Below are 115,343 nucleotides of genomic sequence, written 5' to 3'. Positions count from 1 at the left end.
GCACCCGTGCACCTTAGACCAGTGGTATTCCTTCAGCTCCAGGGATATGGCCGCCAGGGACGTAAGCGTGCCTCCGACCCCAACGGCAGTCACGCCCCCGGGGCTTTTCATGCTCTCGAAGCGGTTTTTGAAATCCGAAAGCAGGCTGCGGGCTTCCTCCCGCAGGGCGGTTATCTCTTTTGCTTCCGGCGGGTCGGATTTTAAAAAACTCCGCGTCCATCTGACCGCTCCCATGGGAAGGCTTACACTCAGCTGGACCTTTTCGCATCCAAAGGCAAGCTCGGTGCTCCCCCCGCCTATATCTATGACGAGAGCCCGCTCCTTAAGTCCCAGACCCTCCTTTGCGCCCAGGAAGGAAAGCTCACCTTCTTCCCGGCCCGAAAGTATCCGGACCTCGATCCCGGCCCGCTGTTTTATCAGTTCCATAAACTCCCACCCGTTTTTGGCTTCCCGCACGGCACTGGTGGCAATAGCCGTTATCCTCTCGCAGCCGGCGGACAGGGCTCTTTTCTTAAACTCTATGACGGCTTCAAGAGTGCTATCCATGGATTTTTGGCTGAGCATGCCCTTGTCGGCGACGCCTTCGCCGAGGCGGGTGGTCACCAGGTCCTTCAAAACCGGCGTTACCTTTCCGCCCCCGACTTCGGCCACGAGAAGTCTTACGGAATTGGACCCCAGGTCTATAACTGCTGCTTTCATGGGACACCTCCCGGTAGGTTTAGGACTTCCCCTTTTTCATATACGCACTAAAAATCCAGGGCGTAGCCCTGGATGATTTTCTTAAAATTAAATTTATCAATAGGCCCTGCGCTTATACCCCCCGGAACCCTTTTTGGATTCGTAGCGCTTCAGGTCCTGCTGGCGTTCTTCGCTTTCCTTTAGGAATCTGGCCAGTTTTTCCTCAAAACTCAGGTTGTTCATCCTCCGGTGCCTCTGGTTTTCCCTGGTCTTGCGGATGGACAGGCTGATTTTGCCGTCTTCGGATATGGCGATCACCTTAACCTTCACGACATCGTTGCAGTTCAGGTAATCTCTGACATCCTTTACGTAACCGTCGGCCACCTCCGATATATGCACCAGACCGGTAGCGCCATCGGGTAGCTCTACGAAAGCTCCGAATCTGGTAATTCCGGTAACTTTCCCCTCTACAATTTGGCCTACATCAACAGGCATTCTAAAAGTATTCCTCCTTTAAAACATTGCGCTTAATGAACTTATTATACTCTACAGATCAGTCCATAGTCAATAAGGCTAATCGTCACGGGACGGCGATATTTTATAAAGAATCTCACCGGGCTTGACCAACCCCAACTGGTCCCTGGCCAGCTTTTCTATGTAGCTTTTAGTATTTAAAAGCTCGATCTCCTTTTCTAGCCTTTTCCTTTCCTCCGCGAGCTGGTTCATCTTCTGGCTGAGCTCCAGCTCCTGCCGGCGCAGCTCATTGATTTTGAACTGCTGCACCGTAAAAGTGTAAACGAAGTATACCAGAAAAAGGACAAAAATTATTCTCCCCAGCTTGAATTGCTTCTTACCTCCCACCGCAAGTCCCCCTTTAGGGTAGTACATTCGATAAAATTTTCAAAAATCCTTCTTTAACCTTCTTTAACCTTTTTTTATTTTTGAAAATACCCGGCGGGCATCACTTAATATCCTTTTTACGAGCCTCACCGCCTTAAACCCGGTTATGCGCCGGAAGACTTTACCGGGAAGGATGAAAATTTTTGAAAAAGTCCGTTCAAGAATCAAAAAAATTCTTATAACGCGGGGACTTACGGCGGTGATATAAAGCAAAAGCCCAACGCCGAATCCCAGAAAAAGATATCCCCTGACCTGGCCGTAATTGATCCTGTAGGTTACATAAAAGGTGATGGCCGCCGTCAACGCCCAGTACGCCAGGTCCCCCAGGGCCGTTAAAAAAGGGCCGGGCCTCCAATAGTTTCTGAGCCGCCTGTAAACGTCGAAAGCCAACCCAGCTACCGCTCCCGAGGCCAGGGCGCCCGCCAAAAAAATCAGCTGGGTATCTACCTCTACCGTATTCATGAGGGCCTCGTTTCCTTCCTTTTCCTTCCACTACCGGAACAGCCGGTTTAGAAGGCCCTTACCCTTTTCCGCGGCGGAGGCTTCCTCCGTATACGCCAGCATCTTCACGAAACCCTCCACAACAATCAGGCCCTGGTCTAGGTTCAACTGTTTCATGTGCATTTTTTCTCCCTTTATGTTGAGCATGCCCTTTTCCGTCGAAAGTATTATATCCTCATCGGTGAATTTTTCTACGTTCAGTACACCGTCTATTTCGAGAATTTCCCTATCCTGCAAAGTGAGCCTATGCTTTGTAGATTTTTTTTCATCCAAATGAAAAGCCCCCCTTTCCTTAAACTTCCCCTAGGAAATTATATTAGGGAGGGCTTTATATTATGATATTCAGTCCCACAATTTGACGATATCAACGCCTTTGAAGTAGTACTTTATTATCTCTTCCGGCGATTTGCCCTGGCGTGCTAGAACGTGGGCGCCCCACTGGGATAGGCCGACACCGTGGCCGAACCCCTTACCTTCCATGATTACTTTTTCCCCTTCAATCCTGAGGCTAGTCAGCAGGGTCGACCTCATTCTCATGGGATCCAGGGCTGTTCTGAGGTCGGGGGCGGGCACGGTGGCGTTGCCTATTTTAATTTTGGTCGCTCTACCGGAGGGGCCTCTCTCGACCACGGATACTTCATCGATGGACCCGGTGTCCTGACCCAGCTTTTCTTTTATCGCCCGCCTCAGCTCCTCTTTGGTGAAGGTGGCCGACCACGTCCTCTTGCCTTCGGGACCGGCGTTCTCATCGGGAGATTTTACAATAGTAATATAAGGCGGCTCTTCTTCCTTGTAATTAAGCCCCTCTTTCGGGGTAGCCGTCATACCGCCCGAGTGGGAGTGGAACCAGGCCTTGACGTATTTCCCCCGGTAAGTTATTACCTTACCCCTGGTCATCTGAACGGCCTTTTTCACTCTGTCGTTGATCTTGGAGGGATTCCAGGCCTGAGCCTCCTCGAAGTCGGTGGATATATCGGCGTCGCCGTATTTTGACTCGCCCTTGTCGGTTACAAACTCCAGCACGTAGGTCCTTGCCAGTATGGCCTGGGCCGCAAGGGCTTCCACCGGCCAGTTGTTTTCCATTTCGCCAGCCACCACTCCTGCTACGTAATCCTCCAGGTTCATCTTTTTCCTGGTCTTGGTCTGCACTTCGTATACGGTGAGCTGGGGTTCCCTGCCCTCGCCCCGGCTGATTTTATCCGGAATTTTGGGAACAAGAGGTTTTTTATCATCGGGCCGCCTCACGGCACACCCGGAAAGTAATATCGCTACTATAATGATGAGAGCCTGTACTTTCAATATCTTGTGCCTCATATCGAATCCTCCCCGAATAAAAAAATCTAACGGTTGCATTATTAGTATTGTTCTCGAGGGGTAAATTATTATCCGCGGAATAAAAAAAAAAGGCCCTGTTGAGCCTTATAATAATCATTATAATTGCGATCTTATTTGTTTATGCTGTCTTTCAGGGCCTTGCCAGCTTTAAAGGCAGGAATGCTGGCAGCGGGAATGTCAATTTCCTCACCGGTTTGGGGATTGCGTCCCTTCCTCTGGCTTCTCTCTCTTACCTCAAAGGTGCCGAATCCCACCAGCTGCACCTTATCTCTCTTCGACAGAGCTTCGGACACAGCTTCGATAAAAGCGTTCAGGGCTTTCTCCGAGTCTTTTTTTGTCAAACCGCTTTTTTCCGCCATTACGGATACCAGTTCCGCTTTGTTCACCCTACTTCCCTCCTCTTAAAGAACTGTGTTTATCATATTTAGTCTATTCTCCGCGAATTCGCAAATTCCTTCTTGTCCCTAGGAAATTTATAACTTTTTTTCTTTTATTTTCCCTTCATTCCATAACCGATCCATGTCTTCCAATGTCATTTCATGGAGCTTTTTATCGATTTTTGTCGCTGCTTCTTCGACATATTTAAACCGCCGTATAAATTTTCGGGTAGCCTCCCTTAGGGCAAGTTCCGGGTTTACACTTAAAAACCGCGCAACGTTGACCACCGCAAATAGGAGATCTCCTATCTCTTCCCTTATTTTTTCACCGTTACCGCTTTTATATACTTCTTTCAGCTCTTGGAGCTCTTCGTACACCTTTTCCAGGGCTCCATCCACATTTTCCCAATCAAAACCAACTCTCGCAGCCTTTTCCTGAACCTTGTAAGCCCTCATCAACGCGGGAAAGGTTTCCGGCACCTTGTCCATTGTCTCGGCATAAGATTTTACTTCTTTTTCCTCTTTTTTTATATCTTCCCAGTTTTTAAGTACGTCGGCGGTACCGCTGACTTTTAAATCTCCAAATATATGGGGATGGCGGCGCACCATCTTTTTGCAGATGCCGTCAACCACATCGTCAAAGCAAAAGCGCCCGTTTTCTTCGGCGATCCTGCTGTGAAAAACTATCTGTAAAAGGAGGTCGCCCAGTTCTTCCGAAAGCTCCCCGGGGTCGCCGCCGTCAATGGCGTCGATCACCTCATAGGCTTCCTCCAGCAAAAAGGGTTTGAGCGTCTCGTGAGTCTGGGCCTTGTCCCAGGGACAGCCGTGCTCTCCCCTCAGCCTTGCCATTATATTAATCAGATCCTTCATCGAATACCGCACGTAATGATCACCTCCTCCTTATGACGCCCATTTTCTGCAGCCAGCGGATTACACGCGATCCTCCCGGTATGAGGCTCAGTTCCTCTTCACCCAGACCTCCCATAGCAAGGAGCAGTAACGGGTATATAAAGGCACCCATACCCACCGCCGCCAGGGTAGCCGCACTGTTGCCCGTACCCGCCGCGCTCATAGCTTCGTAGCAATAGTATACGACCCCTCCCATGACTGCCGTAGCAAGTAAAGGTTTTACTATCATGCGCTTCACATCCAGGGCCATTCCGGTCCATTTCATCGACGAGACGAAATTTAAAAGCGAAGAAATAAGATAACCAACGACGGTGCCGAGAGCCGCTCCCTTTATGTTTATCACCGGAATCGCGGTCAGGGTGTAATTTAAGAATACCTTGAAAAGGGCCCCGACTGCCAAATTTGTAACCGGTATACCGGTTTTCCCCATGCCCTGCAGCACTCCCGTGGTGGTCTGCTGCAGCGCCAGGAAGATGATGCCCCAGGATAGAATTGACAGCGGAATCCCGGCCTGCGGATTCTTGTAGAGCATCTCCGACACCGGCTCGGCCAGTATGAACAACCCCATGGCCGCCGGCAGAGCAAACATAAAGGTTACCCTCACAGCGGTCTCGGCTCTAGATGCCACCATCCGAGCGTTTTTCAGCGCTACGGCCTCCGATATGGCCGGGACGAGACTGGCCGCCAGGCTCATGGTCATCACCGCAGGTAGGTTTATGAGCGGCGCCGCCATGCCCGTGAGCTGGCCGTAGAGTTCGGTGGCCCTCGTCACGGAAAAGCCGGCATCCTGCAGCCTTCTCGTGACAATGGCCGCGTCGGCCAGGTTCATTACCGGGATAATAAGCCCTCCGAGGGTTATGGGTATGGCGAAGGCAAAAAGCCTCCAGGCGATATGTACCGGATTTTCCAGCTCTGCGTCGGAACCGGCCCCGAAGGAATCGAAAAGATCCCTCTTTCGCTTCCTGTAAACCGCCACCAGCAGCAATAACCCTGCTATCGCCCCTACGACCGGCCCGAAGGCGGCCCCGGCGGCGGCGTATTCGACGCCTTTGGGGAGCAGTAACGTCGCCAGCACGAATACGGTTACCACCCGGCCCACCTGCTCAATTATCTGGGACATTGCCGATGGGGTCATATCCTGCATTCCCTGGAAAAAGCCGCGGAAACAGGACATAACCGAAACGAAAAAAATCGCCGGAGAAATACTGATCAGCGGGTAAAAGGCCTTCGGGTTGCCCAAGACCTTCTCGGACAAAACCCTAGCGCTGAGCATTAAAGCCACCGTCAGCACGGCCCCTACCAGCGTCAGGATGATCAGCGACACCTTGAATACCTTGTAGGCGTTTCGGTACCTTTTTACGGCCACATCCCCAGCCACCATCTTGGATATAGCTGTGGGAAGGCCGGCGGTGGAGACGGCTAGCAGCGTCACATATATGGGATAGGCCATCTGATAGAGCCCCATGCCTTCGTCTTTTATCATCATAGCCAGCGGAATCCTGTAGACGGCACCCAGGATCTTTACCAGAAAGCCCGCTGCGGTAAGGATTATGGCTCCTTTAAGAAAGGAATTTCGCTTTTCCGTCAAGGAGGACCCGCCTTTCTTAGCTTTGTTCGTATTCTGCCACTTAATTATATTCTATTTGATTCCATCCTTCAATATTTATTTCCCTGAAGAAAATTATGGTTTTTGTTTTTTATGTATCGGGATGGTGTATGTACAGAGGGTAAAGCCGGTTGAATATATCTTTCACGGGCTATTTACGAGTTTTGTATTGCCACAATCAAATATAAAAATTATATTAAATTTTTTTATGAACGGGATGATTTTAAGTGATATATTATATATAACACGCCTTTACTTTGGGAAATAATGCGAAAACTAACGGAGGAGGAACTGCAATATGGATAATTTAAAATTCCCGTTGCTTGCAAACCTGCGGAAGGTCCATTTCAACCTGCCGGTACCCCGCCTGGTGGAGGAAGCGGTGACAAGAGGCGAAGGAGTGCTGGCCTCCAACGGCGCCCTGATAGTCCGCACGGGAAAATACACCGGCCGGTCGCCAAACGACAAATTCATCGTCGACGAACCGTCGGTCCGCGATGAAATATGGTGGGGCAACAACAGGCCTTTTCCCCCCGACAAATTCGACGCTCTTTTACGCCGCATGGCCGCTTATCTCCAGAACAGGGACGTCTTCGTCTTTGACGGCTTTGTAGGTGCGGACCCCAAGTATCGGATGCCTCTGCGGGTGGTCACCGAGTACGCTTACCAGAACTTCTTTTCAAGACAACTCTTCATTAGGGCTTCCGGCGAAGAATTAAAGGACTTTCAACCGGAGATAACGGTAATCTCAGCCCCCGGCTTTAAAGCCCAGCCCGAAATCGACGGGACCAATTCCGAAGCTTTCATCATACTCAGCTTAGAAAAAAGGATGGTGCTGATCGGCGGAACGTTCTACTCCGGCGAGATAAAAAAATCGGTGTTCACGTTGCTCAACTATATCATGCCCAAGGCTGGGGTGCTTTCCATGCACTGCTCTGCCAACATGGGACGGGACGGTTCTACGGCGCTGTTCTTCGGTCTTTCCGGCACCGGCAAGACCACTCTTTCGGCCGACCCGGAAAGGCTTTTAATCGGTGACGACGAACACGGATGGTCAAACGAGGGCATCTTCAACTTTGAAGGCGGCTGCTACGCCAAGTGCATAAACCTCTCCAGGGAAATGGAACCGCAGATATACGACGCTATAAAGTTCGGCGCGGTGCTGGAAAACGTGGTCTACGACGAGGCGACCCGAGAGCCGGACTACAAAAGTGACGCCATAACCGAAAACACCAGGGCGGCATACCCGGTGGACTACATACCCGGCGCGGTGATACCGGGAATCGGAGGCCACCCCCGGACGGTCATCTTCCTTACCGCCGACGCCTTCGGCGTGCTGCCACCGATAGCCAGGCTGTCCATAGAGCAGGCGACGTACTATTTTATCTCGGGATATACCAGCAAGCTGGCGGGCACCGAGCGCGGGATTACGGAACCGCAGGCCACTTTCTCCGCCTGTTTCGGAGCTCCCTTCCTGCCTCTGTCGCCTATTACTTACGCGGAGCTTTTAGGGGAAAAGATAAAAAAATACAAAGCCGAAGTCTTCCTTGTAAACACGGGCTGGTCCGGCGGGCCGTACGGCGTCGGGCAGAGGATGGAGCTTACCTACACCCGAGCCATGGTGAGAGCCGCTCTCAGCGGGAAACTTTCCGATATCGAGTATGAGCAGGACCCGGTATTCGGTCTGATGATACCCCGGGCGTGCCCCGGTGTGCCCCCGGAGATTCTCAACCCAAAAAATACATGGCATGACAAAAAGGCGTACGATGAAACCGTAAGGAAACTTGCCCGGAACTTTGCGGATAATTTTAAGAAATTTTCAAGCCAATGGCCGCATGCTGCCGCTGCCGGCCCCAGGCTGGTGTGATGCAGGTTAAAAGGCCGCTTTCGAAGCTTAAATAAAAAATAGCAGCTTTTTCGCTGCTATTTTTTATTGATATATATTCATCTGCCTTGATAAGAATCCGGCCGCGGTTTCGGCCACCTTGAGCTCCAACTCCCCCATTGCTACGTTCGGGTCCTTGGTAAGCAGGATTACTGCACCTATGGGATCGCCGTCCGCTATAATGGGGACTATTACCTGGCTGGTATATCTCACTTTGCCGTCCTCATCGTCAGCGGTGATCCTCACGTATTCCTTTTCGTTGGTCCTTGCTATGAGGACGGGCTTGCGTTCTTCCAGTATGGCTTCCATGCTTGAGCTCAGCGGCTTATCCATGAGCTCTTTTTTTGGAGTACCGGATACCGCTATAATTGCATCCCTATCGGCTATGCAGGCAATATGGCCAAGGGAATCGTGGAGGGCTTCGGTGTACTCTTTAGCAAATTCCGCCAGTTCTCCGATGGGGGAGTATTTTTTTAAGATGACCTCACCTTCTCGGTCGGTGAATATCTCAAGAGGGTCGCCTTCACGAATTCTTAGGGTTCGCCGGATTTCCTTCGGAATCACGACTCGCCCAAGATCGTCGATACGTCGAACAATTCCTGTTGCCTTCAATGTTGTCCCTCCCTATTTTCAAAAGCAGGATTTTGTCTCACCATTAGTATACAACCCGGCAACCTGTTTTATTCATTGGAGGGAAGTTGTAGAAATTCAACCATCTCTTCCAGCAACTTTTGAATCCGCAAAAACAGCTTGTACCCCGATAGATTTCTTACTTTAAAAGTAAAGGCCGGCACCGTAGTGCCAAGAAAATTCACCCTATTTTGAAAGGCGGCGCTGAGGGCGAAAAACTGCTCCGGCGATAGAGCATTAGCCGACTGAAACTTGAAAGTTATTATATCATTTTGCTGGATAATACTCGATAATTTTAATTTTTTGGCCAGAACTTTGAGGCGCGCTACAAATAAAAGATTCCTGGTAGGTTCCGGTATATCCCCGAACCTGTCTTCTATTTCTTCTTCCAGGTCGTCGGCCTCTTCCAGGGTCTCTACCGCAGCGATGCGCCGGTATATATCTATCTTCTGGGCGGCATTCGGGATGTAATCGTCTCCGATGTAAGCGCTCAGCTTGAGGTCTATTACAGGCTGGACCTCTTCCGGCTCAGGTTCGCTCCTGAGCTCCCGGACGGCCTCGGCCAGGAGCTTACAGTAAAGGTCGTAACCCACGGTCATCATGTGACCGTGCTGTTCGGTGCCGAGGATATTACCGGCACCGCGGATCTCTAAGTCCCTCAGTGCTATCTTGAACCCGGCGCCGAATTCGGTGAAATCCCTTATGGCTGCCAGGCGCTTTTCCGCTGCCTCGCTGAGCGTTTTATCCTTCTTGTAAGTAAAGTACGCGAAGGCCTGGGTGCTGGACCTGCCGACGCGCCCCCGCAGCTGATAAAGCTGGGAAAGACCAAATCGGTCGGCCGATATTACAATAAGGGTATTGACATTGGGTATGTCTAACCCCGTCTCGATGATGGTGGTGCACACCAGCACGTCGTACCGGTGCTCATAAAAATCCATCATCACCTCTTCCAGCTCATTCTCATGCATCTGTCCGTGGGCCACCGCGATCCTGGCCTCCGGCACCAGGGCTGAGAGTCTTTTAGCCTCTTCATAGATGGTATTTACTCTATTGTAGACGTAATAAACCTGCCCTCCCCTTGAAAGTTCTCTCATTATGGCGTCCCTTATAAGGGAGTCGCTGTACTCCACCACGTAGGTTTGTATGGGGTAGCGGTTTTCGGGGGGAGTCTCCATGACGCTCATATCCCTTATACCGGTCATAGCCATGTGCAGCGTCCGCGGTATGGGAGTCGCGGTCATGGTAAGCACATCCACGTTTTTCTTGAGCTGTTTTATCTTTTCCTTGTGAGAGACGCCGAACCTCTGCTCTTCATCTATGATAAGGAGCCCTAAATCCTTGAACTTCACGTCCTTCTGCAACAGCCTGTGGGTGCCTATAATTATATCTATAGCACCGTTCTTCAGGTCTTTTATTATAGCCTTCTGTTCGGCCTTTGATTTAAAACGACTTATCACCTCGACCCTTACCGGAAAAGGTGCAAATCTCTCGGAAAAGGTGCGGTAGTGCTGCTCGGCCAGGATGGTGGTGGGTACCAGCACCGCCACCTGCTTCGCATCCATGACCGCCTTGAAAGCCGCCCTCAGGGCAACTTCGGTCTTGCCGTAGCCCACGTCGCCGCAGAGGAGCCTATCCATGCATTTGTCGCTCTCCATATCCCTTTTTACTTCCTCGATGGCGGTGAGCTGGTCCGGCGTTTCCTCATACGGAAACAAGTCCTCGAATTCCTTCTGCCACACCGTATCGGGAGAAAAGGCAAAACCCTTCATGGCCTGCCGGGCGGCGTAAAGCTCCAGCAGTTCTTTCGCCATCTCCTTTACCGATTCCTTGACCCGGGTTTTGGCCTTGGCCCACTCGCTGCTCCCCAATTTATTCAACTTCGGCGGCCTGTCTTCGGGTCCCACGTATTTGTGGAGCATCTCCACCTGATCGGTAGGTACGTAAAGTTTATCCCCGCCGGCGTACTGGATGGCGAAGTAGTCCTTTTTGTGCCCCTCCACCTCCAGGGTCTCTATCCCCAAGTACCTGCCGATTCCGTGGGTTATGTGCACGACATAATCCCCGGCCGAAAGCTCATCGATCGAAGTAATTCTTTTGCCTCCGGCGCGCACCTTCGGCCTTTTTTGCTTTATCTTGGGTTGTCCGTAGACGTCCAGATCGGAAATCAGCGCGAACTTTATCTCGGGAATCTGAAACCCCTTTTCCAGAGAACCCGGAGTTATTACCACCTGGCCCGGCAGCAGTTCGTCACCCAAAGTACCGTAAAAGGCGGCATCAAGTGCTTTTTCCCTCAGAGTCCTGCTGAGATGTTTTCCCCTCTCGCCGGTCCCGGAAAGGATAACGACGCGGTATCCCTTTTTCTTAAAATGCGCTACCTCCTCTGCCAGCAGGTCCACCTTGCCGTGGAAGGAGGTAACCGAACGGAACTGGAAGGAGTATAAACCGCCTATTTCAAATTCTCCCGGAATCCGCGGGAGCATGGAAATGTAAACGGTTTTCGACTTCCTCAGATTTTCCAGGATGTCAAAAGGTGTAAAATACATTTCCGAAACCGAAGGCAGCACCTCGCCCTTTTCCAGAAGGCCCTTGTAGGTCTCTTCTATTTCAAAAGCCGAATTCTTGGTGCTCTCTACGATCTTTCCCGGCTCAACCAGTATCACAAGCGGTGGCAAAGTAAAATAATCGGTCAGAGCCGAAAGGTTCGAATAAAAATGGGAAATGTAATGCTGGGCCGATTCAAAAAACTGGCCGTTTTCCAGCTTTTCTATATGTTCTAGTATCTTTTCCTCCAGCTGTGCGGCTATTTGGGCGGACCCCGTAAGCTCGAAAGCCTTTTTTCTGTCCTCTAGCTCTCGGGCTATGCTGATGGCGGCGTTTTTGGCCGTTTCCCTGTCGAACACCACTTCCCGGGCGGGGAATATAAATACCTCTTCCAGCTTATCCATAGATCGCTGGTCTTCCACCGAAAATTCCCGGATAGAGTCCACCTCATCACCGAAAAACTCCATGCGGTAGGGATTTTCCGCCGTCAGGGGATACACATCCAGGATACCGCCCCGCACGGCGAACTGGCCCCTGCCTTCTACGGTGTCCACCCTCTCGTATCCCATGAAGGAAAGCTTTAAAACCGCCTCTTCCAGTGGTATTGAATCTCCCACCCGGAGCTTGATTGTGAATTTTTTAACAACATCGGGTGGCATCATTCTGTTGGTAAGGGCCTGCAACGGGGATACGACCACCGGTTGTTTGCCGGTGACCAGGGATTCCATGACCTTCAGCCTTTGCGCAGTTAATTCCGGGCTCCTGGCGGCGGTCTCGTAAGGTATCACGGAGCTCGCCGGGAACATCTCAACGTCTTCGGTCCCCAGAAAATACGCTAGGTCGTCGGCCAGCTTCCTGGCGTCCAGCGAATCGGCGGTAACCACCAGCACGGGTTTCGGGAATCTTTTTCTTACCGCGGCTATCAGGAAGGCCCTCTGGGAATCGGAAAGTCCGTAGGCGAAGAGCCCGGACAGCCCCTTTTCCAGGTCGCCGGCCAGTTTATTAAATTCGGTTATTTCTCTCGATAAAAAATCTATATCCATCTTTTACTCCCTTTGGTGTCCAAGACATTTTTTAATATTATGACAATTATCAGCAAGTCAGCCACTTTTATTATTATCGCCGGTTTACCGGTCCTTTATTAAGTTCAGCTGATTCGGCTATTATATTATATAAAATATTATACCATATAGCAACTCAAGGACCCGCCGTATTTTATAGATTAAGCCGGCGCCGGGCTTTTAAACCCGGCACATCTTCATTATTCCTTCTTTATGATGTTTTCGTTCCTGGAAAAAGGTTCGTCGAAGATCATGTGACCTGCAAGGGTGTCTTCCTTTTTACCCTCGATCAGGAACTGAACCTTCTCGATCCCTGGAAGTTCCGTGAGGGAATTCACTACAGAATTGATGGTATGGGCCTCACCGGTGGAGCCGCCCCAGTGATTTTCCTTAAACTCTTTTGAAAAGTTGACGTAGGCGATACCGTCTTTTACCTCTATCGACAGCAGCTTCGTCCCCTCGGGTATGGTCCTGAAAAGCCCCGGTTTTGTGGGTCCCTTTATGAGTTCTTCCACTACGATCTGCTCCAGGGGTCTTCCGTCCTTTTGCACCTCCCTGACTTCCGGCTCCAGGTACATGGCATTTTCGCCGGTGAAGTAGAGCGTTACCGCAACTTTATTCAGGTCCCGGTTTATCTTTTCAATGTCGTACCTGCCGAGCGGTCCGTAAGGGTTGCCGCTGGGCGCGATAAGCTCCTTCCCCTCAACGAGTATAAGCACTTTTTCTATTTCCGGCAGGTCGGCCAGGGTGTTCACCACCGAGATCACCACAAAGCTCTCCGCCATCACGCCGGGGAAACGGGCGAATTCCTTTGAAAAATTCACGGTTGCTTGTTTGTTATCAACTTTTAATTCTAAAAGCCTTGTGCCTTTGGGAATGTTGGACTTCAGCCCTTCTTTTGTCGGCCCTTTTAGCAGCTCTTCCACAGCCACCTGGGATAAGGTCTTGCCCCGCGGCATCTGGACGGTTCTCTCCTCTACGAGGATCTCGCTGTTGTCCTCATTGTTATAGTAAAGGTTTATCCTGGCGGTGCGTTTTCCCGGCATACACGCGGCCAGGATTGCCAGGAGACAGAGCAAAAGACACACGGCCGTAATTTTTTTCATCATAAATCACTCTCCGCAATTTACTTTAATATCAATCTATTCTTTTTCTCATTTTTTTGATTGAACCCTATTCCCCATCACCCAACCGTTCCAGCCTATATGAAGCAGCGCGGAAATAAAAATTCCCGCGGCCAGGTTCCCGGAACGGTCCGCCGTCATGACCGCGGCGGCGCCGAAAAACGCATGGCTCAGCAGGGCAAGGGCACCTGCCAGGCACGAACGGCGGCTCCAGCTCCGGGCTGCATCGTAAAAGGCTTCCACCGCCCCGAAGGCGACGTGGGACGAAAGTATATCCCCTCCCAGCAGCGCCGCTAAACCGGTCTTGATGATTTCTTCGAGCACCGGAGCCCCAAGGGTTACCGCCTCCTCCTTCACCGCCCCGGCCAGCCTTGTGTTAAAAACCAGAGAGATGAGGGCCGATATAAGGCCCGCCGCCACACCGTATCCCACCCTCTGAACCAAGGCATTCCCTCCAATTTCCCGCGTCATAATTAATTTATCCCATATAGGTCGTAAAAAATCATAAGTTTTGCGCGGGACGGATAAATGCTATAAATTTCCCCTTCTAAAAAACCGCGGACGGGTATATAATATATACAAACAAATGTTTGTAGGAGGGGTTCCCGTGGCCTTCTGTCACCTTCACGTCCATTCGGAATACAGCCTGCTCGACGGCCTGTGCCGCCTGCCCCTGCTGGTGAAGAAGGCGGCGGAACTTGCCATGCCTGCCCTGGCCCTGACCGACCACGGCGGCCTCTACGGCATGGTTCCCTTTTACAGGCTATGCCTGGAGGCGGGCATAAAGCCCATACTGGGATGCGAGGTATACGTGGTCGAGGATGTAACCTGCCGGTGGGGGAAGGAATCTTTCCACCACCTGGTGCTGCTTTCGGAAAACCAGGAAGGGTTCAAAAACCTGCTCTCCCTGGTCACCCGTTCCCATGTGGACGGCTTTTACTACCGCCCCAGGGTTGACAAAAAGCTCCTCGCATCGCACGCCAAGGGTTTAATTGCTTTGAGCGGCTGCATCCGGGGCCAGGTGGCGGACCTCATCCTTCGCGGAGACGTAAAAGCTGCCGAGGAAGCGGCAAAAGAGTATGCGGACATCTTCGGCCGGGACAACTTCTTTCTGGAGCTCCAATACCACGGGCTTGCCGCCGAGAAAAAGGCCAACTTCTGGATGAGGTCCATCGCCGAAAGGCTGGGAATCGGGCTCGTGGCCACCAACGACGTCCACTACCTGCAGCCCTCGGACGCCGGAACCCACAGGGTGCTGCTCGCGGTCCAGACCCTCTCCGCTCTGGGCGAAGCGGCGTCTCTGCCGGGAAACCAGCATTACCTCAAAAGCCCCGCGGAAATGGAGGCTTTGTTCCGTGAGATCCCCGGGGCCCTCGAAAACACCGTAGCCATAGCGGAGAGGTGTGACGTACGCCTTCCCCTGGGAGGGACTAAACTGCCGGAAATAGCCCTGCCCGAAGGGGTTAGCGCCGACGACTATCTGCGAAAACTTTGTTTTCAGGGGGCAGCTGCGCGATACGGCCGCCCGCTGCCGCAGGAGGTGAAGGATAGACTTAATTACGAGCTTTCGGTGATAAAAAAGACCGGCTACGCCGGCTACTTTCTCATAGTCAAGGACATCGTGGATTTTGCCCGCAAAAGGGGAATCATCGTAGGGGCAGGGCGCGGTTCGGCGGCCGGAAGCCTGGCGGCCTACGTGCTCGGCATAACCGACGTGGATCCCTTAAAATACGGCCTCATCTTCGAGAGGTTTTTGAATCCCGAAAGGATAAGCCCGCCGGATATCGACATCGACCTGTGCCACCTGGGGAGGCGGGAAGTGCTGGAATACATAAGGCACCGCTTCGGCAGGGAGCGCATCGCCCACGTGGGCGCCTTTTCCACCCTTCAGGCGCGGGCTGCACTCAGGGACACGGGGCGCGCCCTGGGCCTTGCCTACGAAAAAATAGACGCCGCCTGCTCCCGCATTCCTTACTCCCACATAAACCTGGAAGATGCGCTAAAGGAAAGCCCGCACCTTTCTTCCCTTGTCAAAAACGACGCCGGGGTCCGCCGGGCCTTTGCCATCGCCCGCAAGCTCCAGGGGCTTCCCCGCCATATGACCCAGCACTCGGCAGGGGTGGCGATAGCCGACAGGCCCCTTACCGAATACGTGCCGCTCCAGCGCGCATCGGGTGAGGAGATAATAACCCAGGCGGACATGTACGCCCTGGAAGAGCTGGGCCTTGTGAAAATAGACCTTTTGGGGCTCAGGTTTTTGACCGTCATCGGCGAGACGCTGAAGCTGGTCCGGGATCGGTACGGCATCGATATGAAACCGGAGGAAATACCCCTTGACGACGAAAAAACGTATATGGTCCTGGCCCGGGGAGATACGGGAGGCTGTTTCCAACTGGAATCCGGAGGCATGAGGAAAATGCTGAGAAGGATAAAGCCCAAAAACATCGAGGACCTGTCCGCGGTCCTTGCCCTGTACCGCCCCGGCCCCTTAAAGAGCGGCATGGCCGAAGAATTCATAGCCCGCCGCCAGGGCATAAAGCCGGTTTCGTATATCCACCCCGCCCTGGAACCGGTGCTCAGGGATACCTACGGCGTATTCGTCTATCAGGAACAGCTCATGCAGGCGGCCTGCCTTATATCCGGCTATACGCCCGGAGAGGCGGACCTGCTGCGCCGGGCCATCGCCAAAAAGAAAAAAGATGAGATAGAGAGGGAAAAACCCCGGTTCCTGAAGCGGGCGGTGGAAAGGGGCATCGATGAAAAAACCGCCGGGGAATTGTTCGCCACCCTGGAGGCCTTCGGAGACTACGGCTTTAACAAGTCCCACAGCATATCCTACGCCGTCATGGCTTACCGCACCGTTTACCTGCGGGAGCATTTTCCCCTGGAATATTTCGCATCGCTTTTTAACCTTTACATGGACACTCCGTCGCGCCTGCAGCTTTACCTGTGTGAAGCCCGCCGCCGGGAAATCCGGCTGCTTTTGCCGGACATAAACATGAGCGGCGCGGGGTTTGTACCCGAAGGTGGACCGCACCAGCGCGCCATACGAGCCGGCCTCGCCCTTATAAAGAACCTGGGGCCCCGGGGGATGGAGGAAATCCTGCAGGCCCGCGAGGACTGCCCCTTTACAGGTTTTTTCGATTTCTGCCGCCGGGTGGACCGGAGGGTCATAAACGCCAGGGCTCTGGAGTCCCTGGTGTTTTCGGGGGCCTTCGACTCCTTCGGCATACCCCGTCCCGCGCTCATCATCTCCCTGAAATGGATGCTTTCCGGGTGCTCCGGCCGGCCTCAAAACCAGCTCTGCCTCCTGAACGAAAATCCGGACGTTGAAGCCCTGGCCGCAGACCTTTCCGTGGCTGACTTCACCCCCAGCCAGAAGATGGCCCAGGAGATGATGTCAATGGGCTACTACATTACAGCCCACCCGATGGAATTTATAAAAGGAAGGCCGGAGGAAACCTGTACCCATACCGCTTCGGACGTGGAAGAAATTGGCGAAAAGCAAAGGGTCAGGATCTCAGGCATACTGCTGGATCTCCGGTCGGGCAGGACCCGCAGCGGCGAGCGCATGTTGTTCGCCAGGCTGGAAGACCTCACCGGCTCGGTGGAGCTCGTAATTTTCCCCCGTCAGTTGCGCCTTTTTGCCCCCTGGATTTACGTGGGCTCCGTTGTATTGGTGGAAGGCTGGGTGGACCTGAACGACGACGGCCACCGGACCGTAGTGGCGGAGGAAATCCGGCCTCTCACAGGCTGCGACCTTACAACTTCCCGGGAAGGCCGGTGCCCGTAAGATCAACCCTTGTAAAAAAGCACGATCCGGTTGGTATTGGTCCCGTAACTGTTGTTATCTATGCCCCATATATGGGATGTCTTGGTAAAGTGCTGCTGGTTGACCACTATGCCCGGGCATTCGAATCCGGCTCTCAGCCCCAGCGGCACCACGTGCTCGTCCAGGTTGATGGACCCCCTTCGCACTTCTCCGACCTCGAAGGCCACCCATCCCCCCGGCGCCGTTACCCTGTAAAGCTCGAAAAACACCTCCTGCATTATGCCGCACCAGTCTGAAAGATCCCGGGCCACCGTTATCCTCTTTGCGATGTCGTTGGGGTCTATACCGTTAAACCAGCAGCGAAGCCAGTTGTCGGAGGCGTAATCCACCACATCGAGGAAAGGAGGGGAAGTGACCGTAAGATCCACCGACCCGGATTCGATCCCGGGTGTGTGTCGGGCGTCACAGCTCAAAAAGAGCGCCGATCTGCCGGCCTTTAAAAGGTTTAGCTTTTCCCTGCGTTCAAGCCTCCCGAGAAGGCTTTTCGTCTTTTTCATGATGATGGCCCTGGTATCCCGGTACTCGGGCTTCTGCCCCAGTCTCTCGTTTATCTTTGCCTGCCTTTCGGGGGTCACGGCCTGGTTGGGTGGCAATGTATAGACCGAAAAAAAGCCGCGCGAATGCCCCGTCAGCCTGCTGGTGGCCACCATCCTTATCCAGCGGTCAACGTCGTCTTCCGTCCCCTCCTGCCTTCTCTTGTTGAGGTAATTCCTTAAGGAGACTATTTCCGCCTCGGTATCCGGGTGGTAAAACATCGAAAGGTCCATTTCCGCCCGGGCTCCGGTATTAATCGGCACCTGCCGGAGCCTTTCTTCCACCTCATCCGGCGACGGGATAAAGAACCTGGGGCGGCACAGGATTTCGCTGAGAGGGTTTATATCGTTGGATATAACCCTTCTTCCCAAGAGCCCCGCCTCCACCACCGTGGTGCCGCGCCCGCTGAAGGGGTCGTACACCACGTCCCCCTCGCCGGTGAGAAGCTGGATGAAAAAGGAAGGAAGCTGGGGTTTAAAGCAGGCCCTGTAGGAGATCTCATGGATGGAAGAAGCCTGCCTCTGCCTGGATGTCCAGAATTCGTTTACGAACCGGGGTACTTCTACCCCCTCGACGGCGACGTATTCGATCCGCGTCCGGGTTTCTCCCGGCCGCTCGGTGAGAAATTTGATGATCCTGTCAGTGCCTTTTATCTAAATCCCCCCATCCTAACTTCGCTTCCAGGTACCGGTGCGTTCGTCGTACTCCATATCTATACTTCCGTCTTCACCTTTTCGCCCTGTATCCGGTATTTTTTTACGGGATTTATACAGGTACCAGGCAAGGCCCCCCAGCGCGATAAGCGGCCACAATTCTAATAAAACTACACCGGCCGCCATAAGGACAAGCAGAATCCCGGCAAGGTAAAGGGGACTTAAATCCACGCGGGTTTTCCCTTTCCCTTTTACCTCCCTGTTAAAGCTCCTGCCGGCCTCCATCAGGATATATCCCAGGAGCGAAAGCAGCATTGCCCGGATCCATTTTTTCATATAAGGTCCCTCCTATAGATCACCTTGACCGCCGCCAGCAATTATTCTTTTTTTCTTCGACATTGAAAGGGCAATATCCTTCCAAAACAAAATAAGAGCTTTGAATTAATCAAAGCCCGTCCTAAAGAGTATTGCTTTTGAAAAATCCACCGATACATCCACCTTCTCACCCGGCCTGTAAATCACGGTGTTATCCGCGGCGCACAAAAGCGAAAGGCCTTCCCGAAACACCCTGTAGTAGACGCACCCCCCGGCGAACCGCGTATCGCATATCGTCCAGCCCGCCCTTTCGCCTCCCGGTGAAATTCTCACGTGTTCGGGCCTTATCACTGCCGTATAATCTCCGTCGGCTGCCTGCGGTGCGGGCAAATTTCCAAGAGGACAGAAAAAAACGCCGTTTTTGACCATGCCCTTCACGTAATTTTTTTTGTCGCCGAGAAACTCGGCCACTTCCAGGGATGCCGGCCTGAAATACACTTCCTCGGGAGTGCCCACCTGCTTTATCGAGCCGTCAATCAGCACCGCTATCCTGTCGGACATCATGAAGGCCTCTTCCCAGTCGTGGGTCACCAGGATGGTGGTCATCTCCATTCTGCGCTGAAGGTCCCGGGTGAACTCCCTCATGGATTCCCTGAGGCGCGGGTCCAGGTTGGAAAAAGGTTCGTCTAAAAGAAGCACGCGCGGCTTCACCGCCAAGGCTCTCGCCAGGGCAACCCGTTGCTTTTGGCCTCCGGAAAGTTCGTGGGGGTATTTGTGTTCGTATCCCTTCATGTCCACCAGGGCGAGCATCTCGGCTACTATCCTTGCCCTTTTATAGCGGGGAACTCCGGCCATCCTGAGGCCGAAGGCCACGTTTTGCTCTACGGTCATGTGGGGAAAGAGCAGGTAGTCCTGAAAAACGAGCACGGCTCCCCTCTTTTCCACCGGCACCTTCACTACCGGGACGCCGTCGAAGTAGATTTCACCGGCGTCGGGCTTTAAAAGCCCGGCTATTATCTTCAAAAGCGTAGTCTTGCCGGCTCCCGAAGGGCCTAAAAGTGATAGGAGCTGCCCGCCGGCCACCTCAAAACTTATATCCTTAATGATTTTTTCTCCTCCGAAAGCCTTGCTCACATTTTCCACTCTTATCTCGGCCATACGATATCTCCTTCGGTGTCACGTATAAAAATACTGTCCCTTTTTGACCCATCTTTTAACCAGCGCCTCCAGGGCGAAAACCCAGATGAGGACGGTGCCGATAAAGGCCAGGCTGAAGACGGCGCTCAGGTGCCGGTCTCCCCCCTGTATGAAGGGGAAGAGCAGCATTGAAAACGTCACCACCCGGCCTCCGCCGATGAGGAAGGTGAGGAAATACTGGCTGAAAGAAACGACGAAGGCCATTATGCCGGCGGTTACAAGCCCCGGGGATATAAGCGGCAAAGTTACGTAGATGTAAGTCTCAAGCCAGCCGGCCCCCAAAACCCTAGCCTGCTGCTCTATCCTGTCGCCCAGTGCTTCGAACACACCGGTCAAAATCTTTATCCCGTAAGGCAGGCATAGCAGGAGGTGGGCCAGCACCACACCCCAGAAGGTGTCAGCAAGACCTATGCGAATGAAATTCACATGGATTCCCATGGCAATGGCCGTCGTGGGGATAACCATGGGTGAAAGCACGAAAATCTCGATGGCTCTCTTGCCCCTGAACTCGTGAAAGGCCAGAGCCCTGGCCGCCGGAAGGCTGAAAATTACTGTGAGGAATGCCACCACCGAAGAGAGCAGCACGCTGTAAAGCAGCACCGGCAGGACCCCTGTGCAGGGATTTAACAGGTGAACCCATCCTCTCACCGAAAAGCCCGTGGGAAAAAGGTGGGGCCAGGGCCATTCCCTGGCGAAGGCCCAGAGCACCAGCACCGCCATGGGGAAGATCATGACCCCTATTGCGGCGTGAAGCAGCAGGTTGACAAATCTTCTTTCCATATTACCACCCGGCCCTCGCCATCTGCCTGCTGTAAATGTATATCAGTATGAAGGAAACCGCCACCATCACCATGTTCACCGCCATCGCATAGGGCCTTGCCGATAGCTCGGGGCTCACGTAATAAGTGTATGCCAGCACCGGCAGCGCCCTGGGGTGGGTGGGCCCTATCAGGTAGGGAACCTCCCAGGACCCGAAGGCGTAGGCGAACAGAAAAAGGAACGAAGGAATTACAGCCGGCTTTAAGAGCGGCAGCACCACATAGTAAAATGCCTCCCACCTGCCGGCGCCCAGACTCAACGCCGCTTCAAACAGCCCCGGGTTGGTATTTTTCAGGATGGTGTAGACCATAAAGGTAGCAAAAGGTGTGCCCTTCCATAAGTAGGTCAGTATCACCCCGATGCCCGCCCTGTCGAACACCATACCGGGGAAAGCGTTTTCGGCGCTCAGCAGCCCCAGGGCGTAAAGCAACCTGGGCAGGATGCCGCTGCTCGATAATATGCTCAGCACCAGCAGTACCGCGATGGTATGAGGCACTATTATTGGCAGCCTGTAAAGGTAATTGCTCAAGTTTTCCTTTCGGGGACTGTGAACGAGCAGCACCGCCAGAAATATCCCCAGGATAACGGCCAGCGCCGAAGAAACAAAAGCCACGTAGAACGAAAAAACAAGGCTTTTCAAAAAATCCGGGTTCTTCAGGACCGCGATGTAAAACTTCAGGCTGTAACCGCTAAGCCCCGCAGCGGGGAAATGGCCCAGGCTCTGCTCAAAAGCGGTGTGTATCCCCGTAAATATGAGCCATGCCTCTACCAGCAGAACGGGCGCAAGCATGACGTACGGCCTTAACCTTTCACCGTTCACATTACTTTCCCTCTTTAAGCACTTTTTCTACCCATATTTCCTCGATTACCGGTATTAGCGACGCATCCGGTTCGGCCAACCGGTGGGCCTGGAGATAATCCCCCGGCAGCGCCGCCTCCCCCAATTTTATGTCTTCAAAGAGTTTTCTTTCCTCGGTTGAAAGCCGGTCAAAATCGATTACCGGCAGGTCGCCCCAGTTGGCCGGGTCGTTTTTAGACGCCTGCACCTCCGGGCTCAGAATATAGTTTATGAACACCAGGGCAGCCGCTTTATTGGGTGCGTTGAAGGGTATGGCCAGGTAGTGGGTGTTGCCCAGGGTGCCCTTTTCGAAGACGAAACTCCTGACCGTAGGCGGAAACTCGCCGGTTTTAACCTTGCCGGCCGCCGCGTAAGGAGCGTAATCCATGGAAATAAGGACCTCGCCGTCGGCGAACATGTTATTTAGCTGCGCTAAAGTGGCGGGGTAGCTTTCGCCGTTTTTCCAAAGATACAGCTTTAATTCTCTCAGGTACTCTATCGCCGGGGAAATAGCTTCTTCCACCGCTTTTTTATCCCCGGGATCAAGGCCCTCAAGTTTGTCCCTGCCGATGACATCGCATATTATATTCCTGACAAAAGCGCTGCCCGTAAAATCCGGCGGCGCCGGGTAAGTTATCCTGCCCGGGTATTTTTTCGCAAGCTCCAGGAGTGCCTTGTGGTCTTTGGGAACTTCGCTTTCCGGGAGCCTGGTGCTGTCGTAGGTCAGCACAAGCTGAGCTCTGCCGTAAGGTGCCTCGTAACCTTCAATGGGATAGCCGAAATCATTTTTCACTTCCGGGTCGTCGGGATTCACGTATTTTTGGAAATTGGGCAGCATTGACGTGAAGGGCCCGAAAAGGAGCCCGTTTTTGCGGGCGGTGTAGAAGTTTTCGCCGTTGATCCACACCACGTCTATGGAACCCTTTTCCCTGCCCGCCTGCTTCTCCCCCAAGAGTTTATTCAGGATTTCATCTATATCCATACCCACCCGGTTCAGTTTTATGCCGTATTTATCCTCCAACCGGGGCGCCACCACTTCATCCAGCCATTTGTTTATCCTCTGGTCCCCGCCCCAGCCGTAAAAATTCACCGTCGTGCCCCTGGCTTCGGCGAGGATTTGCTCCCAGCTCTTTTTTTGAATGTCCCCGGTGTCTTTCACTTCCTTCGTGTCGCATCCGGCAAGCCCCGCGGCCACAACGAGCACCGCGACAAGAACAATAATTAACGCCTTCCTCACCAATCTCACCCCTGAAGTTTTTTAAGATACCCGTAAACCTCTGCCATTCGCTGAATCCCTGTAAACACGATCATGGCGGTGAAGATGTTGAAAATCAGCGCCGTGCTTTGCGGCATTAGTATTGCCAGGGAGAAAACCAAAAAAGTTTCTGTTCTCTCGGCAAGTCCCGGCTGATAGTAAAAGGCTTTCTCGGTCTTTTTTGATATTAATGCCCCCGATGCCAGAAATACGGAAAAGCTAAATATTATGGAACATAGGAGAAATATGGAGGCCATCCGAGCTTCCGGCATCCGGGCCGCCATAACGGTTATATATCCCATCTCAACGATCCTGTCAAAGATGAGGTCCAGCAGCGCCCCGAAGGGGGAGCTCCTGCCGGTCAGCCTGGCCACGGTGCCGTCGAGCACGTCGGCAAGCCCTGAAAGCCAAAGCAGCACTAACGCCTCCTCCCGCAGGTCGAAGTAGAGTGCCGCCGCGCCCAAAAGCCCCATCGCGAAAGCTGCCGCGGTAACGGCATTGGGGGTCAACCCAAGCCAAACGAGCATCCGGGCCAGCTTCGTAAAATACGGTTGGAAAAACTTTCTCGCTCCTGTATCAAGCAACTGTATCCCTTCCTAAATGCCCAGGTTTCCGCCGTGTTTTTTCCTGATCCAGCCGGGGATCAGGGAAAGCATCACGAAAAATACCGCCGCAATACCCAGGTAGGTCAAAATCTTCTTTATGTCCCCGCCGCTGGTGAGAGTGCCTCCAGCGAAAGTATATGCTATGGTGCCGGGCAGCATACATAAGAATGATACCACAATATAGGTCAAAAGCGGAATATCGGTCAGGCCGTAGGCGTAGTTCTGCAGGTTGAAGGGAAAGATCGGCACGAGTCGCGTTATCATGAGCATCCGCCAGCCCTGCTGCCTCACGCCCTCATCCAGCTTTTTCAGCTGTGGGTTTTTCTCCACCCAGCTTTCCACCATGCTCCGCGCCGCATACCTGGCTATCAGGAAGGCCGCCGTAGCCCCCAGCGTTGCCCCAATCGACGCAAAAAGGGCACCTTTGACGGGGCCGAAGGCTACACCCCCCAGTACTCCAATGGGCAATCCGGGCAGGAAGAAAATACAGGCTGTGACGAAAAGCGCGATGTATATTACGGGCCCCAGCGCCCCGTAACCGGCGATCCAGTCCTTCAGCTTCGCCGTGTTTTCAAGGCTTAAGTACTGGACAACGCCCAACTTTTTTAAGACAAAAGCGACAACTGCTATGCATGCCACGGTAATGAGCAGCTTCATCCGGCCGTCCTTTCCGGAACCATGCATTCTGACCACTTTTTGACTCATTTCACCATCACCCCTAAGTGTATTAAAGGCAGCAGAAGGGCTGGCCCTCCTGCTGCTTTCCCTTTAGTTCTTGGGTTCTCCGGTTTCGATAGGCAGGTCCGTGCGCTGGCTCCACTCTACCCAAGAGCCGTCGTAATTTTTAACGTTCTTGTAGCCTAAAAGTTCGGTCATAACGAAGGTGGCGTGGGCCGAACGCACAGCGGACTGGCAGTAGGGTATTACGGTCTTGTCCGGTGTCACACCTTTCTCTTCATAAAGTTTCTTCAGCTCGTCGTAGCTTTTCAGGGTCTTGTCCTCGTTGAGGGCGTCACCCCAGTAGAGCCATACAGCACCAGGAATTCTTCCGGCCCTGGCGGCACCTTTAACTTTCTGCTTTCCTAAGAACTCTGCCTCTTCTCGGGTATCTAGAATTATCACGTCGGGGTTGTTTTGGCCCGCCAGCACGTCTTCCACTTCCGCCAGCAGTGAAGTGTCGACCTTTACCTCGTATTTGGTCTCGGTCACCTGGGGCAACTCTTTAGTAGTCTCGAATCCGGCCGCCTTCCAGGCTTCAATTCCGCCGTCTAAGATTCTTACTTTGTTGTCGCCGTAGAGCTTGAACAGCCACCATACTCTCGCAGCGTCGGCGGGCGAGTGTTTTTCCGCATCCCCGTAAACTACCACCAGGTCTCCGTTGGCGATACCGAGCTTACTCATAAGTTGGGCAAACTGTTCGGGTGTAGCCCTCATACCCTCGTATTTGTGGGTAGGATCGTTGTATTCGTTCCTCCAGGCCCTTACGGCTCCGGGTATGTGCTCTTTTGCATAGCGGTCCTCAGGCCTTGCGTCGATAATTTTGACTGCGTTCTTATCAATAAGCTCCTTCAGTTCCTGCGGGGTTATTATGGCCTCCGGATTGGCATATCCCTTTTCCTTACCGGTTAAAAACTTTGCCGGTGCGGTTGCGGACTTTTGCTGGCTGCAAGCCGCAAGGCTGACGGCCAGCAAAAGGATGAGCGCCAATGCTACAATCTTCCTCATATTGAATCCCCCTAAATTATTATTTTTTATTGGCTATCCTTGTGAGGATCTTCTTGGTTTTCCACCTCTTGCTCCAGCTCTGGAGCGTCGAATCGACCCCCGGCGTCTCTTTCCCTCTCCAATCACCTCCGAATATAAGATCGAGAAGGTGCAGTCCCTTCTTGCCGCCCATCACCATGGAAGCGCGGCAGGCGGCACAGTATGTGGCTATATATTCGCATTTTGCCTCATTCGCTCTCCTTTGCATCACCCGCTTTGCCAGTTCGGGATTGGCCGGCACCACCATCCCGCCGTACCCGCAGCATCGGGTGTTTCCCCGGCTGTTGGGGAGCTCTTCTATCCCGTAGCCCAGCTCGCTCACTATAAACCTTACCGCGTCGTGAATTTCCGGCACATCGCGGGTCACGCAGGAATCGTGGATGGCTACTGTCATTCCACTGTTCTTCGCAATGCCCCTTGCCTTTTCGGGCAGGCCTATTTCCTTCAGCACCACCCACAGAGACCTCACTTTTATCCCCGGTATGTGCTTGGGCAGGTATTCGGAAAGGGTCTTATAGCAGGACTGGCAGGCGGTGATAACCTCTTCAGCCCCCAGCCTCCTTACTTCTTCCACCACCATAGCTGACCGCTGTTTAAAGAGCTCTTCCTGGCCCAAAGCCTTGGTGGGCTTGCCGCAGCATTTCAGGATGGCGCCGGTTCCGGGCAGCTTTTCCTTCAGGTACTCGTAGATCCTGCCCACGGCCTCGGGGTTGTAGGAAGGCAGGCTGCATCCCGGATAGAAAATGCGCCTGGTAAAGCCCGCCTTTTTATCCGGTAAAGTTACGTTGAAAATCCTGGAGAAACTGAACTTTTGATGCATCAGGATAGGTCTGTGCTGTTTCAGGGGGCCTATGCCCTGCTTCACCAGTTCCTTTCTTATTTCGCTGAACCTGTCCGCCAGCCTGAACTCCTTCGGGCACTCGAGGGTACACTTGTTGCACATATTACAGGAGTACGGCACCAGCGGGTTGACCTTGCCAGTATCGAGAATTTCCTTAAACAGTTCCTTGGGGCAGTGGGTGAAATCCTGCAGCATTAGACATTCCTTAACGCAGAGGCGGCACTCGCACTGGAGGCACCTTTCGGCTTCTTTCCTGGCCATCTCCTCGGTAAAACCCAGGTCCACCTCCATGAAGCCCTTTATCCTTTCCTCCGGCGAAAGCTTCATGGTCTGGACCCTCGGCAGAAACTGCTCGGCGGAAACGTCCTTTTCGAGCCAGGTCTCGTAAGCTCCCTCGAATTCCCTTCCCGCGCGCAGGTCCTCCCCCTTCAAATATCGGTCTATGGAAACCGCCGCCTTTCTGCCTTCGGCCATAGCTTCAATGGCAAAAAGCGGCCTTCCCACCGCATCTCCTGCGGCAAACACGCCTTTCAGCGATGTTTCCAGTGTAACCGGGTCCGCTTTGACCTTGCCGTTTTTCAAAAGCTCTATGCCGGTATCTGCCAAAAACGAGCTGTCCGCGGTCTGGCCTACGGCCAGTACCACGTTGTCGGCTTCGATTTCATAAAGCTTGGACTCGTCGTAGCAGGGGTTGAAACGGCCTTCTTTGTCGAAGACCGACTCGCAGGCCTTGAAAACGATTTTCTTAACTTTGCCGTCTTCACCTACTATTTCTTTTGGTCCCCAGCCGTTGTGGATGACAACACCCTCTTCTTCTGCCTCCTCAACTTCCCAGGAGTGGGCCGGCATCTGTTCCCTTTTTTCAAGGCAGAAAACGTCGACCTTCTTCGCCCCGACTCTTATGAGGCTCCGGGCCACGTCCATGGCCACGTTGCCGCCGCCGATCACAGCAACCCGCTTTCCCACCGGGTACTTTCGGGTCATGCTGACCTCCCTCAGGAAATCCACGGCGGGTATGACCCCCTTCAGGTCTATACCCGGTACCGGAAGCATAACGCTCCTGTGGGCTCCGACGGCGATAAGCACCGCATCGTAATTATCCCTGATATCGCCAAAAGCTACGTCCTTACCCACTTCGGTGTTGAGGCGGATCTCGATCCCGAGTTTCGTCAGGTAGCTGTATTCCTTTTCTAGGATGTCCCGGGGTAGCCTGTACTCGGGTATTCCTACTCTGAGCATGCCTCCTGCCACCGGAAGCTTTTCGAAAATGGTGACCTTATACCCCTTCCTCCTCAAATCGATAGCTGCCTGGGCTCCCGCGGGGCCGGACCCTATTACTGCAATCTTAATGTCCTTTTCCGGCTCCATGGAAAGATCCCAATCGGAGGGGTCGTCGTATTCGGCGGCAAACCGCTTCAGGGCGGCTATTGACATGGGCTGATGCCCCACCTCATTGCGCTTGCATTTTTGTTCACAGGGATGAGCGCAGATCCTCCCCAGCGTAGCCGGGAGAAACAGTTTTTCCCTGATAAGCTTAATAGCTTCTTTATACCTGCCTTCGGAAATCAGTTTGATGTAGCCCCTGGCGTCGGTGTGCATGGGGCAGGTCGCCACGCAGTACGCCGGAGCGTCACCCATACAGTTGTCAACTATTTCTTTCATTTTTTCCAGAACTTCAGCGGGATACATCCTCGCACCACCTTACATTGTGCTATTAATTTAAAATATTGCTCAATTATTCAATAATTAGAGCATTTTGGCATATCCGCCCTCCCTGCTTTTTACCTTTCCGGTTTTTATCAATACAGGAAAAACTTTATCAGCAACCTGGAACCCAGATACGCTCCCGCCAGCATGCCAGCCATGAAAATCCATCCGTGAAGGGACATGGAAGATATGCCGCTGAAAAGAGCCCCTATGTTGCAGCCGAACGAAAGTCTTGCGCCGTAGCCCATGAGAAATCCACCGATTACGGCGCCGATCACCTGCTTATAACTTTTAATTTTCCTAAACCTGAACTGGGACGCAAGAAGCGCCGCCAGCATGGCACCGGCGATGATGCCTAAATTCTGTACCGAACCACCGTCCCGCAAAAAACCGTCTGCCAGAGCCGCTGCGTTTTCCCGTTCGCCGTAGAAAGCCCAGAATTCCGGCCGGGCGCCGAAAGCCCGCGCAACCCACGCTCCCCAGTGGGCAAAGTAACTGGTGATGCGCCACGGCTCGCCGCTGACCGCTAAAAGACAAACGTTTAAAATACCCAACACGATTGCTCCAAACCAGTACGGGAAGGGTTCCTTCAGGATGACATCCGCAAATCTTTTAAGTTTCTCTTTATAAAACTCCATGTTTTTCACGTTTAACCCCCCCGTGCCGGCTGCCTATTGCGCCCTGCTTTTGTAGTCCCACCAGAGGGCAAGCCGGTACAGAATGAACAGTAAGGCCAGCTGTCCGAAAAAGGCCGCACCCCACCCCATGAGATCCGGCAAAAATACGGGCCGTGCGGACTTTATGATATGCTCCTTGAACCAGCCGAAATGGTAAGCGCCGGCCGCCGAACCGGCTATGAAGAATACAAGGGCGATCAAGTTCAGGAGGTGTCCCTCTCCTACCCGCATCAGGGTGCCGGATGCACACCCTCCGCTCAAGACAGCGCCTATGCCGAATATGATTCCCCCCAGCAGCGTATGAACGCCCGCGGGCTTTATCATGCCCGGCACCGGATATCCAGACAGGTGCGCCGCAAACTGAATGGAGGAAAAACCCACCATTGCGACAGCGATGGCTATTATGACCGCCCGGAACAAGGAAGTGTTGCCCGTCAGGATCGGGTCCCTCACGGCCGCCGTAAAGCAAAAGCGGGAGCGCTGCAGAACAAAGCCGAAAGCTATTCCAAAGATCCACCTCACGGTCAGAATCTTTCCGGCTCGGGAAAGATAAATGCCGAAAATTACGAGGGTAAGAAGCAGCGCCATCGCATAGGGGAGCTGATTCTTCCTCCGAGTTATTGTGCTCTCTTTCACTTTAACTCCCACTTTCAATTATAGATTTTAACACATAGAGTGTAAAATCACTATCTTTTATGCTATTATAATAATAACTTATATCTGGAAAAACTGGAAAAAAGGGTGGCAATCGAAATGAACATAAACCTCTTGAAATCCTTTATTGCCATTGCCGAAACTCAATCCCTGTCGAGGGCCGCGGAGCGCCTTTTCGTCACCCAGCCCGCTTTAAGCCAGCAGATAAAACAGCTGGAAAATCACTTTTCGGTCCAGCTGATAGAGAGGACAAACCGCGGCATATTGCTGACCGAGGCCGGCAGAATACTATACGACTACGCAAGCCGGATTGTATCGATTTATGAAGACCTTGAGAAAAATATGGAGGATTTCAGGGCATCCATAAGCGGAACCCTGATAGTCGGAGCATCGTCCATAGTAGGCGGATACGCGGTGCCCTGCAGCATCTTTATATTTAAGGAAAAATACCCCGAAACCAACATAAAGCTAAAAGTCGGCAACCGCAAGTATATCCTGGAGGAACTCAGGGACGGCGCCATCGATGTGGCGATTATCGAGGGAGAAAAGCCTATTGGAAACTTCGTCTCCAGCGAAATCGCCAGCGACGAAATGGTGGTCATAGCCCCTAACAGGGAACCCTGGAATGGAAAAGACACCCTAAGCCCGGAGGAATTCCTTAGCCAGCCCATCATCATGCGCGAAGACGGCTCCGGCACAAGACAGATGATAGAAAAATGCCTTATGCAGGCAGGCATAGATAAAAGCAGGCTGAATATCGTGATGGAACTGAGCAGTGCCGACTCCATAAAGGCCGCCGTGGAAGCAGGACACGGCATTTCCATAATGCCGAGGCTGGCCGTAAGAAAGGAGCTTTACAACAAGACCCTCGTCGCCCTGAAAATCGAGGGCGTACCCCTGGTCCAGAAGATCCACCTGGCTTATAAGCGCGAGAAGGTTAAGAGCCAGGCTGCCAAGGCTTTTATAAAATTCATGCATACTCCGAACCGGGGTTTTTGTTAGCGGGCTGCCATGCTTATCACAACCCGCCACACTCCGTTTTCCACTTCTTCCACTTTTGTCTTAAGCCTTTTTCTCTTCATCTCGTCGACAATCGTGGTAACCGCACAGCTGTGGTCTGTGAGGATGACTATGCGATCCCCCGGCCGCAGCTTTTTTATTTTAGCCTGCACCTTGAGATTAGGCACGGGGCACATATCTCCCAACGAATCTATCAGGTATTCTGTCATATTTCTTTCCTTCCAGTTTTGATTTATCCAGTTCCGCAAGGAGCAACCCCTAGGCTCCCTGTTTGCTCGTGTTGTTTATTATTGATAAAATATTTCGCCAAAATCAAAAAATATCCTCTTTGCGAACTACCTTTATCTTATTAGCTCAATATGACATTTTATGGATGTAGCAATTTCCGTGGGGAGATGCTATGATTTTTGCTACATAAAAAACCCCGCAGCCGTTAACTCCGGAACTATCATAAAATTAACAGTTGACAAGTAGTATGTGTTTGTATATTTTAAAGGTAATTTTTGTTTTAATAAGGTGACGCACTAAGGGTTATCTATTGTTATTTAAGACGTGCTATGAAAAGTCAATAGGCTAGAGCAAAAATTTCTTGACAATCACATAGAAATTCTGTTCACGCATTTTTGCCGGGAGGAGACCATTGATAATCCGGGTCATACGGCCGGTTATCCTTCCAGAGAGAGTAGATCAGGTGAACAAGTTTTCTTGCAACGGCTCCTGTAGCAACATTCGAGTGCTTTCCCTGGCTGCGTTTTTGCTCATAATAAGCCCTCAACTCCGGGTTAAAACGGCGGGCTGAAACAGCGGCTAACCACAAGCTGTTTCTTAAAACAGGGGAACCGCGTTTAGACATACGGTTACGAGTACCCTCAAACAATCCTGAAGCCCTGACTGTAGCATCTAAACCGGCATAAGCTACGAGAGCCCGGGGGTTAGGGAAACGAGAAATATCACCTATCTCACCGATAATTGCGGCAGCCAGGACAGGGCCAATACCTGGAATAGTTTCAATTACGTGGCGATAAGGGGTATCCTTACTAGGACGAAGCTCCTCCATAACCTCGTTAATTGCATCTTCAATAACCTTTATCTGTTCTTCAATAAATTCAATTTGCTCAACCAACAAACGAAGCTGTAATGTGAAAGCGTCTAAAGCCATGGTGATACCGAAGGTCCCCTTAGCCAGAGATTGAATCTTTTTAGCTCTTTCTTCACCGAACCGACCGCGGGAATGTTCTTTCAGGAAAGCAGATAACTCTGAAAGGTCCACTTCGGCTAATTCTTCCGGCTCCGGGTAAGATTTAAGCAGCTCCCTTGAAGTCCGGATAAACACATCGGAGAAGCAGTCTGGGTATTCAGGGAAAATCCTATCCAAAATACCAAGCACCCTGTTCTTAAGGCCACCGACCTGGCGTACGAACTCAAAGCGGAGTCGGGAGAGCGACTGCAATTTGAGGGTTGTTTCGGAAGGGAGTCTGGTCTCGGGGGCTCTTCCCAATCGCAGCAAGTCAGCAAGGAGCAGAGCATCTTTTTGGTCGGTTTTAGTTTTACGCACATAGAGATTCCGCAAAGCATCCGACTGAATGGGATTGATGACATGAAGTTCAAATCCCTGGTTAGTGAGGTAGCAGTAGATAGGGAGCCAGTAATGGCCGGTAGCCTCTAAGCAGAACTTTACGTCATCAGGCTTTAAACCGAGTCTTTCCAATGCCTGCAAAAGCTTATTCATTCCTTTATGGTTATTGTCTAGATGCATTTTTAAGACTATATCACCGGAGTCGTTTACGAGGCATACTTCGTGACTGTGTTTAGCCACATCAATACCGCCATAGAACATGATTTACATCCTCGCTTTCACTGAATTAGGCAGGGTTCCCGCAATCCTCTATAAGTCTCAACCTTGCGCGTAACTCGAGGCATGCAGCAAGCTACATCCGCAACGTGCTCATTCGAGACATCTCATAGAGGAGGGGCTTCACTCTTAATTTCGGGACAGCGAAAGAGCTTCCCAAGGAGGAAGATCGAAGTCCCCTGCCGCTACGAGAAATATTAGCTAAGTTTTATCAGAATTCCTGTGTGGTTGTCAAGAAACTTTGAATGACCCTTAATTACATTATTAAAGCTAACTATATTGTACAAGGAGGAATTATATGAATTTAAAACAGAAGCTGGATGAACTTTGCACATGGGTAGGAATTGTTGGATGGGTCACAACAATTGCGGGAGCCATTGAGGCGATCATAGGACTTTTTGCATACGTTATTGGCGCTTTACCCGGGGTAATAACGCTAATTTTAGGAATTAAATTACTAGGTGCCAGAAAATACGCTAAAAGCATAGCATTATCTCAGGAGTATAACGAACAGGATATGGTATTACTCATTAAGGAACTGACCGCGTATTTCAAAATACAGGGGCTTTTCATTATAATCGGTTTCTCTGCCGCTATTATAGTAGCACTATCGGGATTTTTATTGTATCAATAATGGCAATTCAATTGATACCGGTATAATAGCAAGTTTTTTGAGGTGTAGCGTGAAAACCTTTGAATGAATCTTTTAGTATACCGCCAAAATTTCTACATAAAGCTGGAACAGCCAAAAAAAGCCGGGTGGTTAACCCCGGCCTTTTTTATTGGGTTTTTAGGAAAAAACAGTAGTGGGCAAACGGAAAATTCGCTGTGAAAATTCCGGTGGAAAACGGCGGCGCCGGAAACTAGATAGCTCCAGATCGTCTTTTGAGCCCTTCCAGAATCTCGAAGCACCCGAAACCCTGGGAATTTTTGCTGCCAAGCCCAGCATCGTAGGCTATTTTCAATAGAGCCGGGTCTCCCCTGAGTGTGTATACGCCCATCCATCCCTTTATTATGACATCCTTATACTTTATTATCTTGCAGTGCTTTTCGCTCAAAGGGAAAGCAGGCTTTATCTCGAACTTCCGTTCACCCGGCTCTTGTCCGGTCAGTACCGCATATTTTTTCAGCAGGTTGTTTTTCAGGAGTTCTCCAAATTCCTCCTGCAGTGGGGTAAGGTACAGCGTCCTCTTTTTCCCGCCCTCAACCAGGGTTTTGTAAGCTACCACCGGCGAGAGCATGTTTATTTTTATCCTGTCGCCTAAATCGTGATCTTCCACAGCGGCGTGAACCGTCACATTTTCCAGCACTACGCGTCGGCCTGCTAGGGAAAGATCATCGTTCTTCAAAAGACCTCCAGCCAGCTCCCGCAGGAAGCGCTCTAATGGCGACGATACAATAAAGCTGAAGGGTGGTTCGAACTCGATCCTGCCGCCTTCCACCATCCTGAACTTACCCTCGAGCCTGGAAAAGGTAAAGAGCTTGAACCTTCGCTTTCCCCAGGGAAAACCGTCCTCGTGCATGAATTCTGCGAATTCCTGCGTCAGGTTTGAATAAATCATCCCCTGGATTATGTGGTTGTAGTGTATGGGGAGCGCCACCGGGCTTTCGGAGTTAAAGGTAAGCTTCATCCTCATAAGACCACCACCTGCAATTGTGCTTTCTTTCTTCGACATTTACATCGCAATATCCTCCTAAAAATAAAATTAAGAGCCTTGAATCAATCAAAGCTCGTCCCAAAGAGCATTGCTTTTGAAAGATCTACCGTGTAAATCTAACTTCAAAACATAAACCATTTAGTACGATAATAGCAATCATGCCAGTGATAACCGTTAAAAACATATTGTCTTGTAGGCGCTTTGTATTTGGTATCAAAGATGAATCCCTGATGGGTAGGCTAGAAACAACACTTTTGCAGTGACATATGCGGTCGACATAACTCGTTTCAATCCCTCATAGACTCCCATGCCGCAAAAGCGGCACCATCAGAGGATGAAAATGCACTTTCATGATATAATCAGTATAGCGGCTGGCGAAGGCAGGTCGTTCTTACCTTGGTGCTTCGAGCCCGACTTATAGACAGACCCCAACGACCAGGTGCACCACAGATTGTTGCTCCCGTTACGGGAAGCACGCAGGATAGAATAACTATTTATGGTTGTTGCACCAGCCCTTCAATATTAAAGCCGCTAAGGAGTTGCTTTTATGGATGTAGTGTATTCTCACGTCTGCGGCCTGGACGTTCATAAAAAGAGCGTCGTGGCTTGTGTAATTACTCCCGATGGTAAGGAAATTCGCTCTTTTTCAACTATGACCGATGACCTGATTGCTCTAAAGGAATTCATTAAAAACAAAGGATGTACTGTCGTCGCCATGGAAAGCACCGGTTCTTTCTGGAAGCCTATCTACAACCTGCTGGAGCTTGAGAATATTAATATCCTCCTTGTCAATGCAAAGCATATTAAAAATGTGCCTGGCAGAAAAACCGATGTCAAGGATGCTGAATGGATTGCTAGTCTACTCCGCCACGGCCTTTTAAAAGGCAGCTTCGTCCCCGACAGAGAGCAAAGGGAGCTTCGCGAACTTGTCCGTTACAGGCACAGCCTCGTTGAAGAGCGCTCAAGGGAGCTTAACCGCATCCAGAAAGTGCTCGAAGGAGCCAATATCAAGCTGTCTTCGGTGGTCTCCGATATTAACGGCATGTCCAGTCACTCTATACTGGAAGCTCTCATCAGCGGTGTAGATGACCCCGAAATCCTGGCAGAGCTTTCTCATGGTAAGTTAAAGAATAAAAAGGAAGATCTAAAGCGCGCTTTAAAAGGATTTATTAATTATCACCAGAGAAAGATGCTGGAAATACAGTTGAGACATATTGATTACCTCGATGAAGAAATAGAAAGATTGGATGAAGAAATTAAAAATCGAATGCTCCCTTTTGAAGAGGACCTGGCACTGCTGGATACGATTCCAGGAGTGGGAAGAAGGAATGCTGAACAGATAATTGCTGAAATCGGAACCAATATGGATCAGTTCCCCTCCGCCGCTCATTTGTGTTCATGGGCGGGGCTGTGTCCAGGTCAGAATGAAAGCGCCGGTAAACGAAAGTCCGCCAGGACCCGAAAGGGAAACAAGAAGTTGCGTAGCGCTCTTGTAGAAGCTGCCCGGGCCGCCTCCAGAGCAAAAGATACTTATCTTTCAAGTCAATACCACCGCATCGCTGCCCGAAGAGGATCGAATCGAGCAGCGGTTGCGGTAGCTAACAGCATCCTAACTATAGTTTATCATATTCTCAAGCGAAGGCAACCTTATATTGAATTAGGTCCGAATTTTTACGAAGAGAAAAGGCGCAATATGGTCATCCGGCAGTCTTTGAAGAAGCTTGAGTCTTTAGGGTTGAAGGTTACGGTCGAAACGATGGTGTCTTAACTATTTTGAGATTTGTTATTACGCATATATAGATTCATATTTATCCCATATTTTTACATTATGTATGGGCTTAGTTTTTTATTGCCTTTTTGCGGATCATTATTTTCAGGATAGGTAGGTTAGTAACTGTTTTTGGTGGGAGTGAAGTATTTTCCTGATTCATGTTTCAACCCCTCATAGGTAAGCTAGTAACTAGAACTCCCTGAAATGTATACTGATAGGGATATTATGTTTCAACCCCTCATAGGTAAGCTAGTAACATGAAAACGCCTTGACCCCCTAATTTTGGAGATTATACTACCAAAGATTTAGGTTTTATAGAATTACTTATAATAGCTTGATAATATTTTTGGGGAGCCATATTGTTAAGACTCCCATGACGGCGGCGATTATTGTAATAATCCATATACCAAGCAATCTGTTCATAGGCTTCCGCGTAGCTTGCAAATTGATGTCGGCTATAGCATTCATCTTCAAGAATTGAATGGAAGGCTTCAATATGAGCATTTAAGTTTGGGGTTTTTACCGGTATTCGTTCATGAACGATGCCAAGTTTCCGACAGGCTGCAGCAAAAAGGTTAGCAATGAATTGAGGACCATTATCCGTTCTTAACCTTGGCATTTGCATTCCTGGTTTAATACCACGCTTCTTTAAGGCACTTACACAGCACCCTACGGGCGTCTTTGGCTGTACAGGTTAAACCTAAGTGGTAGTCAATCACACAACGATCAAATACATCAATAAGCGAAAGCTGAAAAAAGAATCTTTCTTCTCCGTGTATGTATCCGTATTTTACATCCATTTCCCAGAGTTGGTTAGGCCCGGTTACTTCAATGCGTTGAGCTAGGCGCCTTGGATGCTTTGGTTTACAAATTCTTTGCGGCTTAAGAATATCCAGTTCCTTACATAGCCGGTAAACTTTTTTATGGTTGATGACAAGGCCATAGTCCTCTACTAAAGCTGCCGTAAGCTTCTTATAGCCATAAGGAAAACCATCTTGACAAACCAATTCACATAGCCATTCTTTAATCTGCTCATCGGCAACCTTCTTGCCATCCAGAGTAAAAGAAAACTGCGTTTTTGGCCTGCCCGCTTTAGCTTTAGCTTGGTTATCAGCGGTTACAGTCGGTTCTTTTTTACTTTCATATGTGTAAAAGGTGGATGGCGCAAGGCCGACAAAGCCCAGAACGAGGTAGAGACTATATCCTTTCGCCACCCACCTTTTGGCAATTGCGACTTTGTCGGCTACTGAGGGTTTACTCGATCCCGTAATTCTCTTAAAATAGCCAGTTCTAGTTCTTTTTCCGCCACAAGTCTTTTTAGCTGGTCATTCTCCCTAGCTAAACTTTCTAGCCTATTTTCTGCCTCTAAAAGCCTTTGGTTTACATCGCGTGGCAGAGGGATAACAGAACCATTCTTTCTTGTTGCTTGAAGCCAGTTATATACCGTATTTTTGGAGAGTCCATGTCCTCTAGCCACTAACGCAATATTACCAACTTCCTGGCATTCTCTTACAACTTGCTCCTTAAATTCTCGGTCATAACGTTTCTTTTTCAATTTCATACCCCCTAATTAACATTGTAACATTATCAAACTTTTTCTCCAATTCTATTAGGGGGCTAAATAGAAAAAGTGCCTGTGTCGTTGATTAGCGACCTGGGTTTCAACCCCTCATAGGTAAGCTAGTAACTTCCTCCTTTGTGGTATACTGGAATTGAGATTTTGTCGTTTCAACCCCTCATAGGTAAGCTAGTAACCTTCCCGAAATGGCTTGAAACCCTGGATTCTTTCGACAGTTTCAACCCCTCATAGGTAAGCTAGTAACTCTCGCTTCGGCAATGCTTTTGCCCATCGCTTCTGCGTTTCAACCCCTCATAGGTAAGCTAGTAACTAAATGATCCGTAGTAACGGGTAAAAAGTGTTCCAGGCACGTTTCAACCCCTCATAGGTAAGCTAGTAACGCAGACATAAAGCAACTCTATGCTTTTGTCATGCAGAGTTTCAACCCCTCATAGGTAAGCTAGTAACCACCTACGGCGCATTCGCGCTTTCAGTGGTTCATTAGTTTCAACCCCTCATAGGTAAGCTAGTAACTAAACTATGGCGATATACTTGCGGGCGAAGTGGAGGGTTTCAACCCCTCATAGGTAAGCTAGTAACCAAAACCTCGCTCCCGTTCGGTGAATAGCTTGCTGGGTTTCAACCCCTCATAGGTAAGCTAGTAACGTCGGTGAAACCCTCGGTGCAGAAGGAGCCAGCACGGGTTTCAACCCCTCATAGGTAAGCTAGTAACTCAGAATGGCATTCCATCCTCTCATGAGGGCAGCAGGTTTCAACCCCTCATAGGTAAGCTAGTAACCTTGGCCACTTATGAAATTTATGGAGGGCGTAATACGCGGTTTCAACCCCTCATAGGTAAGCTAGTAACAAAAAGGGTTATTAGTATAATCATCGTTATTTTTCTCAGTTTCAACCCCTCATAGGTAAGCTAGTAACTAAATTCGGGTCGTTCCAACCCTACTGTTTGTTTATAGTTTCAACCCCTCATAGGTAAGCTAGTAACTAAATGATCCGTAGTAACGGGTAAAAAGTGTTCCAGGCACGTTTCAACCCCTCATAGGTAAGCTAGTAACGCAGACATAAAGCAACTCTATGCTTTTGTCATGCAGAGTTTCAACCCCTCATAGGTAAGCTAGTAACGTTGACTACCTTTCTACTCCGTTCAATCATGTCATTTTCGTTTCAACCCCTCATAGGTAAGCTAGTAACTTAGAGAAGAACATAATCTTACATTGGACGATTTTGCGTTTCAACCCCTCATAGGTAAGCTAGTAACGAGCGGAGGGAGTGTGACGCCATGCCAAAAATTTTTTGTTTCAACCCCTCATAGGTAAGCTAGTAACGCCCACCTAAACGGGGCGCAATAGAAATACCAGTGGGGTTTCAACCCCTCATAGGTAAGCTAGTAACATATTGAGAAAGTTACATAAGAGCCACCAGTTACAGCGTTTCAACCCCTCATAGGTAAGCTAGTAACTGTGTGATACCAGCGGAATTTTCGACTATTTCAATGAGTTTCAACCCCTCATAGGTAAGCTAGTAACTGAAAATGTCGTGCGGGTTCTTGCTCGTGCGTATTTTACGCGTTTCAACCCCTCATAGGTAAGCTAGTAACGGCCTAATTCAGAACTCTCACGTAAGTGCTGATATGCGTTTCAACCCCTCATAGGTAAGCTAGTAACGGGGTGTCACGCTCCCCTTTCTCCCAGAGTCATGCCCGTTTCAACCCCTCATAGGTAAGCTAGTAACGAAGAGGAAGCTGCCGCTGGTGCCGCCGCTAACTGGTTTCAACCCCTCATAGGTAAGCTAGTAACAATGTGCGAAGAATACGAGGATGCTGCATATCTATCTTAGTTTCAACCCCTCATAGGTAAGCTAGTAACCATATATCCCCTAGCTTAGATGAAATTGTATTCCATGTCGTGTTTCAACCCCTCATAGGTAAGCTAGTAACAAGAAGTCTAACGGCCCCTGGGTGACCGGTGTCCCCGGTTTCAACCCCTCATAGGTAAGCTAGTAACGAGACCAGCACCGAATATTTGCGGCTCGGCAGGAAGGGTTTCAACCCCTCATAGGTAAGCTAGTAACTGAAATCGCCGACGCTGGCGGCTATTTTTCTTCGAGTTTCAACCCCTCATAGGTAAGCTAGTAACCCGCCGACGCCGCCAGCGATATTAGGCACTTCAGGAGCGGGTTTCAACCCCTCATAGGTAAGCTAGTAACTTTAGTACTACCTTAAAAAAATAAAAAACAGTACTCGTTTCAACCCCTCATAGGTAAGCTAGTAACTTTACGAAAAAGATATTTTCACATAAACGGAAATTTGTTTCAACCCCTCATAGGTAAGCTAGTAACAAAGAAAAAGGTTGCGGCGGTTGCAAATACATTACCTAGTTTCAACCCCTCATAGGTAAGCTAGTAACGCGGCGAAGGAAGGATTTTTAAATCGGTTTACGAAAGTTTCAACCCCTCATAGGTAAGCTAGTAACAATCGAATCCTAATTCTTTTGCAAATTCGTCATACCCGTTTCAACCCCTCATAGGTAAGCTAGTAACCCGGGGGTGTATTGTAAAATCCCTCCTTTGTGGGTAGTTTCAACCCCTCATAGGTAAGCTAGTAACCGAGAATCCCGGCCAGGGCCTTCGGGCCCTTCCGCTGTTTCAACCCCTCATAGGTAAGCTAGTAACCGCATATATTCACCCGAAACAATAGAAAAGCATTTTAGGTTTCAACTCCTCATAGGTAAGCTAGTAACTTGAACACCGAAAGGAGAGTGTCAATATGAATGAATGTTTCAACCCCTCATAGGTAAGCTAGTAACAATTCCATCGCCTCGGCGGCTATTGAAGAAAAAATCGAGGTTTCAACCCCTCATAGGTAAGCTAGTAACTTCTTATTCCATCTATGCTATTCTATGATTAGAATTGTTTCAACCCCTCATAGGTAAGCTAGTAACTACTCATACTCCCCAATCCCATTACACATGGGGGAGTATGTAGTTTCAACCCCTCATAGGTAAGCTAGTAACAAGAAATAGAAGCCGAAATCGACGCGGTAGCAATAGATGTTTCAACCCCTCATAGGTAAGCTAGTAACAAGCTCGCCTCGTGTATTCCTCGGCTCTCTGTCTTGGTTTCAACCCCTCATAGGTAAGCTAGTAACTTAGCAACGCCTATGATTGAGAGCCCGACTATAACCGGTTTCAACCCCTCATAGGTAAGCTAGTAACTTCTTTCCGAACGCCTCAAGCGTGAGCGGGAGAAATAGTTTCAACCCCTCATAGGTAAGCTAGTAACCCGGTAAGTGCCCGAACATCACCGGATATCATCCTGTTTCAACCCCTCATAGGTAAGCTAGTAACTACTGGAGCGCCAACAGTTATCGCTGTTTCGATTGCTCGTTTCAACCCCTCATAGGTAAGCTAGTAACGCTTCTGCTCTTGTCATACTCTCTTGACCCGCCAATCGGTTTCAACCCCTCATAGGTAAGCTAGTAACACGAGTATTTATATGGACGGTCGTATAGCTTTTTCAAGTTTCAACCCCTCATAGGTAAGCTAGTAACGCTTCTGCTCTTGTCATACTCTCTTGACCCGCCAATCGGTTTCAACCCCTCATAGGTAAGCTAGTAACTGGGAGAGAGCGAAGGAACTGGTCGCCATACGATCGGAGTTTCAACCCCTCATAGGTAAGCTAGTAACGCACTTTCTGCAGTCCACCTGCGTGCAGGTATTTCTTGTTTCAACCCCTCATAGGTAAGCTAGTAACTTTTACCATCACTTTGAGGAAGAAATAAATAATCTGTTTCAACCCCTCATAGGTAAGCTAGTAACACACAACAGGGTAGGGTAGGGGAGAGTAGGGGAGAAGGTTTCAACCCCTCATAGGTAAGCTAGTAACAGCTATTGGAGTTCCCTATATTTTTCTACGGGAACCGCGTTTCAACCCCTCATAGGTAAGCTAGTAACGACCTTTAGTTCGGTCGGGGTCTTGATCGTGATGCCATGTTTCAACCCCTCATAGGTAAGCTAGTAACCCAGAAATGTGGTCTTATGCGTGCCGCCGGGAGCGAGGTGGTTTCAACCCCTCATAGGTAAGCTAGTAACTCGATATTTCCTCCTCAAGAAAAACAGCGAATATATCGCGTTTCAACCCCTCATAGGTAAGCTAGTAACGATATTTCCTCCTCAAGAAAAACAGCGAATATATCGCGTTTCAACCCCTCATAGGTAAGCTAGTAACCTTGTTATCTCAGCATTAGAAAGCATAGTCAGATACCTGTTTCAACCCCTCATAGGTAAGCTAGTAACGCCCTTCTGGAACGATCTGACTGGCGAGGATGAGGTATGTTTCAACCCCTCATAGGTAAGCTAGTAACTTTGCACTACTGGAGCGGAATGGATACCGAGAGGCGGGTTTCAACCCCTCATAGGTAAGCTAGTAACTTTTCGGCTCTGTATCAAAAGAATTAGGGGCGGATTCGTTTCAACCCCTCATAGGTAAGCTAGTAACTTTTGCACTACTGGAGCGGAATGGATACCGAGAGGCGGGTTTCAACCCCTCATAGGTAAGCTAGTAACGCGAGATATGAAGAAGAAAGTCATACAGGAGTTACTGGAGTTTCAACCCCTCATAGGTAAGCTAGTAACCGAAAGCGAGCATAGCGGACAAATTTAAAGTAGGGGGTTTCAACCCCTCATAGGTAAGCTAGTAACTCAGCTATTCCACCAGCATTATCAGTTATATCAGCTCGTTTCAACCCCTCATAGGTAAGCTAGTAACCCATGAAATAATGAAAAAATTAAAGTTTTAAGCAGAAAAAACGTTTATTTAATTTTCTATATTTATTTCGCCACTAACTAAAAAAATCCTTCTGAAACAGTGTTAATTCTGACTTTAAGCGTAATTAGCCTTTGTCGTCGACCTCCGGGGGTTTTTGCATCACCGGAGGTCGACGACATTTTTTATAGAAATATTTCCTCTCCGCCCTTTTTTCTCCCAAGCATTTCTCGATCGGAATATTTAATCGTCCTTAATATGTAAAAAATAACCGAATCTTCATCTTCCACTATTGCTCTTTTCAGTTCCAGTTTTAATTTTTTATACGCCGATTCCGTTATTTCTCCTTCAAAGACCGAATTCTGAACCCAGGTAAGATATTTTCGGCAGATTTTTAACACCTTTGCCACTCTTTTTTCGCCCACGTCATATACAAGTATTATAAACATGCAAATTCTTATGCCTCCAGATTACCAGCCGGCTACAAAGGCGCTGTATTCTTGTTCACCCATGAGATGCTTTTCCAATTTATATAGCTCGAGCCTTATAAGTCTTCTATATGAAACGTTTTTACCAATTTGCCTATGCTTGAAAGTTGTTGATAGTTTTTCTTCCAGTTCTTTTATAAACTCCCTTTTGGCTTTTTCTTTAATAATCAACCCTTCAGAATCTTGCTCAAAATCGTCTTTGGTTATCACCTTTCTGCCGATAAGGGTAAGTATTACCCTGTCGACTATAATCGGCTTGAAAATCTCTGCAACATCGAGGTTCAGGGTAAACCTCCTGAAATTGGTAGCATGGAGAAAACCGATACGAGGGTCCAGGTGTGTTTTATATATTTCGCTAAGCACGATCGTATAAATCATTGAATTTCCAAAGCTTATAAGCGAATTTAAGTTGTTTTTCGGTGGCCTTGTAGTCCTTTTGCAGAACTTAAAGTCTTGATTTTGTAATATTTTATCAAACGAAGAATAATAACATTCTCTGATATTGCCCTCTATAGCCATGAGCTCATCAATTTCATTAAAATCATCTATTCTGCCCTCAAGTTCGCGGATCCTTTCATCGATTTTAACCAGATCTTTTCCGCGATTTATGTAATACCTTATGACCTGTAATATATTTTTTACCGCACCTCTTACGAACTCCCGTGCTATTGTTAGCCTTTTTTCTTTATCCAAATAGTATTCGGCCTGCTTCAAAATCATGTAGCCTGAATTAAGAAACTCCCGCGGGTAAAAGGATCCCACATAGTAGTCATAATGGTTAAAAAAATGAATTATTATTTGGTTTTGAGACGCAAATTCCAGAAACCTCTTATTTATGTTTACTTCTCCAAAAATATAGATCTCACTGGTATTTTCCACGGGTATATAGTTTTTCCGGTCTTCGGTTTCAAGGTAAAGAGTATTGTCTTTTCTTTTAAGTTCTCCGCTTGAAAAAATATAAATCGCTTTTTTCATACTACGAAAGGCTCCTTGAAAGCATATTGATATGTAAATTAAAAATTAATAATCAAGCCCAGCAGAATTCTCTATATGCACAATTACTGCACCATCTTATCTTTTCTGGCTTTGGAGGTACTGGCTCATACATCAACTTCAGGATACGGGTTATGGCATTTTCCACTTCTCTTGTCAGTTGCTCGTCCAAAACAATCTGCTCCTTTCGTTTTTCCTCGAGATATCTGAGTTCTCCCTTTGCCTCTATTCCGAGCTTTCTTAGTTCAAAAAGATAAAAAGCCAATTGCATTTTCGCACTTCGTTCTGCTTTTGAACTCTTTTTTATTTCCGCAATGACGAGCTGTCCTTCTCGGGTCCCCAAAACGTCCACTTTCCCACCGTGAAAACTTATTTCCTTCCGCTCTCTTGCGTAACTTTCTTGATGTAAAAACCGTCCAATCGCCACATTTTCATCATCTTCATCGGGATTTATATTATGGGACATAAGCCATACCTGACGCGGACATATAAAGTAATACCATACTAGTGTTCCGGTAATGTTAATCTCTTCGTTTAACACTTTTAATCCTTCCCTTAGTAGCATACAAGGATAATCTTCAAAACATCCGAAATTCCGTACTATCTTCAGCAAGAGCCATTCCCGTATCTTCGCTGTAAATTCTATCATCCACCAGACTGCCTATAAAGGCACCTTCGGGTATTCTTACAATGGAATCAGCTCTTTTGACACTTACGCACACGCAGAACTGCTCGATCAACGCCATGAAGAGTTTTTTATCCCGAAAGGACAAACTCTTCCAGAATCCCTTTTCAAGGTAGCGCTGATATATATCCGAAACCCCGGATATGCCGAAATATTTCATAGCGCGCTGAATTATTTCGGGGATGTCCGGACCACCGGAGCCTTTAAATACTCGTGGCACGAATACCATCACTTTAGGATAATCACCTTCAAAGGGTTCAATTTCTTTTAGTCTGGACCATTGCCCCATAGCCGCTTCATATATCAGTTGCATTTTCCTAGTCGGTGGGTTTCTTTTAAAAGCTTCTCTATAAAAGTTTTCTATTATCTCCCTGGAATCCTTTTCCGAAAATTCCTTACAAATTTCAAGCTGTTCATCTGTCACTTCCCTGAATATAGGATTTTTGTAAACATACTTTCTTGAGTCCTCACCGTCATCCCTTACAAAATCAACAACGAGTACTTCAGCCGGATCCCCTTCCCCATGCCGGTTGCCGCGTCCCGCGGCTTGAATTACGGAAGGTATAACAGGACGTGCTCTTATTACACACCGAAAACTCAAATCTACACCCGCTTCAAGAATCTGAGTGCAGACTACTATACATTTTTTTCCTCTTCTTAATGAATCCTTTATTCTTGAGATCCATGCGGATTTGTGAAGGGGAGTCATACATCCCGTCAGGTTAAAAATATCTATTCCGGTTATATTTTCAAAGTACCCCCGTAAGATGAGGTCTTTCACCGCCATGTAAACCCTGGCTGCATCAGCAACGGTATTTAAAATCACCGCTACAGAACCTTTTTCCATTAACTTTTTCACAGCCAGCTCCGCGAGAGTCTGGGCATCCCATTTACCCTCCAAAGTTTTTATAATATAACGCGGAATTAAAGAATCTCCCCTTGAAAGACACATATATTCTTCGTTAAGATAATCCGAAGCATGTGGAAGTGTCGCTGTGCATAAAATCGACTGAAAATGCAATCGTTTCGCAGCCGCTTCGAGAGTCTTCAAGAAGGCAGCCCATGCTTTCGGTTCAATAATTTGAGGTTCGTCAATTATTACAAAGGCATTATTTAGAGCCTGTATCCTAACCGTGTGCTGTGCCTTTGTTGGGAATAGCGCCAGAAAAAACTGGTTGAAGGTAGTAGTTACGATTTTGGATTGCCATGAATCAATAAGAAAGGCTCCATCTTCCTCTGACCTCAGGTGCTCGTAATCTATATCGAGAAATGATAGATGATGATGTTCAATTATATCGGATATACCCGTAGCTTCTCGGATGACATTGGTAGCCTGAGACAAAATTGATATATAAGGAGCAACATAGATTACACGACTGCACTTGCCTGAAGCCACGGCCTCCAGTGCTATCCTCAAGGCGGTGAGCGTTTTCCCAAGTCCGGTAGCAAGCTCCAGTGAATAAATTAACCTATCGGGGAAAGTCCTGTACGTCTCCAATGCTTCCTTTTGATGATCGTTTCTGAGTTTTACAATTCGTAAAGTCTCCGGCGCAGCATTTTTTTGCAGGCGACTGCATTCCTCCGCAAGATTATTTATAGCCACTCTGGCTTCTTCCGGATGGAAAAAAGCAAAATTTAAGCCCGCAGCATGAAACCTGTCAGCTGAAATCATGGCCGACGTTCGATCTCTCATTATTAAGCCGGCTGCTGCAGAGTCCCGATCCGCGCTGTTATCAATATAGCGTTTGGCATAGCCGAGGGCTTTATCTGCAACAACCGCCCATCTTCTATCTATCCCTTGAAGCCTATCTGCAAAGCTACGAGATGTAAGTGTTATTTCAGGGAAATATTCCCTCACAAAATCGAAAAATCCGTCAAGGTCTACGGTTTCATAGGGATAAACCCCTTCGGCAGATAAAAGAGCCTCTTCCCACGGTGGCCATGCCGGGTCAATATTTTTGATTGAACCGTGATGCCCTGCAATATCCAGGGTGAGTTGCGTAATCAGATACTCCCTGAACCGCCTGGGCAAATCTTTAGTCACCAGCTGTTCGCTGCAAACGAAAAATATCATACTTCCTAGAGGAGAGTGGCTGCCGCCCGAGGCAACCACCCTTCCTTCTTCCTTAGATAAGATATACATTTGCCATCGTTTTGTAGCCTTACCGACATCGTGGCAGAGACCCGCCAGGAATCTCAGCCTGCTTTCATCGCCTCCTTTGGGATCACCCATAAATTTTGCAACCGCAAAGAGATGGTCAGTAAGAAGGTTGGGATTCCCGTCCCCGGACTTGGGTCGGGCAACGCACTCCCTGAAAGGAATCACCACAGGCAAATCACTCCATTTTCAACTTTCAGAATACGATAATTGACCGAACCAGCAGAGTCTCTTGTTCTAAACTTTATTGGTCTACCGGACTCTTCAATGATAAAATTAAGAGTTCCTTTAAAATTCCTGTCGCGGTCAACTGTATAACGAGCTCCTCTCATCGGTATATACCTTTCTCCTGTTTCGGTGATCAAACGTTCAACTATATTTGTGGGAACTATCGTAATTGCGGTGAGGATATCTCCTGGTGCCGGTGATATCTCTTCAGCATCGATTACGCCTGTAAACCTCGGGAATGTCAGGCAAAAAGCAGATCCGAGATAGGTATGAAAAACACTCCTCCTTTCTCTGATCATTTCTACAAGCGTTTCAAAATGGTCTCCTGCATAATACACGCGGTAGTGAGGGTTTACAATCAGCTGAATTGATGTAAGTCGGTTAAAATAGTCGCCGCTGTTGCCCATCCAACCCTTACCAAGCATTGACATTTCTTGGGTTACAGTGCGAACGGGACTGAGTATGGAATATCCCATCCAGTTTTCTCCATCCAGCACGCTCTTCCCAAGAATAGATGCGATCAGACCACAAAGCACGGTCCTTGGCATGGCAGGGTACGTAGGGTGCGTTACTATCCCATCTGGTCTGCGGAAATGTGCAATATCGCCGCGCAATTCAAAGACAAGCAGTTTCAAGTTTTTTCACCTGCCCTTAAATTTGCATCCCGGCGCCGCTACCATATTTTTTCGCGGGTTCCAGGGAGTTCACAGCTGATCGTCAAGGCAGGATTTACCCAGTACCGTATCCTTTCAATCTTATTGCCGAATTCCCCGTTCGGGTCCAGCACTTCTGCCAGACGGTCCACATTTAACCTCACTTGTTCCAGTGATGTCGGAGGGTTGCCTCCCAGCCACGCTTCGCGCCCGGGCTCCAGGGAGATGTAATCTTCCAGGTATCCTATGCGGAAGAAAGGATCGGAATACTCTACGTGAAGCAAGAAGCAAGGCTGCTGTATGCCTCTACCCCTGGCCTGCCTGTGCAGAGTGCCTTTCCATAGCGCCTCCAGCAACAGTTCTATATCATCCCGGGTCGCGCCAGTCTCGTTAGCGATACTTTGATTTATGACTCCTGGCATGCAAAATACCGCAAATGGAACTATATATGTAGTCCAAATGGAACCCTGCCCTTTGCTCGCATCCTCTGAAGGAATTACTACGGTTCCCTGCACGTATCGAGTTTCAACGGGATGAAGTGAATGAGCCCAGCCAAACTGAACCGGCCCTGTCTGGTTGAAACTTTCTTTTTCCACACTATAAACAGCACCGAACACCCTGACATCGAAAGCTGCCGACATAAGGGTCTTCTTTTTATCTGGTGAATCTTCACCAGAAACATCTTCGATAATCTTCCTCGCAAGTTCTTTCCTGTCCCTAAGTTTACCGTTTTCTCCTTTTTCCTGCCGAACAAAGATATGATACTTTTTATCCGGGCCTCCATCTGGAAAACGGTGCTGGATATAATCTCTGACATCCCGTTTGATGCTAACGTCACTTAAGGATATTCTGCCGTCATCCTCTCCAAATATCCTTCTGGCATCGCTGTCGTTAAGGGGATCACGGTTGGGGATTCCATCCTTAACGCACTTTATAAACAGTATTTCTCCGGTCCTTGGGATTTCAGGCATTAAACATCACTCCTTTTTTAGTTTTTAATCAGATGTTTTAGCCGAAAGCGCGTATCCACTCCAGAATGAAGCTATAAATAAATCCTTTTCAGCTTTAATCTTGTCCCGAAGCCGGTTGTAGGCCAGCATTGTAACGGCATTCTTTTTGCTGAGTTCCGGTTCCATATAAATGTCCAGGTTTTTAGCGTATTCTTCCAGCCTAGCCAGCCCCCTACTCCATATCACATCCGGTGAGAGACTGCTGCCGAAAACCATAACCCGGTGTTTTATAAAATCTTTTGCCTTTACCGCATAATATCTCCTGCTGAACTCCTGTATTACATAACCCGCTGCAAATCCAACTTTTTCAACAGTATCCAAAACCATATCCTCCGCCGGAGTTTCCACCACCAATTTCCTTAGCTCTTTCCAATCGCTCAATTTACACATACCCCCTTCTATGCCCAAAGTTGAATGGTATATTGACAGAAAACTGGCAAAACCATAGAAGAAAAGCACCTCGTCAAATATCTTCCATTTAGAATCAGGCCAACTTCTACTTAAGGTTAACATTCTGTGCCCGCAGCCTGTTACAAAACTTCCTTGATCCAGCTTCTTTCTGGTTATTACCTTTTCCAGCGTTTGCCACATATAACCCGGCCCATAGGCGTTGGCGAGAAGCCATGGTATTGAACCGTAACGGCTTCTAATTTGGCCGTAAAGATCCTCGTTTTTACTACCGGGAAGCTCTCGCGATAACTCGGCAACCGACATAACCGTGCTTTTTGCAACATCGTCTAGTTTTATCAAGATAGAAGGAAGCACATCTTCCATTGTAGCTCTCAGGTGCACATCACCCTTGCTCCTGTCTCCAGAATAATATACGATGTAAAACCGCAGAGCATCTTGAAGATTTTCTTCAGATATCTGGCTTTCGAAGCCGACCACCGACTGGATATCCCTTACCCTTCTTCCAGCGGCATGCTCCCTTGATACCATCAGCGAAATTTCTTCGCCTAAAAATTTCATATCTTCTTCGGAAAGTGCCATGTCTACCGGCGCGGGATATACGCATCCCGTTACTTTGACCGACGCGTCCCCCGCTTTTTTATTTTCCCTTCCACCAGGGCTGTCAACAGGAGCGAATAGCCTTTTGTAAGCCATCCCGGAATATCTTTTTCCATGCTTCTGAAAGCACTTGCCCCGTAAGTCAGAGCTTTATAGCAATCTTCGCATAGGCCACCGGTTTTTTCGGCCAGGTTCAACTTCTTTTTGGCACTTAACTGAGGAAGCGGGCAACTCCAGGTAGGGAGAAAAAGCGGCCACGATTTGTTATAAATTGAAACGAGTTTGTCAATCTTTCCGCACGTTACACATATTCCATTATCGATCTTTCCAGCTTCCGCGCCTTCAGTAAGTTTTGCTTTCCAAAGCCTGTCCAGGATTTTGGTAAGGTCGGTATAAACAGCCATGCCAGGATAAGCGAAACTTTCGGTGACCTTGAATTCTATCCTTTCATCTATCTTAACTCCGGAAGGTTTTAACCGGTAAGGAGAGTCTTCATCAATTATGCATATTGCTATCAGTGCTTTCAAGTTCCTTTTTTCGGAAATATTCGTTTCACGTATACTTCGTGATATACTTTCAGCGCATACCATCAACTCATCCCCGGTTAAAGCTGCACCTTCCGTTCTGGCAAACCTGCCTTTCAGGAATCTGACAACTTTTTCGGGATTTTCGGAAAATTCCTTGAAGTCCTCATCATAAACTATGTATACCGGAACCGGGTAATAGCCCTGCGGTTGTCTCCGATTGCCTCCCTGGGGAAGAAAGAATGGGGTACCGATGGCCCTTTCAAAATCGGGCCTAAAAATGCTCTTTTTTGATTTTTTCCCTCCAGCATCCTCAAAATCCCCCCAGCATATAGTAGGACTGCAAACTATCTTCGGCTCAGGATTGCGGTATACCTCTACTATGTAAATTCTTTGAAGAAAATCTCCTGCGAGTGGGTCACCCAGGGCAGAAATCTCTTTTACTATTGCTCGTGGCGAATGAGGAAAACTCATTAAAACTTTACCGAGTCTAATAAGGCTATCTACCAACATTTTCCATTTTCACCCTTTTTTAATAAAAATTAGTTTGCATCAAATTCTATCTTGATGATTCCCACCTCCTGTAATCTCTAGGCAGCCAAACCCAGCACTGTTTTTAGCCCCTAAGCCCCAGTCCAGGGCGAGCTTAAGGTACCTGGTAGGCCCAGAAATCATAAGGTAGCCGCTATATCCTTTAATAAAATTGTTTTTGAATTTAACCATATTAGTTTTGGGATCCCCTTTAAATTCTATATTTAATTCAAAATCCTGATTCTCTTCCCATCCCAAAGCGCGCGCCTTCCGAACCAGGTTATCCCGGCAGAGAGATACAAATTCGGAATCCTTTGGAGAAAAATAACAAGTGTATTTTGATCCATCAAACTTCAACATCGTCGAATATACAGTTATAGGAGAAAGAGTCCTAACTAAAATGCTGCTACCGCTGACCTTTGGATCTGCTATTTCCACTTTCGATACCGGAAAAGAAGATTTCCCTAAGATTATCTCGCCTCTTTTCAAAAGCCCCGTCAAAAGACTTTGACAAATTTCCGAAATAGGCGAGGTAACTACCAGTGCCGCACCTTTCGGAAAGTAAATAATACCTCTTTCCCTATCTAATTTGTATTCTCCCATCAAACGGCTGAAACATATTGGTTTTAATCTTCGCTTCTCCAGTACCAGCCCCTTATCGTGCATCCATGTACCTAGCTCGCCGTCAAGCAGGGAGTACAACGCTGTCTGCAGGTAATAAGGGTAATATATACTGGTTCCAAGTGTGACGGGCTCAAAATGGATACGGACTCTCATAATTTGCCTCCCTAGCTGAACAAAAAAATGTTTGTTTCTATGATGCTAAAATTCTATAAAATTCTCTAAAATCCTTCCATATCAATGAAAAATATTTCGACAAAAATTTGACCAAAAAAATCACTGCCTGGTCCCAACAAGCAGTGATTTCAACCTACCCTCCATCATCATATTAAGTTCACCGAAATCCTCCTGCCTCACTCTCCCCTTTTTTTGTACAGCAACACATTCCCCCACCCTCACTTCAATCCTGCCCCTGCGGGGCATGTAAGTGCCCACGGGCAGTACGTCCCTCGTGCCGATCACAGCCACGGGCAGCACCGGCGCGCCGGACTTCAGTGCAAGGTAGGCCCAGCCGTGCTTGAAGGGGCGCAGGCTTCCGTCGGGGCTTACGCCCCCCTCGGGAAAGAGGGCGATCACCCCTCCTTTTGCCAGGATTCGAAGGGCTTTCTTAAACGAAGCAAGGTCCCCCTTCTCGCTTTTTACCGGGATAGCGCCGGCCATTGGCAGGAGGATATTCAATACGGGTATCCTGAAAAGGTAGGCCGCTGCAAGGAAGTGTATCCTCCTGGAGATGCACGCCATGAGCACCGTCGGGTCTAAGATACTCTGGTGGTTAGATACGATTATGAGAGGGCCTTTTTTCGGTACATTGGAAATACCATCCGCCTTCACCCCGCCGGTGAAGGAAAAGAAAATTCGGAGGATGAGTTTCGCCAGCAGGTAAAACACCGTTTCACCCGCTTTCTCAAAATTTCTATGCTTAAAAAGCCGGTATCTATCATAATTCAAGGTGCTTACCGCTAACCCGTATACCTATGCACCGTCACGTATATCCTGCCTTTTTTGCTGCTGCCGCCGATCTCGACGACCTTGGCCCTCCCCAGCCGGGCGGCGGAGATGACGTCGCCTTCCTTCACTTCAGCGGAAGGGTCCTTTACCGTCCTGAAGTTGAGCCTCACGTTTTCGCCTTTTATATAAGGGGCCATTTTTGACCTGGAAATGCCGAAGGCCAGGCTGGCTATGGCGTCAAGGCGTAGAGAAGCTACCGTCCCCTTTATCTCTTTGTACGACCTCTCAACGGTGGCCACTTCTTTCAGCGATATTTCCTCAACGGAGACGGGCACGTTCCCCACCCTGGAGAGATTGAGCCCGATGTACTCCGCCACCTCTTCTTTTACTATTATATCCGCTCCGGTCTTTGTTACGATTATATCACCGACCTTATCCCTGGAGATGCCGAGCCCCAGTACCGCACCGAGATAATCCCTGTGGCTTGGGTGCTCGTCCGGATCCTTGGGGATCACTCTGATGGCCCTTATTGGGAGAAAGAAGGGCTGATCCTCTAGATATTCGGGAAAAGCCACAAGCACTTTCCTCTCGGCCTCACTGTGGCCTCCCTCAAAATAATAACCGGCTCCGGGAAAATTTCTGGCCACCGCTTCGGCAATCTGCTGTTCGGCAGGGTCCAGGAAGTTGCCCGCTCGTTTTTCTCCGTTTTTGATGGCTATATTGAATATATCCCTTATTTTGGCTTCGGTCATTTTTTCGCTGCCGGAATCCATATTAACCCTCCATCGCTCCAAAAATTTTCGCCTCTCTTAATAATATCAAAAAATTCACTGGCAGGGTATACATACATTTACAGCACCGTTTTTGCAAAGCTAAGGAAGCGGTCGACTCCAAAAGCTTGCGAATTAAATAAATATCCCCGGCCTTGCCGGGGTTGTTGATTTAAATTTTCCGTACTACCTTCCCGGTGGCCGTAACCAGCCCGTAAAGTATACCGGTCACCACCGAATTGATGGCCGCAGTAGGCAGTACCACGGCGGTAAACAGCACTGGAAAGGCCGCAGGAAGGGCACCCATCACCATCATGGCCGCAAGAAGGAAAACCGTGCCGCTGAGGATGGTACCTACAAGGCCGGTGAGGGGGACGAAGATGCGCAGGCTGACGCCACGGCTGCGCCTGATCAGCAGTGCCACCACCTGGGCGGTTATTATGCGATCGGCGATGTTCGCCACCTGGCCTCCGGGGAAACTGGTGGTAAGCGCTGCAAAGATACCCCCTACCATGCCGGCCAAAAGCGCATTTTTAGGAGCCGGGTTTATGAAAAGCGCCACAAAGAGCATGGTCAGCAGGAAATCCGGCTTCATACCCGCCACTAAAGGCGGCGTTATCTGGTGGAACACAAGGCCTATGGCCATCAAAAGGGAAGTAAGGATCATATCCTTTAGTTTCATCGGAATTATCCTCCTTTACATTTAAATTTAGGATTATATGAAATTCAAAACCACTTATCGAAAACCAGAAGGCCACCACCCCCTTCGGATCGTAAAAGGTATAAAAAAAAGAGCACCCGTCCATGCGGGACGGATGCTCTCCGCGGTGCCACCCGGATTAGCCTGCATAGGTTATAAAAAAAGCATTTCACCCATGGGATGAAATGCTTTTCGCCACCCGGTATACAGGCTCTCTCATAAAGGGTACGGCATAAAATGCGATACCCCGTCCTTTTATTAACGGAGGACTTTCCGGGCACGGCTACTCGATGTCTTTCGCCGCGCCTTCTCCGGGGCCCATTCACCGTACCTTCCGGTACCGCTCTCCCACCGACGGCGGCTCTCTTTGACCTTCAGGTATGGCTACTCTTCCCCGTCATCGAATTTAACCCTGCTAGCTTTTATTATTATATATATATCAATTTTTAGGGTGATTTTGCAACTCTTTGTAAAAAAATTAATAGCTTTTTGCCTTCACGCCACCGGAAGTTCCGCAGCTGCCGCAGAAGCCGTAGACCACAAACTGGTGCTCCGTGTGGGAAAAGCCCTTTTTTGCAAGCTCCTTTTCCAGCAAGCCCATCGGACAGTAATCTATCGCCAGTGACCTGCCGCACCCCTTGCAGACGAAGTGGTGGTGATGGCCTTCCTCCGAGCGCAGGCCGTATAATGACACCCCGGTATCGACCATCAGGCCGCACAGGATGCCTTTTTGGCTCATGAGGTCCAGGTTTCTATATATGGTGGAAAAGTTTACACCGGGAATTATCTTTTTTACTTTGTCGAATATCTCCCTGGCGCTCAGCATGCAGCCGCATTCTTTCAGCACCTTCACTATGGCCTTTCTCTGGTCCGTAATTTTGAGCCCCTTCTGTTTCAGCAGATTTTCCAGTTCCATCCCTTACCGACCCCCTTTTTAAGCAAAAGAACCAGGAACAGCACCGAAGTAGCGATAAGGACGATGGTCCCTCCGGGCGCCAGGTCCAGGTAAAAGGAGATATAAAGCCCCACGACCACCGAGAAAATGGCCACTATATTCGATATGAAAAAGGCCGATCTAAAGCTCCTGGCCAGCTGAAGGCTCACTGCAGCGGGTATCACTATGAGGGCCGATACCAGCAAGGTACCCACCACCCTCACCGATAGAGCCACCGTCAGTGCCGTAATCACCGAAAAGTAGATATTTACCGCCCGCACCGGTACGCCCGAAAGGCGGGCTGTATCCTCGTCGAAGGTGACGGCAAAGAGCTCCCGGCGAAGGAGTATTATGGAGGCTGTCACAAAAAGCCCCAGGACCGATATAACTTTTATGTCTCCCGGCGTCACGGCCATCAGGCTGCCGAAGAGGTACGAGAAAAGGTCCGCATTGAAGGATTTTCCTAGGCTTATCAGCACCACCGCGGTCCCCATGCCGGCCGACATCACCACCGCCATGGCGACTTCGGCGTAGCTTTTAAAGGTGGCCCTCATTACCTCGATGAGAAGTGCGGCCAGGACGGAGAACAGCAGTGCACCGTAAAAGGGGTAAAAACCGAAGAGCATCCCGGCGGCTACTCCGGCCAGGGAGGCATGAGAAAGGCTGTCGCCCACGATTGACATTCGCCTCAGCACTACGAATACCCCGATGGTGGAGGTAAGGACGGCGGCGATTACCCCCGCGATAAACGCCCTGACCATGAAGGAATACGAGAATATCTCCATATATACCTTCTCCCCTGACGCCTTTTAATGGCGCTTCTTTTTTATTCTGTAGCCCATCACTTCGGCTATATGGTCTTCGGTGATATCCTTTATGTTTTCGTGTACGTCAACCTTCCTTGAGCCCACACACCCTATCCTGGTGGCCCTGTCGTAGGCCATACCTATATCGTGAGTTATCATTACTACCGTTATGCCGTGAAGTTCATTTAGATTCTTCAGGAGGCTGTAAAATTCCTCCTGGGATTCCGGGTCTATTCCGGCGGTAGGTTCATCTAGAAAAAGAGCTTCCGGTTTTTTTACCAGGCTCCTGGCAAGGAACACCTTCTGCCTTTGACCCCCGGAAAGTTCCCCGAGAAGGCTGCGGGCCAGGTGTTCGATGCCGACCGTTGCCATGGCCTCCCTTACAGCCTTATCGATTTCCTGCCCTTTAAAAAACTTCATAAATCCGCCGTAAAGTCCCGAAGCCACCGCTTCCTCTACCGTTGCGGGGAAGGCGAGGTTAACATGCCCTCCCTGCTGGGGCACGTAGCCAATTCTATACCATTGCCTGAATTTCCGTATATCCTCACCGAAGAGCCTTACCGTACCTCGATTAGGGGTCAAAAGTCCCACCATGATCTTCATCAGGGTGGATTTTGCGGCACCGTTGGGGCCTATGAGGGCCATAAAGTCGCCCCTTTCCACCCGGAGGCTCACCCCTTCCAGCACCGGCGGGCCGTTATAGGAAAAGGTTACATTCTGAAGCTCGACTACGGGAGTTTTCTTATTTTCCTCTTTCATCCTGTACACCTGCCTGTTATTCCGCCAGGGCTTTTTTCAGGTTTTCCAGGTTCTTTTCCATAGCGGAAAAGTAGTCTTCTCCGGCTTTCATTTCGTCTTCCGTCATACTCTCGATGGGATTGAGAACTAAGGTCCCGGCTCCGACCTCCCGGGCCAGGGTTTCGGCCAATTTGGAACCGGCAGCCGTCTCAAAAAATATATACTTTATGTCCTTTTCCCGGCAAATCCGGGCAAGCTCGGCAAGCTTTCTCGGAGAAGGCTCCTGCTGGGGTGAAAGCCCCCTGATGGCGATCTGGTTGAGATTATATCGCCGGGCCAGATACCCGAAGGCGTCGTGGTTCACCACGAAATCGCGCTTTTTTACACCCGAAAAAGCCTCCCGGAACTTTTTATCAAGATCGTCAAGCCGGGCTTTCAGCACTTCGAAGTTTTGCCTGTAATGGTCGGCGTTTTCCCCGTCGGCGGCAATCAGAGCTTGTGCTATCCTTTCGGCCAGCGTTTTAGAAATAACGGGATCCAACCAGACGTGGGGGTCCGGACCACGGTCATGGTCATGGTCCCGGTCCCTGTCCCTGTCCCCTTCATTTTCATGATCTTCATCACCTAAAAGTCCTTCGGCGGCCGCAACGGCAACGACGCCCTTTTCGGCCAGCTGTTTTGCGATTTTTTCGGCCCAGGGGTCCATAGGTCCTCCAAGATAGATGAATACATCCGCTTCGTAAATATCCGCTACCGTCCTGGGAGACGGCTCAAAGTCGTGGGCTTCAACCCCGGCGGGAGTTACGTTTACCACCTCGGCTCGACCTCCGGCGATCTTCAAGGCGAAGTCGTAAAGGGGGTAAATGGTGGTATATACCCTGATTTTCTCCTGCCCATGGGGCGATGCCGGGGTATCGGTGTTAAAAGAACATGCCGAAAGCGTTAAAACTATCACCAGCAGGGACAAAAAAACCGCGGTTACCCCTTTGCCCTTCAAAAAATGCACCTCCTGAAATTTTCAAATGCAAATTATTTGCAACTAACCTCCAATACCTATTATACCTCAAAGGTATTTTCTGTCAACAAAAAAACCGCCCTGTCGAAGGGCGGATGAAGTGCACCTTTATATGCCGAGTTCGGCGATTATTTCCCTTTTCGGCCTGAAGCCTATCAGCTTCTTGTCCGGTTGGCCGTCCTTGAAGAGTATGAGTGTCGGGATGCTCATGACTCCGTAAGCTGCCGCGCTGTTCGGATTTTCATCCACATTCAGCTTTCCTACTTTGATCTTGCCTTCGTATTCGGCAGCCAGCTCATCAATAACGGGAGCCATCATGCGGCAGGGGCCGCACCAGGGCGCCCAAAAGTCCACGAGCACCGGTACGTCGGATTTCAAAACTTCCTGTTCAAAATTATCATCGGTCAGAGTAAGGGGTTTCATCGGTAAATCCTCCTTTTTAAATTTCATAAAGACAGGCTCTTTTTTATTATATCCGCCTTATGCGATACACATTTAGTTTATTTTGACCGCGTGATGTGGATATACTATAATGTAATTATAGCATTTTTAATAAAAGCATAATAAGGGGAAATTGTATGATCGACGGGAAACTTATTCGGAACATCCGGCGAAAAAGGAATATGTCCCTCCAGGAACTGGCCCGGCGGGCGGATCTGTCGGTCTCCTATTTGAGCGAAATAGAAAGGGGCATAAAACAGCCTTCCCTGGAGACCATCGAAAAAATGGCCAATGCCCTTAATATATCGAAAAACGCTCTCTTCGGGGCGGAACCCACCGAGAACCGCAATAGCAGATCGATAGGGGAAAAGATAGCCCTCCTTCGCCAGGAAAAGGGCATTTCGCTCTCGGAACTGGCCGAGAAGGCGGGCATCTCGGCGACGTATCTTTGCCAGATCGAAAAGGGAAACGCCCTGCCGTCGCTCTCAACCCTCAAAGCCTTAGCTGAGGCCCTGTGCATGACCGCTCAGGACCTCATGGTGGCGACTTCCCACGTAGGCTATAAGATAAAGAAGATCCGCCAGGAGCGAGGCCTCACCCAGGTAGAGCTGGCAAAGAAGGCCGGAGTTTCCACCGGCCTCATCGGCCAGATCGAAAGCGGAAGGGTCGAACCCTCCCTAAAAACTCTGGAAAAGATAGCCCACGCCCTTTCGCTTTCGCCCTGCTATTTCGTCACCGATGACGATGAAATAGCATCGCTTTTAAGACCCATGAACCCGGAACTTAAGCGGCTTTTGGTGGACCCCAAAGTGAGATCCTTCCTGGAGATGGTGGCCGACTGCACCCCGGAGGAGTTCGAATTTATAATGAAATTCATACAGCTTTACAAGGAACACCGGAGTGCGGATTAATACGGTGTGGCCACCGCCAGGTTTTTGAACATCCCAAAACCGGAAAGGTAAATCCTGAGGCCCTTTTGCGCATCGACAAAGGGGCTTATATATACCTTTATCCCATCGACTTCCTGAACCTGATATTCGTTTTCATCCGACGGAGCGCCTACATACACGGCAGGCAGGTACCGGCACCCCGCTCATCCGCCGCCGAAGCGCTCAAGCTTGACGGTTATGGCGTCACTGTTTTTCTCCCGAATAAAATCCTTTGCCTTCTCATCTATTTCTATTTTGATCATAACATTCACCTCCACCGTTTGATTTTATTATATTTAAATATTTTTTCGCTGTCAATAAGTACGAGTTTTTTCTATTAATATTTTGTGAAAACCTAAAATTTGTCTACTACTATTCCCAAAGATGATGCTTTAATATAACTTTTGCCCCTTAATAGTTTCATCGAAGCAGTATCCCCCGTAACCACCACCCCTATAACTCTAATATTATCTTTTGTAATTTCTCCTTTATCATTGCTCAACCTTTCGTGGAGCCTCCGGAATTGCAGCTGATAACGGCTTTTTCGTTTTAGACCGGAATTAATGGCACTGATAAAAGAGTTGCGGGGGTCTTTTATCGTTGTTCCGTCGGAATTAGCCCCTTTCATTCCGTAGACCTCATTGGCAAAAAAAATTGTCTCACCGTTTTTTTTCCTGTTCAAATCTTCATTATTATAAGTATTCACCCAGTACCAAACAGGTTTCACTTCAGCAGGGAGCATTGCCTGTACTTCTTCGAGGCTGTAATCCCGGTCAAAGGAAAGGGCCATTTCTAGGTATTTATCTTCTCCAATCTCCTCCAGCAGGGCAAGGTCGTTTTCATAGGTTTTATATTCGATATAGGGATGATAAAATTTCATTTCTCTATTACCGACTCTGTTATAATAATTATACTGGTCTTCAGCTTCAACCCGGATCAATTGACCTCGCTCTGAATGACCGCTAATGCCCGGGGTAATCGGAATAATTTCATATTTGATCGTGTAGGTTCCATTATATACCGGCCTGTTGCCCGACAATCCTGTGAGTAACATATTCTAACTCTCCTGTAAGGAAACCGTCATTGTTCTGATACTGACTCATGTATGTATTCGGCCTTGCCACCAAATCAAAAATAAGTTCATTTGTCAATTCATTATTGCCAATACGGTTTAACATCACCGCGTTGATAATGACAATTGCTGCACTCAATAGTAAAAAGACAAACAAACTGACAGCAACCGTCCTGAGTAAAGTAAGTACCTTAGCCTTCTGTAACACCTTTTTGATTTTACTGTTGTTAAAATCAAATATATCCGCCAATTTTTTCTCATCGTTCATGGTTTAACTCCCTCCAGGCATCCTTGAATTTTTGTTTGGCCCTGTAAATGTAGGTTTTCACTGTTTGCTCATTAATGTCCAGAACCTCTGCTATTTCCCGATAGGAAAGTCCTACTTCATACTTTAAAACCAATAGGTTTTTATATATCGGATTTAATTCTTCCAGCACCCGGTAGACCTGTTTCTTCTTCTCACCGTCCAAAATATAATTTTCAGGAAGGCAATCTACAGCCGGCATATTTTCTAAAATACCCTCGGTTTCCATCGAATAAAGCGGAAGCTTCTTATTTTTTCTGCACAGGTCATAATAACGATTTAAGGCTACTTAAAAAGCCATGAAACGATTTTATCTGGGTCAAGAACCTCCAGGTGAATAATGGCTTGCAAAAGGGTATCCTGCACGATATCTTCTGCATCATCGTGACTACAACCTATCTTAACGAGGTATTTGTAAATAATTTTCATTTTGCTTGCAAACAGTTTTTCTAATATTTCATTACTCATCTTCGCCTCCCGGATGTTTTGTGTTACTCACTTATATAACGGTTTAGCTTTAAAAAAGTATACAACTCTGTAGGGAAATTTTTTAATTTATTATACTTTGAGAATGTAATAATTCAAAGATGGAGCGACAATTTATCGGATCTACAAATATTTCCGTTAATGGGTTCGCTCGATAGACAAAAAAAGAGAGCACCTATTGCTCATGCAGTATATGTGTGCTCTCTTTTTATGATTTAGTTCTTTATAAAGTCGCTTTTATAATATCTCTCAGCGGACTTTCATCCGGGATACCGCATACTTTATTTAAAACCACATCTATCCCCTGCTCCCTTAACATTTGCTGCAGCTTGCGGGCTTCTTGGTCTTCCTCATAATCGAATTTCAGGGCTGCAGCTATTCCCCGCGCCAGGTTCACCGGTTTTACGCCGAGCTCCAGAGCCCTGACCGACGGGTAGACCAGCCGGTCCTTCGGCCCCAGCTTTCTCACCGGATTTCGCCCCACTCGCACCACCGGGTCTTCCAGCGCCGGATTTAAAAAGCGCTGCAGCGTCTTTTCTATATACACTTCGTGTTCTTCTTCGCTAAAACCGAAACACGCCCTGAGGTAAACGCCCGACTCGGCCATGGCCCCTTTAACCGCTTCCAGTATCTGGGGATTCTGGAGAGCCTCGCGGATTGTGGTGCAGCCTTTTTCGTAGCCCAGGTAAGCTGCAACGGCGTGGCCGGTATTCAGGGTGTAGATTTTTCTCTCCACATAGGCCTGGAGATTTTCCACCGCCTTCATGCCCGGAATTTCTGGTACCGCGCCCTTAAACCCTCCGATATCCACAACCCATTCGAAATAGGGCTCCACAGCTACGCCGAGGGGGTCTGTCCCGCTCTGCGGTGGCACGATCCTGTCCACGGCGGCGTCGGGAAAACCCACCGTCTTCTCTAACTTTTCCCTCTCGCTGGGGGAAAGATGTTCCATGACCTTTTCCTTCAGGAACGTGGATGCTCCCACCATATTTTCGCAGGCAATCACGTTGAGCGGCTCGGGAGAATGCTGAAGCCTCCGGGAAATACCGGCGGCTATGAGGGGGGCAATGGAACCCAGGACGCCTGGCCCGACGGCGGTGGTTACTATATGTGCATGGGCCACCGCCTCGGCCACCTTTTGTTCCTCCGTCGAAAGGATTCCGGTTACTCCTTCTACCCTATAAACCTTTTCATCCTCGCCCTTTTCCATCACCCGGTAAAATCCCTTTTCATTGAGCGTTTCAATGAGTTCGGCGTTAATATCAACGAACACCACGCGGTATCCGGCCCGGGAAAGCAAAAACCCTATAAAGCCCCGGCCTATGTTGCCCGCACCGAAATGGACTGCTTTTTTCATCTTGCAAACCCCTCCGTCAGCAGCCGGAGAATTTCCCGCGGGTCCTTACTTTCCACGAGTTTTTTAACCCTCTTTTCGTCTTCGCAGGCCGAGGCTATGTTCGCCAGTATATCCAGGTGTTCTTCTCCCTTTGCTGCGATACCTATGACGATATACGCCTTATCGCCTTCTCCGAAGTCGACCCCTTCGGGGAACTGGGCTACTGCGAGCCCGCTTTTTTTAATCTTTTCTTTGGCGTCACCGACTCCGTGAGGAATAGCGATACCGTTGCCTATATAGGTCGTCAGCATATCCTCCCGCTGCTTCATGGCGTCTATATAAGCCGGTTCCACCCGCCCCTCCTTGACCAGGAGGCCGCCGACTATTTCTATGGCCTCGTATTTATCCCGGGCCCTGGCACCTATCACTATAGAGCCCTCCGTCAGTAACTCTTCCTTTTTTTCGTTTTCTTTTCTTTTTTTAAACCAGTTGAATGCCACTTTAAAACCTCCCGTTTACTTTAAAATCCGAAGCAGTGCCTTTATTACATCTTCGCCGGAACCACTTTTTAGAACGCCCGCCAGGGTCGGGTCTTCCACCAGCCCCGCGCTTATGCGCCCCATGACTTCTATTTCTCCGGGAGATGGTCTCGGGGAAAGGAGCATTACCAGGCACGCCTTCACTTCTTCGGTATCCCCATCCATGTTTTTCATTTTGAGGGATTTTTTCAGGCGAAAAAGCCCCAAAAAGGGTTTTTCCACCCCGCCGGTCCTAGCGTGGAGCACCGAAAGCCCCAGGCCGGGGACCGCAGTCCCGGCTTTTATCTCCCTGGAATAAAGGTCCTGTTTTATCCGGCCTGCAGAAGTTATGCCCGGCTTTTTCCGAATTTTTTCCACGAGGACGTCGAGCAGTTCTTCCAAATTGTCGGCATCGACTTCCTCTATCACGAATTCCTCCAGGATCTCAAATACCAGTTCCCGCCTTTCTTCCGGCCTTCCCCGGCCGGTAACCACCCCGGAGCTTTCCCGCTCCTTCAGCCTCCTTGCCCTGAAGTAAGCCCGGATTTTTTCCACATCATCGTCGTTTAGAAGCGGTGACACCAGCAGCACCGGAGCTTTGGAAACTTCCATGGGCACCGTGGAAATCACCGCTTCGGCATCCGGGTGTTTTTCAAGGGCCTTTTCCAAGTCCAGAGCCGACACTACTTCCAGCACTTCCAGTTCGGGCAGTTCCTTTTTTATGCGGCTGGCCAGCATTCTAGCGCTGCCTATGCCGCTGGGGCAGACCAGCACCACACCGGCCCTTTCGGCGCCCCCTCCGTGCTCCAGAGCGGCTCCAATGTGCATGGCGATGTAACCTATCTCCGATTCGGGCACCGTAACGCCGAACCTTTTCTCCAGCAGCCGGGCGGCCCGTCCCGCCACTTGCATGAGCCGCGGATAGCTTTCTTTTATCTGCGAAAGGAGCGGGTTTCTGATTTCCATCCCCAGTTTCAACCTTACCAGGGCTGGCTTCAGGTGCAGCGCCAGGTCTTCCAGGACCCTACCGTCTTCCAGGAGGTCCTTCTTCAGCTCCCGGCCCGCTTCTTTCAAAATTTCCCTTGCCGCTTGGGCTGCATCGCGGTGATCCAGCAGGAACAATTCGTCCAAATTATCACCCATCCGGAGCTTAGCCCCCAAAAGGTGCATGGTGATGTAGCCCAGTTCCCCTTCCGGGATACTTATCCCGAAGGCAGCCTCCAATTTGGAACCGAGCCGGCGGGCCAGGTCGAATTCTTTAGTATTTTTGAAGTTTGCCAGGAAGGGTTCATCCATCGTTATGATTTCGCCGCTTTTTAACCTCTCCAGGGCAAGGGCTATGTGAACCAGCAGGCCGGCGTAGGCGCTGTCCGCCAGGTGCAAACCGCTTTCTTCGACCACCTCTTTTAAGGCATGTTCTATCTCCTCTACCAGGTTCCGGTCAATGAGCCCGAGAAGTCTATCTTTCACCTGGGCCCTAACGCCCCGGCCGGATATTATTTCGCACCGGAGGTTGTCCTTTATAAGCCTGACCAGCTGGGCCTCGTCAAAGTTCTCGTAAAAAAGCTCCGTTACCAGGGCTCTGATGTTCTTTTCGTGTCCCTCAATCCACACTCCCAGCCCCGGCCTTCGCAGGAGCTTTATACCGTACCGCGAAAGGATTTCTTCTATTTTGTCCAAATCGTTGCTAATCGTGGCATCGGTCACATTGAATTCCCTGGCGAAGGTGTACAGCTTCCTGGGGCCCTTCTGCTCCAGCAGGGAAAGTATAATAAGCTGCTGCCTTTCATCGGGGGTCATCTCGACCCGCTTTGAAGGCCGCTCTATCAAACATTCCAATTTTTCCATGGAATCTTTGCGACCCTCGAGGCTGACTCCGGTCCCCGCTTTTTTCACCAGGTTAATACCAAGGGACTTCAGCTTCTCCGAAAGCTCCGGCAGGCCTCTTAGGACCGTTCGCCTGCTGACTCCTAAAAGGGAGGCAATCCTTTCGGTCGTGGTCGGTCCTTCAAGCAGTATCTTCAGGATTTCCCTTTCGCGTCTTTTTAAGTCCACCGGTATCACCATCTTTAAAAAATGAGAGTAACAGCTGCTGCCGTTACTCCTTATTATTTCCTTTTTACGTTATTTTTTCAACCTTTCCACTATCTCGTCGTATACCGGGTTGTTCACAAAGGCTTCGATGGATATATGCTCCGCGTTAGGCGCTTCAGCCTTTGCCCTCGCGGTGAGTTCCCGGTGGGAGATGACTATATCGGCGTCACCGGGAATTTCGTTGATTGCCGCGTGCACCACCTCTACGTCAAGACCCGCCTCCCGGATCTTTCTCCTCAAAACCGAAGCTCCCATAGCTGAAGATCCCATGCCGCCGTCGCAGGCAAAAACTATCTTCCTGACCGCCGGCCGATTTTTTAAAGCACCGGCAGCCTGACCGCCTTTAAGCTCGTTCACCAACTGCTGTGCTGCCTGGAAATCTTCCTCTTCCTGGGCAAACCGCCTCAGCAGCACCGAAGACACCAGGAAGGATACAACGGCGGACAACGTAATACCGGCCAGCACCGGCAAGAGGCCGCCCTTCGGCGCCATAGCCATTTCAGCAAAGATGCTGCCCGGCGACGGGGTTGCCACAAGGCCCGCCCCGAGAACCGTAAAGGTGAATACGCCGGTAAAGCCGCCCAGGATAACCGCAACGATCAGTATCGGATTCATGAGCACATACGGGAAGTAGATCTCGTGAATTCCTCCGAAGAAATGGATTATTATTGCGCCCGGTGCCGACTGCTTCGCCGTGCCTCTTCCCACCAGCCAGTAGGCTAAAAGCACGCCGAGGCCCGGTCCGGGGTTCGTCTCCAGAAGGAAGAAAATAGATTTTCCCTGTTCCGCAACCTGGGCCACACCCAGCGGCGCCAGGATGCCGTGGTTTATGGCGTTGTTAAGGAACAGTATCTTGCCCGGCTCGATGAATATCGACGCCAGGGGCAAAAGGCCCGCGTTGACTATGGCCTGCACTCCGGCGGCCAGGACTTTGTTGAGCCCCTGAACTACCGGTCCTACGGCCAAGTACGCCAGCAGGGTTACTATCATACCTATGATTCCGGCTGAAAAGTTGTTTACGAGCATTTCGAAACCGGGCGGGATCTTATCCTGAACGGCTTCGTCGAACTTCTTTATGGCGTAACCGCCCAGAGGACCCATTATCATGGCGCCCATGAACATGGGTATATCGGCGCCCACAATTACGCCCATGGTAGCTATAGCTCCTACCACGCCGCCCCTTACTCCGTGAACCATCCTGCCGCCGGTGTAACCTATGAGCAACGGCAGGAGGTATACTATCATGGGGTTGACGAGCTTGCCCAGGTGTTCGTTGGGTGTCCACCCGGTAGGGATGAAGAAAGCGGTAATCAAACCCCAGGCTATAAAGGCGCCTATGTTGGGCATAACCATACCGCTTAAAAACCTACCGAAGGCCTGAATTTTAGCCCTCATAATCTGACCTCCCCCAAATTTTAAATTTTGTCACCATAAGATTAGTGACTATATTTTTTTAGTAATTTTTTATTTTCTGATTTAATTATACAGGCCTCCGTCATGCCGTTCAAGGAAAAGATATTAAGCCTTGGACCGAGCATCCGGTGACAAAATTAAAGAAAAAATAGAGCCCGGTAAGCTCTATTTTTTCTTGAGTTCTTCTATTTCGCTTTGCAGCCTGGTAATGGCATCTTTCAGGTTGCTCAATTCGTCTGAAAGTCTCACAAGCCCCTGCTCCTCGGGATTCACCCCGCGGTATGCCTGACCCAAGCCGGGAGTTACGAGTTCCACCCTTTTAATGGGGCGAACCCTTATGCCTCCCTCGGCGTCCGTTTCTATTTCCGCCACCGCTCTCTTTCGGCGTGTTAAAAGCCCGTAAGCCAGCGCCGCAGCCCCTACGCCTAAGAGAAAAGACCTCAGTTTCGTCAAAAGCATTACCTCCCGTGTGCCGTATTTATTTCCCTCATGCTTTAATCTGCCCCGATCGTTACTGTTATATGCCACACGGCAGGTTTTACGCTTCGAAACCGTTATACCGGTTCATGGCCTCCTGCACGCCGTGTTGCACTATCGTAAGGGCGGCTCCCACCGCGGCGTCGATAACGGCGTCAATCTTCTTTCTCTCTTCCTTGTCGAACCTGCCCAGCACGTGGTTGATCACGTCACCCTTCGGCCTCCCTATGCCTATCCTTATCCGCGGGAAGCCCTCGGTGGCGATGTGGTATATTATGGATTCCATCCCCTTTTGGCCGCCCGAGCTGCCGCTTCCCCGGACCCTCAGCCTCCCCACGGGCAGATCCATATCGTCGTAGATCACCACCAGGTTCTCGGGAGGTATTTTATAGAACTTCACGGCTTCGACCACGCTCTGGCCGGAATTGTTCATGTAGGTCATGGGCTTTAAGAGCAGGAGTTTTTTACCTTCGTAAACTCCTTCTCCTAAAAGACCCTTGAATTTTACCTTATCGACTTTTATACCCAGCTCGGCCGCCAGGCTGTCCAGCACCATAAAGCCCACGTTGTGGCGTGTTTCTTCGTATTCCCTGCCCGGATTCCCCAGGCCTACTATTAGAAACAATATCCTCACCTCCGGGAAAAGAAAAGCGCAACATGCGTTGCGCCAAAATTATTCTCCCTCTTTCTCCTTGCCTTTTGCCACTACTTCGGGTTCGTTAGTCTCGCCGGCGGTGGACTCGAGCTCTTCTCCGCTCGTCGGGGCAAGCACGGTAACCACCACTTCTCCCGGATCATCAATTACCGTAATTTTATCGCTCAGCTTGATATCCTTCACCATGAGCACATCGCCGATCTGGAGGTGAGAGATGTCTACCTCGATTTGCTCCGGAATATCGGCCGGAAGGGCTTCTATGGTCAGCTCGTGCAGCTGGTGCTGCAGAACTCCACCGGCCTTGACGCCCTCGGGTTCGCCCTTGAGCACAATGGGCAGGTCCACCTCGATTTTCTCGGTCATGGATACCCTGAAGAAATCCACATGGGTGATGTCGCCTTTGAGTGCATCCCTCTGGATCTCTTTTATGATTACCGTGTGCTTTTCCCCGCCCAGAACCAGGTCGATAAGTACGCCTTCTCCGTGGGTCTTGAGTAACTTGTGTAATTCCTTGGCATCCACGGCGATGGTCCTGTTCTCTATGTTCTTACCGTAAAATACGGCGGGCACTTTTCCGTTTCTACGAAGTTCGTTCAGAGTACCTTTCCCGGCGAGTTTTCTTTCTTCAGCTGTAAGAGTAACCTGAGCCAACTTTATTCCTCCTTTCTAAAATTACGAACATTAGTATAACCTTTTTATCGCCACAAATCAATATCAATCAAAAAGTGTGCTCACCGACTGGTGCAGGTGTATGCGCCTTATGGCCTCGGCAAAAAGCGGCGCCACCGACAGCACTGTTATTTTCTCTATTTTCTGGTGATCTCTGAGCGGTATGGTGTTGGTCACCACCACTTCCTTAATCGGCGATGCGTTGAGCCTTTCTATGGCCGGACCGGAGAGCACCGGGTGGGTACAGCAGGCGTATACCTCTTTGGCACCCTTGTCCAGCAGCGCCTGGGCCCCCAGGGTGATGGTCCCAGCCGTATCTATCATATCGTCTATCATTATAACTGTTTTATTCCTGATATCGCCTATGATGTTCATGACCTCGGCCTTATTGGGCTCGGGCCTGCGCTTGTCTATTATGGCGATGGATGCCCCTATCCTGTTTGCCAACTCCCTGGCTCTGGTAACGCCGCCCAGGTCCGGGGATACCACCACCGGGTCCTCCAACTCCTTTTTCCTGAAATAATCCGCCAGAATCGGCACCGCCATCAGGTGGTCTACGGGGAAGTTGAAAAATCCCTGAATCTGTCCGGCGTGCAGGTCCATAGTCAGCACCCTATGGGCTCCCGCGGTGGAAATCAGGTCGGCCACCAGCTTGGCCGTAATGGGATCGCGGGCCCGGATCTTTCTGTCCTGGCGGGCATAACCGTAATAGGGCATGACGGCGGTAATGCGCCAGGCCGAAGCCCTCTTGAGGGCGTCCAGCATTATGAGGAGTTCCATTAGGTGGTCGTTGACCGGATAAGACAAGGGCTGGATCACGAAAACGTCGGCGCCCCTTACGCTTTCATTTATCTTGACCTGGATCTCTCCGTCGCTGAAGGTGTTTACGACGGCGTCCCCAACCATGATCCCAAGGTTCCGGGCAATCTCCCGGGCAAGCTCAGGATTAGCATTGCCCGTAAAAATCTCAAGCCTGTTTTCCATCGGTTTTGTCTCCTCCTTCGCGTTTTCTTCGCCTTTTTTCCACCCATTCCGGCTTATTCACCTGCCGTTCCCGGGCAATGGCCAGGGCGCCCTTTTCCACGTCCATGTTGATCGTGGAACCGGCGGCCACATAGGAACCTGCCCCTATGGTAACCGGGGCTATGAGGTTGGAATTGCATCCTATAAAGGCGTCGTCCTCGACCACCGTCCGGTGCTTTTCGAATCCATCGTAATTTACGAAAATCACTCCGGCGCCGATGTTTACCCTGCGGCCTATCTCGGCGTCGCCCACGTACGCAAGATGCGGTATCTTTGAACCCTCGCCGACCCTGCTGTTTTTAACCTCGACGAAGTCCCCTATCTTGGCACCCGCCATTACGTGAGAACCGGGCCGCAGGTTGGCAAAAGGTCCGATCTTTACGCCGTCCTCTACTACGCTCTCCTGAATGTGGCACATGGTTATTTCCACGCCGTTGCCGATTCGGGAGTCTATTATGCGGCTTGTACCAATTATCGTGCAGCCCTCGCCTATCCAGGTATCGCCTTCCAGGAAGACGCCCGGGTAAATTACCGTATCCCTTCCTATCTTTACTCCGGCGTCGACCACACAGGTCTCGGGACTCAAAAATGTTACGCCCTGAGCCATCAGGCGGTGAATTATCCTCCTCTGCATAATGGCCTGGGCGACCGAGAGCTGAAACCTGTCGTTGACGCCCTGAACCTCGTCGGGGTCCTGTACCTCGTAGGCCAGCACCTTTTCCTTCCCGGCGTTTAAGATTTCTATCACGTCCGTTAGATAGTATTCTCCCTGCTTGTTGTTATTATTTACCTGGTTCAATGCATCAAAGACCTTTTCAGCCTGAAAGAAGTATATCCCCGAGTTAATCTCGTCGATGGCCTTTTCTTCCGGCGTGGCGTCCTTTTCCTCCCTTATCGCCAGAACCTCAAGGCCCTTCCTTATTATCCGGCCGTACCCTGTAGGATCTTTTACCCTCGCCGTCATAACCGTGGCGGTTGCCCCGTTTTTCCAGTGAAAATCGGCCATAGCCCTGAGGGTCTCGCTCTTCACCAGGGGCATATCCCCGTAGAGCACCAGAATGGCAGCTTCGCCTTTTACAGCCTCCTGTGCCTGTTTCAGGGCATGGCCGGTGCCCTTTTGCTCGGCCTGCAGTACGAATTCCACTTCTTCCCCTTCGAAAGCCCTTTTTACCTCATCGGAACCCCTGCCCACGACCACAACTATCCTCTTTGCACCGGCGCCCCTGGCGGCCGAAACTACGTGTCCCAGCATGGGAATTCCGCATACTTTATGCAGCACCTTTGGGGTGTTGGATTTCATTCTCGTACCTTCACCGGCAGCGAGAATAACCGCCGTAAAATCCATTGTTTGCTACCTCCCATATTTTAACATAAAACAGGCCGAAACCCTACTCATATTTCGACATTTTTTTAATGAAATCCTCTTTATAAAAGAAAAAATATAGGACAGGATCTGCCCTATATCTACTTGCTATCCTCACCGTTGTATTGCTTCAGTACTGCTTCCTCGATTTTGGCCCTCGCGGCCGAATTTATCGGGTGAGCCACATCTCTGAAGTGTCCGCTCGAAGTCTTACGGCTGGGCATGGCTATGAAGAGGCCTTTGTCTCCTTCTATAATCCGTATGTCGTGGACCACAAATTCGTCGTCAAAAGTTACCGAGACTATAGCCTTCATCCTGCCCTCATTCTCCACCCTTTTTATACGGACATCGGTGACCTCCAAGACATTGAACCTCCCCGGTTATATATTTTTATAAAAATTCTATAAAAAATTTTAAACTCCTTCTTTTTTTATTGGAATTTTGACCGGTTTCAGCCTTACCTCGCCTCGTTCGGCGTCGATTTTTTCAAGCACCAGCAGGGAGGTATAATTTTTCACGAGTTTTTCTTCCGGGTAGGCTGTAGCCACCAGCACCGCCACCCCGACCACTTCGGCTCTAAACTCCCGCACCAACTCGCTCATGCCCCGGGCGGTACCTCCGCCCTTCATGAAATCGTCGACGATGAGCACCCGGGCCTTCTCGGACAGGGCTCGGGTCGGCAGCGCCATATTCTGGATCCTCCGGCTGGAGCCGGATATGTAGCTTATGTTCACCGACGGCCCTTCGGTAACCCTACTGTCCCGGCGCGCCACCACCAGGGGCACGCCCAGGGCTCTCGCGGTCATAAGGGCAAGGGGTATGCCCTTTGTCTCTACGGTGAGGACGCAAGTCGGCTCTTCATCCACAAAAAGCTGTGCGAAAATCTCGCCGATTTTCGAAGAATACTCGGGTGAAAATATAACATCGGTCATGTAAAGGTATCCGCCGGGGATTATCCTGGACCTGTCGGAAAGGATACTCGAGAGCTCCAAGACGAACTTCTCGATAGCTTGTGCCGGCCTTTTTATCCTGAACCTCACCCCTCCGGCGGCCCCGGGGATGGTCTCCAGCGTGCCCTCCCCGGCTTCGTGAAAAGCATCCTTGATTATATTTAGGTCCTCGCTTATCGAGGATTTAGCAGCATCGTATTTGTCTCCGAAATACTTAAGGGTGAAAATCCTGTTAGGGTTTTCGCTAAGAAATTTGGATAGCAGTACGAGCCGTTTGCTGCGCCTCATTGAACAACCTCCCGGCCGAGTACTTCCCGGACTAGCTCCAAGTCGCTCTTTTTGTCGACGTCGTTTCCTATTTCGGGAAAATCACTTATTACAGCCCGGGCTTTGATGCCGAAGATGTCGTAGACCCTTTTTTCCAGTTCCGGTATGGAAAGCTTCCCCAGTAGAAATTTCAGGACTACCGAAAAGCCCAGGATGCTGGCCAGTTTCAAGGGATTTTTTCTATAGGTGAAGAACTCCTCGGCCTTCTTTATGCACCTCTTTGCGCTGCCCACCTTGACCAGCGCCACGTTGCCACCGGTGAAGGTGCCTTCCCTTACTCTGGCGTAGGTTCTCTTTATGCCCGGGTACTTCTTTTCCGTATCTTCCTTGCGAATTATAGGGTAACAAAAATCGGCATTCAGGCCTTTTGCCTTTTTCACGAAATCATCTATGGCCTCGGCGGTTACCATGGGTATGTCGCAGGTCATGATAAGGATTTCATCGTCGTCGGAAAAAAGCTCCAGACCCCGCAATATGTTCCCGACGATGGAATCCGATTCCTCGACGACGACAACATTGGGTCCGACCTTTATGGAGCTCAGCTTTTCCTTCGGACCCACTATGGCGATTTTTTCGATATAGTCCAGTTTCTTCAGCGCATCCAGGATGTAGAGAATCATCTCCCGGCCGTTGATCCTGACCAGGGCTTTTGTGCCTTCGGATTCTTGGAGTTTTTCGTCACCGTCGCCTCCGGCCAAAACGAGGGCCTTCAGCATGATAATTCCTCCTCAAAGTCCATCTGCTTTCTCAGTATGTTCATGACGTTATTCTCCACCCTTTCTATATGTTCCTCAGCCAGCTTTTTCGCCAGCTCCACGTTCCTGTCGGATATGGCCTCGACAATCTTTTTATGTTCTTCCAGCAGGCTCCTGACCCTGGCCCTGTTGGTAAAGGACTGGAGCCTGAACCGGTCTATCTGCTCCTTCAGGTTGTTTATTATCTGCACCAGCCTGTCATTCCTGGTGGCCTTGAACAGGATCTGATGGAATTCGGAATCTTTTTTGATGACCGTGTCCACGTCATCCTTTTCCGCCGCCTCGCTGATCTCCACCAGTATTCTCTCGAGACTTTCCAATTCCTCGTCGGTTATGCGCTCCGCCGCCAGGGCGGCAGCCAGGCCTTCAAGGCTCTGCCTTACCTCGAAGACGTCGGCAGCGTCCTTGAGGGAAAGTCCCGACACATAGGCTCCCCTCCTGGGAATCATCACCACCAGGCCTTCCAGTTCCAGTTTGCGTATAGCTTCCCGCACCGGAGTGCGCGAAACGCCCATTTCTTCGGCCAGTTGGACTTCCATCAGTCTTTCCCCGGGCTTTAACTCTCCGGTTATTATAGCCTCCCTCAGGGCTTCAAATACAATCTCCCTTAAGGGTTTATAATTGTCAAGTCTTATGGACTTTAGTTTTCCTGCCAAGTTTCTCCCCTCCTAATCCACCTGGGATATGAAAATCCTGCACCCTGATAGCGGCATCGACGCAGCAGCCCTTTCGGCATCCCGCCGGTTTTCAAAAATGCCGTATACGGTAGGACCGCTGCCCGACATAAGGCTGCCCATGGCTCCTCTTTCCACGAGCCAGGCCTTGATAATCCCGAGCTCCGGGTGCTGGGCAAAGGTGACCTCTTCCAGCACGTTGCACAGCCCCCGGGATATTCCGTCCACATCCCCCTTCTCGATGCTCCTTATCACGGCCTCCGTATCGGGTCTTTTTGTAATAGAATCAATTTTCAGTCTATTATATACCTCTCTTGTCGAAACCGCAAAAGGAGGTTTCACCAGCAGCAGGTTCATAGGCGGGACGGGCGGAAGGGGGGTGAGCTTTTCCCCCTTCCCGCGGGCCAGAGCCGTACCTCCCATTGTACAGAAGGGTACGTCGGCCCCTATCATCTCGCCCAGTCGCATGAGGGCTTCCTTCGGCAGCCCCAGCCCGAAGAGTTCGTTCAATCCTTCCAGCACCGCCGCAGCGTCGGCGCTTCCGCCCGCCAGGCCCGCGGCGATGGGAATCTCTTTAAAGAGCTTTATTTCAACTCCGGCGTCCAGGCCGTATTCATCCATCATCAACTTTGCGGCCTTGAAAGCAAGGTTATCTTCGCCGTCGGGGAGTTCCCGGCAGCTGTTCACTATCCTGATACCCTTTTCCGGAATGAGCGTAATTACGATGCGGTCCTTCAGGGATATGGTCTGCATTATCATTTCGACCTCGTGGTACCCGTCGGACCTTCTGTAAAGTACATCAAGGGTTAGGTTGATTTTTGCCCTGGCCTCCAGTTCAACCTTATCCAAATCTCTCCCTCTTTTCAAACCAAATATTAATTATATATTTCACACAAAATACTTAAATCCTGCTACGGCACGAAAAATATTAAACTATCCGCGCGGCCGCCGGCGTTTTTCTGCGGCGCTTTAAAGACTCCCGGATGGCCTCAATTGCGCTGTCATAGTGTTCGTAAAATATCACTATAAGGTCGCCGTCCTGGGCGTTTTCCAGAGCAAAGGTTATAGCTTCTTCTTCCTTTAAGATAACATCAATCTGATCTTTTTTCAATCCGGCACTCAAAGCCCCCTCCAGGAGAAGCGACGCTACCTCGCCGGGCTTCCTGCCACGCGGGTCTTCGTCCTCTTTAATTATAAGCCGCTGAAAGCCCCTGCCCGCTACCTGGCCCAGCTTCACGATGGCCTCGTCACGACGGTCTCCGGGGCTGGCTATCACGCCCACCATTCGCGCGGGGTTCATGGACCTGGCGGTGCCTATAATGGCTTCCAGGGCCGCCGGGTTATGGCCGTAGTCCAGGATTATCCTTATATTGCCTTCGGAGATGATGTTCAGGCGGCCTGGATTCGTACTTTCATCGCACCTAAAGTCCGAAAGAGCCCGGCGTATGGTTTCAGCGGGCACGTCCAGCGCCCATCCGGCTGCCGCAGCAGCCAGCGCGTTCTGGACGTTATGCCTGGCCCTTCCGTTCATGGCAGCGGGTATATCGGCCACTTTCATCAGGGAAACGGATTTATCGCCTTCCTGGAAAAAGATAAAACCGTCCTTCACGTATACGCCACGGCCGCCTTCAGCTATGTGCTTTCTGAGCACCAGATTATCCTCCTGCAGGCTGAAAAAGATGACCCTGCTTTTTACCCTTTTTTTCACCTCCACCGACGTAATATCGTCGGCGTTCAGCACGGCGTACCCTTCGGGTTTTACCTGCTCCGCCACCAGGGACTTGACGAACATCAGGTCCTCCAGGGTGTTGACACCGTCCTGCCCCAGGTGATCGCCGGTTATATTTGTAATTATGCCCACATCGGCGTATTCGTAGGCAAGCCCTCCGCGGATGAGGCCACCTCTTGCGATTTCCAGTACCGCGGCCTCCACGGATGGGTCCAGCAGCACCATTTTTGCGCTTTCGGGGCCGCTGCAGTCGCCCCTTCTTATGCACATACTGCCGACGTAAACCCCGTCGGTACACGTCATGCCGACTTTTAGGCCGTGAGCCGACAGAATGTTTGCTACCATCCTCACGGTGGTGGTCTTTCCGTTGGTGCCGGTAACCGCCACCAGCGGGAACCTCGGGGGTTCCTGCGGGAAGAGCATGTCTACTATCGCCCTCGCCGCAGGTCTTGATTCTCCCATGGAGGGGTAAAGGTGCATCCTTATGCCCGGCGCCGCGTTGACTTCTATCACGGCACCGCCGCTTTTTTCCACCGGTATTGATATGTCTTCGGTGGTGATATCTATGCCGGCTACGTCCAGGCCTATCATGGCTGCGGCCCTCTCGGCCAGCATCCGGTTTTCCGGGCATACCAGATCCGTCACGTCCACGGCGGTGCCGCCGGTGCTCAGATTACCGTTTTCCCTGAGGAACACGAGCTCTCCTTTCCCGGGGACCGTATCCAGCGTATAGCCCCTGCGGGCCAGAACCCTCAGGACGACAGGGTCAACTTTTATTTTTGTCAGGGGCTTTTCGTGTTTTTCACCCCTCACCGGATCCCGGTTGACTTCCTCTATCAGCTCTCTTATGCTGCGGATGCCGTCGCCCACGACGTGGGCCGGTATCCTTTCGGCAGCACACACAAATTTTCCGCCCACTACCAGCACCCGGTAATGCCTACCCCTGATGTACTTTTCTACGATCACCCTGGGGCTGTACCCGGCAGCCAGTCGGAAGGCTTCGGCAACTTCGGCTTCATTTTCTAGATTCAGGCTTACGCCGTTGCCCTGATTGCCGTCAACGGGCTTTATGACCACCGGAAACCCCAGCTCTCTGGCAGCCCGGACGGCTTCTTCCTCGCTACATACCACGGTGCCTTCCGGTACCGGAATACCGGCCAGGGTGAGCATCTTTTTTGTGAGGGTTTTGTCGCAGGCTATATCCACCGCAACGCAACTGGTTTCTCCGGTTATAGTAGCCTTTACCCTTTTCTGGTAAGCTCCGTAACCCAGGATGAGCAGACTTTCGTCCCCCACCCTGGTGACGGGTATGCCGCGGCTTTTCGCTTCCCTTTCGATTGCGGCTGTGCTTGGTCCCAGCTCCATTTCGGCACAATAGCGCTTGATTCTTTCAAGCTCCCCTTCCAGGTCGAGGTCGGATCCCCGGGCCAGGGCATTCACCAGCCTGAACGCAAGCCTACCGGCTTCAAGAGCCGCGAATTTGCCCTTATAGCTGAAAACTATATTGTATGTGGTTTTCTCCAGCCTGCGCGCCCGCCCGAACTTTACGTCCTGCCCCAGAAGGTTCAAAATCTCCAGGGCCACATGCTCTATTACGTGGGGAATATAGGTGCCTTCTTGAAGTCTCATCAGAAAACCGCCGGGCTCCTCGAAGCAGCAGTGGTGCATAGCAAGCCCGGGTAGTTTTTCCAGAAGCCTCCGGTTGAACCCCTCGATATCTTTGGTGGGTATGTCCTCGTATTCTCCTACATCCACCAGCATTCTTATCACAGGCTTTGGGCTGTAAATATTGGGCCCTTCAATAGCCTTTATGTCAACGATATCCATTCATTTTCCTCCCTCAAAAATTTCACAGAAACTCTTAAAAATATACTATCCATTTCCGGAGCGTATATACGTCCCGGTTGCTTCACCTTTTAGCGGCTTTCTGTTTTTCATGTCGAATCCGAAACCCGGTGAAAGTATGTGGATTTTGGCGTTGAACATCGCCAGAGGTTCGCCCGATTCGAGCTCGGAAACGTTGGTGAAATCCACGATGCTCCCGTCTACAACGGTTACCGTGTTGGAGCCTATGACCCGGAATTTCCCATCGGGGCTCACGAGTATTGCCGTGTCCTCGTCTATACCAACCCCCAGGATGTACGGGTTCTGGGCCACTGCCAGCAAAAGCCGCGACATCCTGCCCCGCTGGGCGAAATGCTGGTCCACCACCACCTCCTCCAGAAGCCCCAGCCCCGGGGCCATGCTGACCGTGCTGCCCTTGGGCGCCTGGTCTCCGCTACCACCTATTATCATTGTGTCGCTCATTGCTGAGGCTCCGGCGCTGGTTCCCGCCACGATAACGCCTTCCCGGTATGCCCTGTGCAGGGCATTGTAGACCCTGGTTCCTCCGAGGAGGCTGGTTATGCGCAACTGGTCACCGCCGGTAAAAAAAATCCCCGTGGAATCTAAAATTCGGTCCGCGATCTCCTCCCTGTCAGCCTCTTTGCGGCTTTCTATGTTGAGGGCCTGTACGTCATGGGCCCCCAGTTCGGAAAAAATCTCGATGTACTCGGCCCCTACCTGTTGTGGATCCTGGGCCGCCGCCGTAATTACGGTGATACGGGCGTCCTTTCCGCCGGAAATATTTATAAATTTTTTTAAAATTTTACACTCTCCCTTCCGGTCTTCCGCCCCTCCTATGATTATCAAAAACCCCTTAACTTTTTCTCCCAAAAAAATCACCTCAGGGTTATTATCCCCTTAAAAGCGCAAAAATAAAAAATCCCGCGCTAACGCGGGAAAATCCCATTAATACATCCTTCTTGGGATTATAAGCCGCTGGCCAGGATATATGAGGTCCGGGTTTTCCAGGTTGTTGGCCTGGATGATGGCCTCCAGGGTCACATTGTAGCGTTTTGCGATCTTCCACAGAGTATCTCCCTTCTGGACGATGTATATGGTCATGGTGGGGGAACTGTCCTTTTTCTCCTTTTCCTCTTTTTCTTCTTTCGCACCTTTTTCGATTTGCTTTACATCCACCACCACGTCCAGCTGGACCATCTTGGTGACCTTGGCGAACAGCCTTACGACAACCCTTACCTCAAACCTGCGGCAATCATTCGGTTCGACCTTTGAAGAAACGTGCTCCACTTCTACGTCGAAGTCCAGCATCATGTCTTCTCTGGCTCCGGGGATCTCCACAAAGACGGTGAAGGGCACCTCGTGTTCTACGAAATGCAGCGGCTGCTGCGGATGATGGGGCGGCACCGATGCTACATACAGGGTCTCGAGCTTCAAAACACCGTCAACTATTACCTTGTCGTCAATGATGCGGGTATCGGTGACCTTGGCTTTCGCATTGGTCTTGAAGATCTGTTCTATCGGCGGTTTTTCCAAGGGTACGGTAAGCGCCTCTTTAACAACGACCTGGTTTTCGTCTTCTCCTATGACCTGGTCCACCTTCAGGCGGGTCTTCTGGACGTCCAGCATCTGGGACGGACTGAAGAGGTCCTGTACCACTTCTATCATCTTTGGCTCGAACACCCTGGCTTTTATGTCCAGTACTGCCTCAACGGTCAGAGTCCTTTCGTCCTTTTTGCGGGCCCTTATGTGCTCCACCTGTACTTTTACAAACTTAGACATGTCTTCCCGGGCGCCCTCGACCTCTATAAACTGGGTAAACGGTACCTCGGCCTCCATGAAGTGAACCGGCTGCTCGGGTTTGTCGCAGGGTACATCCGCCACGTAAAGCACACTGATTTCCAGTACACCTTCGACTATTATCTTGCCGTCGAGAAGCTTGGTTTCGTTTATCCTTGCTTTGCCCTCGACCTTTATGATCTCCAGGATATCGGGTTTCTTTTCGGGCACCGAAACGTCGCTTTTTACAATCGCCTGGGTTCTGGCTTCACCTACCACGTTGTCTACCCTAATGTTCTCCCTGAGAACCTGCAGGTCAGCGGGACCGGTTGCATCGACTACTATCTCGATCTGCACCCTCTGGGTAACCTTTACGAAGAATTCCACTACTATCCGTACTTCTATTTCCCTGGGCCTGTTCTCCTTACAGGAGAACTGTACGTGCTCTACCCTGGACTTGACGCGGACGTCCATGTTCTTCTTGGCACCGGGGATCTTCACGAAAAAGCTGAAGTCCACCGTGCCTTCTACGAAGTGGACCGGTTGAGATCCCGAGGGAACGCATCCCACGTACAGGGCCTGGACATCGATGGATCCTTCCACCATTACCTTGCCGTCGAGGATGTTTATCTCCAGGCTCTGAGGGTTGACTTCAGCTTCAACCGACAGCACCCGCTCGATATCGGGTTTTCCGCCCGGGAGCAGTATGATGCCTTCGACCACGGTCTGAGCCCTGTCTTCCCCGACCACCTGGTCCACTCTAACCAGTTCCTTAGAGAGCTTAACTCCCATGAGGCTTCTCCCCCTTTCTTAACAAATGGAAAATTCTTTATACTACTCCTAATAATATATATGAATGGCTTGACGAATATGTTACAGCAAAAAACAAAGACAGGCATCTTTCGACACCCGTCCTAAAAAATCCAGCGCACTCAGGGAAGAGGGTGAGCTTCGGGCGTGTCGGTACCGTCTTTGGCTTTATCACTCGGAACCGGCTCCACCGGCTGTTCTTGTTCGGCCTTTTTATCTTCCGGCTGTTCCGGTTCCTGGCTTTCCGGCTGTTCTGGTTTTTGACCTTCCGCCTGCTCGGGTTTCTGGCCTTCCGGCTGTTCGGGTTTCTGATCTTCCGGTTGTTCGGTTTTCTGATCTTCCGATTGTTCGGGCTTTTGACCTTCAGGCGGTTCCGGAACTCCAACCGGGTTTTCTTCGGCCGGCAACGGTTTTACAGGCTTCTTTTTCTCCTTCGGTGGCTCTTTTATGCAGCCTTTTTTGCCGATGAAATACTTTCTTGCGAAAAAGTACAAGACGACAATTGCAACTCCAAGCCCCACCGTTAATCCGAGCAATAACATGAGAATCCCCCTTTCTATACTATGCGGATTTTTCCGAAGGGTTACTGTAAAAGAAACCTTCATTCCGGTAATAACAGTATATTAATTCAGGTCAAAAAGTGACAAAAATAAAACCCGCGGAATTTTCCGCGGGTCATCTCGAATAACTATTCACAATATGCACAAATTATCCACAGGAAATACACACATTGTGAATAATTTAGTTCGTACCTATGAAGGTCTGTGTGAACATCTTACCGTAGGGGCCACCGTCTACGATGCCTATGCCGATACGGTTGTAGTTGGGGTTCAATATATTCGCCCTGTGGCCGGGGCTGTTCATTAATCCTTCGTGGGCTCTCTGGACGGTGGGGGCCCCGGCTATGTTTTCACCGGCGTACCTGTAAGAAATTCCTGCCGCCTTTAGAGCATCGAAGGGTGTACCGTACGTGGGCGATGTATGGCCGAAGTAATTGTTTTCTATCATATCCTTGCTCTTCTTCCTCGATATGTCCACAAGTCTCATGTCTATTTCCAGGGGCTTCAATCCTGCTTTCACTCTCTCAGCGTTCACCAGGTTCAGCATTTGCTGTTCATCGGCTGTCAGGCCTTTAACCGGAGGTGTTATGGGTTTGTCATCCCCCGGTGCGGGCTGGGGTTTAGGCTGGGGTGCGGGCTGCGGAGCGGGCTTGCTGAGGGTCTGCCCCGGTAGTTTCGGGATGGTAATGTTGCACTTATAGGTCCCGCCTTCTAAGCCCTCAATGGGAATACGGAAGGTCTGGACTTTACCGTTGTAATTGAGATTAACGGTTATCCAGCCGGCCGCAGAGGCGACTCCCGGCAGCAACACCAGAGCCGCGAGCAGTGTGAGTACGATTAGGTTCCTTAAAGGCTTTCTCATGCTTTTTCGCCTCCTTGGTTTTAAAATTTGCTATAATTATATCTGTATATGACGAATAAGACAAACTCTCAATAGTCCCTTAAAAACAAAATAAGAGGGATGACTCTCCCCTCTCTTGCCGGGTTACCGGCAAAGCGGTAAATATCGCATACATGGCTGATATGTCCTGTAATGGCAGTTTTTTAAAAGGTCACTTTTAACAGCTTCAGCACGGCGGATATGGGGTTAATAAGCGTGACCAAGTCGGATCCAGCAAACAAAAGACCTACCGCTTCCATATTTTCGTTGAGAACCAGGGAACCGCTGTCACCCGGCTGTGCCATCGGTCCCGTCAGGATCTGGTCGTAAAAGGTCGCCTCTTCACCGGCTCCCATCATCACTCTAATCTTGACGTTGAGGGCTTTTACTTCACTTTTGGAGACTCCGCTGGTGCGCCCGCTCTTGACAAGAGTCATACCGATGCGGGGCTCCGCGATACCCCTGATTTCACCGAGGTCCAGTATCTCCGGAGAAATGTAGTCGGGATTTATAGGCTTTGCCACCGCTGCATCGACCAGGTTATAGGCGGCTCTGTGTTTCATAAAGGCGACCCGGTAATCGGGCCTTATCATTCTGACAAAAAAGTTCAGGAGATTCTCCCCCCGGCGTGCTATGGGACACCGGCTGTGGGTTACGTCCTTTTCTACGGGAATAAACCTGTAAAGGTGGGCGATGACATCCTCGGGCCCGCCGCCGTCATAGGGGCCCGGCTGCATGATGGGGTCACCCACTGCCGCCCTGCCATCGCGTCCGTTGCTGGCGTTGGCCAAGACGTGATTGTTCGATAGAATCAGGGGTTCGCCGGTGATTTGGTCCCTCACCACGGCTCCAAAAGTGCCTGCGGTGATTTTGTAATGCCCGATGCTCATCCCGGGCATGGCGGGCCTGGTCTTCTGAGTCCTGGCCGTAAGAAGCCTAACATCGCCTACCTCGATTATATCCGTGTACACCTCGTCCAGCTTTTTTGGCACCACTTGGCTTGCCGGAAGCTCTCTTTCAGGTTTTTTCTTCCTCACCAGGACTATTACTGCCGGCTCGTTGGTGATCCTTCCCTCAATAATCTTATATCCCAGGCCTGTGCCTACCACATTTTCCAGCCTTAAAAGCTTTCTTTCGTAACGCCGCAAAATTCTCTCGGCTCTTAACACAAAGACCCCCCTTTACTGCCGCTAGCCGCTTTAATATATAATATTCAGGCAGGGGGTCTTTGTTTAAAAAAGGGTAAAAAAAAGCCCTTTTTAAAAAGGACTATTTTGACCCACTCTTTTCTTTCTGGCACAGCGTAAGCTGGACAGTCTCGGTAAGTATATCCGAGTAACTGTAGGAAATTCGCCTTACGAAGTCGGGGGATTCCTCGACCCTGATAACGAATATACTGGGATAAACCTTCTCCAGTATACCTTCTTTCTCAAAGGTCTTCTTACGGCCCCGGTTGGCCCTTACCCTCACCTTTTGACCCACGTAGGGCTCGATGCTCTTCCTGATCCTGAGAAGAGTGTTCTCGGTGGCCATGCAACCTCACCCCGCTAAGAAAAATACAAAATTCATGATAATTATTATAACATTTATGCTTCTGTATGTCAAATATTATAATATTTTAGCAACCCTGATGTCTTTTGTCAACAGATTTTTCCCGGGAAAAAAAAGGCCTATTCTTTTAAAAGGCCCTGATAATATGATTTTATTCCGGATAAAATGGCTCTGGCCGCCTTTTCCCTAAATTCGCGTTCCGAGAGCAGCCTCTCCTCCTCGGGATTGCTGAGGTGAGCTACGTTTACAACGATACAGGGGATGTTGGTCTCCCTCAGAATATAAAGGTCGGCTTCCTTCACGCCGTGGTCCGTTAGGTTCAGGGCGGAAATTAACTCCCTGTGAACGCAGAGTGAAAGCATCCTTGCTTTTTTGTCCCCGGGAAAATAAAATACCTCCGTCCCCCCCATGCTTTCGTCGCTGTGGAAGCTTTGGTGGATGCTCATGGCGATGTCGGCCTTGTTCTGGTTGATTATCTTCACCCTTTCGGAGAGGCTTTTGTATTCGTCTTTTTCCCTGGTCATGACCACCTGGGCCCCTTCCCGAACAAGCATTGCCGCGAGGACCCTCGCTATCTCCAGGTTTACGTAGCCCTCGGAAAGCCCCATGGGTCCGCAGTGGTCGGCCTCTCCTCCCCGGCCGGGGTCGACGGCCACCACCTTGCCGGAAAGGGGTTTGGCCGCGGTAGGTTTTACTACATCGGACAGCTCCACGCCCGTAAAGTAGAACTTCAGTATCTCGTCAAAAGGGAATCCCAGCAGGGCCATTCCCATAGCGCCGCACTGGCACATCCCCAATCCGTGGCCAGTCCCTAAGGCCTCGAAGGTAATGCTGGACACTTTCCAGCCGAAACGGGTGGACGGTAGGTCCAGCAGTTTTTTCACGTCGGTGCCGTCGAATACCCTATCGCCTATCCTCATTCTTTTGACCCTGCCGGAAGGGGTACTCTGGACTTCATCCACCAGGCCGGGCAATTCCCTTTTATCGAAGCAATTTTCGTCCAATTTGATGCCCAGCCGCTTTTTAAGCTGTCTTATGGAGAAGGTCCGGGTGACCCGCCAGTAGGGAGAGTCCTTGCAGTAATTGCACTCCACCCGCCTGAGGTAGGCCACCCTGTTACCCCATACGCTCTCGGAATCCTCGGTGTACCCGCCGCACGCGCGGTGGTATACCGCCTCTATGGGCTTGCCGTTAAAGGTGAGTATGATCCCAAAAGTGTCCTCCACCGCTTTTTTAATCCTTTGCATGTACTCCCCGAACCTTGCCCCCCAGAGCTTCCTGCGGTCATCTTCATCGAGAAAACCCTGGCAGTGGAGGGGGTCGCTGCACAGGTCGTAATCCGGGTACCTGCGGCATCCGGTGCCGCCGAAAGCCCTCATTCTCCGCACGGCTATGGTTCTGGCGCATATAGCCTGGGCTTTGAGGGCTTCCGGCGGGAACTCCGCCGGCATGGCGTAGGCTACCGCTCCGGCCACGTATTCTTCCATTTCGAGTACAAGGTGCCTCTTTTTCTCCACGTCAAATACTCTGACTTTAAGTCCGTCGCATTCTTCCGCCATATCATCACCACCCGGATCAATCGTATGGAGAACGCGGCAGCCCCTCCCGCAGCTTGCCCCGGGTTCCTATACCGCCTATACCCTTTATACCGGTTATAGTGGCTTCTATCACATCTTTCGCGGAGACTATCTTGTCGATGGGAGTAAAGGCTATTTTTTCTATGACGAACACCGGGTCGAGAGCGTGGATGAAAACCCGGTGGGGTGAACTGGCAAAATTCGCTCCAGCTTTGATAAGCCCTTCGTAGTGGGACTGGCAGGCGCCGGCGAATATAACCAGGTCATCCAGAGAGGGTTCGTATTTTCTAGCTTCCTTGACCGCTTCTATGAAAAACTTGGAATTCCTGTAAGCCTCTACGTTGTTGAAGTCACTGCGGTTTTTTAAAAGTCCGTCGTGTCCGGTTATTACAAGGATATCGGGATTGTATTCCATGACGAGCTTCCTTATCTTCCCGGGCTGATCTTTCTCGGACAACTTCACACCGTGGGCCTCGATGCCTAACTGCCTGTAAGTGGTCAGGCAAAGTTCCAGGTATTCCTCATCGCCATCCACATGGAGCACCTTCCCGGGAATATAAAAAAAACCGTTTTCATCGGAATCTCCCCTCTTCAGCCTGTTCATCTCCACTTCTCTGCGGTAAAAAATCCTCTCCAGGCACTCGTTGTATTTTCTTATATATTCCTTTTTGTACTCGCGTATTTCCGAAGCCGAAGGAAACACCAGGTCCTCCAGCGGGGCGTCGGCAAATATTCTCACGTTTATGCCTCTCAGCAATGCGATGTGCTGTTCTTCTCTTATATCAACCACTTTAAAGTAAATATCCTTACCGTAAGACAGCCGCGCTACCACATCCCCCACTTTTATCATAGCCATCCCACATCTCTCCTCGTTCCAGCGGCATGAAATCTTTTAGAGTTTACTACATAATATGTTAGCAGAAATGGGTGTGTTAACATCTAGAAGGGGTGAAAAAATTGAATATAGCTGTAGTTCCCGCAAAGAACGAGCAGGGTAGGATAGGCAAAGTACTGGATAATCTTAGCGATACCGCAGTAGACCGGATAGTCGTGGTACTGAACGGCAGCAGGGACGGAACACTAAAAGAGATAAAGACCCAGAAACTCCCGAAGGTAGAAGTCCTGAGTTTCAGGGAACCGCTGGGGTATGACATCCCCAGGGCCGTAGGAGTTTATTACGCCCTTAAAAAAGGAGCCGAATGCGTGGTCTTCGTCGACGGCGACATGACCGGTAATCTGCTGCCAGCGGTAAACAGGCTCGTCGACGCCGTTGTCAGTGAAAAAGTGGATCTAGCCATGACGCGGATCCAGCCCGAGATGATTTCGGAAAATGAGCTCGCCAGAGAGCTTTATTTATTCCGCAGGGTCCTTAACGAGCGCCTGGGGTTATACAAGAAGGTGGGAGTCGCAATCCCCTCCCACGGACCCTGCGCGGTTTCAAGAAGGCTCATGGAAAAGGCCGATATAAGGGATTTCGCCGTTCCTCCCGTGATCCTGGCGTTTGCGGTAAAAAATGACCTGCGCGTGGAAGCCCCCGTCGAGATGCACAGCAGGGAACTGGGTTCAAAAGTGCGGGGGTTTTCACACGCAAAAAAAATCGCCGATACCATCATCGGCGATATTCTCGAGGCTCTGGCCTTTTTCGAAGGTAAGCCCCGGAAGCGTATTTTGCTTCAGAAAGAATACCAGGGCTATAATCCCCGGCGGCGCTTCGACCTGCTGGAAAGATTTATAGCCCTTTACGGCAGAAATTTTGATTTCAATCCGTCTACTTAGTGTATTTATCCGCAACCTTGGTGGCGCCGAAGGCCTGGGGCTTTATCTTCACCTTGTAACCACTGCTCATGACCCACCCCACCACCTCGCGGATCAGTTCCTTCGTATCTCCGTTCTGACCTATATCTACGTGGATTTCCACGTCCATGTTGCGGTAGCTGGTCTTTGACAGTTCTCCCTTCAGTAAACTCACCGCTTCCAGGGAGAGGGACGTCTCGGTATATACCTTATGCCGCAGGCTCTTCACCTGGGGCATAATCTTCCGCTGGTAATAATACCGGGCGCCCTTCCCCACCCGGTGAACTATAATTGCCGTCACGAAGCAAACGTTGTCCCGGGCTTGAGAGTCGGTACCGATAATGAGCTTGTAAGGCGCATTGGGTTCCTCTTCCATAAAGGCGATGATGTCCTTTACAACTTCTTCGATGGGAATCCTTCCTTTTGTAGGGCTGATAAAGTACATATAAATCACATCCTCAAGAAATAAAACTCAATATATGTACAGAGGCCCCCATCTTCAAATTATATGCGCCTAAAGCCCATCCACTTACGCTTTATGAACAGTCCTTTAAATAGTCTTTTATTTCCCGCGCCAAGGCTGCAAACTCCTCTATGGTCAGCGTTTCGGCCCGGCGGGAGCCGTCGATTCCCGCCCTTTCGAGCGCTTCTTCCACATCGCCGGCGAAAAGCGAAAGCCTGCTCCTGAGGGAGTTTTTGACGGTCTTTCGCCTTTCGCCGAAGGCGGCCTCCACAACCTTGAAAAACAGCCTTTCGTCTTCAAGGGGTACTGCGGACCCCTCCTTCAACACCAGCCTTACCACCGCCGAATCCACCTTCGGAGGCGGCAGGAAGGCCGACCTTCCCACATGGCATACCAGATCCACGTCGGCGTAAAGCTGCACAGCCACGGATAGTATGCCGTAGTCCTTATTGCCCGGCGCGGCCACCAGCCGGTGAGCCACTTCCTTTTGTATCATAATAACCGCCATTTCGATCAAATGGCGGTTATTTATTATCTTCATTATCACCGGACTGGTTATATAATAGGGGAGATTAGCCACGACCTTGAACTTCCCGTCGAAGTACTCCCGCCATAGCTTTTCCATATCTAATTTTAACACATCTTCCCGCAATAAACAAATATTATTATAACTTTTTGTCAATTTTTCCAGCACCGGGATAAGGTTCGGATCCTTTTCCACGGCTACCACTTTCTTTGCACGCCGGCAAAGTTCAAGGGTGAGCACCCCGAGGCCCGGACCTATCTCCAGGACCTCGTCGCTCTCATTCAGCCGTGCGGCTTCCAGCATCTTATATAAAGGAGCCTCATCAATGAGAAAGTGCTGGCCCAGGCGTTTGCTGGGCCTTATGCCGAACTCTCTCATTATAGCCCTGGCGTTCAATTCTCTTCCCCGTCCTTACCCTCGTAATGCCTCACTCTGAAACCAACGCCGAGTTCCTCGGCAATCCTTTTGCATTTTTCTATATCGATCCCCGGGACGTCTACCACCGTCAGTACCACCTTGGGCACGTAGTTCTTGCACCTTCTCGCAAATTCCAGCACGGAGAAAAAGGCATCCTCTCCGTAATCCGAACGGCACAGTTCGTGGTACTTTTGGGCGTTTTCCGCATTGAGGCTTATGGAAACCGTATCAATGAGCCCCTTGAACTGCGGGGTAATGTCCTCGCCGTATATTAGGTTGGCCAGGCCGTTGGTATTTATCCTTATCGGCAGGTTCGGATAATTCTTTTTAAGGTAGCGGGCCACGTCGAGGACCACCTGCAGGCGCATGAGCGGTTCCCCGTAGCCGCAGAACACCACTTCCCTGTACCCGCTAGGATCCCCTATAGCCTCGATAATCTCCTTCGTCGTAGGCTCCTTATCCAGCCACAGGTTGTACCCTTCGATCCCGTCGCCCAACTGCCTTATGCAGAAGGAGCACCTGTTGGGGCACCGGTTGGTGATGTTAAGGTATAGAGAATCTCCTATGGGATAAGCTATCATATCCATTACACCGTCCATTAAGTTTGATTTTGATGCAACGCTGTTATTTTAACACAAACGCAGCAAAATTAAAATACGCCCGAGTTGTTTTGGCTTAACGGCGCCCCGGCTTAAGATCAATATTAAACAGGCTCACCGCATTGCGGCAGGTGATTTCCACCACCTCTTCCACCGGTACCCTCCAGATTTGGGCCAGGGCCGCGGCTATATAAGGCAAACGGGTGGGATCGTTTCTCTTCCCCCGGAAGGGTTCCGGCGTGAGGTAGGGACAGTCGGTCTCTATAAGAACCCGGTCGCGGGGAAGGCCGGCGGCCACCTCTCTCGTTTTCGCGGCGTTTTTGAAGGTCAGGGGGCCGCCGAAGGAGAAGTAAAATCCGAGCTCTGCAAGCTCCGCCGCCATTTCCGGGCTTCCGGAATAACAGTGCATGAGACTCTTTCGAACACCCGATTTTTTCAAAATTTCCAGGGTGTCGCAATCAGCCTCCCGGCTGTGCACAACCACCGGGAGACCCAGTTCCCGGGCCAGGGAAAGCTGTTCCTCGAAAACTTCTTTTTGCACATCCCCGGGGGAAAAATTGTAGTGGTAGTCCAGGCCGATTTCCCCTATGGCCACCACCTTCGGATCCCGGGCCATTTCCCGTAAGGCATCGAGGTAATCGGCAGGAACCCGGGAGGCCTCGTGAGGGTGCACACCGACGCAGGCGTACACGAACCCGTACTCCCGGGCAAGCTGCAGGGAAAAGCGGCTGGTCTCCAGGTCCGTGCCGGCATTTATGACCTTTATACCCTGGCTTTTTATTTCTTCCAGCAGCTGGTCCCTGTCACCGTCAAAAGCCTCATCGTCCAGGTGGGCGTGAACATCGACCAGCATTATATCACCCCTTACTTTACCTTGGCCCCCGGTTCTATGTCGTTTTCCACCGTGACGAGAGTGAGTTTATCCTTCGTCGATGCAGCAAGGAGCATACCCTGGGATTCCACCCCTCTGAGTTTCGCGGGCTTTAAGTTTGCCACCACAACGATCTTCTTCCCGACCAGTTCTTCGGGGGTGTAATGCTTTGCTATGCCGGCGACTATCTGCCGCTCTTCTTCCCCTATCTTCACCTTGAGTTTTAGGAGCTTATCGGCTCCCTCGATCCTTTCGGCCTCCAGCACCACCGCCACCCGAAGGTCTATTTTAGCAAAGTCGTCTATCGTTATCAGGCCTTCCCGGCTTTCGTCGCGGTTTACCGCTGTATCTTTCTGCTCCACAGCTTTTGCCTCCTTCCCTGATGCGGATTTGTTTTCTATTCTCGGGAATATTATCCGTTTCCCGCCTATCTTCAAGCCTGCGGGCAGACGTCCCCATTTGCGGACGCTTTCCCAGGTGAAAAGGCCTTCGTCGGCGATGCCCAGCTGCCGCCTGATTTCCCCTGACGTATTGGGCATTACCGGGGATATGTGCACCGATATGATGCGGAGGGCTTCCGCCAGGTTATAGATTACCGTTGCCAGGCGCTCCTTTTTGGCCGGGTCTTTCGCCAGGGTCCAGGGCGCCGTCTCGTCGATGTACTTGTTGGCCCTTCCGATGAACTTCCAGATCTCTTTTAGGGCTTCGGTGATTTCAAGCCCGTTTATGAGGTTCTCCAGTCGGTCCGGCAGCCCTTCGGCTAAGGCGATGAGTTCATGGTCCGGTCCTTCGGAAAGCCCCGGAGCCGGTATATAGCCGCTGTAGAACTTCTCGATCATGGTGACCGTGCGCGAAAGCAGATTGCCCAGGTCGTTGGCCAGGTCAGCGTTGTATCTCTCTACAAGGCCCGGTTCTCCCACCGCACCGTCCTGGCCGTAGGGCAGTTCGCGCAGCAGGTAGTAGCGCACCACATCTGGCCCGTATTTTTCCGCCAGGGCAAAGGGGTCCACCACGTTACCCAGGCTCTTGGACATCTTCCGCCCGTCGGGGCCCAGCAGGAAGCCGCCCACGTTCAGGTGGCGGTACAGCGGAATCCCGGCGGATTTGAGCATCGTGGGCCAGAATACGGCGTGGGGTTTTAATATATCCTTGCCTACAAGGTGCCAGGCGTGAGTCCAGAACCGGTGGTATTTTTCACCATCAGGGTAACCCAGGGCGGAGACGTAGTTCAAGAGCGCGTCGAACCAGACGTAGGTGACGTGGTCCTCGTCCCAGGGCAGCGGAATCCCCCAGGGAACCCGCTGGCGGGGCCGGGATATGGAAAGATCGCCTACCGGCTCCGAGAGCATCGAAAGTACCTCGTTCCGGTATCCTTCGGGGCGGATGAAATCCGGATTGGCCTGGATGTAGTCCCTCAGCCATTCCCGGTACTTCTCCATGCGGAAGAAGTAGTTGCCCTCCCGCCTCCTTTCCGGCACCGTGCCGTGGTCGGGGCAGCGGCCGTCGACCAGCTCCTTCTCAGTGAGGAAGCGCTCGCACCCCACGCAGTATAGGCCCTCGTACTCGCCGTAATAGATATCTCCGGCGTCGTAAACCTTTTGGAGCACATACTGCACTACTTTTTTGTGCCTCTCATCCGTGGTGCGGATGAAGTCATCGTACTCGATGCAGAGCTTTTCCCAGGCTTCCCTGAAACGGGCGCTCACCCGGTCGACAAAGGCCTGAGGTTCCTCCCCGTTCTTCTGAGCAGCCTGAGCTATCTTCTCGCCGTGCTCGTCGGTACCGGTGAGGAAAAAGGTGTCGTACCCGGCGAGCCGGTGCCAGCGGGCCAGGAAATCGGCCACGATGGTGGTGTAAGCGTGGCCTATGTGCGGCTGGGCGTTGACGTAGTAAATGGGGGTTGTAATGTAAAAGATCCTGTCTTTCATCATCGTCCCTCCCAAATTTCGATTCTGCAGTACCGTTACCCATTTTGCTCTCATTAAAAAACCCCCGCCCCATGAAGGGGCGGGGGCATACCCGCGGTACCACCCTAATTCGCCTTTAAGGCCTCTGAGGTTTTAACGGACCTGGCCGTCACCGCCTACTTTTCATTTCAGCGGCACAAGCTCGGGGGCCATGTTCGGCAGGGTTCTCGGTACCGGCTCTCACCTTCCCCGGCTCTCTTTAACCGCATTCCCTGCTTACTCTTCCCGTCATCGCCTTTTTGTATTGCATAATATAATAGCACGGCCGGAATATATTGTCAAGTTCAGGAGTGGTACATTGCCCCAAAGGGGGTTTCCGTCTTTTTTAGCCTGCCGCTCTTCACCAGGTTGTCAAGGCTTTCCTTAAGTGTCTTTACCTCCAATTTTAATTCCGGCGCATCGGTATTTATGGCCTGGAGCACCTGCAACAGGTTTGTGTCGTAAACGGGAAGATGCGGCTCTAAAAGTCCGAAAAGCTTTTCTTCGGCGCTCACCCTGTAACGCTTTAGCTCGTCGAAGGGGTTCAGGGTATGCGGGCTCCTGGTATACGGGTACCTCACCCTTATGGCCACGGTCCTCCCGAAAAGCGGCGAGGAAACGAAGGCGTCGCCGGACGGCAGGTACGGGAGCCGCCGCGCCTCTTCCGCTCCTATATCGGTCTCTTCGGTGATGGTGGCAATGTCGTGGCCCCTCACCGTCCTGAAGATTATTTTCGTGTTGAGCTGGGCGGTCACCGTCTCATCCAGCAGCGTCGGCCTCTGGGTGGCCAGCACCAGAAAGACCCCGTATTTCCTGCCTTCTTGAGCAATCTCGGTTATCACGCCCTTGCTGGCGGCATCCCTCCCCTTGGGGGCGAAATTGTGGGCCTCATCGGTGGCTATCACAAAGGGCGGGAAGTAATCGGCAGTGTTCTGTCCCCTGAGCTCGCCGTCCTTGTAATCCCGCCTCGCCCTGTAAAGGTTGGAAAGGAGGTATGTAGAGAACACCTGCAGCAGCCAGATGGGACCCTGTATAACCGCCAGCTTGCCCGACAGCAGTGCTTCCTTCACCGGCTTTATGTCGTAATTGAATATGCCCGAAGCGTGGAGCCGCCTCAGCCTCCAGGCTATACCCTGCACCGACACCAGCGGTATGTTGGGGTATTCCTCTATGAGCTCCTTCATTTTTTTATATTTTTCCCTCTCCGCCGGCTCCAAATCCTGCTGCAGCATCTTTTCTATCCTGATCCGCCCCAGCTCAAGGGCCTCGGCCAGCAGCTCCAGGCGTGAAGAAAAGCTAATGAAAGTGTCACCCCTGCGGTGCAGGATCTCCACGGCGCTGCTCATGGCCTCGGTCAGGGGCTTTACAGCGGACAGTAGGTCCAAAAGGTCCCTTTTCCCGAGAGCCAGGAATTCCACGCCGATATCTTCGCCGATCTGAAATTTTCTAAAAGCGCCCCTGAAATCGGGCGCGCCTTCCAGCCCTTCTTCCATCGCAGAAAAATCCATCTCGTAATGGGGATCCAGAATTATCGAGGGGATTCCTTTCATCATGAGCTCTTCCATTATGACCCGAAGTCCGTAGGATTTGCCAGAACCGGACCCGCCGAAAATACCAATGTGCGGGTACTGCTGGAAGGACTTCAGGTCCAGCAGGAAGGGCACGTTTCTGGTCCTGTACCTTTCCCCTCTGGAGTAGACGTAAAAAAGGCCCTTTAAGTTTTCGTCCATGGTTGAAGCCGTTTCCTCGGTGTTTTTTATCTCCCCCAGGGCAAGCCCGCCTTCTGCGTCAGACCTGACCAGAAAATCCCTCACCTCCGAAAACTCCGGGAGATGCGCTTTAGCCCCGGTAGTCACCGGGAAGCTGGCCTCGGTCATAAGCTTGACCCTCGCTATATTTATCTCGTCCTCGCTGATGGAGTATCCCAGGCGCTCCAGGGACTCCAGCACCCGGGCGTCGATAAAGTCGTGGTTTATGGAAAGGGGTATGAAGCGGTTGTAAGAATTGGCCTCCACCACCTCGCCTATAAGCGGGCCCTGGTAGGGGTCGTCTATCACCAGTATCTCGTTTATCCTAAACTTCCTTTCCTTGGAAGCCACAAAAATTTCCTGAGGAGTAGTAAGACCCACCACCTGCATCTTGGTTTCTCCTTTCACCATAGTTTCAAAAGTAAGCCGTGACCGATGGGATCCGAACCCGGCGCCGTATGCCTTTTCGTTTGAAACCAACACCTACGGACTGCGTTTCGCCCGCTTGGGCGTCAGGAATTCGGCGTAATCTTGCCCCAGGTACGTCTTTAAAAGCCCCTCTATGGTCGCGTCCGATATCTTCACCTTTTTGTCAATAAGGTCAAGCCAGAGGGGTATCCCTCTGCCGGATTCAGGGGTAAGGGTATATATCAGGTTTTCCACGAGCTCCAGGTGCTCGTACTGTTCCTCTAAAAGATCGATGCCGATGGGCTTGGGGTCACCGGAGGTGCGCATAAATACGGTGCGGAATCCCTCCTTAAAGCAGCCCGGCGCCACCTCCAGCCCTTCGCCTACGTCCATCACGCCGAAGAGTAGCTCCCAGTCGCAGGCCCCGGTCACGGCCTCGGGCAGGACGCCCTTGAGCGCCGAGCTTATGACCCGCGTGGATATACCTTCCACCACTCCGGCAAGTAAAGTGCCCGAATCCAGCGCCGCTTCCTTTAGCTTTTCCCAGAGATGTTTTGCCTCTATTTTCAGCCTCACCAGCGAACCGTCGATGAGCAGCACCGCAGGGCTGAATTTTTCTATAGCCGAAAGCGCCGCCCGGGCTTCCAGCCCTGCCAGGCTGGATTTCACCATCTCCTGGTATCCGGCTTCGTCCAAGGCTTCCTCAAAAAGAAGCGGGCACATTACTCGCTGAAAATATATTTCCTCTTGCGCAACGGTACTTTTCGCCATAGCCTGCTGCAGGGTTATGACGTACGGAAATATCCCCCCTGCACTGTTGGTGGAACCGTCCACACCGGCAATACCGCCCTTTTCCGCTATTTGCTCCAGCTCGATGTTAGACATTTTTCGACTTTTTGTAAACCTTCCCATGCCGCTCCCGGCTATATATGCCCTCATCGCAGCCCTATTGGGCCTTTGTTCCAGCCTTTTTCTAAGGGCTCCAGCCGCTTGCCGGAATTCGTTTTTCAAGCCTTCGTTTAGCTCCTGCAATCTGATCACTCCTGCGGGATAAAAAATCTCCCATCAATTTTCATACAATATTGACTTTTATTGGCAGCTTTGGTATCATTTTCTGAGGGGGCAATGTCGAAAAAAGTAAAAAGGGGGCATAAAACAAAGATGAAATCAACGGGTGTTGTCAGAAAAGTAGATGAACTGGGCCGGGTCGTTATCCCCATAGAGCTCAGGCGCACCCTGGATATCAGCGAAAAGGACGCTCTTGAAATCTATGTGGATACCGATAAGATAATCCTGAAGAAATACCAGCCCGGTTGTATATTCTGCGGAAGCGCAGAGAATGTAATCTCCTTCAAGGGCAAGAATATATGCGAAAAGTGCGCAGGTCAAATAGAACAAACGAAAAAAAATTAAAAGAAGAGACTTCTGTCTCTTCTCTTTTTTATTTTTAGCCAAAACTATACTACCTTAAATTTGGAGAATTGTCAACAATTTCCGTAACTTCCGCCCTCCATGAGCTCCCTAGAGCGGCGGGCGGCGCTGTTCACCGCCTGTATTATGCAATTGGTAAAGCCCATCTTCTCCAGGGTTTCTATACCCGCCATCGTCGTGCCTCCCGGCGACGTAACCTTTTTCCTAAGGCTCGCGGGGTGTTCTCCCGTCTCCTTTACCATCTTGGCAGCCCCAAGGACCGTCTGAACCGCAAGCTCATACGAAACCTCCCGGGGAAGACCCACCTTCACGCCGGCTTCGGTGAGGGCTTCCATCATAAGGTATACATAGGCGGGCCCGCTGCCCGAAAGGGCGGTAACCGCATCCATCCACTCTTCGTCCACTTCTATGACCTGGCCTACCGAGGAAAAAATCCTGAAGGCCTTTTCCAGGTCATCCCGTCCCGCATGACGTCCGGCAGTGATAGCGGTGGCCGACTCCTTCACCTGACACGATGTGTTTGGCATGGCTCTGATCACCCTTATCCGCTTCCCGGCAAATTCCTCAATCCGGGATGTGGTGATGCCGGCGGCCACCGAAATTATTGTGTGCTGCTCCTTCAAAAAATCTCTTATCTTCAGCATGACGCCTTTTACATCTGAGGGTTTTACAGCGATAATAAGCGTTTCGCATTCTCCAACCAGTCTGCCGTAGTCTCTAGTAGTGTTTACACCGTAGGTTTTTTCAAAAAATTTCAGGCGGTCATCGTCTTTCCTGTTTAGAACGAAGATATCCTCCGGCGCAAGCACCGAAGCGCTCAATATCCCCTTCAAAAGCGCTTCTGCCATGGAACCGGCTCCAAAAAATCCAAGCCTGTTGTACATAAGGTATCACCTCCCCGTATATCCCGCATAAACCAAAAACCCCTCCCCACAAAAAGCAGACCTCAGGCCGGCGCCTTAACATCACTCTCTTTCACTTTTCACCAGCAGCTTGTACGCTTCCCTTTTCGGAACCCCCAGTTCTTTCGCTGCTGTCTTCAGCGCCTGTTTTTTGTCCATTCCACGGCTCATGTAAGTCTTTATCTTTTCCAAAAGCAACCGCCTCGATCCTTCATCCTCCAGGTCAAGACCGCCCGTTTCACCTTTGTCACAGCTGGAGCCTTCCAGCACCAGCACGATTTCACCCCGGGGGGGCGCACTTTGGTACCTTATTATAGCCTCCTCGATCGAACCCCGGAAAAATTCCTCGTGAACCTTGGTCATCTCCCTGGCTACGGTTATTCTCCTGTTGCCGAGGATCTCCCGGATGTCCGAAAGAGCCTTTAAAAGCCGGTGGGGCGCTTCATAAATAACTATGGTCCTTTCCTCCTCTTTGAGCTCCGCCAGCCTTTTTTGCCTCTCTGTGGATTTTTGCGGGAGAAAGCCCTCGAAAACGAATTTGCCCGTGCTCAACCCCGACGCGGCGACGGCGCATATCACCGCCGACGGCCCGGGAAGCGGCACGACCCTGATCCCCGCTTCTACCGCTTTTTTTACCAGGTCTTCCCCCGGGTCGGAAATTCCCGGCGTGCCCGCATCCGAAACCAGAGCTACGCTTTTGCCAGCAAGAAGATCCGTTATGATTTCGTCGCCTTTTTTAGCCCTGTTGTGCTCCCGGTAGCTGGTGAGCGGCGTTTTTATGTCGTAATGGTTTAAAAGCTTTCTGGTAACCCTCGTATCCTCGGCGGCGATGTAATCGACTTCCTTTAAAACCCTTAAAACTCGAAGGGTAATGTCTTCAAGGTTTCCTATGGGCGTCGGGCAAAGGTAAAGGATCCCGGGCTCTTTTTTTTCAGCCATAAGCGGACATTCCTTTCTTTTATGGCAAGCAATCCGATAAAATAATTATAATATTTTTCCCGGACAAAATAAAATGGGCTTTTCCTGCAAAGAAAGCGCAAGATAATTTTCACCCTTGTAAATCCAGATATTGAAAGAGAACCGCGGAGTCCGCAGTCTTTCTTATTGTGGATAAATCTGTGGAAATTGTGTACATCTCTTTACAATTGAGCACCGAACGGGTATAATAGTGAAAATTTTATACCCATATTTTGCATGTTATGAGGAGGGGTCTTGCATGTTCACCGGTGAAAAGGTGAGGTTGAGGGCTTATCGAAAGGAAGACCTCGAAAAAGCGCTTCAATTTATCAATGACCCTGAAGTGAAGCGTTTTCTTGCTCCCGGCATTCCGTTCCCGCTGACGGAATCCGATGAAGAAAAATTTATCTCAAAGCAGAGCGGCTTCAACACCGATGCCTATTCTTTTGCCATCGAAACCCTGGAAGGAGAGTATATAGGCGGCTGCGGCATAAATAGTACCGACTGGAAGAACAGCGTCGCAGTAGTGGGAATCTTTATCGGCAATAAAGACTACTGGGGAAAGGGATACGGCACCGACGCCATGCGGGTCCTTTTGCGGTTCATCTTCGAGCAGATGAACATAAATAAAGTCAAACTCTTCGTCTACGACTTCAACAAGAGGGCAATCCGGTGCTACGAAAAATGCGGTTTCAAAGTGGAGGGAGTGCTGCGGCAGGAGATATACCGGGACGGCCGCTACCACGACGAGCTGGCCATGGGGATTCTGCGCAGCGAGTGGTTCGGCGCCGGAAATAAAAAGTAATTTGCTTGAAAGCATTAGCTGATGAAATATCAGCTTCGACCGCTCCGCTTAAAATTAAAAGGAAAAAGTTATTTTCCGTAGAATATATATATATAATAATGCACCCAAAAACATATATACCTGCTGGGGGAGCTTCGGCTGAGAGGAAACCCGGGCTTCGGGTTTCGACCCCTTGGACCTGACCAGGGTAATGCCTGCGTAGGGAAGCAGTCCGGTAGCGGTGCCCTGATTCCGGGGCACGAATCGAACTTTGCCCACCTATACAGGTGGGTCAATTTATTTTGAGGAGGAAAGATTTATGAAACTCGCCCTTACGATCGCCGGCTCCGATTCCGGAGGGGGAGCCGGAATTCAGGCTGATCTTAAGACTTTCAGCGCCCACGGAGTATTCGGGATGAGCGTCATAACCTCCGTCACCGCCCAGAACACGAAAGCGGTGATAGGCGTCGAGGACATCTCTCCGGAAATGGTTTACCTGCAGATAAAGGCCGTGTTCGAGGACCTTCCGCCCGATGCGGTTAAAATAGGAATGGTATCCTCTGCGAGCATAATAAGGTCCGTTGCGAAAGGCCTTGACGAATTCGGGCCGGAAAAGGTGGTGCTGGACCCGGTCATGATCTCGAAAAGCGGGCACGCCCTTTTGAAGCCCGACGCCGTCGAGGCCCTGAAGAGGGAGCTGCTTCCCAGGTGTCTTGTTGTTACTCCTAACATACCCGAGGCAAAAGCTCTGACAGGAATGAGTATAAAGGGCGTCGAGGATATGGAAAGGGCCGCTGAGAAAATTATGTCTTACGGCTGCCGGGCGGTTGTAGTCAAGGGAGGCCACCTGGAAGGCGATGCCGTGGACGTTTTCTTCGACGGCCGGGAATTTCACAGGCTCAAATCTGAGAGAATCTTTTCGAGAAACACTCACGGCACCGGTTGCACCTTTTCCTCGGCGATAGCGGCAAACCTGGCTCTGGGCCGTGACCTTTTTACAGCCGTCAAGCTCGCAAAGGAGTACATCACCGGCGCTATAAAAAATTCCATGGACATAGGCGGCGGCGCCGGACCCGTCCACCACTTCTACGAGCTGTACCGCAGGGCGGGACTGAACGTTTAGCCGAAGGGAGGTGAAGGTTTTGAAACCGGACTTTACACTCTATGCCGTTACCGAAAGGTCTTACCTTCATGGAAGGGACCTGGTCGAAGCCGTGGAGGAAGCCATAAGAGCCGGAATAACGGTGCTGCAGCTCAGGGAAAAGGACGCGCCGGGGAGGGAGTTTTACGAGCTGGCCCTCCGGCTCAGGGAGCTCACCAGAGTTTACGGTATCCCCTTTATTATTAACGACCGGGTGGACATAGCCCTGGCGGTGGACGCCGACGGCGTCCACGTGGGCCAGGAAGACATCCCGGCGGATGTGGCGAGAAAAATCATAGGACCCGGCAAAATCCTGGGCGTCTCTGCTAAAACCGTGGAAGAAGCTATAAGAGCCGAAAAAGACGGGGCCGATTACCTGGGAGTCGGCGCGATCTTCCCTTCCCCCACCAAGCCTTCGTCAGAGGCAATCGGCCTGGAAGGCCTGATAAAAATCAAAAACGCGGTTAAAATTCCGGTGGTTGCCATAGGGGGCATCACCGTGCAAAACGCCAATGAAGTTATGGCAACAGGAGTCGATGGCATCTGCTGCATTTCGGCGGTGTTCTGCGGTGACATAACCGAAAACGTCCGAGCCTTGAGACGGGCGATATCCCAATCATTTTTTATAGGGGATTTTTAACAGTTCCGGGATCGTCACGAACCGGTAGCCTTCCTTTTTCAGCGTTACGATGACATCCTTCAGGGCGGCTACGGACCCGCTGAGGTCTTCCCCGCCGCCTGCGGAATGTTGCAGTATTATGCTGCCTTCCCTGACGTTTTCCAGGATGTTGGTTTTCACCTGTTCGGCGGTAAGACTTTTCCAGTCCAGGGAATCCACGCTCCAGGCGATGACCTTATAGTTTAATTTGGCTATCTCTTTTACCCTTGCTTCATCGATGGATCCGTAGGGGGAACGGAAGAGGGCAGGGCGATATCCGGTAAGTTTGCTCAAAGTCTCTTCCGCCCTCAGTATTTCCCGGACCATATCCTCATTGTTCATTTTGATTATATTGGGGTGGCTCCAGGTATGGTTGCCTACCACGTGCCCCTCGCGCACCATTCTCCTTACCACGTCGGGAAAGAGTTCCGCCCTTTTGCCTACCAGAAAAAATGTGGCCTTTACGTTTTGTTCCTTCAAAACATCCAGGATTTGCGGGGTGTAGACCGAATCCGGACCGTCGTCGAAGGTCAGGGCTACCATCTTGACATTCCTGGGGCCTTCCCGGTAAAACAACTCCGGTAGTTTGGAACTCAGATCATCGATTTTGCGCTGGGGAAAACCCCGGTTGTCCCGCTCCGAGCCTCCGGCCAGTTTAAAGTGTTCCGTTATCTCCTTAGGGGAACGGGATTGATATTTAGGCGTTTGAAACTCCCGCCTGTTGGGGACTAACCGGAGTTCATAACCGTTGATATGCGCCCATAAAAGCAGGATACCAATTGCTATTAAGATCCCGGCGATCAGCGGTTTTCTCATTTTCCCACCTCAGGTATAGTTTGCCATAATTTCCCGGTATTATTACTCTTGCATTCGGAAAGTCTTTTTCCTACTGTAGTACAACTGATGCTCCGGCGAAAATATGATATAATACTGTAGTGCAATGCGAAGTGAACTAAAGGAGGCAGCGCATTTGACAGGACTAAAAGACTATATGGTCAGGGCTATCGACGAAGAGGCCGGAATTCTGGCCTTTGCCGCCCGCACTACGGAACTGGTGGAGAAGGCCAGGACCATCCACGGCTGTTCTCCTACAGCCACGGCAGCCCTGGGCCGGCTGCTCACAGCCGCGGCCATGATGGGTTCCATGCTCAAGGGCGAAGGGGATACGGTGACCGTGAGGGTGGACGGCGGCGGCCCCGCAGGACCCCTTATTGCCTTTTCGGATTCCAGGGGGAACGTGAAGGGATACATAGGTAACCCCTCGGCGGACCTCCCCCTTAACGAAAAGGGCAAGCTGGACGTGGGCGGTATAGTCGGCAGGGAAGGTACGCTTACGGTTATAAAGGACCTGGGGCTCAAAGAACCTTTCGTGGGACGGGTCCCCCTGATTTCTGGGGAAATTGCCGAAGACATCACCTATTACTTTGCCCGGTCCGAGCAGGTGCCCTCGGCGGTCAGCCTGGGCGTACTTGTAGACAGGGACCGGAGGGTAAGGGCGGCGGGCGGATTTATCATACAGCTTATGCCCGGCTCGACGGAAGAAACCGCAATTTTCATCGAGGAAAAAATTAAAGGCATGAAGCCGGTCACCGAACTCCTGGATGAGAAAAATTCTCCGGAGGACCTGATAAACTTGATACTCCCCGGATTTAAGCTGAGATTCCTGGCAAGCCAGCCTGTAAATTACAGTTGCTCCTGTTCCAGGGAAAGGTTGGAAGGTGTACTTTTAAACCTGGGCCGGGAAGAGGCGGAGGAAATCCTCAAAGCCCAAGGCCGGGTGGAGTTCGTCTGCCAGTACTGCAGGGAAAAGTACGAATTCACCGGCGAAGATGTGAGGCGGATCTTTGAGTCCGCTGAAAACCCGGCTTCTTGAGGAGATTAAGACGTTAAGTACCGCACCAGGTCAAAAATTAAGAGGCTGTCCTGAATTTTTAGGACAGCCTCTCAATTTTCGCAGCAAAGGATTACACCAGTCCCAGCGCCTGCAGGGTTTCCTTTATAGCCTCTTTCGTCTTTTCATCGGCCGGGGTAAGCGGCGGCCGCAGTCCCCCGACTTTAACGCCGATCATGTTCATGGCTTCCTTCACCGGGATGGGGTTTGTAACTATAAAGAGAACCTTGAAGAGGTCGAAAAGCTTCAGGTGAATTTCACGGGCCCTGTTCACATCGCCCTTTTCGAAGGACTCGATCATCTCTTTTATTTCCCGGCCCACGATGTGGGAGGCGACGCTGACTATGCCTTTTGCCCCGAGGGCGAGCATCGGCAACGTTAAACTGTCATCCCCGCTGTAGACAGTAAGATCTGGTGCCAGAAGCCTGGTCTTGCTGGTCTTATCCAGGTTGCCACCCGCATCCTTTACGGCAACGATATTTTTCACTTTGGACAGTTTCATCAAAGTCTCGGGTTCGATGGTGACCGCAGTCCTGCCGGGGACGTTGTACAGCATGACCGGTATGTCCACAGCCTCGGCTATCATCTTGAAGTGTTGATAGAGGCCCTCCTGCGTGGGTTTGTTGTAGTAGGGGCTCACCAGCAACAGGCCGTCTACCCCTATTTCTTGAGCCTTCAGCGACAGCTCGATGCTGTGGCGGGTATTATACGAACCCGTGCCCGCGATTATCTTTGCCCTTCCCCCGGCTACTTCCTTTGCCAGCTTGTAGAGGGTGAGTTTCTCTTCGTCGGAAAGGGTGGGGGATTCTCCGGTGGTGCCGGTGACTACCAGAGCGTCGCTGCCGTTTTTAATGAGGTGGTCCACCAGGTTCTCGAAGGCGGCGTAGTCCACGTTCAAGTCCCCGTCAAAAGGGGTGACCATGGCGGTTATGACTCGGCCGAAGTCCATAATAAATTCCTCCCCATATTATTTTAAAAAAACCGTACCCGTGCCTATTTTATTTTATTATATTCACCCGGGTGCCGGGTGTGAACGGTCCAATATAAAAAAAAGGGGCGGGTTTACCACCCCTACCTGTCGTCCCTGTTGTAAAGCCCGAATAACGCGATCAGCCTTAAAAGCTGCAGTACGGCCATAAGGGTGGCAGCCACATAGGTGAGTGCCGCGGCGCTCAGGACGCTTCGAACGGGCCCCACCTCGTCCGGGTAGATAAATCCCGCACCTTCCAGGGCGGCCACCGCCCTGCTGCTGGCGTTATATTCAACGGGCAGTGTTATCAACTGAAAGATAACAGCGGCGCTGAAAAACAGTATGCCGAGCGTCGCCAGGAATTCGGAACTAAACAGCAGCCCTATGAAGAAAAGGGGGAAGGCCATCTGAGATCCGATGCCAGCCAGAGGCACTATGGTATTTCTGAAAACCAGTGGCACATAGCCGATGTTGTGCTGGATAGCGTGGCCGCATTCATGGGCGGCAACGCCCAGGGCCGCCAGTGACCTTCCGTTATAAACATCCGGCGAGAGCCTCAGTACTTTGCGGCGCGGATCGTAATAGTCCGACAGCCTGCCGCCGGTCATCTCCACCGTTACGTCGTATATACCGTTCCTCCTTAAAAGCTCCCTGGCCACTTCAGCACCGGTCAGTCCTACCCTGGCCGGGACCCGGAGGTACCTCTCAAAGGTGGTGCTTACCTTGGCCTGGGCGTAAAAAGCCAGCACCAGCGCCGGTAACAATATAATCAACGTCGGATCGAAAAACCAGATGGGAAACATATCCGCACCTCCTGATGGAAATATACCCTGTCCGGGTATTACACCCATCTAATAAATATATTAAACCGCAAGTTTATACCGGTCAAGAACCTTTCAGTTCCACTTCCTCCGCAGGAAACTCCTTTTTTTCGCCGTTCTCGGCAAGGCGGACCGTCACAGCACCTTTGTCCTTATTTACGGAAACCACCGTGCCCTCCCCATCGGGGGTGATTACTTCGGAGTCCACCTCGGGCAATCCGCCGGCTTCCTTACAGGATTCGCAGCATTTTGCGGCTTCACAGTAGCCGTCGTATTCGAACCTCAGGCAGCACATTAGCCTACCGCAGAGGCCCGAAATCTTGCCCGGGTTCAGGGACAGATTTTGCTGTTTGGCCATCTTTATGGATACGGGATCAAACTCCCCCAGAAACGTATGGCAGCACGCGACCCTACCGCAGGGGCCAAGGCCCCCCACCATCTTGGCTTCGTCCCTAACCCCTATCTGGCGAAGCTCTATTCGGGTACGGAATATGCTGGCCAGGTCTTTTACCAGTTCTCTGAAATCCACTCTGCCGTCGGCCGTAAAGTAAAAGATGAGCTTGGATCTATCGAAGGTGTATTCCACGTCCACCAGCTTCATTTCGAGGCCGTGCTCCTGTATCTTCTTAACCGCTATATCAGCCGCTTCTCTGGCCTTGACCCGGTTTTCCTCGGCCACCATTTTGTCCTCCGGGGTGGCCTTTCGGATGACATCCTTGAGGGGAGTTATCACATCCTCTTCCCTTACATCTTTTGGCCCGATAACTACTTCGCCGTATTCGATGCCCCTGGCTGTTTCTACTATGACCTTATCTCCCACCGAGAGTTCTATGGTCCCTGGATTGAAATAATATATCTTGCCGGCTCTCTTGAACCTCACTCCCACAACTTTGACCATGCTATATCACCTCCTGCTCCTGGAGCCTGAGGAGCAAATTAAACCACACCAGATTCGCATTTCCCCTGGATTTTACTGCTTCTATCTGCGAGTACAGGGTATCGATAGCGGCTACCAGGGCCCGGGGTGAGAATTTAGCAGCTTGTTCCTTCAGTCTATTCAAAAATTCCCGGTTCTTTATCGACGCCCTACTTTTAGTCTTAATCACCAGGAGATCTCTATACACGCCCGCCATAAATTCCATCAGGACGTCAGGGTCTATTTCGGTTCCGGTAAGTTTTTGCACGTAAAAATGTATTTTAGAAAGATCAGGCCGGGAAAAAATTATATCCATAAGGGTTTCTTTTACGTCACCGGGAATTGGGATTTCGCTTTCGTCTAATTTCGAATAATCCAAAATTTGACACCGAGAAACCACTGTCGGGAGTAAGTTTTTGATGTTCTGCGTGAGAAGCAGAAAGATGCTGGCTGTAGGTGGGTCTTCCAGGGTCTTTAACAGCGTATTCTGGGCGTCCTGCGTCATTTTGCCCGCTTCGTGGATTACGTAGATCTTTCTCCTCCCTTCGATGGGAGGCTGTGACGCGCTCAAAATCACGTTCCTTATTTTTTCAATTTTAATCGACGACCCATCGGGAAATACGTGGAAAAGGTCCGGATGGCTGCCCTCCCTTATACGGCGGCAGCAGTCGCAAAAGCCGCATGGGAGGCCGTCATCATTACAGTTAGCGGCTTGAGCCAGCTCCAGGGCTTTTTCTGTCGTTTCCTCTTCGGATCCTATAAGAATATAAGCGTGAAAAACGTTACGCATACAGGTCAAGGAGCAGCCCTCTTATCTCGTCGACTATCGCCAGGACCTTCACCGCATCGCTCTTTGAAAGGATGAGTTCGGCAAGTTCCATCAGCTTTCGGTCCACTATTTTGACAGCGGTCAGCACCTTCTGGCGGCCGTAGCGGGTGAAAAACCTCTCTTCTTTCAGGTCAAGTCCCGATTCCACGCACTGCCTGAGGAACCTGGCCAGCATTTCCCTGTATTTTTTCAGGTCGGCGAGGCTCATGGTTTTGACAAGGCGCCTACCCTGTTCCTCGATGGACGCCAGCATTCCCTCCAGCTGCTCCTTTGCGCACACCTCCCGGGCGCTTCTCAAAATTTCCTGAAACCGGCTGCCACCCGAGGCCGCCCTATGGGATACGTACCCGGATGCCGTCGATACTTCTTCGGAAGATAGACCCCTTACCTTTATCATATTTTTTCAAACCTCTCCACATTCATGACAAACACGGTGGCACCGCCCACCGTCACTTCTATCGGATACGGAATCATAGTATCTCCCGGCGCCGCCGGGAAAGGAGTGACCACCTGTTTCCTCGGTCGGCAGATTCTTTCGATCATTTTCATTACATCTTCCAGCCTTTCCTCTTCCACGCCGATCATGAGAGTGGTATTGCCCCGCTTTAGAAAGCCGCCCGTGCTGGTAAGCCTCGTCACGCCGACGTTGTTTTTGGTGAGCTCTTCCACCAGCTTCGGCGCATCGATATCCTGGACCACCGCCATTAACATCTTCACAGGGCACCGCTCCTTTACAATCAAATTATTACTCCACCACGCCCGCCTTTTCAAGTTCAGCAACTATCTGCCTGAAAACCTCGTCGGCCGGTTGGGAGGCGTCTATAATCCTGATTCTGTCGGGAAACATTTCCCTTACCTTCATATACCCTTCCCTGACTTTTTGATGGAATTCAAGAGCCTCGCTCTCCAACCTGTCCTTGCGCCCTCCGACGAGCCGCCCAAGGGACACGGCAGGATCCACGTCCAGCAGTATCGTGATATCGGGCCAGTAGCTCCCGATAACCCACTTGTTGAGCTGCAGTATGCGGTTGATACCGATACCCCTTGCCCAACCCTGGTACGCCAGGCTGGAGTCCACGAATCGGTCGCAAACCACGGTGAAGCCTTCCCTAAGTGCCGGAATCACCATCCGTTCCAGAAGCTGGGCCCTACAGGCCGCGTATATGAGGGCTTCGGCATTGGAAACAGGGCTTCCTTCAGGATCCAGCAGTACCTTCCTTAGCTGCTCTCCCAAAGCCGTTCCACCCGGTTCCCGCGTGGAAATCACCCTCTTGCCCTTGGATTTCAGGTACTGGACTATTTTTTCGGCCTGGGTAGTCTTACCCGCCCCGTCGGGGCCTTCGATGGTTATGAACTTACCTTTTCTAAGATTCCTAGCCATTTTTCACCACCTTTATACGACCGTTTTTTATTCCCTGGCAGTATCCTCCCGCCTTTTGTATTTCCCGGATTACTTCGATATGCTGTTTTTCCACTACCTCCCCCGGATACAGCAGGGGTACTCCCGGGGGATAAGGGACCACCGCATCGCTCGTTATCCTGCCGAAAGCTGCATCAAGGTGTATCCATTCTGCCGGTGAAAAGTAAGCTTTGCCCGGATCCATAGCCCTTTCTGGCAGGTCGCCGGGAAAGCAGACCGATTTTATTTTTTTCTTGCGGGCGGGAAATCTCTTTAAAGCTCTGACGAGCTTTGCCACATCGTCCCGGGTATTTCCCCCTGTCAATAGAAAATATACGTTGGAAAAATCAGCGTATTCGGCGTATATGTGAAACCTTTTCCTCAGCACCTTTTCTACGAAGAAACCGGTGTAACCGGCCGATGAAACGTTGACCATCAGGCGGGAAAGGTCGACGTCGTAAACACCTCGCCGCCCCCTGACCTCCCGGCCGACGCAGTAAAAAGGTGTTTTTTCGTTTATGCTCCTTCTCGCCCTTTCGGCAAGCTCCAGGCCCCTTTCCACCCAGTACCTGCCCCGGGTTTCCATGACGGCCCTGGCTACGTCCAGGGAGGCCATCAGGATGTAAGAGGGGCTGGTGCTCGTCAAGAGCGAAAGGTACGACCGTAGCCGCTCCCGGTCGAGGTCCCGGCCTTTCAAGTGGAGCCAGGCGCTCTGGGTGAGGGAGCACAGCATCTTGTGGGGGCTCTGCACCCACACATCCACCTTGCACTCCCCCGCCGAGGAAGGGAGCCTTTTACTGAAGGCAAGATGGGGCCCGTGGGCTTCATCCACCAGCACCTTCATGCCGCGGGCTTTGGCTTCCGACGATATTCCGGAAAGGTTCGGGCAGAACCCCTGGTAGGTCGGGTTAGTGATGAAAAGCGCTTTGGCATCCGGGTGCTGCTCCAGAGCCTTCCTCCACTCGGAAAGGGGCACACCAGTGGCAACGCCTAGTTCTTCGTCCACTTGGGGCTTTAAGTAAACCGGTTTTGCACCGGTCAGGATTATGCCCATTAAGGCAGCTTTGTGGCTGTTACGGGGAAGCAGCACTTCGTCGCCCTTTTCCAGGGCTGCTCCCAGCATGGCCATCACGCCCGAAGTGGAGCCGTTCACCAAGAAGTAAGACCTGTCGGCTCCGTAAAGTTCGGCGAGCAGCCTTTGGGCTTCCTCGATGGCACCTTCCGGGTCGTGCCAGTTGTCCAGGCCCGGGATTTCCGTCACATCCCACCGGAAAAGGTTTTTCTCCATCATAAGCCTTAAGTTTTTCGGGACGCCCCGTCCGCCTTTATGGCCGGGCATGTGAAACCTGACCGGGCTTTTGCCGGAATATAAAATTAATTTTTCGACCAGCGGCATTGAAACTTTTGTCCCCATAGGTGTTCCCTTTTTAGAATATAATACCATAAATTACGCAGCCGTCAAAAGGGAAAGAATAAATAAAGGTGATAATAATGGAATTTCAATTTAACTGTCCCCTTTGTAACGGCCTTATTTCCGTCCGGGAAACATGTCCTGAGTGCGGCAGCTTAATGGAGGATTGGGGAAGGGTTCAGGACTACCTGGATCCTTACCACCCCTACCTGGATATGAATACCACCGCCCCGGGTGAACAGCGCGAAAAGAAGTGCGTTCACCTCTTCAAGTGCCCGCAGTGCGGGCGCGATACCAGGCTGGTGGTGAACCAGGTGATAGCCCCTTAATCCTCGCTTTCCCGGATGACCGCCACCGCCGACACCTGATCCCCTTCTTCCAGCTTCATCAGGGTCACCCCGCGGGTGTTGCGGCTCATGCTGGATATTCCGGAAACCTCCAGCCTTATCATCATGCCGGAGGCGGTGCACAGGATGATATCATCGCCTTCGGCCACCACCCTTAAGCCCACCAGTCTGCCCGTCGTATCGGTAACCCTCTGGGTGATGATCCCCCTTCCGCCCCGGGTCTGAATTCTGTACTCATCGAGGGGGGTGCGCTTGCCGAATCCCTTTTCGGTTATGACCAGCACATCACTGCCCACCGAAGTTACATCCATCGAGGCCACCTCGTCGCCCTCTCCCAGGGTTATGGCCTTGACGCCGCGGGCGGTGCGGCCCGTGGGGGTAACGTCTTCCACGGAAAACCTTATGCTCATCCCGTGAGAAGTACCGAGGATAAGCTCGTCCTTTTTGCCCACCAGTTTTACCCCGATAAGCTCGTCACCTGAGGTAAGGGTTATAGCTATGATACCCGTTTTGCGGGAGCTCTCGTATTCCGAAAGCAAAGTCTTCTTCACCAGGCCCCTTTTGGTCACCATCACCAGATAACTGGCCTCCCCGAAGTCCTTAATCGGTATGACCGCATTTACCTTTTCCTGGGGCTTCAATGGCAGGAGGTTTACGATGGCCGTGCCTTTAGCCGTGCGCCCGGCTTCGGGGATTTCGTGGGCTTTGAGCCTGTAGACGTTGCCCTGATTTGTGAAGAACAGCACCACGTGGTGAGTGGTGGCAACCAAGATCCGCTCTACGAAATCCTCCTCCCTGGTGGTGATGCCGGTAACCCCTTTGCCGCCCCGCTTCTGGCTCCGGTAAGAGGAAAGGGGCATGCGCTTGACGTATCCCATGTATGTCATTGTTATTACCACGTCTTCTTCGGGTATCAGGTCCTGTTCGTCGAAATCCTTAACTTCAGCGACTATTCTGGTCCTTCGCTCGTCGCCGAAGCGCTCCTTTATCTTCAAAAGCTCCTCTTTTATTATAGCGAATACCAGTTTCTCATCGCCCAGCACCCTTTTGTAGTAATCGATCTTCTCTAAAAGCTCCCTGTACTCGTCCTCAATCTTTTGGCGTTCCAGAGCGGTGAGCCTCTGCAGCCTCATATCCAGGATGACCTGGGCCTGTTTTTCCGTCAGTCCGAAGTTCTTCATGAGCCCTTCCCTGGCGGTAGGTACGTCTTTGGACTTTCTGATCAGGGCTATTACTTCGTCCAGGTGGTTGAGGGCTATCCTCAGTCCCTCCAGTATGTGGACCCTTTCTTCCGCCCGGGCCAGTTCGTATTTGGTCCTTCTTACCACCACTTCCTGCTGGTGCCTCAGGTAGTGGTATATCATTTCCCTGAGGGTCAGTACCTGGGGCTTATTTTCCACCAGGGCCAGCATTATAGCGCCGAAGGTGACCTGCATCTGGGTGTGTTTGTAAAGCTGGTTCAGTATTACATGGGCGTTGGCGTCCCTCTTCAGCTCTATGACGATCCGAAGACCATTGCGGTCGCTCTCGTCCCGGAGGTCGGAAATGCCGTCCAGGTGCTTATCGCGCACGAGCTCGGCGATTTTCTCTATCAAACGGGCTTTGTTGACCATGTAGGGAATTTCCGTCACAACTATGCGCTGCTTTCCGCCTTCCATGGGCTCTATCGTAGCTTTAGCCCTGACTATTATCGAGCCCCGGCCGGTAGTATACATTTCCCTGATGCCTTCCCTGCCCAGGATGATACCTCCCGTGGGAAAGTCCGGCCCTTTTATGGCGGCCATAAGTTCCTGGGAAGTGACGTCGGGGTTTTCTATCATCATGACCACCCCGTCGATAACCTCTGAGAGGTTGTGGGGCGGAATGTTGGTAGCCATACCCACCGCTATACCCGAAGACCCGTTGACGAGCAGGTTCGGAAAGCGGGACGGCAGCACCGCCGGCTCCTTTAGGGTGTCGTCGAAGTTGGGTATGAAGTCTACGGTATCTTTGTCTATATCCGAAAGCATCTCCAGGGCTATCCTGGAGAGCCTGGCCTCGGTGTACCTCATGGCAGCCGGTGGGTCTCCGTCGATGGAGCCGAAGTTGCCATGGCCGTCGATAAGGGGGTAGCGGATGGAAAAATCCTGGGCCAACCTCACCATGGCATCGTATATGGCCGCGTCGCCGTGAGGATGGTACTTACCCATGACGTCGCCTACGATGGTGGCTGATTTGCGGTGAGGCCTGTCCGGGGTGAGGTTGAGCTCACTCATGGCGTAAAGGATCCTGCGGTGGATGGGCTTGAGCCCGTCCCTCACGTCCGGCAGAGCCCTGCCGACTATTACGCTCATGGCGTAGTCTATATAGGATTTTTTCATCTCGTCTTCTATGGTTACCGGCACTACCTTGCCGCCTAATTCTGACATTTACAAAACCTCCGTTAAATATCGAGATTTCTCACTTCTGCAGCGTGTTCAAAAATGAACTGCCTTCTGGGCTCCACCTTTTCTCCCATGAGTATCGTAAATATCTCGTCAGCTTCGATGGCATCCTCTAAGTTTACCTTCAGTATGGTCCTGGTCTTAGGGTTCATAGTGGTGTCCCACAGTTGGTCGGCGTTCATCTCACCGAGACCCTTGAACCTTTTCACCTCGGCCTTATCCCTGTCCTTGCCGAGTCTTTCCAGGATTGCTTTCAGTTCCTCGTCACTGTAAGCGTAGTATACTTCCTTGCCTTTCGACACCTGATAAAGGGGGGGTTGGGCGATGTATACCATACCGGCCTCTATCAGAGGCCTCATGTAACGGTACAGGAAGGTCAGTAGCAGAGTTCTTATGTGAGCCCCGTCCACGTCAGCATCGGCCATCAGAATTATCTTGTGGTACCTCAATTTTTCTATATCGAAATCATCGCCGATGCCGGTGCCAAGGGCGGTGATCATCGCTCTGATCTCTTCGTTACCTAAGATCTTGTCCAGCCTGGCCTTTTCCACGTTGAGGATTTTACCCCTAAGAGGCAGTATCGCCTGGAACCTGGGGTCCCGCCCCTGTTTTGCAGAACCTCCCGCCGAGTCCCCCTCCACCAGGTAGAGCTCGCAAAGGCGCGGGTCCTTTTCCCTGCAGTCGGCCAGCTTGCCGGGCAAAGAGGTCCTGTCCAGAGCGTTCTTTCGCCTCACCAGTTCTCTGGCCTTGCGGGCCGCTTCCCTGGCTCTGGCGGCGCTTATGGCCTTCTCGACGATGACGCGGGCAACGGAAGGATTTTCTTCCAGGAAGCGGTTCATGGCATCCCCTACCACCGATTCCACGATGCCGCGCATCTCGCTGTTTCCCAGCTTCGTCTTCGTCTGGCCTTCGAACTGGGGATTCACCAACTTCACACTGATGACGGCGGTGAGCCCTTCCCTCACGTCATCGCCGGAAAGGTTCGGGTCCTGTTCCTTTAAAAGGTTCATCTTCCTGGCGTAGTCGTTTATGCTACGGGTCAGCGCCGACTTAAACCCCACCAGGTGGGTTCCGCCCTCCTGGGTGTTTATGTTATTGGCAAAGCTCAGCACGTTTTCTGCATAGGAGTCGTTGTACTGGAGGGCTACTTCCACTTCCCACTCTCCCTCTTGGGAAGCCGCCCTCATGTATATGGGGTCCTCGTGGAGCACATCCTTGTTTCTGTTCAGGTACTTGACGAAGGAGACTATACCGCCCTCGTAATGAAAAACCTGCTCCTTCCCGGTGCGCAGGTCTTTGATTTCTATCTTCAGCCCCCTGTTGAGGAAAGCCTGCTCCCTCAACCTCTGGGCCAAGATGTCGTAGTTAAAGCTGGTATCCTCAAATATTTGGTCGTCGGGCATGAAAGTTATTTTGGTGCCGGTGTCTGAAGCTTCTCCGATCTTCTTTACCTCGGTTACCGGCTTTCCCCGCTCGTACCTCTGGAAGTACTTAAAGCCGTCCCTCTTTACCTCCACCTCAAGCCATTTTGAAAGGGCGTTTACCACAGAAACGCCCACCCCGTGAAGGCCTCCTGAAACTTTGTAACCGCCGGTTCCGAACTTTCCTCCGGCGTGCAGCATGGTAAGAGCCACTTCCAGGGCGGGTTTTCCTACTTTGGGGTGGATCTTGACGGGGATGCCCCGGCCGTCGTCATCCACCGTGATCGAACCATCTTTATTGATGGTAACCAATATGTTCTTGCAGAATCCGGCCAGAGCCTCGTCGATGCTGTTGTCTACCACTTCGTAGACCAGGTGATGGAGGCCGCGGCTGTCGGTGGAGCCGATGTACATACCGGGCCTGAGCCGCACGTGCTCCAGACCTTCCAGCACCTCTATTTTAGTTTCATCGTAAACCGTCTTTTTCTCCAACACTAATACCTCCAAACTAGAAACTTTGTTCGCCGATACCTTTTATGAAATTAGCCCTCTTGAGGAGGGTGATAGAGGATATTGGAGAAAAATACACCTTTTTATCGGTAACGATTATCGATTTCCCCGCCTCCTCACCTGTAATGACGAACCCCTCCTCCCTGGCCACCTGCAGGAAATCGCTGGTGTCCCTGGATTCGGTGCACGCCCTGTCAAGAATCATTATTATGTCCTTGGTACGGACCACCGTGTTCTTACCTATGTGAAGGAACAAGTGATTCACCTCTTTTTATCTTGAATTCCAGGTCCTTTAACATGAGCTCCGTAAACTTCTGCCTGAGCTTTTCGTCTTTGATGTTCGAAGTAATATTATAAACCATTTGCTTTTTTTTGTCAGGGATTTTTACTTCAACATCCTCTTTAACGTCCTTTTTGTGGCTTTCAGGCCTCCCATCCACCCGGCAAACCTGAAACCGGATGTCCTTTACCAGCGGTGGGGAAAATCTAGAATTAATCCTGTTTATAATATCCGATTTAAAAAATAAGAGCTGGTGGGCCCATATGGGGCTTTCTACTCCTATAAAAAGCGTATCGCCTCTAAAAAATACGGGTTTTGATACTCTGGCTATCTTTTCCCCTACCATTTCTTCGTAGTGCACAAAGACCATAGCTTCCCTTAACCTGCGTTCCAGATCGGTTTTTTTGAGAATTTTCAGTAGAATATTTTTTATTTTTTCCATATAATCACCCCACAGAGCCGGCCCGAACCCTGTAAACCCTGCTTTTTTTCAGAATATCCTCCGGGATCGCCGAAAGATCAACGGTAGTGACGAACACCTGACAGGGTTCCTCTCCTTCCAGGATCCACCTCCTCCTGTTCGCGTCCAGCTCCGACATAGCGTCGTCCAGGAGAAGGATGGGATAAACGCCTGTGGTCTCAAAAAAAACCCGTCGTTCGGCGAACTTCAGGCTAAGGCTTAAGGTCCTCTGTTCTCCCTGGGAACCGAAGTACCTCAAATCCCTTCCTCCCAGCAGAAACTGCAAATCGTCCCTGTGGGGACCTACCCGGGTATAACCGCTTGCAAGATCCTGCGGCAGGGATTTCCTTAAGGCTGCAAGAAACGCCTCATGGATGGATTCCGGGGACGTTCCGGTAGAAACTATGCTGCCAGCATACTTTATCTCTATCTCCCTTTCCTCTCTGGAAAAATAAAGATAATATTTCCTCACCAGGGGAAAGAGCTTTTCCGTAAAAGCCGCTCTGGTTTTGAGTATAACCGTGCCCAGCGAAGAGAGCTGCTCGTCCCAGGCATCCAGCGCTGTGATGAGGGTCCTGTTCTTCTTGAGGTCCTTCAGCAGCCTGTTCCTGTGAAAAAGGGCCCGGTTGTATTCGGAAAGATACCGGCCGTACTGGGGTTTTAACCTAGCGATGATGAGGTCCAGAAACCTCCTCCTCTCGGAAGGCCTCCCTTTAACCAGGCTCAGGTCATCGGGTGAAAAAAACACCGCGTGGATCTGCCAGTAAAGTTCCGACAGCCGGTGCCTTTCTACACCGCATTCCCTGACCTTCTTCCTGTCGCCCGCTACAAGCAGCAATTCCCTGTCGACGGGGCCGGAGGAGGTGTCAAAAACTCCCTTCAAGTAAGCCTTAGTTTTGTCCCACGCGATGACGTCCTGTTCCCTAGTGGTTCGAACCGGCCTCAGGTTGCAGAGGAAATGGATAGCCTCCAAAAGGTTGGTCTTGCCCTGGCCGTTGTCCCCGTAAAGTACGTTCAGACCCCCTGAAAATTCCACCTCCGCTTCCCGGAAGTTGCGAAAATCGAAAAGCCGTATTTTAGTAAGGTGCAAATCATTCACTCCCGCCCTTTACCACAAAGGTCTCGCCATGGAACTCCACCGTGTCCCCGGGAAAAAGTTTTCTGGACCTCCTGGTCTCCACCTGGCCGTTAACCTTTACTAGGCCTTGCCTTATCTTGATTTTGGCCTCACCCCCGGTGAAAACCGCTCCGGCCCATTTCAAAAACTGGTCCAGGTTTATGGACTCGGTTTTTATAAAGACTTCCCTCAATAATCCTCACTCCTCAGCCTTACGGGCAGGATGAAGTTTATATGGTTTTCCACATTCCGCGGCCTTATCACACAGGGACCCACTTCGCCGGCAAATTTAAGCTCTATCTCCGGCTGTTCCACGGACCTGAGGGCTTCTATAAAGAAACGGGCGTTGAAGGCAACCACCAGATCGTCACCGCTGGTCTCGCACTCCACCTTTTCGTAGACGCTGCCCATCTCGGTCTCGGAGCTTACCTCCATACGGCCATTGCCTATTCTGAATTTAACCAGGTTGTTCTTACTCCCCTCCCTAGCTACGATAAAAGCGCGCTCTATGCTGGAAAGCAGTGCATCGGTTTTGGCGACCACGGTGATCTTAGGATCCACCTTAACCACCTGTTCGTAATCTATGAATTTGCCCTCCAGCACGCGGGTAGCCATCACCAGGTTTTCCGTACAGAAGACCACACGGTTTCTTCCGGTATGTATTTCGAAAGTATCCTCCCCGGTATCCGAGAGAGCCCTGGTCAATTCAAGAAGCGCCCTGCCCGGGACTACAACGCTGAAATCGGGCACTTCGGCCTCTTCCCACCTCCAGGCTATTCTGAAGCCGTCCAGGGCTACCACGTGGAACCTGCCGTTTCTCGCTTCCAAAAGTTCACCGGTGAGCACCGGCCTTGCGATCGAGTCCTCAGCCCTGGCGAAGATGGTCTGCTTTACCATATTCTTAAAAGTCTCTTTGGGAAATTTAAGTATGGGATTGGTCTCCGGCGGGACTACTTCAGGAAAATCCCCGGCTTCAAGCACCGGCATGTTGAGGCGAAAATCTCCGGCTTCAACGGTGATCTGCCCCTCCTGACGCCTGAACAAGACCTGTCCCTGGGGCAGTTTCCTGGCGATGTCGCTGAAAACCTTGGTGGATATTACCGCGTCACCTTCTTCCATAATTTGCGCAGGTAACCTGCATTCTATACCCATTTCCAGGTCCGTTGACGAAAGCTCAAGAGTGCTGCCGTAAGCCGAAAATTTGATCCCCGAAAGAATAGGCATGGTTGTCTTGCTCGCGATAAACCTTTCGGCCACCGAAACGCCCGACAAAAGTTGGTCTTTTTCTATTAAAAATTGCATAATGATACCCCCGAAGGTAAAAATTAAGCTATGCCGGTGAATTTTTTAAACTAGCAGTAGTAGTAGTACAGCTTGTGGATATGTGGATAAATTGTGTGAATAACTCAGATCAAGGTTTTTCCCATGTGGATAACCTGTGAAGAATGTAAATAATGTTGTCCACTTATTACACAAAATTGAATATATGGCCAAAGTTATACACATATATCAACAGGATATCAATAACTTATCAATAAGTTTTTCCACACGCTCAGCCGTGAAGGATTTTTTTCTTCAGGTTTTCGATAAGGGACGAAAGCTGGGCGTCTCTTTGAATATCCCTGGATATCTTTTCGCAGGCGTGCAGTACCGTAGTATGGTCGCGCCCGCCGAATTCCTCCCCGATCTTCGGCAGCGAGTAATCGGTGAGTTCCCGGCAAAGGTACATGGCAATCTGCCGGGCATAAGCCAGTTCCTTGGTGCGCTTTTTGGATTTAAAGTCATCGATCTTTATAGAGAAATGACCGCCCACGACCTGAAGTATGTCCATCACGGTGACGGTCTTGGGCTTGTTATTGGGGAGCAGGTCCTTCAACACGTGCTCGGCCAGGTCAAGGTCGATGGGCTTATTTGTAAGGGACGAAAATGCCACTATCCTGATCAGAGCGCCTTCCAGTTCCCGGATATTCGTCTCTATCTTCGTAGCGATGAAGTTGATTACGTCGTCGGGCACTGTAAGGTTTTCCATCATCGCCTTTTTCCTGAGGATTGCGATCCGCGTCTCGAAGTCCGGAGGCTGTATATCCGTGATGAGCCCCCATTCGAAGCGGGACCGCAGGCGTTCTTCGAGGGTCGGAATTTCCTTTGGGGGACGATCGCTGGATATGATTATCTGTTTATTGGCTTCATAAAGGGCGTTGAAGGTATGGAAGAACTCTTCCTGGGTGCGCTCCTTTCCGGCGATGAACTGGATGTCGTCTATCAGGAGCACATCGATGTTCCTATATTTATTCCTGAACTCCACGTTTTTGTCGTCGCGGATGGAGTTAATAAGCTCATTGGTAAACTTTTCAGAAGATACGTACACTACCTTGCATGACGGGTTGTGCTGCAGTATGTAGTGACCTATGGCGTGCATCAGGTGGGTCTTGCCGAGTCCCACACCGCCGTAAATAAAGAAGGGATTATAGGCCTTGGCAGGAGCTTGAGCTACGGCCAATGAGGCCGCGTGGGCGAAACGGTTGCTGTTGCCTACGACGAAGGTGTCGAAAGTGTACTTGGAATTGAGCGTACTTTGACCTTCCTCGGCAACCGGCTTGATGTCTTTTTCAGCAGTGTCCACTGTCGAAGCCTGCTCTTCAGAGGCGAGGGGGTCGATTTTAAAGAAAATACTGACACTACGGTTCAGAATTGAACCCAGTATATCCTTCAAGAGGTTGGCGTATCTTTTTTCCAGTATCCCTTTTAAAAACTCGTTTGGGACCTCCACAATTGCGATGTCGTCTTCAATACTCACAAGTTTAGTAGGTTTTAAGAAGGTATTAAAGGAGACATCGTTATTGAGCTCGCTGCCAAGTGTCTTTAAAACCTGCTGCCAGAGGTCGGGAAGATTATGGGTCATATAATAACCTCCTCAAAAACAAAAAAGAAAGTCACTGGCTAATAACATGATAGCAAAATACCACAGCACATTCAATAAGAAACATATTTTCTTGACAATTA

Annotated in this window: 110 protein-coding genes, 2 pseudogenes, 1 CRISPR repeat array, 1 riboswitch and 2 other annotated features (1 of these 116 running past the window's edge); of the genes and pseudogenes, 13 read left to right on the top strand and 99 right to left on the bottom strand. The window is 50.7% G+C overall.

Annotated features, from left to right (window positions below):
* The 9 genes from TOCE_RS00570 to TOCE_RS00530 all read right to left on the bottom strand — a co-directional run.
* Positions 1-699 carry the 5' portion of a Ppx/GppA phosphatase family protein gene (locus TOCE_RS00570; protein ID WP_013274953.1) on the bottom strand. It extends 213 nt beyond the left edge of the window, so only the first 699 of its 912 coding nucleotides appear in the window; its start codon is at positions 697-699; the stop codon falls past the left edge of the window.
* Between the two features lie 96 nt (positions 700-795).
* Positions 796-1,173, bottom strand: a complete 378-nt coding sequence (locus TOCE_RS00565; protein WP_013274952.1) for a S1 RNA-binding domain-containing protein — start codon at positions 1,171-1,173, stop codon at positions 796-798.
* Between the two features lie 78 nt (positions 1,174-1,251).
* On the bottom strand, positions 1,252-1,539 hold the full coding sequence (locus TOCE_RS00560; protein WP_013274951.1) for an FtsB family cell division protein: 288 nt from the start codon (positions 1,537-1,539) through the stop codon (positions 1,252-1,254).
* A 63-nt stretch (positions 1,540-1,602) separates the two neighbouring features.
* Positions 1,603-2,040 (bottom strand): spore cortex biosynthesis protein YabQ, encoded by a 438-nt coding sequence (yabQ, locus tag TOCE_RS00555; RefSeq protein WP_013274950.1) that lies wholly within the window; start codon positions 2,038-2,040, stop codon positions 1,603-1,605.
* A 30-nt stretch (positions 2,041-2,070) separates the two neighbouring features.
* Positions 2,071-2,352 (bottom strand): sporulation protein YabP, encoded by a 282-nt coding sequence (gene yabP, locus TOCE_RS00550; protein ID WP_013274949.1) that lies wholly within the window; start codon positions 2,350-2,352, stop codon positions 2,071-2,073.
* Positions 2,353-2,421: 69 nt separating this feature from the next.
* Positions 2,422-3,393 carry a SpoIID/LytB domain-containing protein gene (locus tag TOCE_RS00545; RefSeq protein ID WP_013274948.1) on the bottom strand — a complete coding sequence of 324 codons (972 nt, stop codon included), beginning with the start codon at positions 3,391-3,393 and terminating at the stop codon, positions 2,422-2,424.
* A gap of 131 nt (positions 3,394-3,524) precedes the next feature.
* Positions 3,525-3,800 carry an HU family DNA-binding protein gene (locus TOCE_RS00540; RefSeq protein WP_013274947.1) on the bottom strand — a complete coding sequence of 92 codons (276 nt, stop codon included), beginning with the start codon at positions 3,798-3,800 and terminating at the stop codon, positions 3,525-3,527.
* Positions 3,801-3,887: 87 nt separating this feature from the next.
* The gene (gene mazG, locus TOCE_RS00535; RefSeq protein WP_013274946.1) at positions 3,888-4,673 is read right to left on the bottom strand and encodes a nucleoside triphosphate pyrophosphohydrolase; all 786 of its coding nucleotides are present in this window, start codon (positions 4,671-4,673) and stop codon (positions 3,888-3,890) included.
* 7 nt (positions 4,674-4,680) lie between these two features.
* Positions 4,681-6,288 carry a putative polysaccharide biosynthesis protein gene (locus TOCE_RS00530; RefSeq protein WP_013274945.1) on the bottom strand — a complete coding sequence of 536 codons (1,608 nt, stop codon included), beginning with the start codon at positions 6,286-6,288 and terminating at the stop codon, positions 4,681-4,683.
* 316 nt (positions 6,289-6,604) lie between these two features.
* Between TOCE_RS00530 and pckA the strand changes: the two genes are divergently transcribed.
* On the top strand, positions 6,605-8,173 hold the full coding sequence (gene pckA, locus TOCE_RS00520) for a phosphoenolpyruvate carboxykinase (ATP) (protein WP_013274944.1): 1,569 nt from the start codon (positions 6,605-6,607) through the stop codon (positions 8,171-8,173).
* A 63-nt stretch (positions 8,174-8,236) separates the two neighbouring features.
* Here pckA and spoVT read toward each other — a convergent pair whose 3' ends face one another.
* The 4 genes from spoVT to TOCE_RS00500 form a co-directional block, all read right to left on the bottom strand.
* Positions 8,237-8,803, bottom strand: coding sequence for a stage V sporulation protein T (spoVT, locus tag TOCE_RS00515; RefSeq protein WP_013274943.1), 567 nt, complete (start codon positions 8,801-8,803; stop codon positions 8,237-8,239).
* Between the two features lie 68 nt (positions 8,804-8,871).
* A complete protein-coding gene (gene mfd / locus TOCE_RS00510; RefSeq protein WP_013274942.1) occupies positions 8,872-12,405 on the bottom strand; it encodes a transcription-repair coupling factor in 3,534 nt (1,177 codons plus the stop codon).
* A 218-nt stretch (positions 12,406-12,623) separates the two neighbouring features.
* Positions 12,624-13,532, bottom strand: a complete 909-nt coding sequence (locus tag TOCE_RS00505; RefSeq protein WP_013274941.1) for a GerMN domain-containing protein — start codon at positions 13,530-13,532, stop codon at positions 12,624-12,626.
* A 45-nt stretch (positions 13,533-13,577) separates the two neighbouring features.
* On the bottom strand, positions 13,578-13,991 hold the full coding sequence (locus tag TOCE_RS00500; RefSeq protein WP_013274940.1) for a hypothetical protein: 414 nt from the start codon (positions 13,989-13,991) through the stop codon (positions 13,578-13,580).
* A 163-nt stretch (positions 13,992-14,154) separates the two neighbouring features.
* On the opposite strand from TOCE_RS00500, the gene dnaE reads away from it, so the two are divergent.
* A complete protein-coding gene (gene dnaE, locus TOCE_RS00495; RefSeq protein WP_013274939.1) occupies positions 14,155-17,340 on the top strand; it encodes a DNA polymerase III subunit alpha in 3,186 nt (1,061 codons plus the stop codon).
* 2 nt (positions 17,341-17,342) lie between these two features.
* Here the strand turns inward: dnaE and TOCE_RS00490 are convergent, their stop codons facing one another.
* The 11 genes and pseudogenes from TOCE_RS00490 to TOCE_RS12535 all read right to left on the bottom strand — a co-directional run bounded on the left by TOCE_RS00490 (position 17,343) and on the right by TOCE_RS12535 (position 29,172).
* On the bottom strand, positions 17,343-18,503 hold the full coding sequence (locus tag TOCE_RS00490; protein WP_425358474.1) for a DNA methyltransferase: 1,161 nt from the start codon (positions 18,501-18,503) through the stop codon (positions 17,343-17,345).
* A gap of 78 nt (positions 18,504-18,581) precedes the next feature.
* Positions 18,582-18,902, bottom strand: a complete 321-nt coding sequence (locus tag TOCE_RS00485; protein WP_013274938.1) for a hypothetical protein — start codon at positions 18,900-18,902, stop codon at positions 18,582-18,584.
* 105 nt (positions 18,903-19,007) lie between these two features.
* Entirely contained in the window at positions 19,008-20,039 is a 1,032-nt protein-coding gene (locus tag TOCE_RS00480; protein WP_013274937.1) for an ABC transporter ATP-binding protein, read from the bottom strand.
* Between the two features lie 18 nt (positions 20,040-20,057).
* Positions 20,058-20,858: an ABC transporter permease gene (locus TOCE_RS00475; protein WP_013274936.1), complete on the bottom strand. Its 801-nt coding sequence runs from the start codon at positions 20,856-20,858 to the stop codon at positions 20,058-20,060.
* A gap of 1 nt (position 20,859) precedes the next feature.
* A complete protein-coding gene (locus TOCE_RS00470) occupies positions 20,860-21,717 on the bottom strand; it encodes an ABC transporter permease (protein WP_013274935.1) in 858 nt (285 codons plus the stop codon).
* 1 nt (position 21,718) lies between these two features.
* Complete coding sequence (locus tag TOCE_RS00465) at positions 21,719-22,975, bottom strand: ABC transporter substrate-binding protein (RefSeq protein ID WP_013274934.1); 1,257 nt, start codon at positions 22,973-22,975, stop codon at positions 21,719-21,721.
* A 2-nt stretch (positions 22,976-22,977) separates the two neighbouring features.
* The gene (locus TOCE_RS00460) at positions 22,978-23,574 is read right to left on the bottom strand and encodes a CDP-alcohol phosphatidyltransferase family protein (protein WP_013274933.1); all 597 of its coding nucleotides are present in this window, start codon (positions 23,572-23,574) and stop codon (positions 22,978-22,980) included.
* A gap of 12 nt (positions 23,575-23,586) precedes the next feature.
* On the bottom strand, positions 23,587-24,300 hold the full coding sequence (locus TOCE_RS00455; protein WP_013274932.1) for a TVP38/TMEM64 family protein: 714 nt from the start codon (positions 24,298-24,300) through the stop codon (positions 23,587-23,589).
* A 63-nt stretch (positions 24,301-24,363) separates the two neighbouring features.
* Positions 24,364-25,320, bottom strand: a complete 957-nt coding sequence (locus TOCE_RS00450; protein ID WP_013274931.1) for a sulfurtransferase — start codon at positions 25,318-25,320, stop codon at positions 24,364-24,366.
* 19 nt (positions 25,321-25,339) lie between these two features.
* Entirely contained in the window at positions 25,340-27,889 is a 2,550-nt protein-coding gene (locus TOCE_RS00445) for an FAD-dependent oxidoreductase (RefSeq protein ID WP_013274930.1), read from the bottom strand.
* A 110-nt stretch (positions 27,890-27,999) separates the two neighbouring features.
* Positions 28,000-29,172 (bottom strand): annotated as a pseudogene (locus tag TOCE_RS12535) (YeeE/YedE family protein).
* A gap of 165 nt (positions 29,173-29,337) precedes the next feature.
* Here TOCE_RS12535 and TOCE_RS00430 point away from each other — a divergent pair.
* Positions 29,338-30,240, top strand: a complete 903-nt coding sequence (locus TOCE_RS00430; RefSeq protein ID WP_013274927.1) for a selenium metabolism-associated LysR family transcriptional regulator — start codon at positions 29,338-29,340, stop codon at positions 30,238-30,240.
* On the opposite strand, the gene TOCE_RS00425 is transcribed toward TOCE_RS00430, so the two are convergent.
* Both TOCE_RS00425 and TOCE_RS00420 read right to left on the bottom strand, forming a co-directional pair.
* Complete coding sequence (locus tag TOCE_RS00425) at positions 30,237-30,467, bottom strand: sulfurtransferase TusA family protein (RefSeq protein WP_013274926.1); 231 nt, start codon at positions 30,465-30,467, stop codon at positions 30,237-30,239. The genes TOCE_RS00430 and TOCE_RS00425 overlap by 4 nt on opposite strands.
* A gap of 404 nt (positions 30,468-30,871) precedes the next feature.
* Positions 30,872-32,095: an IS110 family RNA-guided transposase gene (locus tag TOCE_RS00420; RefSeq protein ID WP_013274925.1), complete on the bottom strand. Its 1,224-nt coding sequence runs from the start codon at positions 32,093-32,095 to the stop codon at positions 30,872-30,874.
* A gap of 313 nt (positions 32,096-32,408) precedes the next feature.
* On the opposite strand from TOCE_RS00420, the gene TOCE_RS00415 reads away from it, so the two are divergent.
* A complete protein-coding gene (locus tag TOCE_RS00415; protein ID WP_013274924.1) occupies positions 32,409-32,744 on the top strand; it encodes a DUF5362 family protein in 336 nt (111 codons plus the stop codon).
* A 229-nt stretch (positions 32,745-32,973) separates the two neighbouring features.
* On the opposite strand, the gene cas6 (TOCE_RS00410) is transcribed toward TOCE_RS00415, so the two are convergent.
* Positions 32,974-33,786 carry a CRISPR-associated endoribonuclease Cas6 gene (gene cas6, locus TOCE_RS00410; RefSeq protein ID WP_049817869.1) on the bottom strand — a complete coding sequence of 271 codons (813 nt, stop codon included), beginning with the start codon at positions 33,784-33,786 and terminating at the stop codon, positions 32,974-32,976.
* A 529-nt stretch (positions 33,787-34,315) separates the two neighbouring features.
* Here cas6 (TOCE_RS00410) and TOCE_RS00405 point away from each other — a divergent pair.
* Positions 34,316-35,536 carry an IS110 family RNA-guided transposase gene (locus tag TOCE_RS00405; protein ID WP_013274922.1) on the top strand — a complete coding sequence of 407 codons (1,221 nt, stop codon included), beginning with the start codon at positions 34,316-34,318 and terminating at the stop codon, positions 35,534-35,536.
* Between the two features lie 292 nt (positions 35,537-35,828).
* On the opposite strand, the pseudogene TOCE_RS00400 reads toward TOCE_RS00405, so the two are convergent.
* From TOCE_RS00400 to trxA, 18 genes and pseudogenes are all read right to left on the bottom strand, one after another.
* Positions 35,829-37,094 (bottom strand): annotated as a pseudogene (locus TOCE_RS00400) (IS3 family transposase).
* Positions 37,095-37,196: 102 nt separating this feature from the next.
* A CRISPR array of direct repeats spans positions 37,197-41,879; the repeat unit is 30 nt; unit sequence GTTTCAACCCCTCATAGGTAAGCTAGTAAC.
* A gap of 182 nt (positions 41,880-42,061) precedes the next feature.
* A complete protein-coding gene (gene cas2 / locus TOCE_RS00390; protein ID WP_013274920.1) occupies positions 42,062-42,325 on the bottom strand; it encodes a CRISPR-associated endonuclease Cas2 in 264 nt (87 codons plus the stop codon).
* 21 nt (positions 42,326-42,346) lie between these two features.
* Positions 42,347-43,339, bottom strand: coding sequence for a type I-B CRISPR-associated endonuclease Cas1b (cas1b, locus tag TOCE_RS00385; protein ID WP_013274919.1), 993 nt, complete (start codon positions 43,337-43,339; stop codon positions 42,347-42,349).
* Positions 43,340-43,391: 52 nt separating this feature from the next.
* The gene (cas4, locus tag TOCE_RS00380; protein WP_013274918.1) at positions 43,392-43,922 is read right to left on the bottom strand and encodes a CRISPR-associated protein Cas4; all 531 of its coding nucleotides are present in this window, start codon (positions 43,920-43,922) and stop codon (positions 43,392-43,394) included.
* Between the two features lie 13 nt (positions 43,923-43,935).
* On the bottom strand, positions 43,936-46,371 hold the full coding sequence (locus TOCE_RS00375; RefSeq protein WP_013274917.1) for a CRISPR-associated helicase/endonuclease Cas3: 2,436 nt from the start codon (positions 46,369-46,371) through the stop codon (positions 43,936-43,938).
* Positions 46,365-47,063, bottom strand: coding sequence for a CRISPR-associated protein Cas5 (gene cas5 / locus TOCE_RS00370; RefSeq protein WP_013274916.1), 699 nt, complete (start codon positions 47,061-47,063; stop codon positions 46,365-46,367). The genes TOCE_RS00375 and cas5 overlap by 7 nt, the downstream gene beginning before the upstream one ends.
* Before the next feature lie 38 nt (positions 47,064-47,101).
* Positions 47,102-48,052, bottom strand: a complete 951-nt coding sequence (locus TOCE_RS00365) for a CRISPR-associated protein (protein WP_013274915.1) — start codon at positions 48,050-48,052, stop codon at positions 47,102-47,104.
* Between the two features lie 24 nt (positions 48,053-48,076).
* Positions 48,077-49,195, bottom strand: a complete 1,119-nt coding sequence (locus TOCE_RS00360; RefSeq protein ID WP_148218347.1) for a hypothetical protein — start codon at positions 49,193-49,195, stop codon at positions 48,077-48,079.
* Positions 49,111-50,136 (bottom strand): hypothetical protein, encoded by a 1,026-nt coding sequence (locus TOCE_RS00355; protein WP_041423802.1) that lies wholly within the window; start codon positions 50,134-50,136, stop codon positions 49,111-49,113. The genes TOCE_RS00360 and TOCE_RS00355 overlap by 85 nt, the downstream gene beginning before the upstream one ends.
* A gap of 39 nt (positions 50,137-50,175) precedes the next feature.
* Positions 50,176-50,931 (bottom strand): CRISPR-associated endoribonuclease Cas6, encoded by a 756-nt coding sequence (cas6, locus tag TOCE_RS00350; RefSeq protein ID WP_013274914.1) that lies wholly within the window; start codon positions 50,929-50,931, stop codon positions 50,176-50,178.
* Between the two features lie 120 nt (positions 50,932-51,051).
* Positions 51,052-51,663, bottom strand: a complete 612-nt coding sequence (locus TOCE_RS00345; RefSeq protein ID WP_013274913.1) for a lysophospholipid acyltransferase family protein — start codon at positions 51,661-51,663, stop codon at positions 51,052-51,054.
* Between the two features lie 71 nt (positions 51,664-51,734).
* Positions 51,735-52,496, bottom strand: a complete 762-nt coding sequence (locus tag TOCE_RS00340; protein WP_013274912.1) for a YlmH family RNA-binding protein — start codon at positions 52,494-52,496, stop codon at positions 51,735-51,737.
* A gap of 169 nt (positions 52,497-52,665) precedes the next feature.
* Positions 52,666-53,175: a tryptophan transporter gene (locus TOCE_RS00335; protein WP_013274911.1), complete on the bottom strand. Its 510-nt coding sequence runs from the start codon at positions 53,173-53,175 to the stop codon at positions 52,666-52,668.
* A gap of 122 nt (positions 53,176-53,297) precedes the next feature.
* Positions 53,298-53,603 (bottom strand) — a binding site (T-box leader).
* Positions 53,604-53,671: 68 nt separating this feature from the next.
* A complete protein-coding gene (locus tag TOCE_RS00330; protein ID WP_013274910.1) occupies positions 53,672-54,109 on the bottom strand; it encodes a Fur family transcriptional regulator in 438 nt (145 codons plus the stop codon).
* Complete coding sequence (locus TOCE_RS00325; RefSeq protein WP_013274909.1) at positions 54,088-54,912, bottom strand: metal ABC transporter permease; 825 nt, start codon at positions 54,910-54,912, stop codon at positions 54,088-54,090. Before TOCE_RS00325 ends, TOCE_RS00330 begins: the two co-directional genes overlap by 22 nt.
* Positions 54,913-54,936: 24 nt before the next feature.
* On the bottom strand, positions 54,937-55,692 hold the full coding sequence (locus tag TOCE_RS00320; protein WP_013274908.1) for a metal ABC transporter ATP-binding protein: 756 nt from the start codon (positions 55,690-55,692) through the stop codon (positions 54,937-54,939).
* 16 nt (positions 55,693-55,708) lie between these two features.
* Positions 55,709-56,668 (bottom strand): metal ABC transporter substrate-binding protein, encoded by a 960-nt coding sequence (locus tag TOCE_RS00315; RefSeq protein ID WP_013274907.1) that lies wholly within the window; start codon positions 56,666-56,668, stop codon positions 55,709-55,711.
* Positions 56,669-56,794: 126 nt separating this feature from the next.
* Complete coding sequence (trxA, locus tag TOCE_RS00310) at positions 56,795-57,109, bottom strand: thioredoxin (RefSeq protein ID WP_013274906.1); 315 nt, start codon at positions 57,107-57,109, stop codon at positions 56,795-56,797.
* Between the two features lie 155 nt (positions 57,110-57,264).
* On the opposite strand from trxA, the gene TOCE_RS12815 reads away from it, so the two are divergent.
* The gene (locus TOCE_RS12815) at positions 57,265-58,038 is read left to right on the top strand and encodes a helix-turn-helix domain-containing protein (protein WP_013274905.1); all 774 of its coding nucleotides are present in this window, start codon (positions 57,265-57,267) and stop codon (positions 58,036-58,038) included.
* Here TOCE_RS12815 and TOCE_RS12710 read toward each other — a convergent pair.
* The 28 genes from TOCE_RS12710 to yabG form a co-directional block, all read right to left on the bottom strand.
* Positions 58,035-58,319, bottom strand: a complete 285-nt coding sequence (locus TOCE_RS12710) for a CC/Se motif family (seleno)protein (RefSeq protein WP_281054639.1) — start codon at positions 58,317-58,319, stop codon at positions 58,035-58,037. The genes TOCE_RS12815 and TOCE_RS12710 overlap by 4 nt on opposite strands.
* A 92-nt stretch (positions 58,320-58,411) precedes the next feature.
* Positions 58,412-59,110, bottom strand: a complete 699-nt coding sequence (locus TOCE_RS00300; protein ID WP_083768447.1) for an anti-sigma factor C-terminal domain-containing protein — start codon at positions 59,108-59,110, stop codon at positions 58,412-58,414.
* On the bottom strand, positions 59,070-59,396 hold the full coding sequence (locus TOCE_RS00295) for a sigma factor regulator N-terminal domain-containing protein (protein ID WP_041423801.1): 327 nt from the start codon (positions 59,394-59,396) through the stop codon (positions 59,070-59,072). The genes TOCE_RS00300 and TOCE_RS00295 overlap by 41 nt, the downstream gene beginning before the upstream one ends.
* Positions 59,386-59,661: an RNA polymerase sigma factor gene (locus TOCE_RS11805; protein WP_245523130.1), complete on the bottom strand. Its 276-nt coding sequence runs from the start codon at positions 59,659-59,661 to the stop codon at positions 59,386-59,388. Before TOCE_RS11805 ends, TOCE_RS00295 begins: the two co-directional genes overlap by 11 nt.
* 56 nt (positions 59,662-59,717) lie before the next feature.
* On the bottom strand, positions 59,718-59,900 hold the full coding sequence (locus TOCE_RS11800; protein WP_083768445.1) for an RNA polymerase sigma factor: 183 nt from the start codon (positions 59,898-59,900) through the stop codon (positions 59,718-59,720).
* 241 nt (positions 59,901-60,141) lie between these two features.
* Positions 60,142-61,275 carry a mannitol-1-phosphate 5-dehydrogenase gene (locus TOCE_RS00285; RefSeq protein WP_013274903.1) on the bottom strand — a complete coding sequence of 378 codons (1,134 nt, stop codon included), beginning with the start codon at positions 61,273-61,275 and terminating at the stop codon, positions 60,142-60,144.
* Positions 61,272-61,754: a PTS mannitol transporter subunit IIA gene (locus TOCE_RS00280; protein ID WP_049817866.1), complete on the bottom strand. Its 483-nt coding sequence runs from the start codon at positions 61,752-61,754 to the stop codon at positions 61,272-61,274. The genes TOCE_RS00285 and TOCE_RS00280 overlap by 4 nt, the downstream gene beginning before the upstream one ends.
* 15 nt (positions 61,755-61,769) lie before the next feature.
* Positions 61,770-63,827 (bottom strand): BglG family transcription antiterminator, encoded by a 2,058-nt coding sequence (locus TOCE_RS00275; protein WP_187286573.1) that lies wholly within the window; start codon positions 63,825-63,827, stop codon positions 61,770-61,772.
* A 69-nt stretch (positions 63,828-63,896) separates the two neighbouring features.
* On the bottom strand, positions 63,897-65,261 hold the full coding sequence (locus TOCE_RS00270; RefSeq protein WP_041423800.1) for a PTS mannitol transporter subunit IIBC: 1,365 nt from the start codon (positions 65,259-65,261) through the stop codon (positions 63,897-63,899).
* 183 nt (positions 65,262-65,444) lie between these two features.
* A complete protein-coding gene (locus tag TOCE_RS00265) occupies positions 65,445-65,732 on the bottom strand; it encodes a hypothetical protein (RefSeq protein ID WP_013274901.1) in 288 nt (95 codons plus the stop codon).
* A gap of 85 nt (positions 65,733-65,817) precedes the next feature.
* Positions 65,818-66,381, bottom strand: a complete 564-nt coding sequence (gene pth, locus TOCE_RS00260; RefSeq protein ID WP_013274900.1) for an aminoacyl-tRNA hydrolase — start codon at positions 66,379-66,381, stop codon at positions 65,818-65,820.
* Between the two features lie 48 nt (positions 66,382-66,429).
* Positions 66,430-67,062, bottom strand: a complete 633-nt coding sequence (locus TOCE_RS00255; RefSeq protein WP_013274899.1) for a 50S ribosomal protein L25/general stress protein Ctc — start codon at positions 67,060-67,062, stop codon at positions 66,430-66,432.
* A gap of 63 nt (positions 67,063-67,125) precedes the next feature.
* Positions 67,126-68,064, bottom strand: coding sequence for a ribose-phosphate diphosphokinase (locus TOCE_RS00250; RefSeq protein ID WP_013274898.1), 939 nt, complete (start codon positions 68,062-68,064; stop codon positions 67,126-67,128).
* Complete coding sequence (glmU, locus tag TOCE_RS00245) at positions 68,048-69,448, bottom strand: bifunctional UDP-N-acetylglucosamine diphosphorylase/glucosamine-1-phosphate N-acetyltransferase GlmU (RefSeq protein ID WP_013274897.1); 1,401 nt, start codon at positions 69,446-69,448, stop codon at positions 68,048-68,050. Before glmU ends, TOCE_RS00250 begins: the two co-directional genes overlap by 17 nt.
* A gap of 119 nt (positions 69,449-69,567) precedes the next feature.
* Positions 69,568-69,828 carry a septation regulator SpoVG gene (spoVG, locus tag TOCE_RS00240; RefSeq protein ID WP_013274896.1) on the bottom strand — a complete coding sequence of 87 codons (261 nt, stop codon included), beginning with the start codon at positions 69,826-69,828 and terminating at the stop codon, positions 69,568-69,570.
* A 51-nt stretch (positions 69,829-69,879) separates the two neighbouring features.
* A complete protein-coding gene (gene purR / locus TOCE_RS00235; RefSeq protein WP_013274895.1) occupies positions 69,880-70,704 on the bottom strand; it encodes a pur operon repressor in 825 nt (274 codons plus the stop codon).
* Positions 70,701-71,459, bottom strand: coding sequence for a nucleotidyltransferase family protein (locus tag TOCE_RS00230; protein ID WP_013274894.1), 759 nt, complete (start codon positions 71,457-71,459; stop codon positions 70,701-70,703). The genes purR and TOCE_RS00230 overlap by 4 nt, the downstream gene beginning before the upstream one ends.
* Positions 71,453-72,154 (bottom strand): GntR family transcriptional regulator, encoded by a 702-nt coding sequence (locus TOCE_RS00225; protein WP_013274893.1) that lies wholly within the window; start codon positions 72,152-72,154, stop codon positions 71,453-71,455. Before TOCE_RS00225 ends, TOCE_RS00230 begins: the two co-directional genes overlap by 7 nt.
* A gap of 12 nt (positions 72,155-72,166) precedes the next feature.
* The gene (gene ispE, locus TOCE_RS00220) at positions 72,167-73,021 is read right to left on the bottom strand and encodes a 4-(cytidine 5'-diphospho)-2-C-methyl-D-erythritol kinase (RefSeq protein ID WP_013274892.1); all 855 of its coding nucleotides are present in this window, start codon (positions 73,019-73,021) and stop codon (positions 72,167-72,169) included.
* A 79-nt stretch (positions 73,022-73,100) separates the two neighbouring features.
* Entirely contained in the window at positions 73,101-75,728 is a 2,628-nt protein-coding gene (gene cphA, locus TOCE_RS00215; protein WP_013274891.1) for a cyanophycin synthetase, read from the bottom strand.
* 45 nt (positions 75,729-75,773) lie between these two features.
* Positions 75,774-76,616: a cyanophycinase gene (locus tag TOCE_RS00210; RefSeq protein ID WP_013274890.1), complete on the bottom strand. Its 843-nt coding sequence runs from the start codon at positions 76,614-76,616 to the stop codon at positions 75,774-75,776.
* 75 nt (positions 76,617-76,691) lie between these two features.
* On the bottom strand, positions 76,692-78,314 hold the full coding sequence (locus TOCE_RS00205; protein ID WP_013274889.1) for a DUF3794 and LysM peptidoglycan-binding domain-containing protein: 1,623 nt from the start codon (positions 78,312-78,314) through the stop codon (positions 76,692-76,694).
* A gap of 140 nt (positions 78,315-78,454) precedes the next feature.
* The gene (locus TOCE_RS12205; RefSeq protein ID WP_013274888.1) at positions 78,455-78,874 is read right to left on the bottom strand and encodes a hypothetical protein; all 420 of its coding nucleotides are present in this window, start codon (positions 78,872-78,874) and stop codon (positions 78,455-78,457) included.
* 199 nt (positions 78,875-79,073) lie between these two features.
* Positions 79,074-79,754 carry a CAP domain-containing protein gene (locus TOCE_RS00195; protein ID WP_013274887.1) on the bottom strand — a complete coding sequence of 227 codons (681 nt, stop codon included), beginning with the start codon at positions 79,752-79,754 and terminating at the stop codon, positions 79,074-79,076.
* A 182-nt stretch (positions 79,755-79,936) separates the two neighbouring features.
* Complete coding sequence (locus TOCE_RS00190) at positions 79,937-80,941, bottom strand: hypothetical protein (protein WP_013274886.1); 1,005 nt, start codon at positions 80,939-80,941, stop codon at positions 79,937-79,939.
* 100 nt (positions 80,942-81,041) lie between these two features.
* Positions 81,042-81,305: a Veg family protein gene (locus TOCE_RS00185; protein ID WP_013274885.1), complete on the bottom strand. Its 264-nt coding sequence runs from the start codon at positions 81,303-81,305 to the stop codon at positions 81,042-81,044.
* A gap of 137 nt (positions 81,306-81,442) precedes the next feature.
* Entirely contained in the window at positions 81,443-82,882 is a 1,440-nt protein-coding gene (gene spoIID, locus TOCE_RS00180; protein ID WP_013274884.1) for a stage II sporulation protein D, read from the bottom strand.
* A gap of 16 nt (positions 82,883-82,898) precedes the next feature.
* Complete coding sequence (gene yabG, locus TOCE_RS00175) at positions 82,899-83,756, bottom strand: sporulation peptidase YabG (protein ID WP_013274883.1); 858 nt, start codon at positions 83,754-83,756, stop codon at positions 82,899-82,901.
* A gap of 101 nt (positions 83,757-83,857) precedes the next feature.
* Here yabG and TOCE_RS00170 point away from each other — a divergent pair, with 101 nt between their 5' ends.
* Positions 83,858-84,676 carry a glycosyltransferase family 2 protein gene (locus TOCE_RS00170; RefSeq protein ID WP_013274882.1) on the top strand — a complete coding sequence of 273 codons (819 nt, stop codon included), beginning with the start codon at positions 83,858-83,860 and terminating at the stop codon, positions 84,674-84,676.
* Here TOCE_RS00170 and TOCE_RS00165 read toward each other — a convergent pair.
* The 7 genes from TOCE_RS00165 to TOCE_RS00135 all read right to left on the bottom strand — a co-directional run bounded on the left by TOCE_RS00165 (position 84,669) and on the right by TOCE_RS00135 (position 92,713).
* Positions 84,669-85,139 carry a ribonuclease H-like YkuK family protein gene (locus tag TOCE_RS00165; RefSeq protein WP_013274881.1) on the bottom strand — a complete coding sequence of 157 codons (471 nt, stop codon included), beginning with the start codon at positions 85,137-85,139 and terminating at the stop codon, positions 84,669-84,671. The two genes, TOCE_RS00170 and TOCE_RS00165, sit on opposite strands and share 8 nt — an antisense overlap.
* Before the next feature lie 91 nt (positions 85,140-85,230).
* A complete protein-coding gene (gene rsmA, locus TOCE_RS00160) occupies positions 85,231-86,079 on the bottom strand; it encodes a 16S rRNA (adenine(1518)-N(6)/adenine(1519)-N(6))-dimethyltransferase RsmA (protein WP_013274880.1) in 849 nt (282 codons plus the stop codon).
* Positions 86,076-86,687: a TatD family nuclease-associated radical SAM protein gene (locus TOCE_RS00155; protein WP_013274879.1), complete on the bottom strand. Its 612-nt coding sequence runs from the start codon at positions 86,685-86,687 to the stop codon at positions 86,076-86,078. Before TOCE_RS00155 ends, rsmA begins: the two co-directional genes overlap by 4 nt.
* Positions 86,688-86,775: 88 nt before the next feature.
* Entirely contained in the window at positions 86,776-87,552 is a 777-nt protein-coding gene (locus tag TOCE_RS00150) for a TatD family hydrolase (RefSeq protein ID WP_013274878.1), read from the bottom strand.
* An 11-nt stretch (positions 87,553-87,563) separates the two neighbouring features.
* Positions 87,564-89,498, bottom strand: a complete 1,935-nt coding sequence (metG, locus tag TOCE_RS00145; protein ID WP_013274877.1) for a methionine--tRNA ligase — start codon at positions 89,496-89,498, stop codon at positions 87,564-87,566.
* 72 nt (positions 89,499-89,570) lie between these two features.
* Positions 89,571-89,778: a binding site (T-box leader), on the bottom strand.
* A gap of 43 nt (positions 89,779-89,821) precedes the next feature.
* Complete coding sequence (locus tag TOCE_RS00140; RefSeq protein ID WP_013274876.1) at positions 89,822-91,654, bottom strand: ATP-binding protein; 1,833 nt, start codon at positions 91,652-91,654, stop codon at positions 89,822-89,824.
* A gap of 93 nt (positions 91,655-91,747) precedes the next feature.
* Positions 91,748-92,713 (bottom strand): DNA double-strand break repair nuclease NurA, encoded by a 966-nt coding sequence (locus tag TOCE_RS00135; RefSeq protein WP_425358468.1) that lies wholly within the window; start codon positions 92,711-92,713, stop codon positions 91,748-91,750.
* Positions 92,714-92,833: 120 nt separating this feature from the next.
* On the opposite strand from TOCE_RS00135, the gene TOCE_RS00130 reads away from it, so the two are divergent.
* Complete coding sequence (locus TOCE_RS00130; protein WP_013274874.1) at positions 92,834-93,085, top strand: AbrB/MazE/SpoVT family DNA-binding domain-containing protein; 252 nt, start codon at positions 92,834-92,836, stop codon at positions 93,083-93,085.
* 71 nt (positions 93,086-93,156) lie between these two features.
* Here the strand turns inward: TOCE_RS00130 and proC are convergent, their stop codons facing one another.
* Both proC and rsmI read right to left on the bottom strand, forming a co-directional pair.
* Positions 93,157-93,987, bottom strand: coding sequence for a pyrroline-5-carboxylate reductase (gene proC / locus TOCE_RS00125; RefSeq protein ID WP_013274873.1), 831 nt, complete (start codon positions 93,985-93,987; stop codon positions 93,157-93,159).
* Positions 93,988-94,068: 81 nt separating this feature from the next.
* Positions 94,069-94,944 carry a 16S rRNA (cytidine(1402)-2'-O)-methyltransferase gene (rsmI, locus tag TOCE_RS00120; RefSeq protein ID WP_013274872.1) on the bottom strand — a complete coding sequence of 292 codons (876 nt, stop codon included), beginning with the start codon at positions 94,942-94,944 and terminating at the stop codon, positions 94,069-94,071.
* 277 nt (positions 94,945-95,221) lie between these two features.
* Between rsmI and TOCE_RS00115 the strand changes: the two genes are divergently transcribed.
* The 3 genes from TOCE_RS00115 (at position 95,222) to thiE (ending at position 97,527) form a co-directional block, all read left to right on the top strand.
* Positions 95,222-95,767: a GNAT family N-acetyltransferase gene (locus TOCE_RS00115; RefSeq protein WP_013274871.1), complete on the top strand. Its 546-nt coding sequence runs from the start codon at positions 95,222-95,224 to the stop codon at positions 95,765-95,767.
* Positions 95,768-95,882: 115 nt separating this feature from the next.
* A riboswitch (TPP riboswitch) is annotated at positions 95,883-95,989 on the top strand.
* A gap of 76 nt (positions 95,990-96,065) precedes the next feature.
* Positions 96,066-96,869, top strand: coding sequence for a bifunctional hydroxymethylpyrimidine kinase/phosphomethylpyrimidine kinase (gene thiD / locus TOCE_RS00105; RefSeq protein WP_013274870.1), 804 nt, complete (start codon positions 96,066-96,068; stop codon positions 96,867-96,869).
* A 19-nt stretch (positions 96,870-96,888) separates the two neighbouring features.
* Positions 96,889-97,527, top strand: a complete 639-nt coding sequence (thiE, locus tag TOCE_RS00100; protein ID WP_013274869.1) for a thiamine phosphate synthase — start codon at positions 96,889-96,891, stop codon at positions 97,525-97,527.
* On the opposite strand, the gene TOCE_RS00095 is transcribed toward thiE, so the two are convergent.
* Positions 97,504-98,361 carry a polysaccharide deacetylase family protein gene (locus TOCE_RS00095; protein WP_013274868.1) on the bottom strand — a complete coding sequence of 286 codons (858 nt, stop codon included), beginning with the start codon at positions 98,359-98,361 and terminating at the stop codon, positions 97,504-97,506. The genes thiE and TOCE_RS00095 overlap by 24 nt on opposite strands.
* A 154-nt stretch (positions 98,362-98,515) precedes the next feature.
* Between TOCE_RS00095 and hslO the strand changes: the two genes are divergently transcribed.
* Positions 98,516-99,418: an Hsp33 family molecular chaperone HslO gene (hslO, locus tag TOCE_RS00090; protein WP_013274867.1), complete on the top strand. Its 903-nt coding sequence runs from the start codon at positions 98,516-98,518 to the stop codon at positions 99,416-99,418.
* 91 nt (positions 99,419-99,509) lie between these two features.
* Here the strand turns inward: hslO and dapA are convergent, their stop codons facing one another.
* From dapA to TOCE_RS00050, 8 genes are all read right to left on the bottom strand, one after another.
* The gene (dapA, locus tag TOCE_RS00085; protein ID WP_013274866.1) at positions 99,510-100,385 is read right to left on the bottom strand and encodes a 4-hydroxy-tetrahydrodipicolinate synthase; all 876 of its coding nucleotides are present in this window, start codon (positions 100,383-100,385) and stop codon (positions 99,510-99,512) included.
* Positions 100,386-100,507: 122 nt separating this feature from the next.
* On the bottom strand, positions 100,508-101,209 hold the full coding sequence (locus TOCE_RS00080) for a zinc metallopeptidase (RefSeq protein WP_013274865.1): 702 nt from the start codon (positions 101,207-101,209) through the stop codon (positions 100,508-100,510).
* Positions 101,210-101,291: 82 nt separating this feature from the next.
* On the bottom strand, positions 101,292-102,125 hold the full coding sequence (locus TOCE_RS00075) for a PSP1 domain-containing protein (protein WP_013274864.1): 834 nt from the start codon (positions 102,123-102,125) through the stop codon (positions 101,292-101,294).
* Between the two features lies 1 nt (position 102,126).
* Positions 102,127-102,933: a DNA polymerase III subunit gene (locus TOCE_RS00070; RefSeq protein ID WP_041423960.1), complete on the bottom strand. Its 807-nt coding sequence runs from the start codon at positions 102,931-102,933 to the stop codon at positions 102,127-102,129.
* Entirely contained in the window at positions 102,926-103,369 is a 444-nt protein-coding gene (locus TOCE_RS00065; protein WP_013274862.1) for a YaaR family protein, read from the bottom strand. Before TOCE_RS00065 ends, TOCE_RS00070 begins: the two co-directional genes overlap by 8 nt.
* Positions 103,366-103,689: a cyclic-di-AMP receptor gene (locus tag TOCE_RS00060; protein WP_013274861.1), complete on the bottom strand. Its 324-nt coding sequence runs from the start codon at positions 103,687-103,689 to the stop codon at positions 103,366-103,368. Before TOCE_RS00060 ends, TOCE_RS00065 begins: the two co-directional genes overlap by 4 nt.
* 28 nt (positions 103,690-103,717) lie before the next feature.
* Entirely contained in the window at positions 103,718-104,353 is a 636-nt protein-coding gene (gene tmk, locus TOCE_RS00055; RefSeq protein WP_013274860.1) for a dTMP kinase, read from the bottom strand.
* Positions 104,346-105,785: an aminotransferase class I/II-fold pyridoxal phosphate-dependent enzyme gene (locus TOCE_RS00050; RefSeq protein WP_041423798.1), complete on the bottom strand. Its 1,440-nt coding sequence runs from the start codon at positions 105,783-105,785 to the stop codon at positions 104,346-104,348. The genes tmk and TOCE_RS00050 overlap by 8 nt, the downstream gene beginning before the upstream one ends.
* A gap of 77 nt (positions 105,786-105,862) precedes the next feature.
* On the opposite strand from TOCE_RS00050, the gene TOCE_RS00045 reads away from it, so the two are divergent.
* Complete coding sequence (locus TOCE_RS00045; protein ID WP_013274858.1) at positions 105,863-106,111, top strand: hypothetical protein; 249 nt, start codon at positions 105,863-105,865, stop codon at positions 106,109-106,111.
* Here the strand turns inward: TOCE_RS00045 and gyrA are convergent.
* The 8 genes from gyrA to dnaA all read right to left on the bottom strand — a co-directional run bounded on the left by gyrA (position 106,108) and on the right by dnaA (position 115,242).
* On the bottom strand, positions 106,108-108,537 hold the full coding sequence (gyrA, locus tag TOCE_RS00040; RefSeq protein WP_013274857.1) for a DNA gyrase subunit A: 2,430 nt from the start codon (positions 108,535-108,537) through the stop codon (positions 106,108-106,110). The genes TOCE_RS00045 and gyrA overlap by 4 nt on opposite strands.
* 14 nt (positions 108,538-108,551) lie before the next feature.
* Complete coding sequence (gene gyrB, locus TOCE_RS00035) at positions 108,552-110,465, bottom strand: DNA topoisomerase (ATP-hydrolyzing) subunit B (RefSeq protein ID WP_013274856.1); 1,914 nt, start codon at positions 110,463-110,465, stop codon at positions 108,552-108,554.
* A gap of 16 nt (positions 110,466-110,481) precedes the next feature.
* Positions 110,482-110,748 carry an extracellular matrix regulator RemB gene (gene remB / locus TOCE_RS00030; RefSeq protein WP_425358467.1) on the bottom strand — a complete coding sequence of 89 codons (267 nt, stop codon included), beginning with the start codon at positions 110,746-110,748 and terminating at the stop codon, positions 110,482-110,484.
* The gene (locus TOCE_RS00025; protein WP_013274854.1) at positions 110,720-111,205 is read right to left on the bottom strand and encodes a DciA family protein; all 486 of its coding nucleotides are present in this window, start codon (positions 111,203-111,205) and stop codon (positions 110,720-110,722) included. Before TOCE_RS00025 ends, remB begins: the two co-directional genes overlap by 29 nt.
* Positions 111,206-111,209: 4 nt before the next feature.
* Positions 111,210-112,313, bottom strand: coding sequence for a DNA replication/repair protein RecF (recF, locus tag TOCE_RS00020; RefSeq protein WP_013274853.1), 1,104 nt, complete (start codon positions 112,311-112,313; stop codon positions 111,210-111,212).
* Position 112,314: 1 nt separating this feature from the next.
* Positions 112,315-112,533 carry an RNA-binding S4 domain-containing protein gene (locus tag TOCE_RS00015; protein WP_013274852.1) on the bottom strand — a complete coding sequence of 73 codons (219 nt, stop codon included), beginning with the start codon at positions 112,531-112,533 and terminating at the stop codon, positions 112,315-112,317.
* Positions 112,530-113,642, bottom strand: a complete 1,113-nt coding sequence (dnaN, locus tag TOCE_RS00010) for a DNA polymerase III subunit beta (RefSeq protein ID WP_013274851.1) — start codon at positions 113,640-113,642, stop codon at positions 112,530-112,532. Before dnaN ends, TOCE_RS00015 begins: the two co-directional genes overlap by 4 nt.
* A 250-nt stretch (positions 113,643-113,892) precedes the next feature.
* On the bottom strand, positions 113,893-115,242 hold the full coding sequence (dnaA, locus tag TOCE_RS00005) for a chromosomal replication initiator protein DnaA (protein ID WP_013274850.1): 1,350 nt from the start codon (positions 115,240-115,242) through the stop codon (positions 113,893-113,895).
* Between the last annotated feature and the right edge of the window lie 101 nt (positions 115,243-115,343).

The organism is Thermosediminibacter oceani DSM 16646, from assembly GCF_000144645.1.
Taxonomy (GTDB): Bacteria; Bacillota; Thermosediminibacteria; order Thermosediminibacterales; family Thermosediminibacteraceae; genus Thermosediminibacter; species Thermosediminibacter oceani.
Note: the sequence above shows the minus strand (reverse complement) of the source record. Positions and strands in the feature narration are given on the sequence as shown.

Excerpts from the sequence above, each read along its gene's own strand:
- TOCE_RS00565 (WP_013274952.1), bottom strand. The coding sequence starts at position 1,173 with ATGCCTGTTGATGTAGGCCAAATTGTAGAGGGGAAAGTTACCGGAATT.
- yabQ (WP_013274950.1), bottom strand. The coding sequence starts at position 2,040 with ATGAATACGGTAGAGGTAGATACCCAGCTGATTTTTTTGGCGGGCGCC.
- TOCE_RS00545 (WP_013274948.1), bottom strand. The coding sequence starts at position 3,393 with ATGAGGCACAAGATATTGAAAGTACAGGCTCTCATCATTATAGTAGCG.
- pckA (WP_013274944.1), top strand. The coding sequence starts at position 6,605 with ATGGATAATTTAAAATTCCCGTTGCTTGCAAACCTGCGGAAGGTCCAT.
- mfd (WP_013274942.1), bottom strand. The coding sequence starts at position 12,405 with ATGGATATAGATTTTTTATCGAGAGAAATAACCGAATTTAATAAACTG.
- TOCE_RS00505 (WP_013274941.1), bottom strand. The coding sequence starts at position 13,532 with ATGATGAAAAAAATTACGGCCGTGTGTCTTTTGCTCTGTCTCCTGGCA.
- TOCE_RS00485 (WP_013274938.1), bottom strand. The coding sequence starts at position 18,902 with ATGAAAAAATGGATCCGGGCAATGCTGCTTTCGCTCCTGGGATATATC.
- TOCE_RS00480 (WP_013274937.1), bottom strand. The coding sequence starts at position 20,039 with ATGGCCGAGATAAGAGTGGAAAATGTGAGCAAGGCTTTCGGAGGAGAA.
- TOCE_RS00475 (WP_013274936.1), bottom strand. The coding sequence starts at position 20,858 with ATGGAAAGAAGATTTGTCAACCTGCTGCTTCACGCCGCAATAGGGGTC.
- TOCE_RS00455 (WP_013274932.1), bottom strand. The coding sequence starts at position 24,300 with ATGAGTCAAAAAGTGGTCAGAATGCATGGTTCCGGAAAGGACGGCCGG.
- TOCE_RS00450 (WP_013274931.1), bottom strand. The coding sequence starts at position 25,320 with ATGAGGAAGATTGTAGCATTGGCGCTCATCCTTTTGCTGGCCGTCAGC.
- TOCE_RS00445 (WP_013274930.1), bottom strand. The coding sequence starts at position 27,889 with ATGTATCCCGCTGAAGTTCTGGAAAAAATGAAAGAAATAGTTGACAAC.
- TOCE_RS00430 (WP_013274927.1), top strand. The coding sequence starts at position 29,338 with ATGAACATAAACCTCTTGAAATCCTTTATTGCCATTGCCGAAACTCAA.
- TOCE_RS00425 (WP_013274926.1), bottom strand. The coding sequence starts at position 30,467 with ATGACAGAATACCTGATAGATTCGTTGGGAGATATGTGCCCCGTGCCT.
- TOCE_RS00420 (WP_013274925.1), bottom strand. The coding sequence starts at position 32,095 with ATGTTCTATGGCGGTATTGATGTGGCTAAACACAGTCACGAAGTATGC.
- TOCE_RS00415 (WP_013274924.1), top strand. The coding sequence starts at position 32,409 with ATGAATTTAAAACAGAAGCTGGATGAACTTTGCACATGGGTAGGAATT.
- cas6 (WP_049817869.1), bottom strand. The coding sequence starts at position 33,786 with ATGTCGAAGAAAGAAAGCACAATTGCAGGTGGTGGTCTTATGAGGATG.
- TOCE_RS00405 (WP_013274922.1), top strand. The coding sequence starts at position 34,316 with ATGGATGTAGTGTATTCTCACGTCTGCGGCCTGGACGTTCATAAAAAG.
- cas2 (WP_013274920.1), bottom strand. The coding sequence starts at position 42,325 with ATGTTTATAATACTTGTATATGACGTGGGCGAAAAAAGAGTGGCAAAG.
- cas1b (WP_013274919.1), bottom strand. The coding sequence starts at position 43,339 with ATGAAAAAAGCGATTTATATTTTTTCAAGCGGAGAACTTAAAAGAAAA.
- cas4 (WP_013274918.1), bottom strand. The coding sequence starts at position 43,922 with ATGCTACTAAGGGAAGGATTAAAAGTGTTAAACGAAGAGATTAACATT.
- TOCE_RS00365 (WP_013274915.1), bottom strand. The coding sequence starts at position 48,052 with ATGCCTGAAATCCCAAGGACCGGAGAAATACTGTTTATAAAGTGCGTT.
- TOCE_RS00360 (WP_148218347.1), bottom strand. The coding sequence starts at position 49,195 with ATGGCTTACAAAAGGCTATTCGCTCCTGTTGACAGCCCTGGTGGAAGG.
- TOCE_RS00355 (WP_041423802.1), bottom strand. The coding sequence starts at position 50,136 with ATGTTGGTAGATAGCCTTATTAGACTCGGTAAAGTTTTAATGAGTTTT.
- cas6 (WP_013274914.1), bottom strand. The coding sequence starts at position 50,931 with ATGAGAGTCCGTATCCATTTTGAGCCCGTCACACTTGGAACCAGTATA.
- TOCE_RS00340 (WP_013274912.1), bottom strand. The coding sequence starts at position 52,496 with ATGGATTCCGGCAGCGAAAAAATGACCGAAGCCAAAATAAGGGATATA.
- TOCE_RS00335 (WP_013274911.1), bottom strand. The coding sequence starts at position 53,175 with ATGAAACTAAAGGATATGATCCTTACTTCCCTTTTGATGGCCATAGGC.
- TOCE_RS00330 (WP_013274910.1), bottom strand. The coding sequence starts at position 54,109 with ATGGAACTGGAAAATCTGCTGAAACAGAAGGGGCTCAAAATTACGGAC.
- TOCE_RS00325 (WP_013274909.1), bottom strand. The coding sequence starts at position 54,912 with ATGGAGATATTCTCGTATTCCTTCATGGTCAGGGCGTTTATCGCGGGG.
- TOCE_RS00320 (WP_013274908.1), bottom strand. The coding sequence starts at position 55,692 with ATGAAAGAGGAAAATAAGAAAACTCCCGTAGTCGAGCTTCAGAATGTA.
- trxA (WP_013274906.1), bottom strand. The coding sequence starts at position 57,109 with ATGAAACCCCTTACTCTGACCGATGATAATTTTGAACAGGAAGTTTTG.
- TOCE_RS12815 (WP_013274905.1), top strand. The coding sequence starts at position 57,265 with ATGATCGACGGGAAACTTATTCGGAACATCCGGCGAAAAAGGAATATG.
- TOCE_RS00300 (WP_083768447.1), bottom strand. The coding sequence starts at position 59,110 with ATGTTACTCACAGGATTGTCGGGCAACAGGCCGGTATATAATGGAACC.
- TOCE_RS00295 (WP_041423801.1), bottom strand. The coding sequence starts at position 59,396 with ATGAACGATGAGAAAAAATTGGCGGATATATTTGATTTTAACAACAGT.
- TOCE_RS11805 (WP_245523130.1), bottom strand. The coding sequence starts at position 59,661 with ATGGAAACCGAGGGTATTTTAGAAAATATGCCGGCTGTAGATTGCCTT.
- TOCE_RS11800 (WP_083768445.1), bottom strand. The coding sequence starts at position 59,900 with ATGAGTAATGAAATATTAGAAAAACTGTTTGCAAGCAAAATGAAAATT.
- TOCE_RS00285 (WP_013274903.1), bottom strand. The coding sequence starts at position 61,275 with ATGAAAAAAGCAGTCCATTTCGGTGCGGGCAACATAGGCCGGGGCTTT.
- TOCE_RS00270 (WP_041423800.1), bottom strand. The coding sequence starts at position 65,261 with ATGAGGGCTAAAATTCAGGCCTTCGGTAGGTTTTTAAGCGGTATGGTT.
- TOCE_RS00250 (WP_013274898.1), bottom strand. The coding sequence starts at position 68,064 with ATGGAAAACAGGCTTGAGATTTTTACGGGCAATGCTAATCCTGAGCTT.
- glmU (WP_013274897.1), bottom strand. The coding sequence starts at position 69,448 with ATGGATTTTACGGCGGTTATTCTCGCTGCCGGTGAAGGTACGAGAATG.
- purR (WP_013274895.1), bottom strand. The coding sequence starts at position 70,704 with ATGAGGCGCAGCAAACGGCTCGTACTGCTATCCAAATTTCTTAGCGAA.
- TOCE_RS00230 (WP_013274894.1), bottom strand. The coding sequence starts at position 71,459 with ATGCTGAAGGCCCTCGTTTTGGCCGGAGGCGACGGTGACGAAAAACTC.
- cphA (WP_013274891.1), bottom strand. The coding sequence starts at position 75,728 with ATGGATATCGTTGACATAAAGGCTATTGAAGGGCCCAATATTTACAGC.
- TOCE_RS00205 (WP_013274889.1), bottom strand. The coding sequence starts at position 78,314 with ATGGGAGTTAAGCTCTCTAAGGAACTGGTTAGAGTGGACCAGGTGGTC.
- TOCE_RS12205 (WP_013274888.1), bottom strand. The coding sequence starts at position 78,874 with ATGTTATTGCTCGGATTAACGGTGGGGCTTGGAGTTGCAATTGTCGTC.
- TOCE_RS00195 (WP_013274887.1), bottom strand. The coding sequence starts at position 79,754 with ATGAGAAAGCCTTTAAGGAACCTAATCGTACTCACACTGCTCGCGGCT.
- TOCE_RS00185 (WP_013274885.1), bottom strand. The coding sequence starts at position 81,305 with ATGGCCACCGAGAACACTCTTCTCAGGATCAGGAAGAGCATCGAGCCC.
- spoIID (WP_013274884.1), bottom strand. The coding sequence starts at position 82,882 with ATGGCGGAAGAATGCGACGGACTTAAAGTCAGAGTATTTGACGTGGAG.
- yabG (WP_013274883.1), bottom strand. The coding sequence starts at position 83,756 with ATGGCTATGATAAAAGTGGGGGATGTGGTAGCGCGGCTGTCTTACGGT.
- TOCE_RS00165 (WP_013274881.1), bottom strand. The coding sequence starts at position 85,139 with ATGTACTTTATCAGCCCTACAAAAGGAAGGATTCCCATCGAAGAAGTT.
- TOCE_RS00155 (WP_013274879.1), bottom strand. The coding sequence starts at position 86,687 with ATGGATATGATAGCTTATCCCATAGGAGATTCTCTATACCTTAACATC.
- TOCE_RS00150 (WP_013274878.1), bottom strand. The coding sequence starts at position 87,552 with ATGCTGGTCGATGTTCACGCCCACCTGGACGATGAGGCTTTTGACGGT.
- metG (WP_013274877.1), bottom strand. The coding sequence starts at position 89,498 with ATGAAAGACAGGATCTTTTACATTACAACCCCCATTTACTACGTCAAC.
- TOCE_RS00140 (WP_013274876.1), bottom strand. The coding sequence starts at position 91,654 with ATGCAGGTGGTGGGTCTTACTACTCCTCAGGAAATTTTTGTGGCTTCC.
- TOCE_RS00130 (WP_013274874.1), top strand. The coding sequence starts at position 92,834 with ATGAAATCAACGGGTGTTGTCAGAAAAGTAGATGAACTGGGCCGGGTC.
- proC (WP_013274873.1), bottom strand. The coding sequence starts at position 93,987 with ATGTACAACAGGCTTGGATTTTTTGGAGCCGGTTCCATGGCAGAAGCG.
- rsmI (WP_013274872.1), bottom strand. The coding sequence starts at position 94,944 with ATGGCTGAAAAAAAAGAGCCCGGGATCCTTTACCTTTGCCCGACGCCC.
- TOCE_RS00115 (WP_013274871.1), top strand. The coding sequence starts at position 95,222 with ATGTTCACCGGTGAAAAGGTGAGGTTGAGGGCTTATCGAAAGGAAGAC.
- thiD (WP_013274870.1), top strand. The coding sequence starts at position 96,066 with ATGAAACTCGCCCTTACGATCGCCGGCTCCGATTCCGGAGGGGGAGCC.
- TOCE_RS00095 (WP_013274868.1), bottom strand. The coding sequence starts at position 98,361 with ATGAGAAAACCGCTGATCGCCGGGATCTTAATAGCAATTGGTATCCTG.
- dapA (WP_013274866.1), bottom strand. The coding sequence starts at position 100,385 with ATGGACTTCGGCCGAGTCATAACCGCCATGGTCACCCCTTTTGACGGG.
- TOCE_RS00080 (WP_013274865.1), bottom strand. The coding sequence starts at position 101,209 with ATGTTTCCCATCTGGTTTTTCGATCCGACGTTGATTATATTGTTACCG.
- TOCE_RS00075 (WP_013274864.1), bottom strand. The coding sequence starts at position 102,125 with ATGGTCAAAGTTGTGGGAGTGAGGTTCAAGAGAGCCGGCAAGATATAT.
- TOCE_RS00070 (WP_041423960.1), bottom strand. The coding sequence starts at position 102,933 with ATGCGTAACGTTTTTCACGCTTATATTCTTATAGGATCCGAAGAGGAA.
- TOCE_RS00065 (WP_013274862.1), bottom strand. The coding sequence starts at position 103,369 with ATGATAAAGGTAAGGGGTCTATCTTCCGAAGAAGTATCGACGGCATCC.
- tmk (WP_013274860.1), bottom strand. The coding sequence starts at position 104,353 with ATGGCTAGGAATCTTAGAAAAGGTAAGTTCATAACCATCGAAGGCCCC.
- TOCE_RS00050 (WP_041423798.1), bottom strand. The coding sequence starts at position 105,785 with ATGGGGACAAAAGTTTCAATGCCGCTGGTCGAAAAATTAATTTTATAT.
- TOCE_RS00045 (WP_013274858.1), top strand. The coding sequence starts at position 105,863 with ATGGAATTTCAATTTAACTGTCCCCTTTGTAACGGCCTTATTTCCGTC.
- gyrA (WP_013274857.1), bottom strand. The coding sequence starts at position 108,537 with ATGTCAGAATTAGGCGGCAAGGTAGTGCCGGTAACCATAGAAGACGAG.
- TOCE_RS00025 (WP_013274854.1), bottom strand. The coding sequence starts at position 111,205 with ATGGAAAAAATAAAAAATATTCTACTGAAAATTCTCAAAAAAACCGAT.
- dnaN (WP_013274851.1), bottom strand. The coding sequence starts at position 113,642 with ATGCAATTTTTAATAGAAAAAGACCAACTTTTGTCGGGCGTTTCGGTG.
- dnaA (WP_013274850.1), bottom strand. The coding sequence starts at position 115,242 with ATGACCCATAATCTTCCCGACCTCTGGCAGCAGGTTTTAAAGACACTT.